93 protein-coding genes and 1 riboswitch (1 of these 94 running past the window's edge) are annotated in these 115,343 nt (G+C 59.2%); of the genes, 60 read left to right on the forward strand and 33 right to left on the reverse strand.

From position 1 onward, the window contains the following. Positions 1–377 precede the first annotated feature (377 nt). The 4 genes from HMPREF2857_RS01595 to HMPREF2857_RS01610 all read right to left on the reverse strand — a co-directional run bounded on the left by HMPREF2857_RS01595 (position 378) and on the right by HMPREF2857_RS01610 (position 3,735). Positions 378–1,250 (reverse strand): adenosylcobinamide-GDP ribazoletransferase, encoded by an 873-nt coding sequence (locus tag HMPREF2857_RS01595; RefSeq protein WP_070603047.1) that lies wholly within the window; start codon positions 1,248–1,250, stop codon positions 378–380. A gap of 5 nt (positions 1,251–1,255) precedes the next feature. Continuing rightward, positions 1,256–2,293: a nicotinate-nucleotide--dimethylbenzimidazole phosphoribosyltransferase gene (gene cobT / locus HMPREF2857_RS01600; RefSeq protein WP_049190512.1), complete on the reverse strand. Its 1,038-nt coding sequence runs from the start codon at positions 2,291–2,293 to the stop codon at positions 1,256–1,258. A 102-nt stretch (positions 2,294–2,395) separates the two neighbouring features. Then, positions 2,396–2,959, reverse strand: a complete 564-nt coding sequence (locus HMPREF2857_RS01605) for a bifunctional adenosylcobinamide kinase/adenosylcobinamide-phosphate guanylyltransferase (RefSeq protein WP_070642382.1) — start codon at positions 2,957–2,959, stop codon at positions 2,396–2,398. 11 nt (positions 2,960–2,970) lie between these two features. Further along, positions 2,971–3,735, reverse strand: a complete 765-nt coding sequence (locus tag HMPREF2857_RS01610) for a DUF3043 domain-containing protein (RefSeq protein WP_070605656.1) — start codon at positions 3,733–3,735, stop codon at positions 2,971–2,973. Between the two features lie 309 nt (positions 3,736–4,044). Here HMPREF2857_RS01610 and HMPREF2857_RS01615 point away from each other — a divergent pair, with 309 nt between their 5' ends. Then, positions 4,045–4,386 (forward strand): HesB/IscA family protein, encoded by a 342-nt coding sequence (locus HMPREF2857_RS01615; protein WP_005512007.1) that lies wholly within the window; start codon positions 4,045–4,047, stop codon positions 4,384–4,386. A gap of 179 nt (positions 4,387–4,565) precedes the next feature. Here the strand turns inward: HMPREF2857_RS01615 and asnB are convergent, their stop codons facing one another. Continuing rightward, positions 4,566–6,491: an asparagine synthase (glutamine-hydrolyzing) gene (gene asnB, locus HMPREF2857_RS01620; RefSeq protein WP_070642384.1), complete on the reverse strand. Its 1,926-nt coding sequence runs from the start codon at positions 6,489–6,491 to the stop codon at positions 4,566–4,568. Between the two features lie 500 nt (positions 6,492–6,991). On the opposite strand from asnB, the gene HMPREF2857_RS01625 reads away from it, so the two are divergent. Further along, positions 6,992–8,167 carry an aa3-type cytochrome oxidase subunit II gene (locus HMPREF2857_RS01625; protein ID WP_070642387.1) on the forward strand — a complete coding sequence of 392 codons (1,176 nt, stop codon included), beginning with the start codon at positions 6,992–6,994 and terminating at the stop codon, positions 8,165–8,167. A gap of 35 nt (positions 8,168–8,202) precedes the next feature. After that, the gene (locus HMPREF2857_RS01630) at positions 8,203–8,649 is read left to right on the forward strand and encodes an aa3-type cytochrome oxidase subunit IV (RefSeq protein ID WP_048732551.1); all 447 of its coding nucleotides are present in this window, start codon (positions 8,203–8,205) and stop codon (positions 8,647–8,649) included. A gap of 163 nt (positions 8,650–8,812) precedes the next feature. Here HMPREF2857_RS01630 and HMPREF2857_RS01635 read toward each other — a convergent pair whose 3' ends face one another. From HMPREF2857_RS01635 to HMPREF2857_RS01655, 5 genes are all read right to left on the reverse strand, one after another. Beyond that, entirely contained in the window at positions 8,813–10,540 is a 1,728-nt protein-coding gene (locus HMPREF2857_RS01635) for an ABC-F family ATP-binding cassette domain-containing protein (protein WP_070642391.1), read from the reverse strand. Positions 10,541–10,708: 168 nt separating this feature from the next. After that, positions 10,709–12,337, reverse strand: coding sequence for a cytochrome bc1 complex cytochrome b subunit (locus HMPREF2857_RS01640; RefSeq protein ID WP_070642393.1), 1,629 nt, complete (start codon positions 12,335–12,337; stop codon positions 10,709–10,711). Then, complete coding sequence (locus tag HMPREF2857_RS01645; protein ID WP_070642396.1) at positions 12,334–13,545, reverse strand: cytochrome bc1 complex Rieske iron-sulfur subunit; 1,212 nt, start codon at positions 13,543–13,545, stop codon at positions 12,334–12,336. The genes HMPREF2857_RS01640 and HMPREF2857_RS01645 overlap by 4 nt, the downstream gene beginning before the upstream one ends. After that, entirely contained in the window at positions 13,542–14,432 is an 891-nt protein-coding gene (locus tag HMPREF2857_RS01650) for a cytochrome bc1 complex diheme cytochrome c subunit (protein WP_070642399.1), read from the reverse strand. The genes HMPREF2857_RS01645 and HMPREF2857_RS01650 overlap by 4 nt, the downstream gene beginning before the upstream one ends. A 75-nt stretch (positions 14,433–14,507) precedes the next feature. Further along, positions 14,508–15,122 (reverse strand): aa3-type cytochrome oxidase subunit III, encoded by a 615-nt coding sequence (locus tag HMPREF2857_RS01655; protein ID WP_141752719.1) that lies wholly within the window; start codon positions 15,120–15,122, stop codon positions 14,508–14,510. A gap of 536 nt (positions 15,123–15,658) precedes the next feature. Between HMPREF2857_RS01655 and trpD the strand changes: the two genes are divergently transcribed. Next, the gene (gene trpD, locus HMPREF2857_RS01660; protein ID WP_070642404.1) at positions 15,659–16,726 is read left to right on the forward strand and encodes an anthranilate phosphoribosyltransferase; all 1,068 of its coding nucleotides are present in this window, start codon (positions 15,659–15,661) and stop codon (positions 16,724–16,726) included. Here trpD and HMPREF2857_RS01665 read toward each other — a convergent pair. Next, on the reverse strand, positions 16,723–18,312 hold the full coding sequence (locus tag HMPREF2857_RS01665; RefSeq protein WP_070642555.1) for a DEDD exonuclease domain-containing protein: 1,590 nt from the start codon (positions 18,310–18,312) through the stop codon (positions 16,723–16,725). The two genes, trpD and HMPREF2857_RS01665, sit on opposite strands and share 4 nt — an antisense overlap. 413 nt (positions 18,313–18,725) lie before the next feature. Continuing rightward, positions 18,726–18,868: riboswitch (cyclic di-AMP (ydaO/yuaA leader) on the forward strand. Positions 18,869–18,882: 14 nt separating this feature from the next. On the opposite strand from HMPREF2857_RS01665, the gene HMPREF2857_RS01670 reads away from it, so the two are divergent. The 7 genes from HMPREF2857_RS01670 to HMPREF2857_RS01700 all read left to right on the forward strand — a co-directional run bounded on the left by HMPREF2857_RS01670 (position 18,883) and on the right by HMPREF2857_RS01700 (position 26,099). Further along, on the forward strand, positions 18,883–19,461 hold the full coding sequence (locus HMPREF2857_RS01670; RefSeq protein WP_048731217.1) for a C40 family peptidase: 579 nt from the start codon (positions 18,883–18,885) through the stop codon (positions 19,459–19,461). A 345-nt stretch (positions 19,462–19,806) separates the two neighbouring features. Further along, positions 19,807–20,877: an NlpC/P60 family protein gene (locus HMPREF2857_RS01675; protein WP_350309465.1), complete on the forward strand. Its 1,071-nt coding sequence runs from the start codon at positions 19,807–19,809 to the stop codon at positions 20,875–20,877. A 53-nt stretch (positions 20,878–20,930) separates the two neighbouring features. After that, a complete protein-coding gene (locus HMPREF2857_RS01680) occupies positions 20,931–22,085 on the forward strand; it encodes a glycosyltransferase family 4 protein (RefSeq protein ID WP_049192937.1) in 1,155 nt (384 codons plus the stop codon). A 9-nt stretch (positions 22,086–22,094) separates the two neighbouring features. Next, entirely contained in the window at positions 22,095–23,108 is a 1,014-nt protein-coding gene (locus HMPREF2857_RS01685; RefSeq protein WP_070595622.1) for an ROK family glucokinase, read from the forward strand. A 102-nt stretch (positions 23,109–23,210) separates the two neighbouring features. Then, positions 23,211–24,002, forward strand: coding sequence for a lysophospholipid acyltransferase family protein (locus HMPREF2857_RS01690; RefSeq protein WP_049170252.1), 792 nt, complete (start codon positions 23,211–23,213; stop codon positions 24,000–24,002). A 151-nt stretch (positions 24,003–24,153) separates the two neighbouring features. Next, positions 24,154–24,645, forward strand: coding sequence for a polyadenylate-specific 3'-exoribonuclease AS (locus tag HMPREF2857_RS01695; RefSeq protein ID WP_048731205.1), 492 nt, complete (start codon positions 24,154–24,156; stop codon positions 24,643–24,645). 68 nt (positions 24,646–24,713) lie between these two features. After that, positions 24,714–26,099 carry a class II 3-deoxy-7-phosphoheptulonate synthase gene (locus tag HMPREF2857_RS01700; RefSeq protein ID WP_005510339.1) on the forward strand — a complete coding sequence of 462 codons (1,386 nt, stop codon included), beginning with the start codon at positions 24,714–24,716 and terminating at the stop codon, positions 26,097–26,099. A 71-nt stretch (positions 26,100–26,170) separates the two neighbouring features. Here the strand turns inward: HMPREF2857_RS01700 and HMPREF2857_RS01705 are convergent, their stop codons facing one another. After that, a complete protein-coding gene (locus HMPREF2857_RS01705) occupies positions 26,171–28,543 on the reverse strand; it encodes a Stk1 family PASTA domain-containing Ser/Thr kinase (RefSeq protein WP_016423017.1) in 2,373 nt (790 codons plus the stop codon). Between the two features lie 79 nt (positions 28,544–28,622). Here HMPREF2857_RS01705 and HMPREF2857_RS01710 point away from each other — a divergent pair, with 79 nt between their 5' ends. Next, positions 28,623–28,997, forward strand: a complete 375-nt coding sequence (locus HMPREF2857_RS01710) for an Rv2175c family DNA-binding protein (RefSeq protein ID WP_005510311.1) — start codon at positions 28,623–28,625, stop codon at positions 28,995–28,997. 30 nt (positions 28,998–29,027) lie between these two features. Here the strand turns inward: HMPREF2857_RS01710 and HMPREF2857_RS01715 are convergent, their stop codons facing one another. From HMPREF2857_RS01715 to HMPREF2857_RS01730, 4 genes are all read right to left on the reverse strand, one after another. Continuing rightward, positions 29,028–30,008, reverse strand: a complete 981-nt coding sequence (locus HMPREF2857_RS01715; protein ID WP_069359196.1) for a phytoene/squalene synthase family protein — start codon at positions 30,006–30,008, stop codon at positions 29,028–29,030. Between the two features lie 6 nt (positions 30,009–30,014). Beyond that, positions 30,015–31,631, reverse strand: coding sequence for an alpha-(1->6)-mannopyranosyltransferase A (locus HMPREF2857_RS01720; protein ID WP_070642410.1), 1,617 nt, complete (start codon positions 31,629–31,631; stop codon positions 30,015–30,017). Positions 31,632–31,717: 86 nt separating this feature from the next. Beyond that, positions 31,718–33,418 (reverse strand): phytoene desaturase family protein, encoded by a 1,701-nt coding sequence (crtI, locus tag HMPREF2857_RS01725; RefSeq protein ID WP_070642412.1) that lies wholly within the window; start codon positions 33,416–33,418, stop codon positions 31,718–31,720. A gap of 18 nt (positions 33,419–33,436) precedes the next feature. Next, positions 33,437–34,549 carry a polyprenyl synthetase family protein gene (locus tag HMPREF2857_RS01730; RefSeq protein ID WP_070642415.1) on the reverse strand — a complete coding sequence of 371 codons (1,113 nt, stop codon included), beginning with the start codon at positions 34,547–34,549 and terminating at the stop codon, positions 33,437–33,439. Positions 34,550–34,615: 66 nt separating this feature from the next. On the opposite strand from HMPREF2857_RS01730, the gene metF reads away from it, so the two are divergent. Continuing rightward, on the forward strand, positions 34,616–35,602 hold the full coding sequence (gene metF / locus HMPREF2857_RS01735; RefSeq protein ID WP_070642418.1) for a methylenetetrahydrofolate reductase [NAD(P)H]: 987 nt from the start codon (positions 34,616–34,618) through the stop codon (positions 35,600–35,602). A 3-nt stretch (positions 35,603–35,605) separates the two neighbouring features. On the opposite strand, the gene HMPREF2857_RS01740 is transcribed toward metF, so the two are convergent. Then, positions 35,606–36,280, reverse strand: coding sequence for an LppM family (lipo)protein (locus HMPREF2857_RS01740; protein ID WP_016423011.1), 675 nt, complete (start codon positions 36,278–36,280; stop codon positions 35,606–35,608). Continuing rightward, complete coding sequence (locus tag HMPREF2857_RS01745; RefSeq protein ID WP_048731193.1) at positions 36,261–36,851, reverse strand: GNAT family N-acetyltransferase; 591 nt, start codon at positions 36,849–36,851, stop codon at positions 36,261–36,263. Before HMPREF2857_RS01745 ends, HMPREF2857_RS01740 begins: the two co-directional genes overlap by 20 nt. A 206-nt stretch (positions 36,852–37,057) precedes the next feature. Here HMPREF2857_RS01745 and HMPREF2857_RS01750 point away from each other — a divergent pair, with 206 nt between their 5' ends. The 22 genes from HMPREF2857_RS01750 (at position 37,058) to HMPREF2857_RS01855 (ending at position 65,628) form a co-directional block, all read left to right on the forward strand. After that, the gene (locus HMPREF2857_RS01750) at positions 37,058–37,546 is read left to right on the forward strand and encodes an SAV_6107 family HEPN domain-containing protein (protein ID WP_049190537.1); all 489 of its coding nucleotides are present in this window, start codon (positions 37,058–37,060) and stop codon (positions 37,544–37,546) included. A gap of 230 nt (positions 37,547–37,776) precedes the next feature. Further along, positions 37,777–38,220: a DUF3040 domain-containing protein gene (locus HMPREF2857_RS01755; RefSeq protein WP_048731191.1), complete on the forward strand. Its 444-nt coding sequence runs from the start codon at positions 37,777–37,779 to the stop codon at positions 38,218–38,220. A 708-nt stretch (positions 38,221–38,928) separates the two neighbouring features. Next, the gene (mraZ, locus tag HMPREF2857_RS01760; RefSeq protein ID WP_005510286.1) at positions 38,929–39,360 is read left to right on the forward strand and encodes a division/cell wall cluster transcriptional repressor MraZ; all 432 of its coding nucleotides are present in this window, start codon (positions 38,929–38,931) and stop codon (positions 39,358–39,360) included. Positions 39,361–39,620: 260 nt separating this feature from the next. Beyond that, the gene (gene rsmH / locus HMPREF2857_RS01765) at positions 39,621–40,661 is read left to right on the forward strand and encodes a 16S rRNA (cytosine(1402)-N(4))-methyltransferase RsmH (protein WP_070642421.1); all 1,041 of its coding nucleotides are present in this window, start codon (positions 39,621–39,623) and stop codon (positions 40,659–40,661) included. Positions 40,662–40,725: 64 nt separating this feature from the next. Beyond that, complete coding sequence (locus HMPREF2857_RS11175) at positions 40,726–41,541, forward strand: cell division protein FtsL (RefSeq protein WP_070642423.1); 816 nt, start codon at positions 40,726–40,728, stop codon at positions 41,539–41,541. 341 nt (positions 41,542–41,882) lie between these two features. Next, positions 41,883–43,793 (forward strand): peptidoglycan D,D-transpeptidase FtsI family protein, encoded by a 1,911-nt coding sequence (locus HMPREF2857_RS01775; RefSeq protein ID WP_070642425.1) that lies wholly within the window; start codon positions 41,883–41,885, stop codon positions 43,791–43,793. A 138-nt stretch (positions 43,794–43,931) separates the two neighbouring features. Continuing rightward, entirely contained in the window at positions 43,932–45,506 is a 1,575-nt protein-coding gene (locus HMPREF2857_RS01780; RefSeq protein ID WP_070642428.1) for a UDP-N-acetylmuramoyl-L-alanyl-D-glutamate--2,6-diaminopimelate ligase, read from the forward strand. A gap of 132 nt (positions 45,507–45,638) precedes the next feature. Beyond that, a complete protein-coding gene (murF, locus tag HMPREF2857_RS01785) occupies positions 45,639–47,165 on the forward strand; it encodes a UDP-N-acetylmuramoyl-tripeptide--D-alanyl-D-alanine ligase (RefSeq protein ID WP_070642429.1) in 1,527 nt (508 codons plus the stop codon). Next, the gene (gene mraY, locus HMPREF2857_RS01790) at positions 47,166–48,272 is read left to right on the forward strand and encodes a phospho-N-acetylmuramoyl-pentapeptide-transferase (RefSeq protein WP_016423002.1); all 1,107 of its coding nucleotides are present in this window, start codon (positions 47,166–47,168) and stop codon (positions 48,270–48,272) included. After that, positions 48,269–49,747, forward strand: a complete 1,479-nt coding sequence (gene murD, locus HMPREF2857_RS01795; protein WP_070603078.1) for a UDP-N-acetylmuramoyl-L-alanine--D-glutamate ligase — start codon at positions 48,269–48,271, stop codon at positions 49,745–49,747. The genes mraY and murD overlap by 4 nt, the downstream gene beginning before the upstream one ends. Further along, positions 49,740–51,548: a putative lipid II flippase FtsW gene (ftsW, locus tag HMPREF2857_RS01800; protein ID WP_070642432.1), complete on the forward strand. Its 1,809-nt coding sequence runs from the start codon at positions 49,740–49,742 to the stop codon at positions 51,546–51,548. Before murD ends, ftsW begins: the two co-directional genes overlap by 8 nt. A gap of 4 nt (positions 51,549–51,552) precedes the next feature. Further along, on the forward strand, positions 51,553–52,725 hold the full coding sequence (gene murG / locus HMPREF2857_RS01805; RefSeq protein WP_070603082.1) for an undecaprenyldiphospho-muramoylpentapeptide beta-N-acetylglucosaminyltransferase: 1,173 nt from the start codon (positions 51,553–51,555) through the stop codon (positions 52,723–52,725). A gap of 13 nt (positions 52,726–52,738) precedes the next feature. Beyond that, a complete protein-coding gene (gene murC, locus HMPREF2857_RS01810) occupies positions 52,739–54,232 on the forward strand; it encodes a UDP-N-acetylmuramate--L-alanine ligase (protein ID WP_070642435.1) in 1,494 nt (497 codons plus the stop codon). A 4-nt stretch (positions 54,233–54,236) separates the two neighbouring features. Then, complete coding sequence (locus HMPREF2857_RS01815) at positions 54,237–55,013, forward strand: cell division protein FtsQ/DivIB (protein WP_070603087.1); 777 nt, start codon at positions 54,237–54,239, stop codon at positions 55,011–55,013. A 267-nt stretch (positions 55,014–55,280) separates the two neighbouring features. Then, positions 55,281–56,588 (forward strand): cell division protein FtsZ, encoded by a 1,308-nt coding sequence (gene ftsZ / locus HMPREF2857_RS01820; protein WP_016422996.1) that lies wholly within the window; start codon positions 55,281–55,283, stop codon positions 56,586–56,588. A 6-nt stretch (positions 56,589–56,594) separates the two neighbouring features. Continuing rightward, positions 56,595–57,317, forward strand: coding sequence for a peptidoglycan editing factor PgeF (gene pgeF, locus HMPREF2857_RS01825; RefSeq protein ID WP_016422995.1), 723 nt, complete (start codon positions 56,595–56,597; stop codon positions 57,315–57,317). A 122-nt stretch (positions 57,318–57,439) separates the two neighbouring features. Further along, entirely contained in the window at positions 57,440–57,961 is a 522-nt protein-coding gene (sepF, locus tag HMPREF2857_RS01830) for a cell division protein SepF (RefSeq protein ID WP_048731168.1), read from the forward strand. A 63-nt stretch (positions 57,962–58,024) separates the two neighbouring features. Then, positions 58,025–58,324 carry a YggT family protein gene (locus HMPREF2857_RS01835; protein WP_048731166.1) on the forward strand — a complete coding sequence of 100 codons (300 nt, stop codon included), beginning with the start codon at positions 58,025–58,027 and terminating at the stop codon, positions 58,322–58,324. 398 nt (positions 58,325–58,722) lie between these two features. Further along, the gene (locus HMPREF2857_RS01840) at positions 58,723–59,736 is read left to right on the forward strand and encodes a DivIVA domain-containing protein (protein WP_049170271.1); all 1,014 of its coding nucleotides are present in this window, start codon (positions 58,723–58,725) and stop codon (positions 59,734–59,736) included. A 420-nt stretch (positions 59,737–60,156) separates the two neighbouring features. Beyond that, complete coding sequence (gene ileS / locus HMPREF2857_RS01845) at positions 60,157–63,417, forward strand: isoleucine--tRNA ligase (RefSeq protein ID WP_083310482.1); 3,261 nt, start codon at positions 60,157–60,159, stop codon at positions 63,415–63,417. Between the two features lie 15 nt (positions 63,418–63,432). After that, the gene (locus HMPREF2857_RS01850) at positions 63,433–64,899 is read left to right on the forward strand and encodes a DNA polymerase IV (RefSeq protein ID WP_070642438.1); all 1,467 of its coding nucleotides are present in this window, start codon (positions 63,433–63,435) and stop codon (positions 64,897–64,899) included. 66 nt (positions 64,900–64,965) lie between these two features. Continuing rightward, positions 64,966–65,628 carry a DapH/DapD/GlmU-related protein gene (locus tag HMPREF2857_RS01855; RefSeq protein ID WP_083310483.1) on the forward strand — a complete coding sequence of 221 codons (663 nt, stop codon included), beginning with the start codon at positions 64,966–64,968 and terminating at the stop codon, positions 65,626–65,628. Between the two features lies 1 nt (position 65,629). Here HMPREF2857_RS01855 and HMPREF2857_RS01860 read toward each other — a convergent pair whose 3' ends face one another. Further along, positions 65,630–66,607 carry an asparaginase gene (locus tag HMPREF2857_RS01860; RefSeq protein ID WP_049170275.1) on the reverse strand — a complete coding sequence of 326 codons (978 nt, stop codon included), beginning with the start codon at positions 66,605–66,607 and terminating at the stop codon, positions 65,630–65,632. A 133-nt stretch (positions 66,608–66,740) separates the two neighbouring features. Here HMPREF2857_RS01860 and HMPREF2857_RS01865 point away from each other — a divergent pair, with 133 nt between their 5' ends. After that, the gene (locus HMPREF2857_RS01865) at positions 66,741–67,484 is read left to right on the forward strand and encodes a WKL family lipoprotein (RefSeq protein ID WP_246819575.1); all 744 of its coding nucleotides are present in this window, start codon (positions 66,741–66,743) and stop codon (positions 67,482–67,484) included. A 170-nt stretch (positions 67,485–67,654) separates the two neighbouring features. Here the strand turns inward: HMPREF2857_RS01865 and HMPREF2857_RS01870 are convergent, their stop codons facing one another. Then, positions 67,655–68,683, reverse strand: a complete 1,029-nt coding sequence (locus tag HMPREF2857_RS01870) for a hypothetical protein (RefSeq protein WP_246819576.1) — start codon at positions 68,681–68,683, stop codon at positions 67,655–67,657. Positions 68,684–68,773: 90 nt separating this feature from the next. Between HMPREF2857_RS01870 and lspA the strand changes: the two genes are divergently transcribed. The 4 genes from lspA to rarD all read left to right on the forward strand — a co-directional run bounded on the left by lspA (position 68,774) and on the right by rarD (position 72,137). Further along, on the forward strand, positions 68,774–69,343 hold the full coding sequence (gene lspA / locus HMPREF2857_RS01875) for a signal peptidase II (RefSeq protein ID WP_070642445.1): 570 nt from the start codon (positions 68,774–68,776) through the stop codon (positions 69,341–69,343). 68 nt (positions 69,344–69,411) lie between these two features. Beyond that, positions 69,412–70,323, forward strand: coding sequence for an RluA family pseudouridine synthase (locus tag HMPREF2857_RS01880; protein ID WP_070642563.1), 912 nt, complete (start codon positions 69,412–69,414; stop codon positions 70,321–70,323). Continuing rightward, positions 70,320–71,045: a hypothetical protein gene (locus HMPREF2857_RS01885; protein ID WP_070642448.1), complete on the forward strand. Its 726-nt coding sequence runs from the start codon at positions 70,320–70,322 to the stop codon at positions 71,043–71,045. Before HMPREF2857_RS01880 ends, HMPREF2857_RS01885 begins: the two co-directional genes overlap by 4 nt. 123 nt (positions 71,046–71,168) lie before the next feature. Next, entirely contained in the window at positions 71,169–72,137 is a 969-nt protein-coding gene (gene rarD, locus HMPREF2857_RS01890) for an EamA family transporter RarD (RefSeq protein ID WP_070642450.1), read from the forward strand. Here the strand turns inward: rarD and HMPREF2857_RS01895 are convergent. The 3 genes from HMPREF2857_RS01895 to HMPREF2857_RS11180 all read right to left on the reverse strand — a co-directional run bounded on the left by HMPREF2857_RS01895 (position 72,134) and on the right by HMPREF2857_RS11180 (position 75,108). Then, positions 72,134–73,561 carry a D-arabinono-1,4-lactone oxidase gene (locus tag HMPREF2857_RS01895; RefSeq protein ID WP_070642453.1) on the reverse strand — a complete coding sequence of 476 codons (1,428 nt, stop codon included), beginning with the start codon at positions 73,559–73,561 and terminating at the stop codon, positions 72,134–72,136. The genes rarD and HMPREF2857_RS01895 overlap by 4 nt on opposite strands. Further along, on the reverse strand, positions 73,558–74,847 hold the full coding sequence (locus HMPREF2857_RS01900; RefSeq protein WP_070642455.1) for an alanine racemase: 1,290 nt from the start codon (positions 74,845–74,847) through the stop codon (positions 73,558–73,560). The genes HMPREF2857_RS01895 and HMPREF2857_RS01900 overlap by 4 nt, the downstream gene beginning before the upstream one ends. Before the next feature lie 96 nt (positions 74,848–74,943). Further along, entirely contained in the window at positions 74,944–75,108 is a 165-nt protein-coding gene (locus HMPREF2857_RS11180) for a hypothetical protein (RefSeq protein WP_168165019.1), read from the reverse strand. A gap of 243 nt (positions 75,109–75,351) precedes the next feature. Here HMPREF2857_RS11180 and dnaE point away from each other — a divergent pair, with 243 nt between their 5' ends. The 3 genes from dnaE (at position 75,352) to HMPREF2857_RS01915 (ending at position 84,048) form a co-directional block, all read left to right on the forward strand. Beyond that, on the forward strand, positions 75,352–78,909 hold the full coding sequence (gene dnaE / locus HMPREF2857_RS01905; RefSeq protein WP_016422978.1) for a DNA polymerase III subunit alpha: 3,558 nt from the start codon (positions 75,352–75,354) through the stop codon (positions 78,907–78,909). Positions 78,910–78,965: 56 nt separating this feature from the next. Then, positions 78,966–80,261: a threonine ammonia-lyase IlvA gene (gene ilvA / locus HMPREF2857_RS01910; protein ID WP_049190440.1), complete on the forward strand. Its 1,296-nt coding sequence runs from the start codon at positions 78,966–78,968 to the stop codon at positions 80,259–80,261. A 106-nt stretch (positions 80,262–80,367) separates the two neighbouring features. Beyond that, positions 80,368–84,048 (forward strand): hypothetical protein, encoded by a 3,681-nt coding sequence (locus tag HMPREF2857_RS01915; protein WP_070642459.1) that lies wholly within the window; start codon positions 80,368–80,370, stop codon positions 84,046–84,048. On the opposite strand, the gene treZ is transcribed toward HMPREF2857_RS01915, so the two are convergent. After that, entirely contained in the window at positions 84,045–85,961 is a 1,917-nt protein-coding gene (gene treZ / locus HMPREF2857_RS01920) for a malto-oligosyltrehalose trehalohydrolase (protein ID WP_070642464.1), read from the reverse strand. The two genes, HMPREF2857_RS01915 and treZ, sit on opposite strands and share 4 nt — an antisense overlap. 129 nt (positions 85,962–86,090) lie before the next feature. Between treZ and HMPREF2857_RS01925 the strand changes: the two genes are divergently transcribed. Further along, a complete protein-coding gene (locus HMPREF2857_RS01925; protein WP_016422974.1) occupies positions 86,091–86,792 on the forward strand; it encodes a YigZ family protein in 702 nt (233 codons plus the stop codon). 6 nt (positions 86,793–86,798) lie between these two features. Here HMPREF2857_RS01925 and HMPREF2857_RS01930 read toward each other — a convergent pair whose 3' ends face one another. After that, the gene (locus tag HMPREF2857_RS01930; RefSeq protein WP_016422973.1) at positions 86,799–87,545 is read right to left on the reverse strand and encodes a helix-turn-helix domain-containing protein; all 747 of its coding nucleotides are present in this window, start codon (positions 87,543–87,545) and stop codon (positions 86,799–86,801) included. A 152-nt stretch (positions 87,546–87,697) separates the two neighbouring features. Between HMPREF2857_RS01930 and HMPREF2857_RS01935 the strand changes: the two genes are divergently transcribed. Beyond that, entirely contained in the window at positions 87,698–87,943 is a 246-nt protein-coding gene (locus HMPREF2857_RS01935; RefSeq protein ID WP_005510313.1) for a hypothetical protein, read from the forward strand. Continuing rightward, positions 87,944–88,336: an RNA-binding S4 domain-containing protein gene (locus HMPREF2857_RS10850; RefSeq protein ID WP_080969602.1), complete on the forward strand. Its 393-nt coding sequence runs from the start codon at positions 87,944–87,946 to the stop codon at positions 88,334–88,336. Here the strand turns inward: HMPREF2857_RS10850 and HMPREF2857_RS01940 are convergent. From HMPREF2857_RS01940 to HMPREF2857_RS01950, 3 genes are all read right to left on the reverse strand, one after another. Beyond that, positions 88,284–89,450 (reverse strand): GTP pyrophosphokinase, encoded by a 1,167-nt coding sequence (locus HMPREF2857_RS01940; RefSeq protein WP_070642466.1) that lies wholly within the window; start codon positions 89,448–89,450, stop codon positions 88,284–88,286. The two genes, HMPREF2857_RS10850 and HMPREF2857_RS01940, sit on opposite strands and share 53 nt — an antisense overlap. After that, positions 89,440–91,902 carry a malto-oligosyltrehalose synthase gene (gene treY / locus HMPREF2857_RS01945; protein ID WP_070642469.1) on the reverse strand — a complete coding sequence of 821 codons (2,463 nt, stop codon included), beginning with the start codon at positions 91,900–91,902 and terminating at the stop codon, positions 89,440–89,442. Before treY ends, HMPREF2857_RS01940 begins: the two co-directional genes overlap by 11 nt. A 113-nt stretch (positions 91,903–92,015) precedes the next feature. Beyond that, entirely contained in the window at positions 92,016–93,653 is a 1,638-nt protein-coding gene (locus tag HMPREF2857_RS01950) for an exonuclease domain-containing protein (protein WP_070642472.1), read from the reverse strand. Positions 93,654–93,976: 323 nt separating this feature from the next. Between HMPREF2857_RS01950 and HMPREF2857_RS01955 the strand changes: the two genes are divergently transcribed. After that, positions 93,977–94,219 (forward strand): HigA family addiction module antitoxin, encoded by a 243-nt coding sequence (locus HMPREF2857_RS01955; protein WP_005510305.1) that lies wholly within the window; start codon positions 93,977–93,979, stop codon positions 94,217–94,219. A gap of 173 nt (positions 94,220–94,392) precedes the next feature. Here the strand turns inward: HMPREF2857_RS01955 and glgX are convergent, their stop codons facing one another. Continuing rightward, on the reverse strand, positions 94,393–96,534 hold the full coding sequence (gene glgX / locus HMPREF2857_RS01960) for a glycogen debranching protein GlgX (RefSeq protein WP_049193987.1): 2,142 nt from the start codon (positions 96,532–96,534) through the stop codon (positions 94,393–94,395). A 274-nt stretch (positions 96,535–96,808) separates the two neighbouring features. Here glgX and HMPREF2857_RS01965 point away from each other — a divergent pair, with 274 nt between their 5' ends. The 5 genes from HMPREF2857_RS01965 to HMPREF2857_RS01985 all read left to right on the forward strand — a co-directional run bounded on the left by HMPREF2857_RS01965 (position 96,809) and on the right by HMPREF2857_RS01985 (position 102,132). Then, positions 96,809–98,305 (forward strand): methylmalonyl-CoA carboxytransferase subunit 5S, encoded by a 1,497-nt coding sequence (locus HMPREF2857_RS01965; protein WP_070642475.1) that lies wholly within the window; start codon positions 96,809–96,811, stop codon positions 98,303–98,305. Between the two features lie 23 nt (positions 98,306–98,328). After that, on the forward strand, positions 98,329–99,942 hold the full coding sequence (locus HMPREF2857_RS01970; protein WP_049193986.1) for an acyl-CoA carboxylase subunit beta: 1,614 nt from the start codon (positions 98,329–98,331) through the stop codon (positions 99,940–99,942). Further along, entirely contained in the window at positions 99,942–100,247 is a 306-nt protein-coding gene (locus HMPREF2857_RS01975) for a hypothetical protein (RefSeq protein WP_016422965.1), read from the forward strand. The genes HMPREF2857_RS01970 and HMPREF2857_RS01975 overlap by 1 nt, the downstream gene beginning before the upstream one ends. 71 nt (positions 100,248–100,318) lie before the next feature. After that, complete coding sequence (locus HMPREF2857_RS01980; protein WP_016422964.1) at positions 100,319–100,678, forward strand: biotin/lipoyl-containing protein; 360 nt, start codon at positions 100,319–100,321, stop codon at positions 100,676–100,678. A gap of 89 nt (positions 100,679–100,767) precedes the next feature. Next, the gene (locus HMPREF2857_RS01985) at positions 100,768–102,132 is read left to right on the forward strand and encodes a Na+/H+ antiporter family protein (RefSeq protein WP_016422963.1); all 1,365 of its coding nucleotides are present in this window, start codon (positions 100,768–100,770) and stop codon (positions 102,130–102,132) included. Between the two features lie 40 nt (positions 102,133–102,172). Here the strand turns inward: HMPREF2857_RS01985 and HMPREF2857_RS01990 are convergent, their stop codons facing one another. Continuing rightward, on the reverse strand, positions 102,173–102,871 hold the full coding sequence (locus tag HMPREF2857_RS01990) for a TetR family transcriptional regulator (RefSeq protein ID WP_246818322.1): 699 nt from the start codon (positions 102,869–102,871) through the stop codon (positions 102,173–102,175). Positions 102,872–103,032: 161 nt separating this feature from the next. On the opposite strand from HMPREF2857_RS01990, the gene bioB reads away from it, so the two are divergent. The 6 genes from bioB (at position 103,033) to nadC (ending at position 108,809) form a co-directional block, all read left to right on the forward strand. Further along, positions 103,033–104,040 (forward strand): biotin synthase BioB, encoded by a 1,008-nt coding sequence (gene bioB, locus HMPREF2857_RS01995; RefSeq protein WP_070642478.1) that lies wholly within the window; start codon positions 103,033–103,035, stop codon positions 104,038–104,040. Further along, positions 104,027–104,329: a biotin synthase auxiliary protein BsaP gene (locus HMPREF2857_RS02000; protein ID WP_016422960.1), complete on the forward strand. Its 303-nt coding sequence runs from the start codon at positions 104,027–104,029 to the stop codon at positions 104,327–104,329. The genes bioB and HMPREF2857_RS02000 overlap by 14 nt, the downstream gene beginning before the upstream one ends. Positions 104,330–104,403: 74 nt before the next feature. Next, positions 104,404–104,982 carry a hypothetical protein gene (locus HMPREF2857_RS02005; RefSeq protein ID WP_069359173.1) on the forward strand — a complete coding sequence of 193 codons (579 nt, stop codon included), beginning with the start codon at positions 104,404–104,406 and terminating at the stop codon, positions 104,980–104,982. Positions 104,983–105,274: 292 nt separating this feature from the next. Then, positions 105,275–106,351 (forward strand): quinolinate synthase NadA, encoded by a 1,077-nt coding sequence (gene nadA / locus HMPREF2857_RS02010; protein WP_016422958.1) that lies wholly within the window; start codon positions 105,275–105,277, stop codon positions 106,349–106,351. Positions 106,352–106,361: 10 nt separating this feature from the next. Further along, a complete protein-coding gene (gene nadB / locus HMPREF2857_RS02015; RefSeq protein ID WP_083310484.1) occupies positions 106,362–107,921 on the forward strand; it encodes an L-aspartate oxidase in 1,560 nt (519 codons plus the stop codon). 6 nt (positions 107,922–107,927) lie between these two features. Further along, a complete protein-coding gene (gene nadC, locus HMPREF2857_RS02020) occupies positions 107,928–108,809 on the forward strand; it encodes a carboxylating nicotinate-nucleotide diphosphorylase (protein WP_016422956.1) in 882 nt (293 codons plus the stop codon). Between the two features lie 35 nt (positions 108,810–108,844). Here nadC and HMPREF2857_RS02025 read toward each other — a convergent pair whose 3' ends face one another. From HMPREF2857_RS02025 to HMPREF2857_RS02035, 3 genes are read right to left on the reverse strand one after another with little or no spacing between them, the layout of a single operon-like run. Further along, positions 108,845–109,420: a hypothetical protein gene (locus HMPREF2857_RS02025; protein ID WP_049170302.1), complete on the reverse strand. Its 576-nt coding sequence runs from the start codon at positions 109,418–109,420 to the stop codon at positions 108,845–108,847. Between the two features lie 50 nt (positions 109,421–109,470). Next, a complete protein-coding gene (locus HMPREF2857_RS02030) occupies positions 109,471–111,297 on the reverse strand; it encodes a hypothetical protein (RefSeq protein WP_246819577.1) in 1,827 nt (608 codons plus the stop codon). Positions 111,298–111,338: 41 nt separating this feature from the next. After that, the gene (locus HMPREF2857_RS02035) at positions 111,339–113,045 is read right to left on the reverse strand and encodes a hypothetical protein (protein WP_070642486.1); all 1,707 of its coding nucleotides are present in this window, start codon (positions 113,043–113,045) and stop codon (positions 111,339–111,341) included. Positions 113,046–113,341: 296 nt separating this feature from the next. On the opposite strand from HMPREF2857_RS02035, the gene hisD reads away from it, so the two are divergent. Together hisD and HMPREF2857_RS02045 are read left to right on the forward strand one after the other, a co-directional pair. After that, entirely contained in the window at positions 113,342–114,691 is a 1,350-nt protein-coding gene (gene hisD, locus HMPREF2857_RS02040) for a histidinol dehydrogenase (protein WP_070642490.1), read from the forward strand. Beyond that, positions 114,691–115,343, forward strand: the 5' portion of a protein-coding gene (locus HMPREF2857_RS02045; RefSeq protein WP_070642493.1) for a histidinol-phosphate transaminase. Its footprint extends 490 nt past the window's final position; only the first 653 of its 1,143 coding nucleotides appear in the window; its start codon is at positions 114,691–114,693; its stop codon lies beyond the right edge, outside the window. Before hisD ends, HMPREF2857_RS02045 begins: the two co-directional genes overlap by 1 nt.

Below are 115,343 nucleotides of genomic sequence, written 5' to 3' on the forward strand. Positions count from 1 at the left end.
GGCCATTTTTGACATAAACGCAGTCAGTAACTCGGATCGACCCACCGCCGCCAGCCATAATCGCAGTCACTAGCCCCCACTGAACTCAAACCCCACTGAACCCAACTCCGGGAGTGTCACCCCAACAAAGAAAAGCGCGTCCCGTGCATCGCTGCGGCGGGACGCGCTTTTTTAATTAGCTGGGAGGCTAGAAGGTGTGCTCGTTCTTGGCGCCCCGGCAAACGGTCGGCGCAAAATAATTTGGGCGAGCCCCGAAACGAGCCTCCTGTACTCCGCCTTCCCGGCGGTGTGCCCTCAGAATACGTCCGCGTCAAAGCGACCGTCAATAGTTCTTTTTAAAGAAAACCCCAACGGGGGCAATGCGCGCATTTTCCCTGCTAGAACCCTATGGCAAGTGCCACGGCACAGACAGCGCACGCTATCTCAATGACTGCACCAAACACGTCGCCGTTGACTCCGCCAAACCTCTTCACGCAATGCCGCGTCAGCAGCAGTGTAACGCCAAAGCTCAGTGCACAAGCGACTACGCCCACGAGCCCAACCACCCAGCCCGACACAGCGAGCAGCAGTATCCACCAGCAGGTCACCGTGACTGTGGACTGAGTACCGGCAGTCAGAGAGCCGAAGCCGCTGTTCGAAAAAGGCGGAAAGCCGCGCCAGCAGGCAGTCGTTGCTGCCGCGCGAGAGGCTACAAAAGGCAAGCACAGCGCAACCACACCAGGCCACATCTGACCAGCAGACCACTGCGACAGCACACTAGCCACAATCACGGCAAAAGCAGTCGTCGTCGTCAACATCGTCAGCACGATGGAGCCCACGCCCATTGGGCCGGTGCTCGGATCGCGCAGCACCTCCCGCGCCCCCTCCGGCGGCTTATACGAGCCGAGGGCATCCGCCACATCCGCCAGCCCATCCAGGTGCATCGCGCGGGTCAACATCTGTGCCGCCACCATAATCAGGGCGCCGCCGAGGATCGGGGTGACGTCGTAAAGCGTGGGCGTGCGTGACGACGACGTTGCGAACAGCGCCGCCGTGATGAGAACTGCACCCGCGGCAGGAACGAGCCCAGCTACTGGCAGTGCGGCGATGGCGCGACGGCCGGTGATGCGGTCGAACACGCTCGCGCCTTTGAAGGGCAGGATGGTGAGCCAGGACAGGGCAGTGGTGATGGCCTCAGCGACGGCATTGCCGTGAGCAGAGGGATCGCCGTCGAGGTTGTCCTGGCGAGACGGGCCGGCTTTGTCGGACAAGTCGATTAGTCCTTGGTGCTTACGCCTGCGTCGGCGAAAGTAGCCATGTTGCGCAGGACCGATACGCCGGACTTGACCAGCGGTAGGGCAGCGACGGCGCCGGAGCCTTCGCCAAGACGCATCCCGTATTCGAGAAGTGGTTCCTTATCCAGGTGTCGAAGGGCAAGCGCGTGCGCGGGCTCTGCCGATTTGTGGCCGGCGACCCACCAATCGCGGGCACCCGGAGCGAGCTGGTCAGCCAGCAGAGCGGCGGATGTGACAACCACTCCGTCCAAAATCACAGGAGTGCGACGCACCGCTGCTTGCGCCAAGAACGCGGCCATCACGGTCATATCCGGCGAGGAAATACGACGGAGCACCTCAACCGGGTCATTGCGCAGGCGACGCACGCGGAACATGGCATCGCGTACGGCAGCGACCTTGAGCTTCCACCCCTCGTCATCAATGCCAGTGCCTCGGCCGACGACGACCACCGGTTCGGAGTTGGTCACGGCACCAATCAGCGCCGCGGCTGGAGTGGTGTTTCCGATGCCCAGGTCGCCGGCAATGAGCAGGTCAGCGCCTTCATCAACGGCGGCGTCGGCAATCGCGATGCCCGTGCGGATGGCCTTATCGACCTCCTCCTCGCTCATCGCATCCTCGCGGTCGATAGAACCACAGCTGCGACGGATACGGTATGGCCCTTCGGCATCGTGGTCGAGGGAAATGTCCACACCGGTAACAGTGGCTCCCGCGATGTCAGCGATAGCGTTCACGCCGGCACCCTTTGCCTCGATATTGGCAAGCATCTGGATAGACACCTCGGACGGGTACGCGGACACCCCGCCCTGGGCAACACCGTGGTCACCAGCGAAGACATAAACACGACAATCGTCCAGGTCACGCGGAGGGCATTCTCCCTGACACGCCGAAATCCAAATGCCGAGTTCTTCCAACCGGCCAAGTGAGCCTGCGGGCTTAGTCAACTGCTCATGGCGCGCGCGGGCGGCCTGTTCAGTCTCTTCGTCAGGGCGTGCTACCGGTCCAAAATAATCCGCGTTCATACTCTCAAACGCTACCCGAAAACGATTTGTCTACCGACCATTGGTGCACAGCTATTCGCATTGCTAGGCAGACCGTCATAGGGGAAGCGGCGTGGAGTGAATCTAGCTCGCCGCCTTGACTTCCATGGGGCAGCCAGCCACAACTAGGACAACACGATCACAGATAGCTGCAAGCTGCTGGTTGAGAAGGCCAATCTCATCACGGAAAAGCCGCCCTGAGCGGTGTTCGGGAATGACACCGAAGCCCACTTCGGGCGACACAATGAACAGGTCGGAATCTGCGGGGAAGTTGCGCACGGCGTCGACAAGCGAGTGCGTCCATGGCGCGACGCTGCCCCTCGGCGCCTCCCACAGCCCCTGCGCGTCGATGATGTGCGTCAGCCAGGTGCCGACATCGTCGAGCAGCATGCGCCGCTCCGGCGACGAGAGGGCTTCCGCCGCATCGACTTCATCAACCGTGTGCCAGGTCACTCCGTGCTCTTGTGCCTGTGCTTGACGACGAATGCGGTGCTCCTCGACCCTGGAGTGAAAGTCGCTATCCCCGGGCCAGGGCCGTGCTGTTGCGATGTAGTGCAACACGGTTGAGGCTGCGGTGGTGGTCAGCAGCTCGTGCTCAGCCCATGAGGACTTGCCTGAGCGGGCGCCACCGAGAACCAGAGTGCGCATGGCAGATGAGGCTACTTGATTTCGTCGCCGATGTTGACCTGCGGACGCGGAGTACGCAGACGACGCGGCTGAGAAGCGCGGGAGTAAGCGTAGAAGCCCAGTCCCCAGGCCCCTTCGGTGGTCTTCGGGAAGCGCTCACGCGTCAACTTGATGGCACGGCGGCCGATGTAAATGCCCTCGATGATCAGGGCGATGATGAGAACCATCGCGATGAGAGATGCGATGTTGGCCAGCTTCGGCAGGGAAGTGCCAATCATCATAATCAGCAGCAGAATCAGCGCGAACGGGAGGAACACGTTAGCGAGGAAGCGACGGGAATCAACCCAGTCGCGGACAAACTTGCGCTCAGCGCCCTGGTCGCGTGGCAGCATGTAGCGCGGATCGCCGGCGGCCATGCGCTCGTCGGCAATGCGACGCTGCTCACGTCGCTCTGCTCGCTCGCGTGCCTTGGCGGCCTTGAGCTCTTCCTTGGACATGGAAGCCTTGAGCTCCTTGCGGCGCTGGCGAGCTTCCTTAGCGGTCAGCGGCGCCTCGACCGGGCCACGGCGGATGCCGCGTTCGCGCTCAACCTCGTTGCGCTTCGGAGTGGGGCGCCCCTTCTTGGGAGTAAAAGCACCGCTGTGCTTCTTCTCGGGCTGCTGAGACTCCGAAGCGGTGCCCTTGGCCCCGCTGGATGCGGTCGCGTCGGTGGCTACGTCTCCGGCGTTGGTTGCGTCAGCGTTAGCTGCGTCAGCTGCCTTGGACTTTTTGTCATTCTTTTTCCACGGTAGATTCACGACCCCAGATTATAAGGTCTTCAAGGTGCTTCCCTAATTAGGTTGCAGGTTGAGGGTCAGGGGCGGGGCAAGGGCGAGGTTTTGGGGATGACCGCCGCAGGGGCAGGCGGGAAGAGTGCGCTTGTGGCGTGGGAAGCCGTGGTGTGGTTGCGATGTGGCGGCAAAAAGAGACTTCCGAAAAAGAGAAAGAAAAAGAGAACCCAGAATTGGGAATTAAAGACTGGTCGGTAAGGTTGTGATAAATAATGACGTAGCCGACCTTGGGGTCGACTCGCATACTTAAACACTTCAACAAGGAGGACACGCGCTATGACTACTGCTCAGAGCACTGGCGTTACCCTGACCGAAGCTGCGGCTGCCAAGGCAAAGGCACTTCTGGACCAAGAAGGTGCCACCGACCTGGCACTGCGTATTTCCGTGGCTCCGGGCGGCTGTGCCGGCCTGCGCTACCAGCTCTACTTCGATGACCGCAGCCTCGACGGCGATGTCGCCGAAGTTTTCGGTGGCGTCAAGCTGGTCGTTGATCGCCAGTCGGTTCCGTACCTGTCCGGTGCCACCATCGACTTTGCTGACACCATTGAACAGCAGGGCTTCACAATCGATAACCCGAATGCCACTGGCTCCTGCGCTTGCGGTGACTCCTTCAACTAAGTCATTAGCTGAGCAGAGCTGTCAGCAGACGCTGTGAAAAGCGTCGGATAGTAAAAAGGCTCGGACCTCACTCTTGTTAACTGAGTGAGGTCCGAGCCTTTTCTATTGGTTGCCCCAGCGATGGTGACAGCCTGCCGGGGCAGGATGGGGCTGAATCGCGGGGACCGTCGTAAAGCGAGCTAGAGCTCGACGGGGTAGTCGCGCTGCTCGATGTCCGGAGTAATGCGGTCTTCGATGAAGATGCCGTGCCAGACCATGAAGGCCAGGATGGTCCAGAGGCGGCGGGAGTGGTCGCGCTCGGTTGGGTGGTGCTCGGCGAGCATCTTGAGCACGGCGTCCTTATTAATGAACTCTTCGGTCTGGGACTCGCGGATGATGTCCTCGGCCCAGCCGTGCAACTCGTCGCCTGCCAGCCAGTGGCGAATCGGCACCGGGAAGCCCAGTTTGCGGCGGTTGAGCACGTGCTCCGGAACAATCTGCTCCATGGCGCGACGCAGTGCGTACTTGGTGGTGCCGTGAGAAACACGCATGTCCACCGGCAGCGTCTGTGCAACGTCGAAGACCACACGGTCGAGGAACGGCACGCGCAGCTCCAGGGAGTTAGCCATGGTGATCTTGTCCGCCTTGACCAGAATGTCGCCACGCAACCAGGTGAACAGATCCAAGTGCTGCATCCGAGTCACCGGGTCCCAGCCTTCAGACTGCGCGTAAATCGGCGCAGTGACATCGCTGTGGTCCCATTCCTTCTTGGCCCACGGCAGCACTTCCTGCAGCTGCTCAAAGTTAAAGGAACGAGCATTGCCGTAGTAGCGCTGTTCCAGCGGAGTAGTGCCTCGCTGCAGGAGCGACTTGCCGCGCATGCCCTCTGGCAGAGCTTCGCCGACCTTAGCCAGACCGCGCAGCAGGGGAGATGGAACCTTGTCGAACGGCTTCAGCGACAGCGGCTCCTTATAAATGGTGTAACCACCAAAGAGCTCGTCTGCGCCCTCACCGGACAGTACGACCTTAACGTGCTTACGAGCCTCTGCGGCCACGAAGTACAGCGGCACCAGTGCAGGGTCAGCTACCGGGTCATCGAGGTACCACATAATCTTCGGAATCGCCCCGGCGAACTCCTCCGGCGAGACGACCTTCACAATGTGCTCGACGCCAATGGCGGCGGCGGACTCGGCAGCCACATCGACCTCTGAGAAGCCCTCGCGCTCGAAGCCAGTGGTAAACGTCAGCAGGTTCGGGTTGTGGCGCTTAGCCAGGGTTGCAATCGCAGTGGAGTCGATACCGCCCGACAGGAACGAGCCCACCGTGACGTCGGCACGCATATGCTTCTCGACGCTGTCCTCCAGCGCACGAGCAATGCGGTCAAAAACATCCTGCTCAGCGCCCTTAGTCACTGGCTGAATCGGGAAATTCGGCTTGAAGTAGCGGGTCTGCTTAACTTCGCCGCCAGGCGTAACGATGGCACTGCAGCCCGACTCCAGACGAACAATGTCGGTGTGCAGCGACTCCGGCTCCGGCACATACTGCAGGTCGACGTAGTGCTCCAATGCGCGCTTATTCAGCTTCTTCGCATCGATGCCCATCTCCGGCGCGGCCTCGAGCAGGGACTTCTTCTCAGAACCGAAAATCGTGCCGCGCTCGGTGGTGGCGTAGTAGAGAGGCTTAATGCCGAACGGATCGCGCGCCAGGAAAAGCTTGCGCTCGACGCTGTCCCAAATAGCAATGCCGAACATGCCGCGCAAGTGCTTGACGACGTCCGCTCCCCAGTGGTGGAACCCAACGACGATTGGTTCACCATCGCCGGAGGTATTAAAGGCGTAGCCTTCCTTCTCCAGCTGCTCGCGAAGCTCGACGAAATTGTAGATTTCGCCGTTGAAGGTCATGGAGTACCGATTCGGCTGATTCTCCGGTCCCCACTGCAGCGGCTGGTGGCTGTGGGCAATGTCAATAATGGATAGGCGATTGAAGCCGAAAACTGCGTCCTCATCGTGCCACGTGCCTGCATCGTCAGGACCGCGGTGCCGCATGCAGGGCAGAGCCCTTTCGACAACGGGAACGAGCTCCGCTGCGTCAGAATTTGCAGTCAGGATTCCGAGAAGACCACACATGCTTCGTGCGCGCACCTTTCGCTTTAGTGTCACTTAGTGGTTTTTCGGCGGTTTCGTAGCTAGCGGCTCAGTGCGACTGGCTGTCGCCTGAACTGGTGGCCGTGAAGGACCGCCGCGTGGCTGAGTAGTTGGGGTGAACCCCAGATTGGCGCCACATAGAAATGCTGCACCTACTTTAATGCCTTTTGGGGAAAAGGGAGAATGTCTTAGTTCGCCGTGTCTGGCCTCAGGGCGGGGTTACGCGGAACGGTGTGCGCGTCGGCTCGTGGCGCAAACACTAAAAAATTCATAGACTTGGGAGCGTCAACAGGGTGTAACTGGTGAGAATGCCACCCCCGATAGGCGGGTCTTTCTCAGTATTTTATTAGGGCAGATATACTCAAAGGCACCCCACAGTCATATTTATTGTGGAGAAAGCTTAAGAATCGACTACTCTGCTTGGGTAGGACGAAACCTTAATCGGTTATCGAAAATTGTGTGGATCAGGAAGGCAGACACACGTGAATCAGCGTAGAAAGTTCGGAGTCGCCCGTAAGCTCGGCGTCCTCGGCGTTGCCGCCGGTAGCGCAGCCTTGCTTGCCGGCTGTGATGTTAATCCTCCGGAGAACGGCTTCTTCAAGCTGCTCCGCTTTGGTTGGCCGGAAGGTGTTACCCCGGAAGCACAGTCCATGGGTAACTTCTGGGTTTGGACCTGGGTTGCAGCTTGGATTATCGGCATCATTGTTTGGGGAGTCACCCTTTACTCGATGGCAAACTTCACAGCTAAGAAGGCTGAGAAGAAGGGCAAGGGCGAGTTCCCGCGCCAGACTGCATACAACGTTCCGGTTGAGTTGTCGCTGACTATTCTGCCGATTCTGATCGTGATGACACTGTTCTTCTTCACCGTTCAGACTCAGGACCAGGTGACTGCTCTGGATAAGGATCCGGAGGTCACTGTCGACGTCACTGGTTTCCAGTGGAACTGGAAGTTTGGTTACGGCAACATTTCCGCTGACCTGATGGGCGGCGAGGAATACAACGGTCGTATTGAGAAGCCGAAGGATGAGCAGTTCTTCACCGAGGGCGGTCACCACGCTCCGTCCAAGGAAGATCGGGACGCTCAGAAGCAACACCCGATTCACGGTAATTCCAAGTCCGATGATTCCTACCTGCACTACGACGAGATTGAGACCCTCGGTACCACCGAAGAGGTTCCGGTTCTCGTTGTTCCGGAAGACACTGCAATCCAGTTCGACCTCGCGTCCGCTGACGTGATTCACTCCTTCTGGGTTCCGGAGTTCCTCTTCAAGCGCGACGCGTTCCCGCACCCGGAGGCCAACAAGTCCAACCGTGTCTTCCAGATTGAGAAGATTGACCCGGAGAAGGTGGCTAACCGCCCGGAGGACAACCCGAGCGACAAGGTCAAGAACGCATTCGTCGGCCGTTGTGCTGAGATGTGTGGTACCTACCACGCAATGATGAACTTCGAGATTCGTGCTGTCTCCCGCGAGGCATTCACCGAGTACATCAAGTTCCGCCAGGAGAACCCAGAAGCTACTAACGCTGATGCTCTGAAGCACATCGGTGAGCCGGCATTCGCAGTCTCCACTTCGCCGTTCAACTCCGGTCGTGTCGACACCCGCGACATGGGTGACCATGGTGCTAACACCATTGACCTGAACGCGACCGCCAAGTAAACCCAGCAAGATTCTTACCTAAAGGAAGTTCTCAAATGAAGTCTGCAGCAAAGCTCTTCTACGGACTTACCGTGTTCCTGGGGTTCATGGCTGTCGTCTACATCTTCGGCACTCAGTACCTCCAGGACACCGGTAACGTCATCAACGAAAGCCAGGGTCGCCTCGAGTGGGCTGGCGCAACCGGCCTGGTCCTCGCAGCGCTGATGACTCTGATGCTCGGTGGATACTTCCACTTCACTGAGCGCCGCTCCGACATCACCCCGGCTGACTTCGAAGAGGCAGAGATTGCCGACGGTGCAGGTACCCTCGGTTTCTTCTCCGCTAGCTCGATTTGGCCATTCGTGATGACCATGGGCATCCTGCTCATGGGCTACGGCATCGCATTCATGGCCTACTGGCTGATTGTCCTTGGCGCGGTAATCCTGATCGTCTCCAGCACCAAGCTCAACACTCAGTACATCACTCCGCCGGAGAAGCACTAGTCCGAGTGTAATCAGACTGAACCACAGTCGTAGATAACCGAAAAGTCTCTCCCACTAACAATGGCGTTAGTGGGAGAGACTTTTTTGTTTGGGTGAGTGGGAGGGGATTTCTAACTGGTGTTACCTCGCCGGTTAGGATCTGTAGTTAATATATGATTCCGCATCAAGCGAATTCGACGGGTTTCTGCCCCTTAGGTAGTTCGATGACCTCACCGTCAGTCACCTGCAGATGACGCGCTTCGAGCGAGTTGATCATGCGGTGATCGTGGGTAATCACAATAATTGTGCCCTCTGCAGATGCGATCGCGTCTTGGACCTGCTCGATCAGATCTACACTCAGATGGTTCGTAGGCTCATCGAGCAGCAAGATCTCCGGCGGATTGGCTACGACCAACGCTAACGCCACCCGGCGCTGCTGGCCGATGGAGAGGCTTCCTACCGGTCGATTGGCATCCTCAGGGCTAAGCAATCCAAAGTCGTCGAGAGGCACGCGGGCATTGGGCGCAAGGTCGTACAACTCACGGGCGGACTTCTTTGGGTTTTCCCAGTCTTGTTCCTGAGCCAGCATGGCTACTCGACAGTTCTCGCCGATACGCACCTCGCCAGCCTGCGTCTCAACTTGCCCCATGATCGTCTTAAACAAAGTAGATTTGCCGGCCCCATTAGGGCCGGTGATCACGACCTTGTCGCCGGGACGAATAGTCAGTGAACCAACCCGAATTCGATCTGGGACGACCACACCGCGCATCTTGACGTGAAAATCTTCATCGCTGCCCGAAGCAGCGCGCTTGGTCGGTAGGGGTGCGGTCAACGGGGCATCAAAGCCCAGTAGTGCCGGTGGACGCTCCACACCTTCCTCAATGAGTTCCTCCAGCCGCTGCTTAGCCGAACGCACGCGGCGGGCGATTTGCCGCTCTACACGACCGCCACGGCGGTCATAAGCCATCTTGTTATTGTCCGTCATTTCTCGACCCGGTGAGACCTCACGAGCGCCATTCTCGATGGTGTCTTCCAACCGATTGCGTTCATGCTCCTCCGAGCGCCACTGGTGCTCCCATAGCTCACGCTGGTGGCGACGGTGCTTCGCGTAGTCGGAGTAATTACCACGGAACAGCCCAATACCAGGGCGCCCCGGCACCAAGTCTCCAATTACAGTACAAACGGCATCCAGGAAGTCGCGGTCATGTGTTGCCACCACAACCACTCCAGGGTGGTTCTGGATGGTGTCAATCACGAGCTGGCGACCGCGTTCATCGAGATGGTTGGTGGGCTCGTCGAGAAGCAAAATCTCTGGCTTTCGGATGAGCGTAATCGCGAGCCCCAGCCGCGCCCGCTGCCCGCCGGAAATCTCCGTGGTTAGTTGCTCTGTCAGGGGAGCGCCGTCCGGAGCAGCACCGGTCAGGCCGAGATGGTCGAGCACAATCTCCGCATTATGTTCGGCGTTCCAGTCATCGTGAGCCATGACGTCCGAGAAGGCCTTCGAATACGCCTTCTCTGCCGCCTCAGACTCATCTGGGGTCTTTGCTAAGGCCATCGCCTCAGCTGCTTCTTCTAGCTCCGCTAAACGACGTTTCGAGGGGCCGAGGGCCTCATCGATAAGCATTTGCACCGTGGAGTCGAAAGGCGCTTCCAGCTCCTGAGAGCCGAGGACACGCGTGCCAATATGAGTCACCGTACCGCTCGTGGGCCGACGACGACCAGATAGTAGCCAAAGAAGTGTGGACTTGCCGGCTCCGTTGTCTCCAACCAGACCGAGGACATCGCCGTCGGAAAGCGTGAGCGAGACATCGCGCAGAACAGGCGTGGCCTCGTAGTCGAAATTGACACCGTTGGCGACAAGCTGTGTGGCGTTGTTCGAAAGATCGGTGGTGGGGGAGGGACTGGTAGACATATGTCCATTTTAGTACTGGTAAACAGCAGATTTGGTATCCGACATATGTGGGGGTCAAGGCGAGCGCGGAAAAATCTGGGGAACAAAAAACCACCCCGGTCAACATCCGAAGTGGATGCGGACCAGGGTGGTCTTATTTGAGCGCAGTAGAAAACCTACCGCGGAGTTTTACTGCTCGAGCTGGCGACGCTCTTCAGCGTTTTGAGCTTCGAGGTCACGGAACATCTGAGCCTGCTGCTCGTGGTTCTCGTGCTCGATACGAGCTGCCTCTTCGGCGATCTCCGGGGAGTCCGGGCTGAAGAAGCTACCGCGACCCGGGCTACCAGCGGCGCCCAGTTCGTTCATGGTCTTCGGGACGTAAGCACCCTGGTACTCGAGCGGAACGGCGTGGCCGTGCTCGTCGACCGGACCCAGTGGCTGGTGGACCTCGATGAAGGAACCATCAGGCAGCTGGTTGATGATGCCCGTCTCGATGCCGTGCTCCAGGACGGCGCGGTCAGAGCGCTGCAGGCCGATGCAGATTCGGTAAGTGACGAAGTAAGCGATCGGAGGCAGGATGATCAGACCGATACGGCCAACCCAGGTCATCACGTTCAGCGAAATCTGGAAGTGGTATGCGATCAGGTCGTTACCACCGGACAGAGTCAGCAGGGTGTAGAAGACCAGAGCCATGGCACCCAGGCCGGAGCGAACCGGCACGTCGCGCGGACGCTGCAGCAGGTTGTGGTGGGCGTTGTCGCCGGTGATCTTCGCCTCGATGAACGGGTAAGCGAAGAGCAGGACAACCAAAATACCACAGAGCAGGGCGACCCAGAAGACTGCCGGGATCGTGTAAGAGCCCAGGTAAAGCTCCCACGGCGGCATGACACGGGCAGCACCGTCAGTCCACAGCATGTAGATATCCGGCTGGGAACCAGCGGAAACCTGCGACGGGTTGTACGGGCCAAGGTTCCAAATTGCGTTGATCTGGAAGATACCAGCGAACAGCGCCAGGAAGCCGAACGTAATCAGACCGAAGGAAACGGACTTGACTGCGAAGATCGGGAGAATACGAACGCCGACGACGTTGTTCTCGGTACGACCTGCGCCAGGGAACTGGGTGTGCTTCTGGTACCAGACCAGAGCTAGGTGAGCGGCAATCAGACCCAGCAGCAGGGCCGGGAGAATCAGCACGTGTGCAATGTACAGGCGCGGGATAATCATGTCACCCGGGAAGTCGCCGTTGAACATCATCCAGTGCAGCCAGGTGCCGATAATTGGCAGACCAATGATGATTGCGGACATAATACGCAGACCAACACCGGAAAGCAGGTCGTCCGGCAGGGAGTAACCCATGAAGCCCTCTGCTACGGACAGCAGCAGGAGGATGGAACCGATGACCCAGTTAGCCTCACGCGGCTTGCGGAATGCGCCGGTGAAGAAGATGCGGAACATGTGCGCCATGATGGACACGGCGAACAGCAGAGCACCCCAGTGGTGAATCTGGCGAATGAACAGGCCACCGCGAACCTCGAAGGAGATCTGCAGGGCGGTCTCGTAGGCGCGAGACATCTCGACACCGTTGAGCGGCGCGTAGGCACCGTCGTAAATGACCTTCGACATCGACGGGTCGAAGAACAGAGTCAGGTAAACACCCGAGAAGAGCAGGACTACGAAGGAGTAGAGTGCAATCTCGCCCAGCAGGAAGGACCAGTGGGTAGGGAATACCTTATTGAGCTGCTTACGCATGCCGCCAGACAGGGTGTAGCGGTCATCCATATTTTTAGCAGCGGTTGCTAGTTTTGTTGGATTACTCATGACTGACGCTCCCAGAATGCCGGACCGACGGGCTCAACAAAGTTGCCCTTTGCGTACATGTAGCCTTCCTCATCAACGCTGATCGGCAACTGCGGAAGAGCGCGAGCAGCGGGGCCGAAGACTGGCTTGCCGTAGTGCAGTGCATCGAACTGCGACTGGTGGCACGGGCACAGAATGCGGTTGGTCTGCTGCTCGTACAGAGAAGTAGGGCAACCGATGTGTGTACAAATCTTTGAGTAGGCGAAGTAGTCGCCGTAGTGGAAGTCTTCCTGGCCCTGGCGCAGGACAGCCTTTTCAGCATCCTGAGCACGCAGGCGAATCAGCATAACCGAATTGCGGGAGCCGTGAATCGAGTGCATGTGTGCCTCGTAGACATCAGCATCCTTCGAGTACTTGTCGCCGTCGTTGACGTCCTCCTCTGGAAGCGGGAAGACAGTCTCCATGGAACCTGCGGACAGGTCCTCTGGGCGGAGGCGAACCAGGCGGGAAACGCCCTTGGTGGTGTAGCCGTGTTCGCCCTCTTCAGCAATAGCGCCGGTGTCGCGGCCCAGGTAGACCTTGTGACCCTTCTCGACGAGAGTCCAGCCGGTGGTCCATAGGGTGCCGTCACCAGTGACGTCAACGTCGTGGCGCGGCTTCCACGGGTTCTTAATCATGCCGCCAAGCGGAAGGATCATGCCGATACCAGCCAGGACGGCGCCGGTACCAAGGAGGCCCTTGATAGCGGAGCGACGACCCAGGGTAGAGGTCTGCCAAGAATCGTTTAGCAGAGCAACGATGGTCTTCTGGTCGACCTCTTCGGACGGACCATCGTGGCGGCGCTGAACCGAAATCTCTTCCGGAATGAAGCGCTTGGTGAACTTAACTGCACCAATACCCAAGGTGACGATGCAGCCACCGATGGTGATACCCAACAGTGGGGTGTACATGGTGTACAGCCACAGACCCTCTTCGCCGTGACCCTTGTAGTGCCACGGGTAGAACAGGTAGATGGCGATGAATGCCAGGCCAAGAATGACCGACAGTGCCAGCCAGATGGCGACACCACGAGCCGCGCGCTTTTCAGCCGGGTCGTTGGCAATCGGGAAGCGTTCCTTGCGGTAAGCAATGGTCACGTCATCGAGTTCAGCACCCAGACGAGCGAGATCCGCATTGCTCATCTTCGACAGCTCTTCGGAGCTGTACTTCTTGTTTTCGTTATTACTCATCGGCGGGATCCAATCCAAAGAGCGGCCGCTACGAGAGCGACAATGCCTACAATCCACATGGCAAGACCCTCAGTAACCGGGCCGATGCCACCGAGACCCCAACCACCTTGGGTCGGAGTTTCCTTGGCGTTCTTGATGTAAGCGATGATGTCCTTCTTCTCGTCAGCAGACAGCTGGCGGTCAGAGAACTTCGGCATGTTCTGCGGACCAGTCAGCATGGCCTGGTAGATTTCCTGCTCGTTTGCAGGATCCAGGACCGGTGCGTACTTACCGCTGGACAGTGCGCCACCACGACCAGTGAAGTTGTGGCAGGAGGCACAGTTCAGGCGGAACAGTTCGGAACCGCGAGCAATGTCAGCCTTGTCAAGCTCACCGTTCGGGCCGGCGTTTTTACCGCGCAGCGACTCCATAGCGATGGAGCCGTCCTCGTCGCGGACGATGCCGGCGCCGCCACCGTTAGCCTGGACGTAGGCTGCGATAGCCAGCGTCTGCTCTTCGGAGTAACGCGGGGTCTTACGTTTTGCCTGAGCCTCATTGCGGAGCATCGGCATACGACCGGAGTGAACCTGGAAGTAAACCGAGCCTTCGCCGACGCCAATCAGCGACTTACCGCGGTCCTTAACGCCCTGAAGGTTGGCACCGTGGCAAGTAATACAAGCAACGTCGTAAAGCTCCTTACCCTGCTGAATCATTGCGGCTTCATCCTGCTGAGCAGTAGCCGTCTGTGCATCAGGGGTCAGAGCATTAGCGAGGAAGCCCGCGCCGGTGAGGGCGAGAGCCATAGCCATAATGCCGGAGGCAGTACGGCGCATCTTGCGGCGGCCCTTTGACTTTGGGGCCGCAGCCAAGGACGTGGTGTCCTTGGTTTCGGAGGTTGTGTTTTCCATCTTTTTCCCTTTAAGACTGTTCGTGGAAAGTGGATGGGCTGTAGGCCGTACTGAACAAAGGACGGCCAATACGGCCTACTGGATGAAGTAGATGGTGATGAACAGGCCAATCCACACGACGTCGACGAAGTGCCAGTAGTACGAGACCACGATGGCAGCAGTGGCCTGTGCCGGGGTGAACTTCGACTTTGAGGTACGGATAAGCACCACAACGAAAGCCAGCACACCCGCGAGGACGTGGGCTGCGTGGAATCCGGTGGTGATGAAGAAGACCGAACCGTAAATGGAGTTCTGAATGGTCAGACCGTGGCTAACCAGGGTGAAGTACTCGTAAGCCTGGCCGACGAGGAAGATTGCACCCAGGGCGGTAGACAGTGCGTACCACTTACGGAGTGCGAAAACGTCGCCACGCTCGGCCGCGAACACGCCCCACTGGGCAGTGAACGAAGACGACACTAGGATCACGGTGATCAATAGTGCGTACGGGACATTGAGGTGGCCGGTACCCCAATCCCACGATTCGCCCTGGCCGTTCGCGCGTGACACGAAGTACATCGCGAACAGGCCGGCGAAGAACATTAATTCCTGAGACAGGAACACAATCGTGCCGACACTGACCATATTCGGTCGGTTCAGTGTCGCAGCACGACGTGGTGCTGTCATACCTTGATTTTCAACTGCGCTCGTCACATCTAACAGTATGTACTGTTCTTAAGGAGTAGTCACGTTGCAACCCCCGTTTTTGTATAAAATTTCCTAAAATCCCAGGTCGCGAGGAAAGGTTTCTGAGAATTTCACTAATTTTTCCCCCTGTTGGGAACTTTCCGGAGTCTTTATCCGACGCGGGTGAATTCGAGGGGTTTGTTGTGCCGAGGTGCGCGGTGTCCATCCCCCTGGACTGCCAGGTTCACCTCCGGCGAACCTGGGTTAGCGATACTGCGGCATCAGTTGTCGGCTAGTTTATCGCAGGTTCGGCTCTGTTTAATATCGTATCTTTCCAGCTGCCCCAATGGGGGTGAGGTTTTCGGCGAACGCAAAAGGTGGACCTGGTGATGCGCTGGATTTATGGGGGAGGTAACTTGTCTTATTACGTACATCACTGTGGGATTTTCTAAAAGACCTGTGATGTGGCGCACCTGGTGGGCGGGATAACCAGCAGTACCTAGGTGCAGTTGTATTAATAAAGTACGAGTACAGACTTGACAATCTAGTGGAAGGGAGTGGCGATGAGCGAGATCGGCGATAAGAGGGCGGTCGAGAACTGGCGCCATGTTCTCTCCACGATTGGCGCTGGCCGCGAGGTTTCCGGTGAGGGCATTCGATTCGCCATGGATCAGATTATGTCCGGTGCTTCTGGGGACGTGCAGACCGCAACGTTTGCTTTCGGTCTCCTCGCCAAGGGGATTACGGCTGCCGAGCTTGATGCTGCGGCTGAGGGCATGCTTTCATTTGCCCGCCCGGTACATGATCCACAGCTCGCTGGTGTTATTGAGCGCGGTGCAGTCGATATCGTCGGCACCGGCGGTGATGGCGCAAATACCGTCAACATCTCCACGATGTCCATGATTGTTATCGCTGCCAGTGGTGTGCCGGTGCTCAAGCACGGTAACCGCGCGGCTTCCTCGAAGTCGGGCGGTGCTGACATGCTGGAGGCCTTTGGTATCGACATTGAGGACGGTCTCGTTACTTCTCCGGAACATCCGGATTTCTACGTGCGCTTCCTCTTTGCCGCGCGCTTTCATCCGGCCATGCGCTTCGCTGGGCCGGTGCGCAAGGAGCTAGCGGTTCCGACAGTCTTCAACCTGTTGGGGCCGCTGACGAATCCAGCACGCCCGCAGGCGAGCTTGATTGGCTGTGCCTTCGAAGATCAGATGGAGACGATGGCGGACACCTTCGCCCGCCGTGGTCAGCGCGCGCTGGTGGTTCGCGGAAGCGATGGCCTCGACGAGATTACCGTTACTGGCCCCACCAAGGTCTTTATTGTGGAAAACGGTGGAGTTGCCGAAGATGCCATCGATCCACATGACTATGGCATGGAGTACTCCGAAATTGACGCGCTGCGTGGCGGTGACCCTGCTTACAACGCTGATGTTGCACGTCGCATTTGGGCTGGCGAGCTCGAAGGCCCGATTCGCGATGCAGTCATCCTTAACTCCGCCGCCGCAATCGCCATTTCGCGTGGTCTGAGTGGCCGTCCGCTAAAGGAAGCTATGGCCGACTCCATTGAAGAGGTCAAGGAAACGCTCCAGTCGGGGCTGTGCTTGGACATCCTTACCGCGGCGATGAAGGGTTAAGGTTCGCGTCGCGCTTCACGACGTGCTTGCTGCGCGTCAATTGCCCACTGAAGGTATTTTCCTGCGCCCAGCCTAGGGTAGGAAAACTCGCCTCCGGTGGGCTTTATTCGTACCTCCGGGCGCTGCAGCCATTTCCAGATAATACTGAGTTCATCAATTGATGCTCCTTTATATAAGGAGTCATCTGGAGTGACTGTTTGGGCTGAACTCTCCATGAGGTCGATGATGTAGTTCATATCCGCGCCACGTGGTGCAGTGCTGGCGCCGGCCAACCTGCCATAGCGAATTTCCGCTAGGTGCCAGCCTCCATTGCCATCGGGGAAAGCGGCTTGCAGAGATGGGATGGCGGCAAGCATGCTCAAACGCTGCTGCTTGTCCAAGCTGATAATGAACTCCGCGGTGCGGTCACGCTGCACTGCCGCGCGTTGGAAGCGGTGTGCTTCGGCAAGTGCTGATATCTCTGCGATCATGTCTGCGATCTCGTCGGCGCCGGTGGTGGAGATCTGGGCGGTTGTCATCGCAAAGTCGTCGTTAAGCGCGGAGAACCTGTCGCGGATGGCAGTAGCGGTGTCGCGCGTGCGGAACGGACCTAGGCTGCGGGCGTCGGTGACTTTCCGGCTAATTTTGGCAGGCCGACCGGGGCTAGTGGGGACGATGTACCAGCCGCGGGTTGGTTCGGTGCGTTGTCGGTTGTAGGGCGGACGGAGTGCAGAAATCAGACGAGCCTCGCGGATTTCTGCAGCGAAGCCGTGCGGGCACTCGATGATCTCGACGCGTTCGGCTAGAGAGACCATTTCCGTAATCTTGCGACGAGAATCAGTGCCGTTGAAATACTGCAGAAGTCTACGTCGCAAATCGAGAGCTGTACCTATATATAAGGGGTCGTCATTTCTTGACCGAAAAACATAGACACCAGGGGTGTGCGGAGCTCCATCGGCAAGGTGCCGTTTAGCACGAACCTCTGGAGCGACGGTGGGCGAGTAGTGCACTAGCTCGGACGCTGTTTGTACTTCATCGCCAGCTAGTCTCTCCATGAGGTAGTGAAGGACGTCGACGGTTGCGATTGCGTCGTCAAGCGCCCGGTGGGTGGGGCGATTCGGAGAACCGACGTACCGTGCGAGCTGTGAGAGCTTGAAACTGCCAACTTGTGAGCGGTCGAGGACGCGACGCGCCAACGTGAGAGTGTCTACGACACTGGGGCTCGGCCAATCTAGGCCCAAATCTGTGCAAGCCTGGCGGAGGAATCCAATATCGAACTTGGCATTATGCGCAACCCAGACGCTTCCCCGGGCAAATTCGAGGAACTGAGTAATAACTGTGCCGAGCTGTGGGGCGGTTTCAACATCGGCGGTAGTGATGCCGGTCAGAGATGTGATGTGGTCGGGGATCTCCATACCGGGGTCGATGAAGCTGGAAAAGGTGCCAATTGTCTTACCGCCACGGGTTTTGATGGCCCCAATTTCAATGATGTGGTCGTTTTTGGCCTTCAATCCGGTCGTTTCCAGGTCTACGACGACAAAGGTGGTGTTGAAAAGAGAATCATCGACGGTGCCTTCGAGAGGGAAGTGCTGTTGTCCTGAATCCACGTCAATAATCCTATGCTGAGCGCTCCTAGTGGTGTTAAAACTGTGAAACTTGAGCAAATTGAGCTGTTGCAAGCTGGAGTGTGACATAAAACACGTTTTGAGCCCGCGATAAAAATGTGTCGACTTTAAGGCGTTAAGTGTAAAGTTCTCGGCGGACTTCAAAATGCCAGGTAGTGACGTGTTTATCAAATTGTTACTATTCCGCTATAGGGGGAGTGTCTAGTTGTAACAGCTTGGTAACGGTTTAGTTCTATCGATGGTAACAACCGGGCCTCGAGCGGTTTTCTGGACAAACGGCTAGACAAAACTTGATGCCATTTCGTAACCTTATCGAGACATTGAAACGGGGCCACTGAGTTGGTGCCGGTCATTGATAAGAAAACACAGAGCCTTATCGAAGGTCCTGAGGGTCTAAGTAGTGAGAGCCTCAGGAGATTCGAGCCGGGGACCCACCTCGAACCATGGGGTGAATCCCAAAGGGAAATCCCGGAGGGTAGGAAGTCTTCCATTCTTCCGAACCCGTCAGCTAACCCGGTCGGCTAAACAGGAAGATTTTGGAGTTTCAAAACAATGGGCAAGCACCACCGCCGTTCTAACTTTGCACGCAACGCAGTCGCATTTGGCGCAACTGTCGCCGGCGTTACCGCTCTCGCAGTTCCGACCGCTAACGCTAACCCGCTGAACGACATCCAGGGCGCACTGAACGGCTTCGATACCCCGCAGGTTGCAGGTATGCAGGATGTTGTTGGCAAGTTCAACGACATCGCAGGTGAGGTTACCTCCGGCAGCGTTGCAAACGTTGCAGCACCGTCCACTGGTTCGGCTATCGTCTCCGCTGCACGTTCCAAGATCGGTTCCCCGTACGTGTGGGGCGCTACCGGTCCGAACTCTTTCGACTGCTCCGGTCTGACCTCCTGGGCATACCAGCAGGTCGGTAAGTCGATCCCACGTACCTCCCAGGCGCAGGCTTCCCAGGGTACCGCGGTCTCCAGCCCGGCACTGGGTGACATCGTTTCCTTCTACTCTGGCGCTACCCACGTCGGCATCTTCTCCGGCAACGGCAACGTGATTCACGCTCCGCAGTCCGGCGATGTCGTCAAGGAAGCTCCGATGAACTACATGCCGGTTCACAACTTCGTCCGCTTCTAATCTGTTTGAACGGATGACAACCTGCGGGGCCTTGATGCCCCGCAGAGCCTTGGCTCTCTTTTGAGTGAGGGGGCACTGAGGCGAGCGCCCGGGTGCTGACGCTATGCGCGTCGTAAAGCACTATAGGGGTGCTCGCCTCATTTTTGTTTTTCTACTGCGGTTACGCAATGCGTGGAGTCGAAGGGCTATCCTGGTTACTCCCTTTGGATACCCCTTTGTGCTGGCGGTTTGTCGGTGTGTTGTTCCCCGGCAAGGCTGCTACAATTTGCTCGAATGCGTCAAGTGGTTTGATGTTTTGTTTTTCGGGGAAGAAATTTGAATACACAACTTGAAAAGGGTTTGGATTTGTCGCGTCACCGTGTCTCTCGTCGTCGCCACAACTCTCGTCGCGGTGTAGTCGGGCTTACGGTCGTGACTGGGCTAACCTTTGGCGCCGTAGGTTTGGCGCCGATTGCGTCTGCACAGGATGAACAGCCAGCCCCGGATCTGGCTACTGCAGACGGCATTATTGCAGAGCTGGAGAGGATTTCTCGGGATACCGAAGCGGTTTCTGAGGAAGTTACCGAGCTGGATTCCCAGGTTCAGGCCAAGGAAGAGGAACTCCGGCACGCCGAGGGGGAGCTGAAGCACTCTGAGGATCAGGTTCTCCGAGCACAGGATGACCTCAAGGCGCTCTCTGGTGAGATTTCTTACTTCGCGAAGAAGCGGATGCGTGGTGAAATCGTCGACCCATTGTCGGCCGCCCTGGGATCTGCCAGTGCTCAGGACGCTATCGACCGTGCCGGTTACATCAACAAGATGTTCCGCGACAACGATGAAGTCGTCAGCCGTGCGGTGCAAGCCCGCAAGGATGCTGAGGATGGTAAGGCCAATGCGCTGCGTCTGCAGGGCGATATCCGCAAGCAGCTCGATGACCTGGCTAAGCGTCGCGATGATTTGGACAAGCGCAGCGCCGAATTTGATGAGCGCGCCGAGCATGTCAAGTCCATGGTTGATTCGCTGAGCCCCGAACAGCGGGAAATCTGGATTTCCAAGAACAACCCAATTACCGAAGGGCTGGATAAACTGCTCGGATCTTCCGCCGCAGTTGATGCCGCGATGTCGAAGCTGGGCTCCCCGTACTCGTGGGGAGCTGCTGGTCCCTCTGAGTTCGATTGCTCGGGTCTGATGTACTGGGCGTACCAGCAGATTGGTAAGTCCATCCCGCGGACCTCGCAGGCGCAGCTCGCCGGTGGTACTCCGGTGAGCCGCGACCAGCTGCAGCCGGGCGACATCATCGGTTACTACCCGGGAATCACGCACGTGGGCATGTACATCGGCAATGGTCAGATTGTCCATGCTTCCGACTACGGTATTCCAGTCCAGGTCGTTTCCATCGACCAGGGTGGCCCGTACCAAGGCGCTGTCCGCTTCTAACTAGCGGCAGGTGGCCTCGCGTCCTTTTAGTCAAGGTAGATAAACTCGGCTCCATGTCTGCGCGCGTACTGCTCATTACGAATGACTTCCCGCCTCGCGATGGTGGAATCGAGTCCTACCTGCGTGATTTCTGTGCTCGTTTGGATCCGGAGAACCTCGTAGTCCTCGCGTCCTCGCGAGCTCCGAAGGAAAAGCTCCGCGCCTACGACGAGTCGCTACCGTACCGTGTTTACCGCATGCGTGATTCCGTGCTGCTGCCACTGCCGCACGTAGCTCGTCGCGCCGCTCAGATTATTCGCACCGAACGCATTGACACCGTATGGTTTGGTGCCGCCGCGCCACTTGGTTTGCTTGCCGACGCATGCCGTCGCGCAGGTGCCACCCGCATCGTTGCTACCACTCACGGACATGAAGTGGGCTGGTCGATGCTGCCATTGGCCCGCCAGATGCTGAGGCGCATTGGTAAGAGCTCCGATGTTGTGACCTATATTTCCCGCTACACCCGTGGTCGATTTGCGGCAGCCTTTGGTCCGCAAACAGCATTTGAACGCCTGCCTTCCGGTGTCGATATCGAGCGATTTTCTCCGGACCCCGAGGCGGGACAGAAGATCCGGCAGCACCACGGAATCGGTGAGTCCCAGCCGCTTATCGTCTGTATTTCTCGGCTAGTGCGCCGAAAAGGCCAAGATATGCTGATTCGCAGCATGCCTAAGGTTCTTGAGCAGCACCCGGATGCCAGGTTGCTGATCGTGGGCGTTGGTCCGTTGAACCGAGAATTGAAAAAGCTGGCAGTAAAGCTCGGGGTCTCCGAGCAGGTCATTTTTGCCGGCAAGGTCTCTTATGATGACCTCCCCGCCTATTACAATGCGGCCAGCATTTTTGCCATGCCCGCCCGAACCCGCGGACGTGGCCTCGATGTAGAAGGCCTCGGCATTGTCTACTTGGAAGCACAGGCCTGCGGTGTCCCTGTCATAGCTGGCAAGTCTGGTGGCGCCCCGGAGACAGTTATCGATGGCGAAACTGGCATCGTTGTCGACGGGGCCTCGAAGCGCAGCGTCGCCACCGGGCTGGTTGAGATTTTGGATAATCCGGAGCGCGCGGCGGCGATGGGAGCCTGTGGTCGGGAGCATGTTGTGCAGTCGTGGACCTGGGAGGTCATGGCTGCTCGGGCTCGCCGAATTCTCCGAACCTGCGCAATCCCTTTATAATCAACTGTTATGTCCACCGATATTCCGATTCATCCGAGCTCAGACGAGTCCGACGCCGCTGATCGCCCGGCTATCGGTTTTGATATTGGTGGAACAAACCTGCGCGCTGCAGTGGTCAGCGCTGATGGGCAGGTGCTGTATCGAGTTCAGACTAGTTCTGACGGCAGTGTGGATGCCATTGAACGTGGCATTGTCCAGACATCCGAGCGCTTGGTTGAACGCTTTCCAGATGTCAGCGCCATCGGTTTAGCTGTAGCTGGTTTTTTGGATTCTGACCGCCAGACGGTTCGTTTTGCCCCGCATCTGCCGTGGCGCGATGCGAACGTCGTCAAGCGTTTATCCTTGCTTCTCCCATGTCCGCTGCAGCTTGAGCACGATGCCAACTCGGCCGCCTGGGGTGAGTATCGCTTTGGTGCGGCTCGCGGTGCGGATAATTGGGTGCTGTTTGCGCTGGGTACGGGAATCGGCGGCGCGATGATGCAGGGTGGTGAGATTTACCGTGGCGCGTACGGCACGGCGCCGGAATTCGGCCACCTCACCGTTGTGCCGGATGGTCGACCTTGCTCCTGCGGAAAGCGTGGTTGCTTGGAGCGTTACTGCTCGGGTACGGCGTTGGTTACCACCGCTCAGGAACTCTCTGAATCCGGTCGCTACTTCTCGCGGCTTACCGACGGACTCGTGGCCGGCTCGGTAACTGGTACCGATGTCGTCTCGGCTGCTCGCCAGGGGGATGAATTGGCTCTAGCTGCGATTGATGACTTTGCTACCTGGCTGGGGCGTGGCCTGTCGATGGTGGGCGATGTCTTTGATCCGGAATTGATTGTTATCGGTGGCGGTGTTGCCTCGGCGTCTGATCTATACCTGGACAAGGCCAAGGCCGAGTTTGCCCGCAATCTCACCGGCGCTGGCTATCGTCCGGTAGCGGATGTGCGGGTCGCTGAACTAGGTGCGGATGCTGGGTTGATCGGTGCGGCGGATATTGCGCGCAGCGTTGTGGCTGCCGAGGGCGCGGCATCGTCGTAAAGCGTCAATTGGGGGATTGCAGGGGAATTCGCCCGCGAAAAGGTGGGGGAATGGCTGCGGAGATGGATCGTCGGACCACCTGAACCTGTATAGTTTTAAACTGTGAATAATCGCTGGTACAAGTTCTTTAAGTACATCCTCATTGGCCCTTGGCTGCGGATCTATAATCGCCCGTACTACATCGGTGGTGAGAAGATTCCTCAGGAAGGTCCAGCGCTGATGGCGTCGAACCACCTTGCTGTGATGGATCACTTTTTCTTCCCACTGGTCTGCCGCCGTCAGCTGACGTTCTTGGCGAAGGCAGAGTACTTCACCACGCCGGGCTTTGTCGGCGGTATCCAGAAGTTTTTCTTCTCCTCGGTGGGGCAGGTGCCGATTGACCGTACCTCTGGTGATGCAGCTCGCGATGCGCTGAACGCCGGCTTGAAGGTGCTGTCACGCGGTGACCTGCTGGGCATTTCCTTGGAAGGCACCCGTAGTCCGGATGGTCGACTGTACCGCGGTAAAACCGGTGCGGCACGTGTCGCGCTGGAGGCCGGTGTGCCGGTGTTCCCAATGGCGATGATTGATACGGAGAAGGCCAACCCGATTGGTTCGTGGATTCCTCGTCCGGTGAAGGTCGGCACGATTATCGGCGATCCGATTGATCCGTCGGAGTACAAAGCCAAGTACAGCGATGAGTATGAAGCGGCCAGGGCACTGACGGATGACCTGATTAAGGAAATTCAGAAGCTTTCGGGCCAGGAATATGTCGATGCTTACGCGACTGATGTGAAGAAGTCCTTGGAGGCCGGCACCGGCTATCCAGCGGGAACCGAGCCGGGTGGAGAGCTGACCACGCCGGCTCCGGGGCCGAAGCCGACCCCTCGTCGCTGGTTTCGACGCGCTCGCTAGAATAATTAGGCGCAGATAGTTTTCGCGACAGTGGGGCTGCACACTTCCTATGGCGATTCGGTGCATGGGTAAGATTTGCTCGGTAGGGCTCCACGGTCTTTTGGTCGCGAGGTAGCCGACGCGAGGCCGAGGCTGGAGAGGATTCCACACCGTGCGTTATTTTTATGACACCGAGTTTATTGAAGACGGCAAGACTATTGATCTTGTCTCCATCGGTGTCGTAGCTGAGGATGGCCGCGAGTACTACGCGGTGTCTACCGAGTTCAATGAGAGCAAGGCCGGGCCGTGGGTTCGGACCAATGTGCTCAATCAGCTGCCCAACCCCTCATCTCCGCTGTGGAAGAACCGGGACACGATCCGCGAGGAACTGCTGGCATTTTTCACCGAACCCGGTACGGGCAGCCCAGAGCTGTGGGCCTGGGTAGGCGCCTACGACCACATTGCGTTGGTGCAGCTTTGGGGCGATATGACCAAGCTGCCGCAGTTTATGCCGCGCTATACCCGTGAACTCAAGCAGTACTGGGAGATGGCGGGCAAGCCACGGTTGCCGAAACAGACTGCAGGTAAGCACGACGCGCTGGCAGATGCCCAGCACAATCTGCTGAAGTTTCAAAAGATTGCCCAGAAGTTGCCGCTTGATTAAGCAGCGGAGTTCGAATATTTGGTGACTTGACTAACACCCTTCTGGCAGGGGCACTACAATGAACTTCTGTGAGTTGGACTATTGATCTCCCTGTAGATGACCTGCCCGATCTGCCACCGCTTCCCGGCGACATGGCTGAGCGTTTTGCTGATGTCGTATCCCGCCAAGCCCTACAGCAGCCAAGCTGGGATGCCCGCGCCGCTGCAAACGTACGTCGCATTCTCGAATCGGTACCGCCAATTGTGGTCGCGCCTGAGGTTCGTAAGCTTCGTCAGGAGCTTGCCGACGTCGCTAATGGTAAGGCCTTCCTGTTGCAGGGTGGCGATTGTGCGGAGACCTTTGAGTCCAATACTGAGCCGCACATTCGCGCCAATGTGAAGACCTTGCTGCAGATGGCCGTTGTGCTGACCTACGGCGCATCCACCCCGGTCGTAAAGATGGCTCGTATCGCTGGTCAGTACGCCAAGCCGCGCTCGAAGGATATCGACGGCGACGGTTTGCTTAGCTACCGCGGTGACATGGTCAACGGCGTTGAGCCGACCGAAGAAGCTCGAGTTCACGACCCAGCTCGAATGGTGCGTGCTTACGCCAATGCCTCTGCGGCGATGAACCTGGTACGTGCACTGACAGGTTCGGGCACCGCTGACCTGCACCGTCTGCACGAGTGGAACCGTGAGTTCGTCAGCAACTCGCCGGCTGGCGCCCGCTACGAGGACCTGGCACGCGAGATTGATCACGCACTGCAGTTCATGGCTGCCTGTGGTGTTGCGGACTCGAACCTGCAGACCGCGCAGATTTACTGCTCGCATGAGGCGCTGGTTGTTGACTACGAGCGCGCTATGCTGCGCCTTTCTGAAAACGATGGCAACCAGGAGCTGTTCAATCTCTCCGCGCATCAGCTGTGGATTGGTGAGCGCACCCGTGGCATTGAGGACTTCCACATCAACCTGGCTGCCATGATTGGCAACCCCGTCGGTGTGAAGATTGGCCCGACCACCACGCCGGAGGAGGCTGTCGCTTACGCCGACAAGCTCGACCCGTTCTTCCAGCCAGGTCGCCTGACCCTGACTTCGCGTCTGGGCAATGACAAGGTTCGCTCCGTGCTGCCTCCCATCGTTGAGGCTGTGGAAGCTTCTGGTCACAAGGTCATTTGGCAGTGCGACCCGATGCACGGCAACACTTACTCGGCCTCCAATGGTTACAAGACCCGCCATTTCGACCGCATTGTCGACGAGGTTCAGGGCTTCTTCGAGGTGCACCGCTCGATCGGTTCGCACCCGGGCGGTATCCACGTGGAGCTGACCGGCGAAGATGTCACTGAGTGCCTCGGTGGCGCGCAGGACATTTCCGATGTCGACCTGCCAGGCCGTTACGCATCCGCTTGTGACCCGCGTTTGAACACTCAGCAGTCGCTGGAGCTGGCCTTCCTGGTTGCCGAGATGCTGCGCAACTAGTTGCATCCAGCTCAGCTAGGTACAACTAGCCCAGCTAGTGCACCGCCGCACTCATTAGCGCGCCGCACTTTTTACAGAGTGCTGACCGAAATGCTGTCACCCGCCGTGGCCTTAGCGCCCGGTCGGGGTGACTGCAATACGATGCGATCGTTCTCGTTCGCAGAGCCGTCGATGTCGAGCTGAAGATGCTGTTTCTCCGCTTCACGACGTGCCTGCGCAACAGTTTTACCCAGCAGCTGCGGAACCTTCACTGCTCTGGATACGGTCAGCGTGACAGTCGCATCATTGGGGTTAACCAGACGACCCGCACTCGGTGAGACTGCGTCGACACGGCCGTAGTCGCGCGAGGAGGAGGACGCGTCCTTTACTTCGCTTACCTCAATGCCCTCGCGCTGCAGAATTTGGCGAGCAGTATCCTCCGACTTGCCCACGACATTGGGCACTTCGATGCCGTTGTTAATGGTCAACGTCACAGAACTACCGCGTTCGAGGCCAGTGCCTTCCTCAGGAGACACGGAAAGAACCTCTTCCGGCTCAGCAGAGGAGGAGAACTCCGCCGATACTTCTCGGACCTCCAGCCCGGCCTTGCTCAACAGCTCACGAGCTTCATCCTCTTGAAGCCCCACGATCTTTGGCACCTTCACCGGTGCTGGCCCCTTGGAGTAATGCACAGTCACAACTGAGCCAACCTCGACGGTCTGTCCTGGAGCAGGAACCGCAAAGACCAAGCCGCCGGTGGAGACATCATCGGAAAAGACGGGGTCTCCGACCTCTTCTTTCAACGTCCGCTTAGCTAGGGCAGCGCTGAACACTTCCTTTGAGTGGTTCGCGGGATATGCGGGCACAGTCGGGCGGCCGAGACTGACCAGTACGCGAACATCATCACCGCGGACAACCCGCGCTCCAGCCAGGGGGTCCGAGCCAATAATCTGGGACACTGCGACATCGTTGTCGTAGCGCTCATCAACCACCGGTTCAAAGCCCGCCTCACTGATTGCGGTCATCGCCTGTGGTTGCGACAGCCCAGTGATAGAGGGCACTTCGCCATAACGGCCAGAGCCCAGCCACCACGCGCCAAGCCCCATGCCCAACGTGGCAACCAGGGCGATAATCAGCCACAATGCACATCCACGGCGCGTCCGCTGTCGGGTAGCTCGACGGCTCTTAGGCGTCTGAGTCTGAGCAGATCGCGGCTGCGGATGCTGTGGGTGCTGTGGGCCCTGAGTGTCCGGCGGCAGCGGATATTCCGGAGCGCCTGGAACGTCGGCTGGTACGAGAGCTCCACCAGACGGCTCCGGGGATTCCCAGCCAGGGGGGTTGTACTCGTCATAGCGATCGAAAGTGCGTGTCCGCCCCGCATCCGGGTCGTCGAAATCATCGAAAACGTTTGGTGGTCCCGGTGGTCGGGAAGAAACGGGGCTACCGGGTGCGTCCGTCGAGAAGCCATAGCCGTCGTGACCGAAGCGCTCGGGTGCCGTCTCTGCGGTGCCGTGTCTGTCATCGAAATGGTCGTTGCCCGGTCGGTGGAAGTCCTCTGTGAGCCCCTCCATGGCGGCAGCGTTGGCGGCTGCTGAATTGACGGGCGACGGCACGCGGAATGGTGGCAGCGCGAGTTTGTCCGCAATGTCTTCGAGTGCGTCACCGAATTCCTCGGCCGTCTCAAACCGATCCTCCGGCCTGCGGGAACAAGCGCGGGCGACCAACTCGTCGAACTCCTCGGGAACGCCGTCGATGAACTCCGAGGGTGGCGGGACATCTTCGTTCAATCGCTTCATGGCAACGCCGAGCGAAGAATCGGCGATGAATGGCGTGGTGCCGGTAAGCAGCTCAAAGAGCAAAATACCCGCCGCATACACATCGGATGCAGGGGAGATGGATTCACCCGTGACCTGCTCCGGAGCCAGATAAGCGACGGTGCCGACGATGACCGAGTTAGAGGTCACCTTGGCATCAGCGGCCGCGCGCACTAGACCGAAGTCCGCCAGCTTCACTCGCCCGTCCGAGGCAATCAGCACATTTTCCGGCTTGATATCTCGGTGCACCATGCCGCGGGAATGCGCCACCGATAGGGCGCGTAGAACTGAGCGCATCACGACGGCAGCTGCATGCGGAGGCATCGGACCGCGCTGACGGAGCAGTTCGCGGAGGGTCCCACCGTCGACGAATTCCATAATGAGGAAAACATGCCCCGCCGGGTCCGTGCCCTGGTCGTAGACGTTGACGAGCGACTCGTCATTGAGGTGCGCGACCGCGCGGGCCTCACGTTCGAAGCGGATGCGGAAAGACTCGTCGTCGACAAAACGCGGATCCATGACCTTTGCGGCCACCCTGCGATCGAGCCGCAAATCGGTGGCGCAGTACACGGTGCTCATGCCACCGTGTGCGATGGTGGCTCCGATGCGGTAGCGACCATCGAGAATCTGCCCCTCGACAAGCTGCGACATAAACCAGCCTTCCCTGTTCCAATCAGTTGCTTCTAATAAGTATATGGGGACGTACCTACTGCAAGGCCAACGCGCTAAAGTGACCAGTGTGAGAAAGATTCCAACTTGCCACGATGTCCTGAGCGCCGACGAACCCACTCTTGCGCTGCCCGATGCCGCTGACCTCATTGGCGTCACCGTCACCCGAATTCACGCGTTGCTGCAGGAGGGTCGCCTTATTGCAGTCCACCGCGACGGCATTGCACAAATTCCCGCCCGCTTCTTTGAAGATGATGAGGTCGCGCGTTTTGTACCTGGCGCACTCGCATTGCTTGCCGACGGCGGCTACACGCGAGAAGAAACGCTGGAGTGGCTATTCACCGAAGATGAATCTCTGCCTGGACGTCCGGTGGACGCCCTGCACGGTCACCTTGCACGCGAAGTAATGCGCCGCGCACAGGCTATGGCGTTGTAAAGACCCGGACGGCGTCCTACGCTCGCCGTCCTACGCCCGCGATAGCTCCTGTCGTAATCGCCCGGCCACTGCTGTGAAAAGCAGCGGGAGGGCGATTTTTGCTTTTCGAGCGCGTCCCACTTGAGCGCGTTGCGCAAAGACGTTGTAGTTCATGCGCTCAATTTCGCCGAGAATGTCTGAGTAGAGAATCTCCGCGGCACGGATAGCCTGACGCCCTGGCACCTCCAACATGTCCACGCCGCTGCTGGCTTCGGCATAGAGTGCGCGGTTGCGAGCGATGAAGAAGGCCAATGCCTGACGTACCGCCGGGGTCGTCTGTCCCGTGGCGGCACAGTAGCCGATCTCCTCGGTACCCACTCCGAAGGCCTCCCACTCATTCAGTGGTAGGTAAATACGGCCACGGCGAAAATCCTCGGCGATGTCGCGGAGGAAATTTGTCACCTGAAAGGCTTTTCCCAGGCACTCTGCGTAGGGGGTGGCTTCCTCACGGGAGACTCCTGTGCGGGTGCCTAGGATAGGCATCATCTCAAGGCCAATGACTGCTGCGGAGCCCCACATATACGAGTCGAGTTGCTCCCATGTTTCAAAATGCGCAATGTGGCACGATGTGTCGGGCACGTCCATCAACATGGAGTGAACAAAGTCCGCAGAGAGCTGTGGATCAATGTCGTAGTCGCGAAAAGTCTGTGCGGCCGCCGAGATGACGGCACGGTCGCGGTCGCGGTGGACGTCGTCAAGCGAACCGATGACGACAGCTGAGTGGAAAAGCTCGCTTAAACGTGTGACCGTGGCTTCGATGTGCGTGGGGGAGCGGTCGGCCTCGGCGGGGCAGTCGACGTAGTCATCGACGATGCGTGCCCAGGCGTAGAGAGACCACACCGCACGCTGTTGGCGGGGTGCCAATAGTCGCGTGGCCAGGGAATACGTGCGACCGTGGGAGGCCATGATATCGCGGCAGAGCTCGTAGGACTGTGGCAGCGCGATTGTCGAGAGAGGCTGTGGGGTGGGCATGGACAACTATGCGACCTCGGTCGACCGCGATAGGGGCGCTACCGTGGAATCCGTGTCTGCGGCGGTTTTATCGTCGCGCCACGGGTACTTCCAGCTGAACTTTCCAGTGGTCAGCCAGCCGACGGCCAGCCAGCCGAGAACGGTGATGATAACCATCCAGGGCACGTCGTAGAAGCGGTGATTGCCGCCGCCGGCGAAGGACAGCGACAGGATGAATGTGAACAACACGGTGCCTTGAATCACCCATCGTGGCGGGCGAATCGTTCCCATGGGAGTCAACAAGCTGGCGTAGTACCAGGGAAGTGCCACGGCATTAAATACGCAGGCCACCACGTAAGCGGCAATCATGCCAGCGACATTGTTACGAGGGGTGGCTCGGAAGTAGAACCAGGAGATCACGAGTCCCACCAGCATGATGATAGAGGAGACCACGCGTGTGTGGCTGACGATGACATTGAAACCGATGTCGTCGTTGAACCACGCCATGACGCCCGAGATCACACCAGCGACCGCTGACGGTGCTGCCAGGGGGTTAATCACCTTGGTATTGCCACTGATCTCGGAAATCCAGCCCCAGCTCGAGCCGGTCAGCCAGGTCACCACTGCAAGCGTGCCGACGCAGACTGCGACCAACACGATGCCCACACCGGCAATCGCCGGAATCTTGCGCAGCATCTCTTGAACCGTGGCGATGGGCTGGCGCCTGGTCAACACAATCCACACGACGAAGGGCAGCGCCAGGACAGCGGTGGCTTTCAGCGCGACGCCGATTCCGATGAGGACAGCAGCGACCAGGCCACCCCGCATGTGCTCCATGTGCAGTGCGGCGACTAGTGCCAGGCTGACCAATCCGACCATCAGTGCCTCGTTGTGCATACCCGCAATCAGATGCAGTAGCACCAGTGGATTGAGCACACCGAGCCACTGTGCGAAAGCCGGATTTGCTCCAAGCTCCCGGGCGATTCGCGGGATCGACCAGACAATGGCGGCGAAGCCCAGCAGACACACAATGCGGTAGAGAATCACGCCGACGGTGATGTTGTCGCCTACAATCCGCGTGATGACCTCGCCAATTCCCAGATGCAGCGGGCCATACGGGGTGGTGGTATTCCGCCAATCTGCGGATACCTCCAGCAGCATCGGCCCTGGATTAGCTGCAGCTCCCTCGGTGTAGGGATCAAACCCATCGCGGACCATCGCGCCCTGCATGAGATACGAATAGACATCGCGAGAGAACAGCGGTGCGGCCAGCGCGAGGGGAATTGCCCAGGCCATCAGGATTGAATTGAACCGACGCAACGTGGACTCATCGCCGCCAGCGTTCGCTGGAACCGCAGCGTCTGCTGCGTCGCCAGCATGGGCAGAACCGGCCACAATGTCCCGGATGGTCCCCTTCGAGAACAGCAGTTCCCGCCCGATGCGCAGCCACGAGATAAGCAGCAGGGCGATACCTACCCAAATCACAATCTCACAGAAAATCTGACCGTGACCGTAGGTGATCCAGTCGAGTCCCAGAGCGTGGACAAGGCCGCCACGGTAGCGATTCGCACCGGAACCGTAGGAGCCCAGAGCAATGAGGATGCCACCGTAGACACCCAGCTGAGCACTCCGCGATAAATTCATGTCAACCTAAACAATCGATACATTGCTGATGCATTAATCCTAGTTGGTCAGTGACCACCGGCAGACATCCGGGAGACATTCATGAGCTAAGGCGTTTCAAACCGCTGTGCCGCAAGTCGTCCCGAAATCATGACCGTCGGCACGCCAACCCCCGGCACCGTCGTCGATCCCGCCAGCGTCAGATTCTTTGGCATCTTCGGAGAGAAGTTGCGGGGACGGAACGGCCCCGTCTGTCGGAACAGATGCGCCAGCCCAAACGGCGAGCCAACGCCCATGTCGCGTTCTTGCCACTGCTGAGGGGTATCGATCCGACCGACTCGCCACTTCGTAGAAATCCCGGTCAGTCCGCGCCGCTCCAGCTCAGCGGTTATTTTCGCAACGTAGTCCCCACCGATTCGTGACCAGATCAGATTGGCCGACTGCAAGTTGGGGCACGGCGCGAGCACACTGACGGGCTCCCACTGCACGCCGTTCGCATCTGTGACAATACGCTCCGGCGCGCTCACCGCAGGCCGGGTGACCAGCAATGATGGGTCCGACATTAGCTTTCCATGGCGCGGTGACGAGATCTCCTCAAAGGTTTCGTTCCACTTTTCGCCAAACGAAATCAGGTGATGCCGCTTCGGCCACGTCGCAGTCTCCGAAACCGGAATCAGCCCGTGCGCCACCACCGCCGATGGAGAAAATCGAACTGGGAACAGCCGTCGCGCTCCCGTCCGCTTTACGACGCTCCGAAGGCCTCGCCGCTTCGATAAGCTACCGGCGGCAGAGGTATTCGCGTCGTGAAGCCAGCTCTGCACCACAGGTAAATCGGTAGTAGCGATGACGGCATCGGTGGGACGCTCGCCAGTTGCCGTGGTGATGGCGGAGACAAAGCCTGCCTCGTCGACTTTCAGCCCAGTGACATCAACGCCGAAGTCGATGGTTCCGCCAGCTCGACGTATGGCCTCGGCGAGCAACTCGCTGACGGCGCCTATACCCGAACCAAATGCGGGGGAGTGCGGATAGTAAACCCCCATCGAGGTATCCATGTGGGAAATGCAGCCGTAGACCGCACGGGCTTTAGCAGGAGGTACACCTGCGTAAAGCGCCTGGAAGCTGAAAACGCGAGCGAGATCATTATCTCCGAGGAAGGCACGAATCTTAGGTTCGAGGGCGCCGAAGGCACCGAGTCGGAGGAGCGTAGTGAGGTCGCGAAGCGCGCCGGGCCCGGTGAATAGGTCTGTAACGCGGTCAAAGCTGCGGGACATGAAGTTCTCGAAGCAGGCATTGAAGAGAGTTTGCAGCCACGTGCGAAGTTTGCGGTAACCGGCGACGGTGGAGTCAGAGGCACCGAAGCGCGCGAGTTCATCGGCCATCATGTCTTCGTTGGAAAACACGTCGAGTCCGCCGCGGGTGGCAAATTCCGCACGATAGGTGGGCGTGATTGGGGAGGCCGAAAAACCCGGGTCGATATCGCGCGCGTAGAGGCCGACGGCGGCGAGGGCATCGTCGACAAGCGAGGGCATGGTCCATACAGTTGCGCCAGTGTCGAAGACTGCGGTGAGCGATTGCCCGTCGATATCGACTGTGATGGGTTCACTGGCGCAGCGTCCGCCGACGAAACTTCCCCGCTCGACAACGGTGACATCGTAGCCATCGGCGATGGCGTAGAGCGCGGCGGTAAGTCCGGACAGGCCTGCGCCGATGATGGTCAGTCGTGGTTTGGAGCCCTTATGAGGACGAGTGACCGCACGTCGCAGACGCGGGGAATTAATGGGGGCACGAGTGGGGGAAGCAGCGGGCATGACTACGCAACACCTGGTCTAATGCTGACGAGCGGTGGCGCGAACGCCCATAGCAATGAGGTTCTCGCGCGACGTTGCAGGCAGGTCGGCATTCTCGATAGTGGAGAAAGCGCGGCTGGTCAGGCGGTCAATTTCACGTTCGACGGCATTGGCAGCGCCGGAATCAGCGATGAGATTTCGTAGCTCATCAATATCTGCAGCAGACGAGACCGCTCCCAGGCGTTCATCGATAAAGCGGGCCTTTTCAGGTGCGGAATCGCGGTAGAGGCTCAAAGCCTGGCCGACCAGGACGGTTCGCTTGCCCTCGCGGAGGTCATCGCCGGCGGGTTTGCCCGTGACCTCGGGATCGCCGAAAACGCCCAGCTGATCGTCGCGGAGCTGGAATGCCACACCAATGTCGCGGCCGAAGCTGCGGTAGGCCTCAACCAATTCCGCTGGGGCGCCGGCAATCGCGGCACCAATGTGGAGCGGCCGCTCGATGGTGTAGGCGGCGGTCTTGAACAGATTGATTTTCTCAGCGGTCTCGACGCGACTGTCCCGGCTGGCTTCGGCCGTGATATCGAGCAGTTGGCCGCCAAGTACTTCAGTGCGCATCGCCCGCCAGGGGACAAGTGCGCGGGTTAGCGCCTCCGAGCTGAGGCCTGAAGAGTGCATCATGTCATCAGCCCAGGTCAGAGCAACATCGCCAATGAGGATTGCGGCCGAAATACCGAAGCGGTCGGCGGCTCCATTCCAGCTATTGGCCTCGTGCTTGGCCTCGAATACCTTGTGGATAGTCGGTGCGCCACGGCGCGTATCAGCGTCATCGATGATGTCGTCATGAATGAGTGCGCAGGCTTGAATGAGTTCCAAGGCACTCACCGCGTTCATCACAGCCAGGGAATCCTCGGCTGGGGAGAAACGGCCTTCGAGGCCGCCTGCCCCCAACCACCCCTGCCAGGCGAAGGCTGGACGCACGCGCTTGCCCCCATTGAGGACGAAGGAGTGGAGCGAATCTATGGCCTCGGTGTACACCGCATCGACCGACGCGACATCGTCGCCACGGCTTTTGAGGTAATTCTCCAGCGTTTTGGTAACAGTAGCTGGTACTTCGCGGGGCTGTAGCGCGGCCAAATCCAGTTCTTCGCTCATGTGAGCCTCTCGTCGATGACGGGTAATGCTGACTCAAGAATAGGACACCGCTTAGTATGAGTGACTATGTCCTCAACAATGCCACTGTCGCCAGGCCGCCAAGTGACAATCCGCCAGGCGCTTTCAATGCCGAGCGCGGGCAGTATTCCCTTCTCGGTCGAGTTCATGCCCCCGCGTGACGACGCGGCCGAGGAACGTCTTCTCCGAGCAGCTGAGGCTTTCCATGATCTTGGTGCCTCCTTTGCATCCGTGACCTACGGCGCCGGTGGTTCTAGCCGCGACCGCACCCTGCGAATCGCCCAGCGCGTTTCGAGGCAGCCGCTGACAACGCTTGTGCACCTGACATTGGTAGAGCACACTGTCGACGAGCTGCGGGAAATCCTGCGCTCTTATCTCAGCGCGGGGCTGACGAATCTGCTCGTTCTGCGTGGTGACCCACCGGGAGACCCGCTTGGCCCTTGGGTGGAGACCGAGGGCGGTCTGCACTACGCCAGCGAATTGATTGAGCTGATTAAGGCCGAGCCGGAGTTCGAGAAATTTGAAATCGGCATTGCGTCGTTCCCGGAGGGACACTACCGCTCGCCGGATTTGGACCATGACACGCAGTACACGCTGGCCAAGCTGCGCGCGGGAGCCGAATACTCGATTACGCAGATGTTCTTCGATATTGAGCACTACTTACGCCTTCGAGACCGCCTGGTGGAAGCCGACCCAGTGCACGGTGCCAAGCCCATCATTCCGGGGCTGATGCCGATTACATCGCTGCGCTCAGTGCGCAGGCAGGTTGAGCTCTCCGGGGCACAGTTGCCATCCGATTTGGAGGAACGCCTGGTTAAGGCAGCAGATGGTGACGAGCAGGCCAATAAAGATGAGATTCGCAAGATTGGTATCGAGTTTTCGACCAACATGGCAGAGCGGCTCATCGCCGAAGGCGTGCCGGGGCTGCACTTTATGACTATGAACTTCGCTCGCGCCTCCCAGGAAGTTTTGCACAACCTCGGCATGGCGCCCGAATGGGGCACCGGCCAGGATATGCTGCGCGGCGGTTTTTAATTGCTAAAAGTCCTGCATGTCGCGAACTCTTCGCGCCCACAGGACACCTAGCACTGAGGCTAGGACACCGGCGGCTGTGGTCACACCGGCAAATAATAGGAATTGATTCCGCTTGGTGGATCCAGCCGGCGACGAAGCCCATACATTATGGTTCTCGCCACTGGCGAGCTGCCATTCCACCTTGTTCGGTTCGGTCTGGCGGCCATTGGAGTCAGTAACCTGCTCCGGGAACGCGACGACGAAATCAACCTTCGCGCCGGGCAGGTGAGTCAAATCCATGTGGCCGTTCATCGAAATCTTGCCGCCACCGGTACGGTCTAGGTCGATGTCTACGCGATCGTCGGAAAGCTGTCGGAGCGTATCGGTGAGTTCAATGAAGTGCAGCTCGTTGAACGAGACTTCCATCTTTCCTGTGGAGGAGTCGATTACTCCCTGCGAGACGCGGTCGGAGAGATCTTCCGGTACTTGCCACTGCTCAAATTGGGAACGGACTTCCTCCGTGGGTGTTACGTGAATTGTGCCCGAGACCCTGTCGTCGCCGGAAATGGTAATGCCAGCCTGTGCGTCAAAGCAGCCGCTGAGCGGCAAGATGGCGGCAATTCCGGCCATTGCTGTGGCAATGCGCAGAGGCGAAAGCCGTCGACGTGGTGTGGAAGGTTCACTCGGTGATGATGTCACGGGGAAGATCTACTCCTAGAACTGCGAAGGGACGGGAGTCCCCTGTGAAATAAAAGTTCCTTAAAACATCCTTGAAACCAAATTGGCGGTAGAGCTGCCATGCCCTATTGGCCTCATTCGGGTATTCCGGGGTTGACAACAGAACTCGCGTCTCTGGGCGGGAATCGACCAACTCGCGGAGCAGTCGTTTACCGAGTCCCCGCCCCTGAAAGCTGGGGTGTATGTGAATCTCAGACAGTTCGGCGTAGTTGCCCAAGAGCTTGACGACGTCCGGTAGCGAGCGCCCGTCCATGAGCAGTCCATCTCTTACCTGGCGATACCACCAGTGCGTGTCCAATCCTGTACGGCAGTAGCCGATGCCAACCAACCTGCAGCGCGGGTCGCGGAGAGCCTGGGCAGGGGAGAGCTCTTTGGGGTGAGCTATGGCTGCAGCAGCCATGAAGCCGGGTTGAGTGGTTTGCTTCTGCCATTCGTGGAGACGACCGGGCAAGATTGCGGGGTTGTACTGCATCGCGGTGATGTAGAGAGCCACTGCTTCTTGCAGGCGGAGATTGAAGTCTCCTGCTGTCATCGGAACCACGCTGTATTTCACAGTGACCAGATTAGCGACTTGGACGAACTTAGTTGTGAGATTACTGCAATAACATCGAGTCGAACAGGTGTGCGAAAGTGCGCATGGCGTAGTCCGGGCTTGGGGATAGATTGCAGTCAATCCCGCTAAGGAGAAGCGGAAAATCCGTGCTCATGTGAATGCTGTGTGAAAGGAGAAGCAGGGTGGTGGCAAGGTCGAACGTGGTGGAGTTTAGGGCGATTTCGCAGTCGGGTTCGGTCGCCCCGGTCGGTGTCTCAAGGCAATCGCTGGAGCTGCTGGGGCGGGCAGAGGCTCTGCTAGCGAATGCTCGGAATGCCAGCTCTGATGAGATGTTGGAGCTTTCCTACTGTGCGGCGCTGCGTTGCGCAGGCGCGCTGTTGAATCGCGACGATGTGTCGGTGGCTGGGGGTTCTGGCTCGGGCGCTCGTTCGGGCTCGGTAGTTAAGCGTCGTCGTTCGGCAACACAGAGTGCCTGGTTGCGTTTAAAGAAAGAGCAGCCCGAATTTGATAGCTGGGTCACCAAGTTCGAGCAGTTCACCGCACTGCGTGAGGAAGTCCGGTTGGGTATTTCGCGTCGCATTGACTCTCGGCGGGCGCAGGAGCTGTGGGAATTAAGTTGTGCATTCTTGGGGGCTGTCCGGGCTGAGCTGGGTGTTCTGCCCGCAGCTGCGTAAGCCGGTGGGGGCGTGTTAGAGCGTTGCTTTCCTAAATAAATGGGGGATTGTTCGGATTCATGGAACAATAGAGGTGAGTCGCCCGTTGAAGGGGTAAGAATGAAGCTAACGGACGCCGCGTTAGCAGCACGTGGCCTGTAATTAACTTTGTTGTATCGGCATTGTTAGTTGAGGGGTCAAGGCTCGCCAGTATCGCGGTGGGCAATGCTCAAGTAGGCGATGGAGGAATTGTGGGACTATCTGAGCACGAACAGCGGATGCTCGACGAAATCGAGTCTGCACTCTACGCTGAGGATCCTAAATTTAGTTCGACGATGGCCGGAAATGCGTTCAGCTTTCCGGAGGAAAACAGCGCACCTCGTGGGTTTTCCATCCAGGTTTTTGCGCTCATGCTCCTCGGTCTGCTGATGTTGATTGGCGGCGTCGCTCTTTTCTCTGTGAGCAATTGGTTCATTGTGTTATCGGTTGCCGGCTTTGGCCTTATGTTCGGTTCCGGCGTTTGGGCTCTGACCGGCGCCGGTAAGCAGGAGAAGGCTAGTTCTGCTTCGGGGCTGAGCTTTGGAAAGACTAAGTCCGGGGCGGCAAAGAGTCGTCGAGGGACCTCGGGTAGCCGTGGCTCCTCTGGTGATTCCACGTTGGAATCGCGTTTCCGTGGCCGCTTCGAGGGGCGTTAGGGGATAAGCCTCAAGAATTAACAAGTGAGGGCAAGCCAGCGATGGCTTGCCCTCACTTTTTTGTTTTTCTAGACGTGAATCGTCTCCACAAGATCTCACCCACTTTGCCCCACCCCGAGTCTCCACTTTCCCCCACTTAGCTATTGGGATGGAGGAATTCTTATCTGCGGTCGTTGTTGGTATCTCCGAAAGTTTGGCTCTGGCGACATAAAATTGCAGGTCAACGCGCTAAGTCTGGCGACCAGGTTGAATCTGGATGGTTTTTAGCAGGTAAGTGGTGGGTAGTGGGGCGTAAACTGCTTTCTGTTAACAATGTGGTTGGTGTGGCGTCGTTATCGGCGTGGTTGCGGGTGGGTGCCCCACTTTTTATTCGCGCTTTAATTGTCGAGGTGATTCTTTAAAAGTCCAGGTCAATTGGGTTAAAGTGGATGTCCTGGCGGCGGGGTTGCGCTGATTCTGTGACTATTTTTCTTCTTCTTGTGTTGATAGTGGCAGATAGTGGGGTAAAGTGGGGCGTGATGTTGATTGAGGTTGGTCAACATTGCAGAAGTGAATATCCGATTTGCGCTTAAAGTTTGGCGAGATTTTGGCACTGCGGTAAAGCACAGCCCTCCGGCTCTGCTTGAAGGCAACGCCTAAATCCCTGAATTCGGTAAGCGTTTGTGCGTTGACATTGAGGTTGACACGGGGATAGGAGGCCAGTGACGCATGTTTCTGGGCACCTATACGCCGAAGCTTGATGACAAAGGGCGCCTGACGTTGCCAGCGAAGTTCCGTGAGGATCTCGCAGGTGGCCTGATGGTCACTAAAGGGCAGGATCATTCTCTGGCGGTGTATCCGAAAGAGGAGTTCGTCAAATTAGCTCAGCGGGCTACTAAGGCCTCTCGTACGAATGCCAAGGCGCGAGCTTTCATCCGAAATCTTGCGGCGAGCACCGATGAGCAGCGTCCTGATGGCTCGGGGCGAATCACGTTATCGATGGATCACCGTCGGTACGCGAATCTCTCCAAGGAGTGCGTGGTTATCGGCTCTATTGACTTTCTGGAGATCTGGGACAAAGAGTCCTGGGAGGCCTACCAGGCGGAGCATGAAGCTGATTTCTCCGAAGGTGAGGATGACTCGCTGTTCGGCGTTTTATAAACCGCTTGGAATAACCGAAAAGAGGGAATGTCCGCATGGACTCTGCCTGATAGCCCCTGGTGTACTTCCCCGATACCAGGTTCTGTCAGGCGGGGCCCTGTGAACATCCCCGCTTTTTGTTTTAAGCACCGATAGCAGCATTCCCAGTAGTGCTCATGAGGTGCGGTCTGGTTGCTGGCGCGGCACTCGTCGTTAAGCAAACCGGGAATACACTCGATAGATTCTCTGACCAGTGCGAACATACCCGGTGAGGAGGGGAAATGAACGGATCGGTACCTGCGGATGATCGCAAGTCCGGCGAGTTTGGTCATGTCCCCGTTTTGCTTCATCGAGTGACTGATTTGTTGCGCCCGGGCATCGAGGCACTGGGTGACGATGCAGTAGTTGTCGACGGCACTCTTGGTGCCGGTGGACACACGGAATACCTGTTGGAGCAGTTCCCGAAGCTCTGCGTTGTTGGACTCGATCGCGATGACAATGCATTGCGAGGGGCAGAACAACGTCTCGCGCGCTTCGGTGATCGCTTTGTAGCCTTCCGTGTGCGTTTCGATTCGCTCGCCGAGGTGCTCAGTGGTGAGATTCCTGCAGCCGCTGGTGGAAGTGGCGCGGAGGACATTCTCGCCCGCGCCGCTGAGAAGGGCATTGCAGGTGCGCTTTTCGATCTCGGTGTTTCCTCGATGCAGCTTGACCAAGTCAATCGTGGATTCGCCTACCGAGTCGACGCCCCGCTGGACATGCGCATGGATGCAAGCCAGGGGATTACCGCAGCGGATGTGCTCAATACCTATTCGCACGGTGATATCGCGCGCATCCTATCGACTTACGGCGACGAGCGCTTCGCCGGCAAGATCGCCTCGGCAGTCCTGCGTGAGCGGGAGAAGGAACCGTTTACGACCTCCGGTCGTCTGGTCGAGCTGCTCTACGAAACCATTCCGGCGGCATCTCGCCGCAAGGGCGGACACCCGGCCAAGCGTACGTTTCAGGCTCTTCGTATCGAGGTAAATCGTGAGCTTGAAGCTCTGGAAAATGTACTGCCACAGGTCTGCAATGCACTCGCAGTCGATGGGCGTGCAGTGTTCATGAGCTACCAGAGTCTGGAAGACCGCATCGTCAAGAAGGACTTTGCGGAGCGCGTGAAGTCGACAACCCCACCGGGGCTCCCGATGGAGCTTCCGGGGCATGAACCGCACTTTGCTCTCATCACGAGAGGTGCGGAGAAGGCGTCGGCAAGCGAAATCGAAGACAACCCCCGAGCCGCACCGGTGAGAGTTCGCTGTATCGAGCGGATTCGAGCCGATTGACCCAAACCTTTCAACCGCACCAAACGCACCCTTAACGATCTAAGTACTGGGAGAACTTTCGAGCATGGCAACGACAATCACGGAGCACGCCTCCACCCGGCGCACCTCCCGCGGCGCATCTGCAACCGTCGCCGGTGCCAAGACGAAGACTCGTCAGCGCGGTCGCAGCGCCCGCACGAAACAGGATCTTTATCAGCGCCGGCGGTTTGGGCGCACAGGTTCTCAGCAGGTCATCTCGGTGCGTGGGCGTCGCGTTACGACGTCCTCGAGGGATAACCACAAGTTTGCCGGTGCGGCCGTGATGATCATTCTCGTCGTTGCCGGAATCGTGGCGGCGATGTGGCTGTCGGGTATTTCGACCTCGACATCCTTGCAGCTGGATGCTGCGCAGACCAAGGAAAAGGAGCTGCGTAACCAGCTGGAGGTGCTCGAGCGGGATGTTGCTTACATGAAGTCAACCGGTGCTATCGCGCAGCGTGCTGTGGAAGAGGGCATGGTCAATCCGGAGCAGCCTGCCGTTTTGACGACTGATCCGGAAGGCAAGGTCGTGGAAGTGCGACCGGGCGATGAGAAGCAACAGAAGATTATCGACCTCAACAGTGAGTCGCCGAATGTTCCGCATGCGCCGTCGTCGAACCCGAAGGACACCGAGAATGTTCCGGGGATGCAGGCACCGGCCATTGAGGAAGCGCACCCACGTCCGAACGGGTTGCCGGCAACCGCTCCGTATGCGCCGCAGAACCATGAGCCCGCACCAGCACCTGCGCCGGCTCCGGCACCCGCGCCTGAGGCTGAAGCGCCAGCGCCAGCCCCAGAAGCGCCAGCCGCGGCGCCGGAAGCACCGGAAGCTCCGGCACCCGAGCCAGCTCCAGCACCGTAGGAACTTAGAAAACAAACACGGCCAAACTGGCCAACTGTCCGATATTCTGGCGGTTCCACTGTTTCTGGTCAGGCGACTGTAGACTAATTAATTCAGTACTCGCGATGGCAGGGAATACCGCCTAACGTTATCGCGCGCGGGAGAATCGACTTAGTAGAAAGCACTAGCGCATGATTCGATCTGAAGACGACTACCCCAACCGTGGAGGGGGGTATGACTTCGGCGAACGTGCTTACCGAATTACATCCCGTGAGCGCAGAGGCCAAAGTCGCGTTCGGGATGGTCAGCGCAGCCGGGGGCTCGATGCTAAAACCAACCGAAGCGTGCCCCCGCGCGAAAAAATGCGCATTAGTAATAAGGACTTCATCCGACGTCGCAACTGGCTGCAGTTTATAGGCGCTATCGCAGTTGTAGTGCTGGTCTCCCGTTTGGCTTGGGTGCAGCTCGTCGCAGGTCCTGACCTGTCGGCGGCGGCGCAGAATCAGCGCACGGTGGAAGTTGTTGATGCAGCTCGGCGCGGTGCGATTCTCGATCGTAACGGAGCTCAGCTTGCCTTCACTATGGAGGCACGCAGTATTACCGTTCACCCGAACACTTTGCGCAAGTGGATTGGGGACGCCCATAAGCAGCGCCCGGATGATGTCGCTACCTACGATGAACGCCTCGAGCAGATCGCCAAGGATTTGCCGAAGCTACTCGACGTGGCCGACATCGACGCGGAGAAGTCGGGAAGCAGTCGCCGTCGTCAAGCGGAACCCGAAACCGAGGAGAACTCGGTGATGAGCGCGCCGTCCCGGGTGAGCTCGAAGGACATTCTGGAGAAGCTGCGCAATGAGGACAGCACCTATGAGGTGCTCGTGCGTAATGTCGACCCGGACAAGGCCGCTGCCATCGTGGAAAAGTATCCGGAACTGGTGGCGGAGCGTCAGGATATTCGCCAGTACCCGAATGGGGCGACGGCGGCTAACGTCATCGGCAAGATTGGCATGGATGGCGTCGGCCAGTTCGGCTTTGAAGCCTCTCGTGATGCCACTTTGCAGGGTATTAACGGTGGCAAGACCATTGATATCGCCTCTAACGGTGTGGCAATCCCGGGATCCACGCGCGATGTCCACGCAGCTGTGGACGGTACGACTTACGAGCTGACCCTGGACCTCGACATGCAGTACTTTGTCCAGCAGCAGGTCAACCAGGCGAAGGCCAACTCGGGAGCGAAGGATGCGTCGGCAGTCGTGCTCGACGCGAAGACCGGCGAAGTGCTTGCAATGGCGCAGGCGGACACGGCTAACCCGAATAAGGATATGGGGGCCGAGCTCGAAGAGGGGCGCACTATCGGAAACTCCGCTGTATCGAACCCATTTGAGCCGGGCTCTGTAGCAAAGATCATTACCGCCGCGGCCGCTATCGAAGATGGCAAGACCACACCGGATGAGGTTCTGCAGGTCCCGGGCACGATTGATATGGCGGGTGTCACCGTGCGCGATGCATGGGAGCACGGCACGGAAGCTTTCACGACGACCGGTGTATTCGGCAAGTCCTCCAATGTCGGCACCCTAATGCTGGCAGAGCGTTTGGGTCAGGACCGCTTCGCTGAGATGCTGCATCTCTTCGGGCTGGGGCAGTCCACGGGTATCGAGTTGCCCAGTGAATCGTCCGGCTTTGTGCCACAGCGTCCGCAGTGGTCCGGCGGTACATTTGCGAACCTGCCCATTGGTCAGGGTATGGCCATGACACTGCTGCAGATGACAGGAGTTTTCCAGGCAATCGCCAACGATGGCGAGCGCATCCCGCCGCGTATGATTCGTTCGACAATTTCCCCGGACGGCACGAAGACGGCAACAGAGCGCCCGGAAACAGTGCGTGTGGTTAGCCCGGAGACCGCCCAAACTGTGCGCGCTATGTTTGAAGGCGTTATGCAGTCTGATCCCACGGGGCAGCAGTCGGGTACCGCGGCCGGCAATAGTATTGAGGGATACTCGCTCACAGGCAAGACAGGTACGGCGCAGAAGTTTGACCCCGACACCGGCGCGTACTCGAATTCCAAGTACCACATCACGTTTGCAGGCATCGCGCCTGCCGACGATCCCCGTTTCGTCATTGGCATTATGCTTGACGAACCCCAGCGTGGTGTCCATGGTGACGGCGGCCAGTCAGCGGCCCCACTGTTTAAGGACATCGCCGCTTGGGCGCTTAACCGCTACAACTTACCGCCGTCGCCACCCCGCGAGGGCAAGTTGTTGCTGCAGCCGTAACGAGGTCACCACCACAATGAAGTTACCGCGACAGCACTAATACACAGACTTTTATTACTTTGGTTTCTGCAAAGTGAATCTCTTGAATTTTTCCAACCTGTTGTACACCAACGACTGACTTGAAAGAGGGAACAGCCAATGACCGCCACCCTTGCGAAATTGTGTAACCTCGCGCATGGCCGACTTGACGGCATTACCGAATCCGCGGCGGCAGGAGCGGATATCGCCGCGATCGAACTCAACGCTGCCGAAGTGCCTGAAGGCGGAATGTTTGCTGCCGTCCCAGGTACTCGCACGCACGGTGCGCGCTACGCGCAGCAGTCGGCTGCTACAGCGATCCTGACTGATGAGGAAGGTCTGAAAATCCTGCGGGAAGCAGGGGAGACGCGCCCAGTCCTGGTTGTCGACGATGTCCGGGGCGTCATGGGGCACGTTGCTGCAGAAATATACGATCACCCCTCGGATTCACTGACCATCATTGGGGTTACCGGCACCTCTGGCAAGACCACCACGACCTACATGCTGGAGGGCGCGCTGCTGGCAGCTGGCTGCTCGACAGGCATCATTGGTACTACCGGCACGCGCATCAATGGCCGTGCCGTTCCGTCGAGCCTGACTACCCCAGAGGCTCCGGCCCTCCAGCGCCTGTTCCACCAGATGCTCTCCGAAGGTGTGACGCACGTTGTCATGGAGGTTTCTTCTCACGCACTGTCGTTGGGGCGTGTAGACGGAGTCAGTTTCGACGTCGGCTGTTTCCTCAACCTCTCGCAGGATCACCTGGACTTCCACAAGACCTTGGAAGAGTATTTCCAAGCCAAGGCCAAGCTCTTTGATCCGGCAGGTCCGACACATGCACCGAAGGCTGTCGTGTGCATCGACGACGACTGGGGTGTCCGCATGGCAGATATCGCTGCCGGCGACCCGGATGTCCAAGTCACCACTGTCCATACTCAGCATCGCGTAACCGACAAGACGCCAGCTGCCGAGGTCTTTGCAGAATGGCACGCCGCTGCAGCCACTGTCGCCACTAACGGTGTCCAGCATGTGGAGCTAACGCGAAACAACACTGACACAGTTGAGGTGGAAGTTCCTCTGCCGGGTGCTTTCAACGTTGCCAATGCCGCAGTCGCATGGGCTGTGCTCGATGCGATTGGGCATGCCAATGACGCGGCCAAGAGCGGTCTGGCACAGGTGCGTGTGCCAGGCCGCATGGAGCGCATCGATCGCGGACAGGACTTCCTGGCTGTGGTGGACTATGCCCACAAGCCAGCCGCAGTAGCTGAAGTGTTGGCCACCTTGCGTGCACAGACCGAAGGTCGCGTGCTGGTTGTCGTCGGCGCCGGTGGCGACCGCGATAGTGCCAAGCGTCCAATTATGGGAGCCGAGGCTGCATGCGGTGCCGATGTCGTCATCATCACCGATGACAATCCACGCTCCGAGGTGCCCTCTGAAATCCGTGCGGCCGTGGTCGCCGGTGCGAAGGAAGCGGTTGCCAGCGGCAAGGCCAGTTCTGACACGGTTGTTGAGGAAATCGGCGATCGCGGCCAGGCAATTCGCCGTGTCGTCGAGCTCGCCCACAGCGGCGACAGCATCGTGGTGGCAGGCAAGGGACACGAAACCGGCCAGAATATCGGTGGCGTAATTCACCCGTTCGATGACCGTGAACAGCTGGCCGAAGCACTCACACAGCGACTGGAGGGATCCGCTGATTGAGATTGCTGAAATCGCTGAGGAAGCGCACCACCTGACATGCCTACCGCGAACCATTCGCGGTAGGCGAATAAAATCAAGAAATCATCCTTTACTAGGCGCCTGGAACTCTAACCAACAAGGACTATAGACATCATGATTGCCCTGACCGCCGCGGAAATCGCTCACATCGTGGGAGGTGAACTCGCCCACGTCAATGATGACGCCACAGTGACTCAGCCCGCAGAATTCGACTCCCGAAAGATTCGCGAAGGCTCGCTCTTCCTCGCCCTGCCGGGCGCGCGTGTCGACGGCCACGACTTCATCGATCAGGCTGTAGCAGCTGGAGCGCCGATGGCACTGGCGGCACGAGATGTTGGGCAACCTGCGGTCGTCGTCAAGCCTCTTGGTAAGCAGGACTCCAATGCCGACGCATTTGCACACGATCCGGATGGTTCCGGGGCGGCGGTGCTGGAAGCGCTTGGTAAGTTGGCGCGTTACGTCGTCGACGAGCTGAAGAAGGATCAGCTGCATGTCGTCGGTGTGACGGGTTCGGCGGGAAAGACGTCGACGAAGGACATGATGGCGACGCTGCTGCGTACCGACGGTCCGACGGTGGCGCCGAAGGGGTCGTTTAATAACGAAATTGGGCATCCGTACACGGTGCTGCAGTGCACTCCGGAGACGAAGTACCTGGTTGCGGAGATGAGCGCACGCGGAATTGGGCATGTGGCCCACCTGGCGCGCATCGCGCCACCGACGATCGGTGCGGTGCTCAATGTTGGCACGGCGCACCTTGGTGAGTTTGGCTCGCGCGAGGTAATCGCGCAGGCTAAGGGCGAGCTCGTGGAAGCGCTGCCGGCTGCGGAGCAGGGCGGTGTGGCCGTACTCAATGCCGACGATGACTACGTCACTGGCATGGCTCCGCGTACCCAGGCGAAGGTGGTGTTCTTCTCTGCCGATGAGAACTCCGAACGCCACGCAACCGCGGATTACCGCGCCACGAATGTGCAGCTCGATGATTTTGCTCGTGCATCTTTTGACCTGCATGTACCGGATGGGCGTACATTCCCGATCCAACTGCAGGTCTATGGTGCGCACCAAGTGGCCAATGCCCTGGCGGCGATTGCGGTGGCAGTGGAGTCCGGTATTGATGCTGAGCAGGTCGCAAAGGCGATGGCCGCGCATGTGGCAGCGTCAGAGCGGCGCATGGATGTCCAGCAGCTCACTGGCAATATCGTCGTTATTAACGACTCCTACAATGCCAACCCTGATTCGATGCGTGCGGGGATTGACGCTCTGGCACGTACAGCAGCTGGCCCAACGCACCAGGACGCCTCATCGTGGGCGGTGCTTGGACAGATGGGTGAGCTTGGCGATTCCGCTGAAGATGAGCACTCGTCGCTTGGCGAGTACCTTGTGGGCCGCGGCATCGATCGACTAATTGCAGTCGGAGAGAGTTCTAATGTGCATGCCCTGGCCGACAAAGCGGAAGAGTTGGGGTTAAATACTTCTAGGGTGCCGGATACATCCACTGCCGCGGATTTGGTGGCGGCCGAGGTGCGTCCGGACGATGTGGTGTTAGTCAAGGCCTCCTATGCGGACGGTATGTGGCGGGTCGCGGACTCGCTGGCTGCCAAGGTTGGGACTACGCCCGAAGGTGAAAGCGGAGAGGAAAAGTAAGTGATTCAACTTATTCTCAGTGGTGCGATTGCATTTCTGGTGAGTGTCTTTTTAACACCAGTGCTTATTCGCAAATTCTCTGCTGAAGGTCTTGGCCAGGAGATCCGTGAAGAAGGGCCGAAGAGCCACCTGCGCAAGCGGGGAACTCCGACTATGGGCGGCATCGCCATCATCGCCGCAATCGTCGCTGGCTATTTCCTCTCACACCTCGTTACGTATATCCAGACTGGCGTGGGGCCGTCCGCCTCCGGTCTGTTGGTGATGTTCCTTGTTCTGGCGATGGGCGCATTGGGTTTTGCCGATGACTTCATCAAACTCTACAAAGGACGCAACCTGGGGCTGAACAAGACAGCGAAGCTGGTTGGGCAGCTGGCGGCAGCGCTGATTTTCGGCGTGCTGCTGCTGCAGTTCCCGGATGCGTCTGGCTTGACTCCCGGTTCGACGAGCTTGTCGCTGATTCGAGATATTCCGTTCCTGAATCTGGCACCGGGGCCTGTGTGGTTCGGCATGATTGTCTTCCTGGTATTTGTCTTCATCGTCATTGCCGCATGGACGAATGCCGTCAATCTCACTGATGGCCTTGACGGCCTGGCCGCTGGCGCCACCGCACTGCTACTGGCCACCTACACGCTGATTTCCTTCTGGCAGTTCCGTAACTCTTGCGAGGCTTCGTTGGGTAGCGGTTGCTACAACGTCCGAGATCCACTGGATATCGCCGTTATTTCCGTCGCGGGTCTGGGCGCCTGCTTGGGCTTCCTGTGGTGGAATGCAGCGCCGGCAAAGATCTTCATGGGAGATACCGGTTCGTTGGCTCTTGGCGGTTTGGTAGCGGGTCTGTCATTTGTCACCAAGACTGAGCTGCTGATGGTTATCATTGGCTTCATCTTCGTGATGGAAGTTGCTTCCGTGGCAATCCAGATCGCGGTTTTCCAGACGACTGGCAAGCGCGTATTCCGCATGGCTCCTCTCCATCACCACTTCGAAAACGGAGGTTGGGCGGAGACAACTGTTGTCGTTCGCTTCTGGCTACTCGCAGGCATTTTCAACATGATTGGCGCAGCCATCTTCTACAGTGACTGGCTCTCTCAGGTAGGCGTATTTCAATGATTAACTCACCAGACCCGACCAACCTCACCGATATCCGAAATCTCGACTTAGTCGCTACGGTGCGCTCTGGTCGAGTTCTGGTGGCAGGAACCGGAGTTTCCGGTCGCGGTGCCATTGCGATGCTCAAGGACATCGGCTGTCCGGAAGTTGTCGTCGTGGACGACTCCGCGCTCGGCGCACTGGTTGCCGCTGACTTTTCGGTTCGGCATGTCACAACCGCAGACGCTCGCGACGAGCTTGCCGACGCGGTTGCGATCGTGACCTCCCCGGGGTGGCGTCCGACCAGTCCGCTGTTCGGCGCCGCCGCTGAGGCCGGTGTCCCGGTATTCGGTGATGTGGCGCTGGCTTTCGCCGGCGACTGTGCCCAGCTGTGGGGTCCGAAACGGACCTGGTTGGTAGTCACCGGCACTAACGGCAAGACCACAACCACCTCCATGCTGGCCGCCATGCTCGGGGAACAGGGCGCACCTGTGGGCAACATTGGTGTGGCCCTGTACGACGCACTGACTGCTGAGCCTCGTATCGAGGTGTTGGCCGCAGAGCTGTCCAGCTTCCAGCTGCACTGGGCTCCAAACATTCGCCCAGATGCGGGAGTACTGCTGAACCTGGCGGAAGACCACATCGACTGGCACGGTTCTTACGAAAACTACGGTCTGGACAAGACCCGTGCGCTGCGCGGTACTGTCGCAATCTACGGTGCGGATGACGCAGATGTCGTCGAGCACGTGGAAAAGATGCTGAAAAACGACGAGCTCGGCAACTCCGTCGTGGGCTTTACCGATGGTCCCCCGGAGGCACACCAGGTCGGAGTTCGCGACGGCATGATTGTCGACCGCGCTTTTGGCGGCGGCGATGCCGCAGCTGACGACTCTGGTCCGGGCATTGTCATCGCACCGGTAGCGGGAATTTCTCCTCCCGGCCGGGCAGGTGTTCTCGACGCGGTGGCCGCCACTGCGATGGCGCGCAGTATCGGTACCTCACCGGAGCAAATTGCAGCGGCATTGGAGACTTTCGAAGTTCGCGCACACCGCGGTCAGATTGTCCATAAGGCAAATGATGTCGTGTGGATTGATGACTCCAAGGCCACCAACCCCCACGCTGCCGACGCTGCACTGTCCGGTCATGAGCGTGTCGTTTGGATCGTCGGTGGTCAGCTCAAGGGCGCGGAAATCTCGCCGCTAGTGGCGAAGCATGCTCATCGCCTGCAGGCCGCCGTGGTTCTGGGCGTCGATAGGCAACTAGTCAGCGATGCGCTCTCCCGCATCGCACCTGCTGTGCCGGTCGTTGTCATTGATGACACTGACAAGGTCGATGCCATGGCAAAGGTCTGTATGGCAGCTAGTGAATATGCCAACCCTGGGGATGTGGTGCTGTTGGCACCAGCTGCCGCCAGCTTGGACATGTACTCCGGAATGGCTGAACGTGGCGACTTGTTCGCGCAATGGGCGCAGAAGGTGACGTCAACTGATGGATAACTCCCGCAAGGCTCGTAATTTAAGCGCTAGCGCCGCGACGGCACAAAAGGGGACGAAGGCTACCAGTTCACAGCGGCCCTCGTCGTCAAGCTCTAGTGCTCGAGAGCGGCCGGCGTGGGTGGAGCGTTTTAACGACTGGAAGTCGCGTCCGCTGTTCGACTACCACCTACTGATGATTATCGTCGCGCTGCTGACGTCAATCGGACTGGTGATGGTGCTGTCGGCATCCATGGCCAGCGCGGGTAATGACTCGGGCAGCGTGTGGTCGGTGTTCATCCGTCAGCTGGTCATGGTGGTGGCGGGTCTCATCTCCATGTGGATCGTGCTGCGAATGCGGGTGGAATTGATTCGCTCGCTATCGACAGCAGCGCTGATTTTGTCCTTTGTGCTGCTGGTTTTGGTGATTATCCCTGGTATCGGCATCGGCCTGGAGGAAACCGGTGCGCGTTCGTGGCTGAGTATTGGTGGTATCACCATGCAGCCATCAGAAATCGCGAAGATTGCGCTGGCACTGTGGGGTTCGAAGCTGCTGGCTGAAAAGGTCCGCACCGCTGTGTCCTATACCGATTTGTTCGGGCTGTTCGGTGCGGTCAGCTTCGTGATATTGGCACTGGTGATGCTGCAGCGTGACCTCGGCATGGTTGCTTCCATGGCGTTCGTCGTGGTGGCGTTGGCGTGGTTTGCTGGCCTGCCGCGAGTATTCATCACCGGGCTGCTTGCCGCTGCGGCTTTCGCCCTGGTGATTTTTACCGTCACCGCGGGTTTCCGTTCGGCGCGAATCAGGGTCTACTTGGACTCGCTGCTCGGTAACTTCAACGATGTGCAGGGAGATGCCTACCAGTCCTACCAGGGCTTTCTTTCGCTTGCCGACGGATCTCTCACCGGTGTCGGTCTCGGTCAGTCGAGCGCGAAGTGGGGATACCTACCGGAGGCGAAGAATGACTTCATTTTCGCCATTATCGGTGAGGAGACTGGTTTCCTCGGCGCGCTGATGGTTATTTTGCTCTACGCAGCGCTCGGCTGGGTGGGACTTCGTATCGCCGGTCGCCAGAACGATCCGTTTCTCCGTCTGCTCGCGGGCACGATTACTGCTGCAACCGTGGTGCAGGCTTTCATCAACATCGGCTACGTCGTTGGTGCGTTGCCAGTGACTGGTCTGCAGCTGCCGCTGATTTCCGCCGGTGGTACATCGGCGATGGTGACGTTGTTCTCGATGGGTCTGCTGGCCACATGTGCCCGCCACGAATCGGAGGCAGTCTCTGCAATGCAGACTTCGGGACGTCCGGGGCTGGACAGGTTCCTGGGTATTCCGGAACCAATCCCGTATGACGAATCGCGTCGCCACGCGCCGAAGGTGCGTGCCCATCGCGATCCGCAACGCTTCGGTCCTCCCGTGGTGACCAGTGGAGCGCGTACTCCACGCGGCGAGGGGGCGCAGGTGCGGGAAACCTACAGTGGCCGAGCTGACCGACCCAATCGGCCCGGCCGTAGTGGAGGCAGCCGCAGTGGTCGAGGTGCCGCCCCGCAGCGTGGCTCCCGAACCTCCGGCAGCTCCGGAAACTCGGGCAGCGTTCGTGGCCGCGAAGTGGATTATTCCCCTCGCAGTGACAACGGACGGACGCGGGGATTTACAGCGAGGTCGCCGCGGGCTGGACGGTCACAGGGCTCCTGGTCGTCGTCAAGCTCAGGCCGGGGCAGTAGGATTCGGGGCGAAGGCCGTGGCGGACAGTCGCGTTCGCGCCAGCGCCCGGGCCGAAACAATAGGAACGGCGGTTCAGCACCGCGGAGGAGGAATCGATAACACCATGGCAGACAAGAATCTGGGCGCAGCCGCTGGGGCGAAAGGCGCTTCGGAGTCTGAGCAGTTTCTCAAGGAAGATGGCTCTGCTCCGACCATTGTGGTGGCCGGCGGTGGTACGGCTGGCCATATCGAACCTGCACTGGCAGTAGCGGATGCGATTTTGAAACTGCAGCCGGATGCCCGCGTCATTGCACTCGGTACGAATCGGGGGTTGGAGTCGACCCTCGTACCGGCGCGAGGCTATGACCTGGAGCTGATTCCGCCAGTGCCGGTGCCGCGCAAGCCGACTGCGGATTTGTTCAAGCTGCCTCTCAACGTCGCTCGTGCGGTGCGTGAGACCCGCAAGGTTTTCAAGCGCATTGACGCTGATGCGGTCATCGGCTTTGGTGGCTACGTATCGGCACCGGCCTACATGGCGTGCCGTGCGGGGAAGAAGATTCCGTTCCTGGTTCACGAGGCCAACGCCCGTGCGGGCCTGGCCAATAAGCTCGGTGTCGCACTCGGGGGCGTCGGCTTGGCCGCCGTGACTGGCTCTGGCCTGAAGGCCGAGGTCGTTGGCAATCCCGTGCGTGCCAGTCTCGCGGCGTTGGACCGCGACGCCAAGCGTGCCGAAGCCCGCGAGTTCTTCGGTTTACCGCAGGAGGGACCGGTGCTCTTTGTCACCGGTGGTTCGCAGGGGGCACGTTCCATCAACGAAGCTGTTACCGGTGCAGCCGCAGAGCTCGCCAACGCCGGTGTATCTGTACTGCATGCCTACGGCAAGAAGAATCACGTCGAGGTCGAGTCCATCCGCGAGGACGCCCCCTATGTCGCTGTGCCGTACATCGACCGGATGGATCTGGCGTACTCCGCCGCCGACCTGATTTTGTGCCGTTCCGGTGCGATGACGGTGGCTGAAGTCTCAGCTGTCGGCTTGCCTGCGGTGTACGTTCCGCTGCCACACGGAAATGGGGAACAGGCGCTCAACGCCACCGATGTCATCGATGCTGGTGGCGGTATTCTCATCGCCGACGAGTCGCTGACTGCGGCATCAGTTTCGGATATCGTGATTCCGCTGGTCACGTCCCCAGAAAAGCTTGCCGACGGGCGCCGCGCCCTGGCCAACATTGGACATGGTAACGCTGCGGAGAACATCGCCCGTCGGGTGCTGTCTGCGGCTGTGAACTCTAAGAAGTAAAGCGAGCATAAACATGAACGTTAATTTCGATGACTTTCAGCCGGTAACGGGAGAGCTGCCCGCAAGTGTCCACATGATTGGCATTGGCGGTGCCGGTATGTCCGGTATCGCTCGCATCCTGTTGGCGCGTGGCATTCGTGTTACCGGTTCCGATGTCAAGGAGTCCCGCGCGGTGGTGGGACTACGTGCGATGGGAGCCACCATCGCCATTGGGCATGACCGTGCGAATCTCGAGCTTGCTGGCGAGGGAGAGCTGCCGGACGCAGTGGTCATTTCCTTCGCTGCTATCCCGAAGACGAATCCGGAGCTGGCCGGTGCACATGAGCTGGACATTCCGGTGCTCAAACGCTCCGATGTGTTAGCGCTGTTGATGCAGGACTCCAAGGCTCTCCTGATCGCCGGTACTCACGGCAAGACCTCGACTACATCGATGACCGTCGCCGCTTTGCAGGCAGCTGGTTTGGATCCGTCTTTTGCCGTTGGCGGTCTGATGAGCAAGGCCGGTGTCAATGCTCACCAGGGCAGTGGCGATGTCTTTGTTGCTGAGGCCGATGAGTCGGATGCCTCGTTGTTGACCTACCAGCCGGAAGTGGCCGTAATTACCAACATCGAGCCCGATCACCTTGACTTTTTCGGTGACGACGAGACCTACTACGCCGTCTTTGACGCTTTTGCAGAGCGCATTAAGGATGGCGGTCATCTGGTCATCTGTGCTGAGGATCCGCATGCGGCCGCATTGGGCGAGCGCGCGGTGGAGCGCGGCATTAACGTGCTGGCTTATGGTGGGGAAGAAGCCTTGGCTCAACACCCGACGCTGCCGGTCGGTGCCGTTTTGCACGGCTGGACTCCGGTCGGTGGTGGTGCCCGCGTGGAGGCCACTGTTGGCTCGACATCGGTGAGGTTTGAACTTCATCAGCCCGGCCGTCACATGGCGCTCAACGCGCTGGCTGCAATGGTCGGTGGCGACTGCGTCGGGGCAGATTTGGGGCGTATGGCGCGCGGTCTCGGTGAATTCACCGGTGTCCGTCGCCGCTTTGACTACCACGGCAGTATCGGCGAGGGGCCATTTGTTGGCGCTCGTATCTACGACGACTACGCGCATCACCCGACCGAGGTCTCCGCAGTTCTCGGCGCAGCTCGGGAGTTGGTCACCGAGGCCGGTCATGGCAAGGTCATCGCTGTGTTCCAGCCTCACTTGTACTCGCGTACTCGCAACTTTGCCGACGAGTTCGCTGCCGCCCTGTCTCTGGCGGACAAGGCCGTATTGCTCGATGTCTTCGGCGCCCGCGAGGAGCCACTGCCGGGCGTCGACGGCGCGCTCATTGCCAACAAAATGACCATCCCTGTGACGTATGAGCCGCATTTCACCAGCGTCCCGGCTCGCGTTCGCGAAATCGCCGAACCGGACGATGTCATTCTGACCATCGGCGCTGGCTCTGTGACGATGCTTGCCGACGAAATCGTGCGCGAGCTCAGCGGAGACAACGACGAACAGGTGGAGTCGTAGCACTGTGAAAACCAGCCGAAAGCAATCTCAGCAGACCGACGGTGCAGGCCGGGGCACAACAGCGTCGCGGCGTCGGCGTTCAGCGCGCGCCCCGCGACGCGGCTGGCTCATCGGCGGTGGCCTGGTCGCGATTATCGCCATCGTTGCAGCGGTGGTGTGGTTTTCGCCGTGGCTGGTTGTGAAAAACATCGATGTTGAGGGCGTCGTCCACGGGGATAAAGACGCGATTGTCGAGGCCAGTGGTATCTCCGAGAATCAAAAGCTCATTCGCTTGGACACGGATGCCTCAGCGCGCTCCGTGGCGGGGCAGCCGTGGGTCGATAGCGTGACGGTCAGTCGTTCGTGGCCGCAGGGCGTGACTATTTCGGTACGGGAATTCACCCCGGTGGTGTTTGTCCGTGCCACTGACGGAGAGCATCTGTTTTCCGCAAATGGTCAGGAGTTCGTCACGGCAGCCCCGCCGCCGGGTGTCATCGAGGTTGTTGATGCACCTCGTGTGGATGAGCCAACAGACGGCAAAGTTGACCCCGAACCGCGCGTTATCAAGGCGGTTTTGAACGTCGTCAAGGCGTTGCCGGAGCCCGTCGTACACCGTGTGGAGCGGATTAGCGCGCCTTCCGAGGCAGAAATCAAGCTATTTCTGACCGATGGATACGAGGTGTACTTCGGGTCCTCGGATAATGCGGCAGAAAAGGCACGCGCGACGGAGATTGTGCTGAACCGTGGCGAGAAGATTTGGAATGTCTCCAACCCCCGACTACCCGCTGCTAAGGGAGAGTAGAGAATGGTGGTGTCTGGAGTGATTTCTGTGGCTAAACACTATCCCTCAAGTGCAGGTTTAAGGTAGCGACACGCGCTAAAAGGTCGCTGAATTATTTGCAGTTTTCGACCACAATGGGGTCAACAGCTTTTCGGCCATGATGCACTTCTTCCGTGCGGTGTCATGGAGAGCTGTACTGCCCGGCGGTGCCAATGCTGTCGTGCGGCCCATGTGCAACGTGGCTAGATGAAATTTTTAGGACCTATAGGAAAGGGCGAGAAACGCGCAATGACCTCCCCGAATAACTACCTCGCCGTTATCAAAGTCGTCGGTGTCGGCGGCGGTGGCGTCAATGCTGTCAACCGCATGATCGAGGAGGGGCTGAAGGGTGTCGAATTTATCGCAGTCAACACCGACTCGCAGGCCCTGATGTTCTCCGACGCTGATGTCAAGCTCGACATTGGGCGTGAGGCAACTCGTGGCCTGGGAGCTGGCGCTAACCCCGAGGTTGGCCGCACTTCCGCGGAAGACCACAAGGACGAGATTGAAGAGACCCTCAAGGGCGCCGACATGGTCTTCGTTACCGCAGGTGAGGGCGGTGGAACCGGTACCGGTGCAGCTCCGGTTGTCGCGAGCATCGCCAAGAAGTCCGGTGCCCTGACCGTCGGCGTGGTAACCAAGCCGTTCGACTTTGAGGGCAAGCGCCGTGCGCGCCAGGCCGCCGAGGGCATTGAAACCCTCAAGGAGGTCTGTGACACCCTTATCACCATTCCGAACCAGCGTCTGCTGCAGATTGGTGAGCAGGATCTGTCCATGATGGACGCGTTCCGCTTTGCCGACGAGATTCTTTACAACGGTGTCCAGGGTATTACTGACCTGATTACCATTCCGGGCATGATTAACGTCGACTTCGCCGACGTCCGCTCGGTAATGGCTGAGGCTGGCTCGGCTCTGATGGGCGTTGGCTCCGCACGCGGCGACGACCGTGTGATGAATGCCGCGACTCAGGCCATTAACTCCCCGCTGCTGGAGTCCACCATGGATGGTGCACAGGGTGTGCTTATTTCCGTCGCCGGTGGCTCCGATCTCGGCCTGATGGAGGTCAACGCCGCCGCGTCCATCGTGGAGGAAAAGGCTGATCCGGATGCCAACATCATCTTCGGTACCATTATCGACGACAACCTCGGTGACGAAGTTCGCGTCACTGTGATTGCTACCGGTTTTGAGCAGGGTAACGGCAACCCGCTGGACAAGCCAGCTGCAGGTGCCGCTGCACGTCCGGCTGCACAGGATGCCGAGGCGCGTCCGGCCGCTGAGCAGGCACCGCGACAGGGCAGCGCACTGCCGGGCGGTGACAACCTCGGCGCTCCGGCCCCGCGTGTGGAGGAAGAGCGCCCGGTCGCACAGCCGCGCGAGCGTGAGGATCGCGACCGCTTTGTCCCGCGCACCAACCCGAACAGCGGTGGTCTGTTCACCGATAACCCGACACCGCGTACGCAGGAAAACCGCAACTACCGTGGTGCTCACCGCGATGACCGCGACGACCGTCGTGGCGGCTACCAGGCTTCCAGTGACCTGCCGGAGTGGGGCTTCTAAGAAATCATGACTGAATCCCGCCGCAGCCGAAAAATTCTGACGAATCGGCGCGGCGGGTTTTCGCTGCCACCATATGATTCCTTCAATCTTGGAGATCATGTCGGCGATGACCCGTCCGCAGTCGAACGCAACCGCCAGCGCTTGGCCGATTCTCTGGGAATCGACCGTGCCCGCTTCGTCTACATGGAGCAGCTTCACACCAACACGGTCACCGTCGTCAACGAACCACAAACTGAGCCTGTCTCGGCTACCGACGCCATCGTCACGACCACGCCGGGTCTCGCGCTGGTAGTGCTCGTTGCCGATTGCGTTCCCGTCTTGCTTTCCGACGATTATGCGGGTGTCGCCGCTGCGGTACACGCAGGGCGGACCGGTGCCCGCAACGGAATCGTTCGTAAATCTGTCGAGAAGATGATTGAGCTCGGTGCCACGCCCGAGAATATCCATGCGCTTCTCGGTGCGGCGGCTTCTGGCCACAATTACGAGGTGCCTGAGTCGATGGCCGATGACGTCGATAAGCATTTGCCCGGAGCGAAGATGCGAACGAAGCAGGGGACTGCCGGTGTCGACGTGCGCGCCGGCCTGATGCGTCAGCTCTATGACCTCGGTGTACGGCATGTCAATGTCGAGCCCAGCTGCACTATTGAAAATGAGCAGTACTTTTCCTACCGGCGGGAGGGGAAGACTGGCCGTCAGGCGGGCATCGTAATCCTGCCTGAGCAGGGCTAAGTTTCAAAGTTGTAATTTTGGCGCGCCAAATTTGCGCGTGTCTATGCGATATTGCCAACCCAGCCGGTAGGTTGTGGGTAGCACAGACTTAAATTCGCACACTAAGAAGGACGTAGCAGAAGATGGCTGATTTCTTCCGTGGGGTTTCAAATTTTTTCGGTCTTACCCCGACTGATGACGCGGCTTACGACGAGCACTACGACGAGTTTGACCGCCGTGACGAGGAGCGTTTTGATGACTCCTATGCCGACTCGCGTCGTGCGGAGCGCCACCGCTACGAGCTGCGCGAAGAGGCTCCACGTGAGACTGCAAGTGTGAACTCCCGCGAGGAGGACTACCGCTACGGCAACCTGCACTCCGTTGCTGAGACCAAGGAACCGGAGCAGGTCTTCATCAAGCCGGAAAGTGGTTTCCAGGACAAGTACTCCAAGGCTCCGGACATCGGTTCGCACTTCCGCGACGGTGACATTGTCACCTTCGATCTGAGTGAGCTTGACCCATCTGAGGCTAAGCGCTACGTCGACTTCGTTGCTGGACTGGTTTTCGGTCTGCGCGGTCGAATCAAGGCTGACGGCTCCGTGTTCACCCTGTACCCGCATGGCTGCGATGTCAACGAGGGCCAGTTCGACCGGATGTCCGGCTAGTCAGCCGGCTCGCATGGCTTGTTAGTGTTTCGTATTTCGATTAATTAGCTAGACTGTTTATTCGTGTCTTCACTACTGCTAGTTCTGCTAATCCTGCTGAAGCTTTTCACCTATCTGCTGTTGGCTCGCATTGTGATTGAAATGATTCAGTCATTTTCTCGCTCTTGGCGACCAGGCAGGGTGTTTTCGTCGATTGGCGAAGTTGTTTTTGTCATTACCGACCCGCCGGTGAAGCTGTTGCGCCGACTCATCCCGCCTATGCCGATGGGCAACGTGATGGTGGACATGTCTGTGCTTGTTTTGTTCTTCATCCTTATGATTCTGCGAATGGTGCTGCAGGTAGCTCTCGGCGCGGTGGCGTAAATATCGCTAACTGTTTGCTTGGGATCCACAATGTGGATTTCGGTGGAGCTGTGTTGTTTTGACTGTCCCGAATGCGATGTTCTCGGGCATTGAATTGCCGCCGGGGGTGTTAATCGGGGGCAACAATAGGAACCCGTTGGGGATTGTAATCCCCAATGGGTTTTTATTGTGTCGGGGGTAAAGTTCTGTGGCTAAAGGTGCAGGGTAAGGGCGAGGTTTAACGTTTTACTAGAACTTTGCCATTGGTTAGAACGTGGGGGATAGAGTCCTGCCCAAAATAAATGGGGTGAGGACTGTGACTAGAGCAGGTAGGATTGGCCGGGTAAACAGTACTACTGGAAATAATTCTCTTAAGATTTCTTAAGAACTGTCCGCTCAAAGTGTTAGGGGAACTCACCATGCCGTTGACTCCGGCTGATGTGCATAATGTGGCTTTCAGCAAGCCTCCGATTGGCAAGCGTGGTTACAACGAGGACGAGGTCGATCAGTTCCTCGACCTCGTGGAGGACGCACTGGGTGAGCTCCAGGATGAAAACGCTGAGCTGCGCCAGCGGGTTGAGGACCTTGAGGGTCAGCTAGAGCAGGGTGGCGGCGCAGACTACGCTGCTTCCGGTGCTGCCGCTGCGGCGCCGGCTGTCGATGAGGACAAGCTGCGCAAGGAAATTGAGCAGGAGCTGCGCGCTGAGTACAACGAGCGCCTGAGCGCTCAGCAGCAGGAGATTGAGGCTCACTACCAGGATCGTCTGGATGCTCTTGAGAAGCGTGCTTCTGAGGCAGAGGCTTCTGCACAGCAGGCTTCCTCCGCAGCTGCGGAGCAGCCGCAGGCAGTTGCAGCAAGCACCGGCACCGAGTCGCAGGAAGTTAGCCTCCGCGCTGCTCGTATCCTGCAGGCTGCTCAGGACACCGCTGATCGCGTCACCACTGACGCCGACGCTGAGGCCAACAAGCTTGTCACCGAGGCTCGTGAAAACGCTGACCGCACCGTGGCAGAGGCCAATGAAGAGGCCGAGCGCACTATCACCAACGCTCGCAATGAGGCAGAAGCAACTTTGGCTGATGCCAAGAAGCGCAGTGAGCAGCTGTTGGCTGATGCCCGTAACGAGTCTGAGTCGACCCTCACTGACGCTCGCCAGCGCAGCGAGCAGATGATCAGCGACGCAGACGCTCGCTCTAACGCCACCATCACCGCAGCGCAGCAGAAGGCAACCGCGCTGCAGGACGATGCAGAGCGCAAGCACCACGAGATCATGACCACCGTCAAGGAGCAGCAGACCGCTCTGGAGGGGCGCATCGAGGAGCTGCACATCTTCGAGCGCGAGTACCGCACTCGCCTGAAGACCTTCCTGGAGTCCCAGCTCGACGACCTGAACTCTCGCGAGTCGGCTGCCCCGGCCGACGGCTACAACAACTAATTACGTAGCCAACACGTAGAAAACCACCACGCTCGGCTCCCCAGGGAGGGGAGGCAGAGCGCGGTGGTTTTTGCTATCTTTCCCTGTGAACCAATCGCATTCTTTGTTCCGGTCAGGGTTGTAGTAGTTGCCTGAGACACTGCTATACTGACACCCATACGCGCAATGAGCCGGCCATCACCGGGGAGCGTTTCGGAAGAACAGTCCAGTAGAAAATGGGCCCAGTAGAACCGAACGGTTTGGCACCGTTACAAAGCCTTATTAAATAAGCGGGCTATCGCGTGAAGCCGCATGGTTCTTGTTCGCAAGAACCGTCGTAAAGCGTGATGCCAAGCGGGGTGGTACCGCGCGAGACTCCTTTTCAGCGTCACCAGTAACAACGCTGAAGGGGCTAGGCATGCGTCCCCGTGGTGAGTATTAATGATGTTCGACCACGGAAGTGACGTAGAAACGGTGTCTAATTCGAACGATGTAAATGCCTCTGCTGAGGCCACTCCGGCAGGTGGCGCGTATCCGCGCACTGCTGACTTTGGTAAGTACACCTCCAGCCCGAAGTTTCCGGAACTGGAGGAAAAGGTTCTGGAGTACTGGGGCAAGGACAGCACTTTCCAGGCCTCTATCGATCAGCGTAATGGTGCTGACGAATACGTCTTTTATGATGGCCCGCCGTTCGCCAACGGTCTACCGCACTACGGTCACCTGCTGACCGGTTACGTCAAGGACATTGTTCCGCGTTACAAGACCATGCGTGGCTACCAGGTTGGTCGCGTCTTTGGCTGGGACTGCCATGGTCTGCCGGCTGAGCTGGAGGCAGAGAAGCAGCTCGGTATTAAGGACAAGGGCCAGATCGAGGAAATGGGTCTGGCTAACTTCAACAAGTACTGCGCTGAGTCGGTGCTGCGGTACGCGGGCGAGTGGAAGGAATATGTCACTCGTCAAGCGCGTTGGGTTGATTTCGACGGCGGATACAAGACCATGGACATGAGTTACATGGAGTCCGTGATCTGGGCCTTCAAGGAGCTCTACAACAAGGGCCTGGTCTACCAGGGATTCCGCGTGCTGCCGTACTCCTGGGCAGAGCACACCCCGCTGTCCAACCAGGAGACCCGCCTGGATGACTCCTACAAGATGCGGCAGGACCCGACGCTGACCGTGACCTTCCCGTTCACCGGCGCCAAGGCAGGCTCGGCAGCGGAGAAGACGCTGGCGGATAACCCGGTGCTCGCTGACACTGCGGCTATCGCATGGACCACCACGCCGTGGACGCTGCCGTCCAACCTTGGTCTGGCCGTGAACCCGAAGGTCACCTACGCCGTAGTTAAGGTCGGCGAGGATTCCTCCGTGCCGGAGTTTGCAGGTAAGAACTTCCTGCTGGCAGAAGCGCTGATTGGTGCCTACGCCAAGGAATTGGGCAAGGAACACGAGGTCGTGGCTACCTTCGCTGGTGCTGACCTGGAAGGCCTGACCTATCAGCCGATCTTCGACTACTTCGCAAATCACCCGAACGCTTTCCAGATTATGGTGGCCGACTATGTCACCACCGAGGACGGTACTGGTGTGGTCCACCAGGCGCCGGCCTTCGGTGAAGACGATATGAACACCTGTAATGAATACGGCATTGATGTCATCATTCCGGTGGACATGGACGGTAAGTTCACTTCGCAGGTGCCGGAGTACCAGGGCAAGTTGGTCTTTGACGCCAATAAGGACATCATCCGTGACCTGAAGGCCGCTGGCCGCGTCGTCCAGCACCGCACCATCGAGCACTCCTACCCGCACTCCTGGCGTTCGGGCGAGCCGCTGATCTACATGGCACTGCCGAGCTGGTTTGTGTCCGTTACCAAGATCCGCGAGCGCATGGTGGAGCTCAACCACAACGAGATTGAGTGGATGCCGGAGCACGTCCGCGACGGTCAGTTCGGCAAGTGGCTCGAGGGCGCACGTGACTGGAACATCTCTCGTACCCGCTACTGGGGATCGCCTATTCCGGTGTGGGTTTCCGACAACGACGAGTACCCGCGTGTCGACGTCTACGGTTCCCTCGATGAGCTGGAGGCGGACTTCGGCGTTCGCCCGACCACACTGCACCGCCCGGAGATTGACGAGCTGGTTCGCCCGAACCCGGACGACCCGACCGGTAAGTCCATGATGCGCCGCGTCCCGGATGTCTTGGATGTCTGGTTCGACTCCGGTTCCATGCCGTTTGCGCAGTTCCACTACCCGTTCGAGAACAAAGAGTGGTTCGAGTCCCACGCACCGGCCGACTTCATTGTGGAGTACATCGGCCAGTCCCGCGGCTGGTTCTACCTGCTTCACGTCCTGTCGGTTGCACTGTTTGACCGCCCGGCGTTCAAGAAGGTCGTCGCCCACGGCATCGTGTTGGGCGATGACGGCAACAAGATGAGTAAGTCCAAGCGCAACTACCCGGACGTCAACGAGGTCTTCGACCGCGACGGCTCCGACGCCATGCGCTGGTTCCTCATGTCCAGCCCGATTCTGCGCGGCGGCAACCTGATTGTCACCGAGCAGGGCATTCGCGAGGGCGTGCGCCAGGCGCTGCTGCCGATGTGGAACGCATACTCGTTCCTGCAGCTCTACGCTTCCAAACCGGCCGAGTGGTCGGTAGACTCCGACAACATCCTGGACAAGTACATCCTGGCCAAGCTTGCAGCAACCGTCCGTGCTGTTACTGAGTGCCTGGACAACACTGACATTGCTTCTGCCACCGATGAGGTCCGTCAGTTCTGTGACGCACTGACCAACTGGTACGTGCGCCGCTCCCGCGACCGCTTCTGGGCCGGCGATGTCAAGCACCCAGAGGCCTTCAATACCTTGTACACGGTGCTGGAGGTTCTCACCCGCGTGGCTGCTCCGCTGCTGCCGATGGCCACCGAGGTCATCTGGCGCTCGCTCACTGGCGGCCGCTCGGTGCACCTGGAGGATTGGCCGGACGTCGACAAGCTGCCGACCGATGACGAACTCGTTGAGTCCATGGACATTGTCCGCAATGTCTGCTCGGCAACATCGCGCATCCGCAAGGCCAACCAGCTGCGTAACCGCCTGCCGCTGAAGAAGCTGACCCTGGCATTCCCGGATGCCGAGCGTCTGCGTGAGTACACCGACATCGTTTCCTCCGAGGTCAACGTCGACAAGGTGGAGTTCACCTCCGACGTGGACTCGGTGGGACGATTCGAGGTCTCCGTCAACGCTCGCGTAGCCGGTCCGCGCCTGGGTAAGGACGTCCAGAAGGTCATTAAGGCTGTGAAGTCTGGCAACTATGAGGTTGTCGACGGCACGGTTGTCGCCGATGGTATTCCGCTGCAGGAGGGTGAGTACACCCGCAACCTGGTCGCGATCTCGCCAGATTCCACCGCTGAGGTCGACGGCGTCAATGGCCTGGTTGTGCTCGACACTGAGCTCGACGAGGACCTGGAGTCCCGCGGTTGGGCTGCTGACCGTATCCGCGGTCTGCAGGATGCCCGCAAGAACGCTGGCCTTGAGGTCACCGACCGCATTTCGGTGAAGTTGCAGGTGCCGGCCGAGCGTGAGGAGTGGGCCAACCGCCACGCTGACCTCATCGCCCGCGAGGTTCTCGCAACTGCTTTCGAGGTCGTCGCTGGCGGAGAGTCCCTGAGCTACGACGTGGCGGACGGCTGCTCGGCGGATATTGCCAAGCAGTAGGGGAGAGTAATCTCTATGCCGACTTCCGGGCGGTGGGTTCTGCACATCGACATGGACGCGTTCTTCGCGTCGGTCGAGCAGCTCACTCGCCCGACTCTGCGCGGGCGGCCAGTTCTCGTCGGCGGACTGGGCGGTCGAGGTGTGGTCGCCGGTGCCTCCTATGAGGCCCGCACGTACGGCGCGCACTCGGCTATGCCGATGGCTCGCGCACGTCGTCTCATGCCACCGACCGCAGTGACGGTCAGTGCGCGCAAGGGCATCTACGGGCCGGTGTCGCGCCGCGTGTTCTCTGTAATCCGCGAGCGCGTGCCCGTGGTCGAGCAGCTCAGCGTCGACGAGGCTTTCATGGAACCCGAAGAGCTTCAGGGAGCCTCGAAGGAGCAGGTCATTGCCTGGGCGGAGCAGCTGCGGGCAGATATCCGGCGGGAGACCGGCTTGGCCTCGTCGATAGGCGCGGGCGCGGGCAAGCAGTTCGCGAAAATTGCTTCCGGCCTGGCGAAACCCGATGGCGTGTACGTGCTGGACCCCGCACGCAATCACGAGCTTCTGCACCCATTGCCGGTAGAGAAGCTCTGGGGCATCGGCCCTGTCACCGCTGCAAAACTGCACACGCTGGGCGTGGAGACGATTGGTGATTTTGCCGCCATGTCCCAGCGCGATGTTGAGGTTTCGCTGACATCCAAAACCGGTGTGATGCTGTGGCAGCTGGCGCAGGGGACAGACGATCGGCCGGTTAAGGAGCGCGACGTCGCCAAGTCTGTATCGGCGGAGTACACCTACCCTGAGGATTTGGAGTCGCAGGCTCAGCTCCACGCCGCCGTCGATCGTGCAGGTGAGTCCGCTTTTCGACGGCTCAAAAAAGATGGCCGTGGTGCCCGCACCATCACTTGCAAGGTGCGTCTGTCTGACCTGAGCATCCATACCCGATCTGAGACGCTCGCCTACGCCACACAGGATTTCGACACCCTCATGGCAGTGGCGCACCGAATCGCGTTCACGCCCGCGGAGGTCGGCCCAGTGCGACTGGTGGGCGTCGGTTTCTCCGGGCTGGATTCGCACATACAAGAAGTCCTGTTTCCTGAGCTCGACCGCGCTATCACCGTCGAAGATCGAGTGCCAGCACCTGCGCTTTCCGACGCTCCCGCCGGCCTGGTCGAGCTATCTGGAACCGGTGCGTTGCCGACCGTTCGGCTTTCCGACTCCAAGTGGGCACCCACCTCGGACGTACACCACAGCGAGTATGGACATGGTTGGGTGCAGGGTTCGGGGCACGGGATTGTGACTGTCCGCTTTGAAAGCCGCACCAGTGGCCCCGGGCGCATGATCACGCTGAAGGAGGACGACCCGGAGCTGCGTCCGTGCTCCGCGGTGTGCAGTTTGGACTGGCCGGAGTGGCTGGCATCCGACGAAGCAGCAGCTCTCGACTTGCCGCAACCTGAACGGGAAAGCGAAGACGAACTCGGCCCCGACGCGGATGCTTGATGCGGTTGCCTGCCTCGATGCCGTTCGCAGCGCTCTGTTTATGCGCTGTCCGTAAACTGGGGCACTATGACTACCGCATCCCGCATTGCAGAGCTCGAGGCAGCTCGCCGCGCCTCGTTGCGCAACACCGATCGAGATCCGAATCCGTCGACCACACTTCCCGACGACGGTCTGGATAACCGCCAGCGCATGCTGAACGGGCAATGGTATATCGCGGACCATCCGGAATCACAGGCTCTGAACGTGCGAATTGGCCAGGTGGCCACTGAATTTGAGGTCGCATTCCGCGAAGACCAGCAGACAGCACAGCAAGTGCTAGCACCGGCACTGGGGTCTTTCGGAGAGAGCAGCACCGTTCGCCCGCCGATTTACCTGGACTACGGCGATAACATCCACATCGGCGACAACGTTTTCATCAACTTTGGGCTCACCGCACTTGACGTGGTGAAGGTGACAATCTGCGACTATGCGCAGCTCGGTCCCAACGTACAGCTGCTTCCACCAGTACACCCACTGGGAGCTGAGGCCCGCGCCGCTTATCTAGAGTCTGGAGATGAAATCATCATCGGACGCAATGCCTGGATCGGTGGCGGAGCCATCATCCTGGGCGGTGTTCACGTCGGCGACAATTCTGTGGTCGCCGCGGGTGCCGTGGTGACTAAGGACGTTCCCGCGGGCGTAGTTGTGGCTGGAAACCCGGCGAAAATCATCCGCATCATCGAGGCGTGAATTAGAACAGCGTCTGCGGATGCACATTCGCAGCCAGCGCGGCGGCGAGAATGATGCGCGCCTGCGGTGCATGCACGCAACCAGCGCTAATCACACCGTGCCGAGCCAGCGTCGCACCGCCACCGGCACCGCCGTAGGCGGCGTGGACATCACCGCGCGGAACGCGCGTTGCCATCACGACGGTCACATCAGCCGCAATGGCCCGGTCAATGGCAGCGGCAAACTCATCGGAGACATTGCCCGACCCCAGGCCCTCTACGACAATGCCGCGTGCACCGGCGGCGACTGCCGAATCCAGCAGTGATCCATCTGCACCCAAGTAGGCGGGGATAATCTCTACCTTCGAGCCCGCCAAAGCCGCCAGAGGCAGCGGATCTGGACGAACCGGCTCCTCCGGTGCATTAGTGGCAAAAGCCAAAGGATCGGTTGTGTGCCACTTCGTCGCACCTCGTACCGGCAAGACTGCGTGGCCAAAGACAATAAGAACGCCAATTCCCTGCGCAGAGGCATCGGAAGCAATGGTCACGGCCTCAAAGAGGTTCCCCGGTCCGTCGGTTTCCGGATGATCATAGGGAAGTTGTGCACCAGTAAAGACAACCGGACGCGAGTCAGCATGGAAAATATCGGCAGCCATGGCCGTTTCCTCCATCGTGTCCGTGCCATGAGTTACGACGACACCGTCCACGGAGTCGTCGTCAAGCACTTCGTGAATAGTGGCGAGAATACGGTCAACGTCGGTGAACGCGAGATTCGACGAGTCCAGCATCCCGAGCTCACGAACCTCCAGCTCTAACATGCCCTCTGGATAACGCTGCGCGACCGCTGCGACGAGCTCCGTGCCCGAGATGGTCGGGGTTAGCGCACCGCTGCGATCCGTGGTGCAGGCGATGGTGCCGCCGGTGGTGATGACAACGATTCGGCGAGGGGAGGCCGTGCTAGACGAGGTCGAGCTAGCCGGGGAATGATCCTGAGTCGACATGTCCACCATCTTACCCAGGCGTTGTTTTGGCCTTGTGTAGGATTATGGAAGGCGTGAAGCCAGCGAATCTTCATGCAGATTTTATTGGAGTAGTGCACATATGAAAGTCCCCTGCAACCAGCGCGTTAGCGGAATGCGTTGGCGCACAGCGCGTGGTGTGACAGTAGCGGCAATGGTCTCGGTCAGCGCACTTGGGCTCGCTGCCTGCGGTGGTGGCAATACTGCAGCGCCGACGACTGAATCGAAGACATCCAGCTCGGCGGAACCCGTCATCATGCTGCCGACGCGCGCAGAGCTTAACGACGTCCTCGCACGCCTTATTAACCCCGATTTACCTATCGAGGAAAAGGCGCTGACCATCGAGGACGGAGATACTGCCGGCGATTTCTTCGACATTGTCACCAATAGTGCCAATGAGCAGGAAATTAGCTTTGATGTCATTGATCCGATCACGCCCGGCTTCACGACGAAGCAGGCCGTAGCCGGCGTCAATATCCTCCGCCCGGAGGAAGATCCGATGCTCGTGGATCAGGTGGACTTCATTTACAGGGATGGCCGTTGGATGCTGAGCAAGGAATGGGCCTGCAACCTGGCGTCGACGCTTGATCCGGAGCACAAGCCGGGGTTCTGTCTCGCGCCGGGCGAAACCCCTCCGCCGCCGCCTGAGCCGGAGGAAGAAGCCCCAGTTGAAGAGGCTCCGGTCGAGGAGGCCCCAGCACCGGTCGAGGAGCCAGCCCCGGCTCCGGCGCCCGAACCACCCGCTGAGGAAGTTCCGCCTCCTGCACCTGAACCGCCGGCTGAGGAGGTCCCGCCTCCTGCGCCGGCCCCGGCTCCGGCTCCGGCGGAGGACGCGCCTCCTCCGCCTCCACCGGCTTAGGCGCCGTCGGGCCAGGTATCACAGCCTAGTCCGGTCGGGTGCACTGGGCAGACAAAAGAAAGTGTCTAGGTTTATGACAGTTCCGCCCATTTTTTGGGAAGAAAAGTGACATAAACCTAGACACTTTCTCGTCTTCTAACCTTGCGCTGGCCAGAGCTATTTCTTCTGGGCTACTTCTTCGACCCGCTGCCGTCCTTAAACTCCAGCCCGCGGTGCGTCTGCTGAGTGATGCGCACATCGGAGTTGCCGTCGCCGTAGGTCACGGAGGTCACAAAGTCGATGTTGCCCTTCATCGGAAGCGGCTTAGTCAGGTCGATGGTGACGCGGTCGGCAAGCATGTCAGTCGTGGCCTCGACAACCTTCAGTGCACCCTCGCCGCCAGTGTCCAACTCCGTGACGGTCGGCACCTGCTTGACATCGACCTTCAAATTAACAATGTCGCCCGCACGGCTGAGCAGGGTATAGGTCACCTTCTGCGTCATCGTGGTCTGGCCTTCGACCTCGCTTTCGACCGTCCAGGTTGCATCCTTTCCGATGTCCTCGGAGGGGAAGACGATAGGTACGGAATGCAGCTGTTGCAGCGCCATCTCCACACCAGCTCGAGCAGTGTCGGTCGCCTTCTCCGGCGCTCCCAGCTTGAGTTCTTTGACCTCACCAGTGGCCGTTGTTGACCAATCAGAGATAAAGCCCTGTGCGGTAGCGATATCCTCATTCAGCTCATCGTTGGAGCCGTGTGGCTTACCCACCTCTGACGTCACCACACGAGTATCGTTATCGCTGGTAACGGTGCTAGTCAGGGGGATTTCCAGGCGGGTGTCCGGGAACGTCTGGTCGCTATCGGCGTTTCCGCCACGCTGCGCGAAGCCCTGCGTCACCGCCACGGTCGACTCCTGCTCCGCGCCGTCATCCTTCCAACGCACGCTCGCCAGCTCACCGCTACCAGCACTGGTCAATTCGACCTTGGGTTGTGCAACGTCCACGGGTTGCGTTTCCACCGAGCTTTCCGACGAGCACGCGGCCAATGACACCACAGTGGTAGCGGCAACAACAGCGGTGCCGACCCTCGCCAGCAGGCCATGCTTGGTGTGACCAGGCTGGTCGCTGCGGCTAGGTCGACGGAACCACGAGGAGGCGGATTCTCCTGCACGTCGTAAAGCAGAGGAGGCCGGAACAAACTGAGATTGGAAACGTCGAGTCACACCGGTTAGCGTACCGGTTTCGCGGTGGATAGGAACCACCCGGGCGGTGTCAGTTGGCTGAATATGGGTTTGTTAGGCCATTATGGGACAGTGACTAAGAAGGAAACGAGGACATATTTCCCGCGGCGGGGGATTCTCGCTGTGGTTATTGTGTCAGTTGCGATCATTGATCAGCTGACCAAGATTATCGCTTTGAAGACTCTCGATGGCCGTCCTGCGGTGCAGGTGATCGGCAATCTCTTCGAGTTGCGGCTCGTTTTTAACCCTGGTGCGGCCTTTTCCTTTGGCACGAACGCCACCTGGGTTTTTACCACGTTGCAGCTGGTTTACATCCTGGCTGTGATGTGCTTTTCCCATTGGCTGCGCAGTCCTATATCGGCGACTGCAGCGGGGCTTATTGCTGGTGGTGCGCTGGGCAACCTCATCGATAGGCTGTTTCGGGAACCCGGTTTCTACGTCGGCCACGTCGTCGATTTCCTGTCGGTGAAGGGTTTTGCCGTATTTAATATCGCGGACTCCGCGATTACTGTGGGCGTTATTATCCTCGTTATCTGGATGGTTTTTTCCAAGGAGCCGGATCTCTTCGCTGATCAGATTGCAGCGGAGAAGAAATCTGCTCAGCAGGATCAGAAGCAGTCGGCGGAGGGAGGACAGCAGTGAACGACAATGCAGTAAATACCGGTGCAGCACTCGGGGGAGCGCACCAGCCCGACCGAGAAACCCGGCAGATGCCCGTTCCACCGGGCTTGGCCGGTATGCGGGTAGACGCCGGTGTGTCTAAATTGCTGGGACTCTCGCGCACCGCGGTGGCTGATTTGGCAGCGGCTGGGGACATCACGGTCGATGGCGTGAGCGTTGGCAAGTCCGACCGACTGGAAGAAAACGCTTTCCTCTCTGTGTTGTTACCGCCGGTGGAAAAGCCATTGGTTCCCAAAGAAGAACTCGTCGAGGGCATGGACGTGCTCTACCACGACTCCGATTTGGTGGCTGTTCACAAGCCTGTCGGTGTGGCCGCACATCCGTCGGTCGGTTGGGAAGGCCCAACGGTTATCGGCGGACTGGCGGCTGCTGGTTTCCGCATTTCTACCTCCGGTCCGCCCGAGCGAAAAGGCATCGTGCATCGCCTCGATGTTGGCACCTCTGGCGTGATGGTTGTCGCCTGCTCCGAACGGGGCTACTCCGTGCTCAAGCGGGCGTTCAAAAACCGTGAGGTGTCCAAGACCTATCACGCTCTGGTTCAGGGGCATCCGGATCCGCTGTCGGGGACAATTGATGCGCCGATTGGCCGTCATCCTTCGGCGGGTTGGCGCTTTGCCGTCCGCCAGGATGGCAAGCATGCTGTGACGCACTACGAAACGCTTGAGGCCTTCGCCCCAGCAACGCTGCTGAAGGTGAATCTAGAGACTGGGCGCACGCACCAGATTCGCGTGCACTTCTCTGCGCTGAATCACCCATGCTGCGGCGATCCCATGTACGGTTCCGATCCGGCATTGGCCAAGCGGCTGGGGCTCAACCGCCAGTGGCTTCACGCGGTCTCGCTTGGTTTCCACCATCCGGCAGATGGGCGCTGGATGGAAATCGAATGTCCATACCCAGATGATTTGAACCACGCATTGGAAGTTTTGAGGCAGGGCACATGACACAGACTCCATCGGGATCCAAGAACTCACCGCGCCGCGAAACTCGTGCGAAAAGCACTGGTGACGGCAGTATTTCGCCAGTGATGGCACTTATCTCTGGTTTCTGTGTTGTCGTATTGGTGATTGTGTTAGCAGTCGCTTCGACCTCCGATCGGGTAAGCAAGCCGCAGAACCTCAACGGCGATGCGCTCGGTCCGGATCCGTGGGAAGCAACCGAGCAGTACGTAGAGCGTGCCGATGAGTCCCTCGCGAATATGAAGAAAGAGGACTACCGGCTAAAGACCGGCCAGCCAGTCGTAGAGGACCCGAAGTTCTGGGCAATGGTGACTTTTGACCGGCTGCTCGATGCGCAAGAAGCGGCACAGGTCTATGAAAAAGAGCCCTCTCTGCGAGTATCGACTGCAATCATCGGCGGTGTGAGCACCCGGTATTTGCCGCAGCCGAGTAAAACAGCGAGCGAAGAAAAGCTGCTGCAAGATCAGCTGGAGTTAGCGGCTGCTTACGCAGACGTCGCGATTGACGACGAACGGCTCGGCTTCAACGGTTTACTGGTCTATGGTGACGCTGAATCGTTGATGGATGTCAAGAAAATGCCCGATGTGAAAGCTGTCGAGGCGCTGCCATCAGATGCGGCGCGTGGCCGTTTTGGTATTCGCCCGGTGCTGAGTTCCGGCTTCACGGATAAAGATCCGCTCTTTGCGCCGGGGCTGAGCCAGAACTAAGCGGCCAGACCTAATAGAAGCCAGGACTAAGCGGCCAAGTCCAAACGACTAGGATGAAGCGGCTAGAACTCTGCCTCCAGTACGCAGTTGGTTTCAACAAGAACGAAAAGGAGTCAGTCAACAGTGATTCAGGCATTCGGTGCGTACCTTTTGTGGGCGCTGTTTCCGCTCTATTTCCCCTTGCTGGAACCAGCAGGGGCCGTAGAGATTTTGGCGCACCGATTCGTCTGGACCCTTGTCTTTATGGTCATTGCCCTCAGCTTCATGCGCGCATGGCCAGAGCTGAAGGCCGCGAGTGCCAAGACCTGGGGCACTATTTTTATTGCCGCACTGTTGATCTCCGTCAACTGGGGTGTGTACGTCTACCTGGTCAACAATGGGCAGGTGGCGGAGGCCGCGCTCGGCTACTTCATCAACCCGCTGGTCAGCGTTTTGTTGGCGATGATTTTCTTCCGTGAAAGCATCTCGCGGTTGCAGCTCGGCAGTGTCATCCTGGCAACCATTGCGGTCATTGTTCTCACAATTGGTGTGGGACATCCGCCGTTGGGTGCGCTGGCGCTGGCGTTCAGTTTCGGTTTTTACGGACTAATGAAGAAGCGGGTATCGCTTTCCTCCGCAGCTTCGCTGACGGCCGAGTCCGCCGTAATTACACCGATTGCTCTGGCCTACATCCTCTGGTTGACCTACAACGGGCAGAGCACGTTTACCTCCGAAGGAACAGGCCACACGCTACTCATGATGAGCGCCGGTGTTGCTACCGCCATTCCGTTGCTGCTCTTCGGCGAAGGTGCCAAACGCCTGCCGCTGGCCACCTTGGGTCTGATGCAGTACCTCACTCCGGTTCTCCAAATCACCCTGGCAGTCACTGTGCTGGGCGAGCAGCTCGAACCGGAGCGCTGGATCGGGTTCTTCATCATCTGGGGTGCCGTCGCGCTGTTCATCTGCGATCTCATCCTGAAGATGCGGCGCCAGAGGCGGGTTCGCCGGGAACTCCGCAAGGCCGGTGTTGAACCGGCCGCGGTTTCCGACGATGCCGCTGACCAGGCGGATGGGGCGGTTACCCGGGACGTCGTAAAGCCGGCAGATAATTAGCAGAAAAGGTCGCGCAGGTGCTCGTTGAGGAAGATTCCCTGCGGGTCGACCTTTTCCCGTAGTGCCTGGACCTCGCCGAACAGCGGGTAGCGTTCTGCGAAATCCTCCGCGCGGAGCGTGTGCAATTTGCCCCAGTGCGGGCGACCTTCGTGGGCCTTGAAAATCGGCTCGATGAGGTTGAAGTACTCTCGGTAGTTTTCCTTCCAGTAGCGGTGGATGGCGATGTAGGCACTGTCGCGACCGTACGCAGTGGATAGGGCCACATCATCGGCTTTCGCGGAGCGCACCTCGATGGGGAAGGAGACTTTCATCCTCTTGCGGGCAATCGCGTCGCGGATTTCCCCGAGGACATCGGAAGCAGCCTCGAGCGGGACTGAGTACTCCATCTCGGAAAAACGCACTCGGCGCGGCGAGACAAAGACCTTGTGCGCCTCATTGGAGTAGCTGCGCTCTGGCACGGTGTTGGTGGCAATCCGGTTGATGGTATCGGTCGTAGCGGGAATGGCCTTAGCAATCTCGCAGCACGCCAAGAGTCCCATGTTGTTGACGACTTCGTCGTTAAGATACGTACGCGCGCTGCCCAGGCGCTGCTTCAGGCTATTGCGGCTCGGGCGGCGGTGGCGCTGCGGTTCAATGCGAGTATTGTGCTTGACCAGCGTCTCGCGCTGTCCCGGGAACCAGAAAAACTCCAGGTGGTCAGCTTCTTTGCAGCGCTCGGCGAAACTCTTGCGCAGGGAATCAAACTCTTCGCGGTGCTCGTCGGCGTGCAGATCAAACGCTGGCACGACGGACATCGTGACCTCCGTAAGCACGCCGAAGACACCCAGTCCCAGCCGGCCGAGGCGGTAGAGCTCGCCGTCGATTCCCTCAGCGTCCGGATGGCAGTGCCTGACGACGCCATCCGCGGTGACAATCTTGAATCCTTTCACGGTGCCCGCGAAGCCGGTGAATCCAAGCCCGGTGCCGTGTGTGCCAGTAGAGATAGCACCGGCCAGCGACTGCGGATCGACATCGCCCTGGTTGGGAAGTGCCCAACCGAGCGGGCGCAGAATACCTGGAGTGTCGCGCAGGCGAGTGCCGGCACGCAGCGTGGCGGTCTGGTTGGCGGCGTCGAGTTCGACCAGACCAGAGCAGCGGTCGAGTTGAATGCGGTGCCCATCGGTGGTGGCCACGGAAGTAAAAGAATGACCGGCCCCCAGCGGGCGCACCGTAGTTCCTTCGGTCTTCGCCGCTTTAATTACCGAGATGACGCCCTCATCATCGTGTGGCTGATGAGTGTAGGACGGGGTGCACGATTGCGTGTGCGCCCAATTGCTCCAATGCGAGTTGGCGACGGCTTTCGCCTGCGCACGCCGACGTACGCGTGGTACTCGGGACTCAACTGTAGAGACTGTGAAGCGGGCGTTGTTGTGTGAATTGCTCATGTGAAGATCAATCCCTTTCCTCGGTACGTGGGCCAGTGGGCGATGATGGTGCCATCTCGAACTGCAATGACTTCTTGTGTGTGCTCGGCTATTTCGCCGGCCTTGGCGTGGCGGAACCACACGGGATCTCCCAGCGAAATTGCGTCGGCGGTCTTGCCGAGCAGCGGAGTCTGCACCTCACCTGGGCCTTCCTCTGCCGCGTAGCGCAGGTCAGTGGGGTACCAGGGGGTTGGCAGCCGGTCAGCTCCCGCCGGCCCAGAGGCAATTCGACCACCGCCGGACACCGTGACCACGCCCTTCTTAGGACGTCGCGTCGCCGGCAACACAAACCAGGACGCCGGGCGCAGATTGAATGCACGATAGTTATCGAAGAGGGTTGGTGCCAGGAACCCCGACCCCGCCGCTGCCTCGGTGACTGCGGCCTCGGCGCACGTCGACTCCAGCGACCCCGTGCCACCACCGTTGACAAACTCCAGCGGCCCCGCCACTTTCTCGACTGCAGCGACAACCTTCGCGCGGCGCTTTGCCAATTCCTTCTTTGAGACGGCCTGCATCACTCGAATTGCGCGCGCACGCAGGGAGTTTCCGGCATCGCCCACTCCGGCAATGTGTCCCTCATACATCATGATTCCCGCCAGCTGCAGCTCCGGACGGGCAATAATCTGCTTGGCAAACGCCGCTGCCTGCTTCGGCGAGAACAGGCTTGAGCGCAGCGTACCGATATGCACGCCGGGGAGGGGACGAAAGGATGCGTCGACGTCCATACACACGCGGATTGGCGCATTTTCGCTTGCCGACGACGCCAGCGCCTCTAGATGCTCGGGACGGTCAACCATGACGCAGATGGCGGCACGCGCTGCATCATCGTCGGCAAGCTCTGAGATAGCGCGGGCGTCAAGAGTTGGGTAGGCGACGACGATGTCGTCACTAATGCCTTCTCGGAATAGGTACAGCGCCTCTGCCAGTGAATATGCCAGCACGCCCTGGAAACCGGGGAAGGCCAGGGCGTGCGAAATAAGCTGTGGAATGCGAATCGATTTCGAGGCCACGCGGATAGGCATCCCGTTTGCACGGCGGAGCATATCGCGGGCATTGGCTTCGACCGCCGCGAGGTCGACGACGACTGCAGGAAGGGAAGTGCAGTTAAGCAGCGTGTCGGTAGCTAGTGGCGGGCGGGCTGTCTGGGACGTCTGCGGCGGCAGCGCCTCGGGTAAATGAGACGTCGGTGTCGGAGCCGGGCGGGATGTACCCGAGGACTCCGGGGCAGAAGCTCGAGAAAGTTTCATGCCCTAAAACGTAATCATTGAAAACCTGTACTGTCTTTGATTTTGAAAAGAAAGTCAGAATTTTGACCGGCAGAGTGTGTTAGGGCGGGCTATTAGCTAGACCAGCCAGCTATAACGGGCGGCGTCCATATCGGAGGTGATGACATCGCCATCGACGAGATAGCCGGCGGCAACGGGGCGGCGGTCGATGGTTGCAAGAACCTCGTCAAGCTCGGGCTTGGGGAAGTAGGTGAAGTGGCCATCGGAAAGTGGTGCGAACACTGTATTGCTCCTTTGGTTCTTTGGTCGAGGGCAGTGTGTTTCTCTATGGTCGTGAGGAAATATGAGGACTTCCTCACGAACCGTGGTGTCGAGTATTGTCAACTGGTTTTGAAAAGTAAAGGAAAAGTAAGAGTGATGTTGCACACGTCTTTAGCTATAACTGTGCAGGCATAAGGGGCTGCTTCATTTTGGGTGTTCGAAGGAATCGTGTTCAATCCGGGGGATTGTCTACAATCTGGACTCATGGCTAACTCCTCCTTCGTGCATCTCCACAATCACACCGAGTACTCCATGCTCGACGGCATGGCGAAGATTGATTTGCTGGCTGATGAAGTTGCGCGTCAGGGGATGCCTGCGGTCGGTGTCACCGACCACGGCAATATGTTTGGCTCGAATGCGTTCTATCGGCAGATGAAGTCCAAGGGCATCAAGCCAATCATCGGCATTGAGGCCTATATGGCGCCGGAGAGTCGTTTTAATAAAAAGCGCATTCAGTGGGGTGAGCCGCATCAGCGTCGAGATGACGTCTCGGGTCGCGGTTCCTACTTGCACCAGACCATGTTGGCAGCGAATGCGCAGGGTCTGCGGAACCTGTTCTACCTGTCGTCGATGGCATCGTATGAGGGACAAATTAGTAAGTACCCGCGTATGGATGCCGAGTTGGTGGCAGAACGCGCCGAGGGCATTATCGCGACCACTGGTTGCCCGTCGGGTGATGTGCAGACGCGTCTGCGACTGGGGCAGTTCGACGAGGCTCTGCAGGCCGCCGGGATGTGGCAGGACATCTACGGCAAGGAAAACTACTTCCTTGAGCTGATGGATCACGGGCTGGATATTGAGACCCGTGTGCGCAGTGAGCTACTGGAGATTGGCCGGAAGCTGAACCTGCCGCCGCTGGTTACGAATGACTGCCACTATGTCACCCGTGACCAGGCCAAGGCTCACGAGGCTATGCTCTGTGTGCAGACGGGTAAGACGCTCAATGACCCGGACCGTTTTAAGTTCGACGGTGACGGCTACTTTATTAAGTCCGCCGAAGAAATGCGCGCGACCTGGGATCACCTAGTCCCGGGTGCCTGCGATAACACGCTGCTCATCGCAGAGCGCGTCGAGGACTACGACGAGCTGTGGGAGGAGCACCCGCACGATCGCATGCCGAAGGCGGACGTTCCGGAAGGGGAGACGCCGACGACATGGCTGCATCACAACGTGATGGAGGGGCTGCGCAAGCGCTTTGAAGGGCGCGAGGTACCGGAGGAGTACATCCGGCGCGCGGAGTACGAAATTGAGGTGATTGACGGTAAGGGCTACCCGTCGTACTTCCTTATCGTGGCGGAGTTGATCCGCCATGCCCGTGAGGTGGGCATCAAGGTCGGTCCGGGGCGCGGTTCCGCTGCCGGTTCTTTGGTTGCATACGCGACGTGGATCACCAATATCGACCCGATTGAGCACGGTCTTCTCTTCGAGCGATTCCTGAACCCAGAGCGCCCGTCCGCGCCGGATATCGATATCGACTTCGATGACCGCCGCCGCGATGAAATGATTCGCTACGCCGCCGATCGCTGGGGCGAAGACAAGGTGGCGCAGGTGGTCACCTTCGGTACGGTGAAGACCAAGCAGGCTCTGAAGGACTCGGCGCGTGTGCAGTTCGGTCAGCCGGGTTACCAGATTGCAGACCGCATTACTAAGGCGCTGCCACCTGCGATTATGGCTAAGGACATTCCGCTGAGCGGCATCGTCGACCCGGAGCACCCACGCTACGGCGAGGCCGCCGAGGTCCGACAGCTTATTGAAACCGACCCGGATGTGGCTCGAATTTACGAGACGGCTCGTGGTCTCGAGGGCGTCGTTAGGCAGACCGGCGTGCACGCCTGTGCCGTGGTGATGGCGTCGGTGCCACTCTTGGATCACATCCCGATGTGGAAGCGACAGGCTGACGGCGCGATCATCACTGGCTGGGACTATCCGGCGTGTGAGGCCATCGGTCTGTTGAAGATGGACTTCCTGGGTCTTCGAAACCTGACGGTTATCGGTGACTGTATTGAGCACATCAAGTCCAACCGAGGCGAGACAGTTCTGCTCGATGACCTTCAGACCGATGATCCGAAGGTCTATGAGCTCCTGTCACGCGGTGACACCCTCGGCGTGTTCCAGCTCGATGGTGGCGGAATGCGTGAGCTGCTCAAGCGCATGCAGCCAACGGGCTTCGACGACATCGTGGCATCGCTGGCGCTATACCGTCCGGGGCCGATGGGTGTGAACGCGCACTTTGACTACGCGGATATTAAGAATGGTCGCAAGCCTTATAACGCCATCCACGCGGAACTGGATGAGCAGCTGAAGGAAATCCTGGAAGAAACACACGGCCTGATCGTGTACCAGGAGCAGATCATGAAGATCTCGCAGAAGCTGGCGAATTACACCGCGGGCCAAGCAGATGGTTTCCGTAAGGCCATGGGTAAGAAGAAGCCCGAGGTGCTGGCCAAGGAGTTCGTGAACTTCGAAGGCGGCATGTTGGAAAATGGTTTCTCTAAGGATGCTGTCCAGAAGCTGTGGGATATTATTCTGCCCTTCGCCTCGTACGCGTTTAACAAGTCTCACGCGGCGGGCTACGGCCTGGTGTCCTACTGGACCGCGTATCTGAAGGCCAACTACACCGCTGAGTACATGGCGGCGCTGTTGACCTCGGTGGCGGATGATAAGAACAAGCTGGCTATTTATCTGTCGGACTGTCGCCACCTTGGCATTAAGGTGCTGCCGCCGGATGTCAATGAGTCGGGTATGGACTTCGAGCCGGTCGGTGAGGATATTCGCTTCGGCCTTGGCGCTATCCGCAACGTCGGCCATGATGTGGTCGCGTCGATTGTGAAGACGCGCGAGGAGAAGGGCAAGTTCACGTCGTTCTCGGACTATCTGGACAAGATTGAGACGCTGCCGTGTAACAAGCGCATCACCGAGTCGCTGATTAAGGCCGGCGCTTTCGACTCGCTGGGGCACCCACGAAAGGGCCTTGCGCTCATTCACGAAGAAGCCATTGACTCGGTGCTGTCGACCAAGAAGGCTGCAGACAAGGGACAGTTCGACCTGTTTGCGGGCTTCGGTGGGGAAGAGGACACCGGATCGGAGAGCATCTTTGAAATCCGTGTGCCGGATGAAAAGTGGGATCGCAAGCACGAGCTGACCCTGGAACGAGAAATGCTGGGCCTCTATGTCTCCGGTCATCCACTCGATGGGTTCGAAGAATCGCTGGCCGCGCAGACCGATACCGCTTTGACCACGGTCGTCGGTGGGGAAGTCGCTAACAACACCGAAATCACTATTGGTGGCATTGTCTCTAGCGTTGACCGTCGCGTGAATAAGAACGGTCAGCCCTGGGCGATTATCGGTATTGAGGACCACAACGGCGCGCGCGTGGAAGTCATGGCTTTTGCGAGGACCTACGCGATGATTGCCACCAGCATTGCTGAAGACGCCATTGTGCTTATTCGTGCTCGCGTTCAGTACCGCGATGACCGCATGAGTGTGGTCTGTGATGACCTGAAGCTGCCGGATCTTGGCCGTAATGGCTCCACTTCGGCGCCGCTGCGTTTGACCATGCGCACTGATCAGTGCACTCCGGAGATGATTGCCAAGCTGAAGTCAGTACTGCTGGACAACCCAGGCGACTCCGACGTTTACCTCAAGCTTGTCGACGGCGATTCCCACACCACTTTGGTTCTCGGCGAGCACTTGCGGGTCGACCGGGACGCCAGCTTGATTGGTGATCTGAAGGCGACGATTGGGGCCAGCATTTTGGGGTAGCTTATCGTGGCCCTGATTGTCGCAACCGGTTGTATGACCGAGTAGAGTCATAGCTCATGAGTGAGAATTCCGTGCCTGCTTCCCAGACCGAACGCCGACTTGTCCACGCGGCCGATATTCAGATTGCGCAGGCACGAATTTCTTCGGTTATTGCGGCCACTCCGCTGCAGTTCAGCCCACGTCTTTCCGAAATCACCGGCGCTAAGGTATTCCTCAAGCGGGAAGACCTCCAGGACGTGCGCTCGTACAAGATTCGCGGTGCCTACAACGCCATGGTTCAGGTTACCGACGAAGAGCGAGCAGCAGGCGTCGTTGCGGCATCTGCAGGAAACCACGCTCAAGGCGTGGCATATGCCTGCCGCCAGCTGGGTATTAAGGGGCGCATCTATGTGCCCAATGCCACGCCGAAGCAGAAGCGCGACCGTATCGCTTACCACGGCCGCGATGCCGTTGAGATTGTCGTTGTCGGGGACTCCTTCGATGAGGCCGCTGCTGCGGCGCGTGCTGACGCACAGCGCACTGGTGCCACCATGGTGGAGCCATTCGACTCCTTCAACACCATCGTCGGACAAGGCACTGTCGCAGCTGAAATTATTGCGCAGCTCTCCGGTCAGGGGTTGACTCTGGATACCATCTGCGTACCGGTCGGTGGCGGTGGTCTGCTCAGCGGTGTCACCTCTTACCTGTCGGATATGTCGCCGAACACCCAGGTCATGGGTGTGGAACCTGCGGGTGCGGCCTGCATGCGCGCAGCCCTGGAGAACAATGGCCCGATTACGCTGGGGCACACCGATCCGTTCGTCGATGGCGCCGCGGTGGCCCGTTTCGGTGACCTGCCATGGCACATCCTGGAGGCCAACCGCAACCGCGTTCATCCGATGATTGCGCCGGAGGGCGCGGTCTGTGAGGCGCAGCTGGATCTCTATCAGAACGAAGGGATCATCGCTGAGCCGGCCGGTGCGCTGTCTGTGGCAGCTCTGGAGCAGATGCAGTTTGAACCGGACGAGGTTGTTGTCTGCATCATCTCGGGCGGTAATAACGACGTGCTGCGCTATGCCGAGATCATGGAGCGCTCGCTGGTCTACCGCGGCCTCAAGCACTACTTCCTGGTCAACTTCCCGCAGAAGCCCGGCCAGCTGCGTATGTTCCTCAGCGATGTTCTCGGCCCGGATGACGACATCTCGCAGTTCGAGTACCTCAAGCGCAACAACCGCGAAACTGGCGCGGCTCTTGTCGGTATTGAGCTACGTCGTGCCTCTGACCTCGAGGAATTGCTGGCACGCATGGATGCCTCGCCGCTGAAGTGCCGCCGACTGGTACCCGGCACACCAGAGTATGACTTTTTGACCTAGACTTGCTGGGTCCAGCTGGGAAACCTCCGAGGAAGTCCTCCCAGCTCCGTTAATTAAATGAATCTTTTCGAGCAAGCTTTGTAGCGAAGGGGAGCGTCCACCCACTATGACTGGGGCAAGCAGTGTCGACCAGGGTGTCCGAGTGGAAAATACCGTGATTGTCGAAATGTGGCTGGCTGCCGCAGAGCAGGACCTGGCCACCCGGATTCCGGGTCTGCTGGAATCCGCCACACAGGCCAAAGTTGAGCCACTGTTTGTCTGGTCAGGGCTGGCGATGGACGAGGTTGAGCGTATCGACCGCTTCCTGGGAACGCTCCTGGCCCATCATCTGGTGGGTGGTACTGCTGCCGATATTGAAGCTGCGAAGAGTGTCGTTGACAATCACCCGCTGGTCACCCTTGCCTCGCTGGTAGGACGCGCCGCGCGTGTTGCGTCGGCAAGCGAAATGTGGCTGGACTGGCCAGCCGCTCTGCAGCTGGATCCAGACGCTGACACTACCGGCGCGCTCATCGAGCACCTCGCCGCCGCAGTGCCGACAATGCTGGCCAATGCTGGTTTGCCTAACGACGTCGACAGCAGCCAGGCCGACGCGGATCCGCTGCAGCGGGCAGCGCAGGTGCTTCTTCTGCACGCGGGTGTGCAGCTATCAGTGATGCCACTGATTATCGAGCGCTGTGAGGATCTTGCGGGTGTATCGGAGCTATCCGACCCTTCATCAAATGACTTGGTACAGGCGCTGTCGAAGGTTCATCCGCTGCTCGAGGAGCTGCTGACCGAAATCGCAGAGGCGGAAGATGGTGTCTACCCGCTGGCGCTGCGTCAGTTGGCCAGGACGGCACCTCGTCAGGCGCACAAGTTGTTTAAGGCAACCCTCGGCTATGCCATTGCCACCGCCGCTGATCCGGCCAACTGGGAGGCTCGGGAAGAACTCGGCCAGCTCGATGCGGGGCTGCCGCCTATTCTGGTGGCCGCTGCGCGTGAAGAGCTGCGTATGCGTCCGGCGGGTACTGCGAATCGTCGTGAAGCGGTGGGCGTGGTGGCAACGACCGGCCGCCCGCAGCTGTACTTCGATGAGCTGACGCAGACCGTTGGCGTACAGCTACCGACGCCGCTGGATCCGGCGGGACGGACCTGGCGTGTCACCTTCGGCGGCACGGTAGCAACGACGCCGGTGGTGGGCCTGCAGGATTCGCTGCCGCGTCCAGTGGTGACCATCGATGAGCCGGTGCGCGATGTGCTGGTGGAAATCGGCGATGAGAAGCACTGGCGAGTCCCCGCGATTAGCACTGAGGACCCGATTCTCATTTTCGGTGCCGACGGTCAGTCAGTCACAGACAAGGTCTCGCTACACTCGACGTCCGCTACGGTGGTCTACCCGGTTGATGCCACGCTCGTTGACCCCGTCACGGGTGCTGAGGTGCCATTGCTATCGGACCCGCGCCCATTTAACTGGGAGTTGTGGCAAGTCGCTGAGATCGATCTTCGCGATGTTCATGCAGTTCAGGTTCGTCGGTCTGGGGCGGCCGGCGAGGTTCGGTCGGCATCCCCGCAGCGTCAACCGCGAATGACCATGCCTCACGCGCGTCTCGACGGCACGGTGTCTGCCTACGGCACCCCGGTTTACGCCGGTGGTCCGGTCGCTGTGTTCCCGCCGACGCTGTCCGGTAAGGACGAGTCCTGGCGTGCTATCGTCACCGATTTTGGTGGATATGGTGCGTTTACCACGGATTCCGTCATGGTCTATGACCTCGAGGTACCCGCCGCGGGTGGCGAGGTTGAGATTCTTACCGATGATGATTATCCGTGGGTCGGCGAGTTCGTGGTTCGTCTGGTCAATCCGCGTGGCCGCAGCTTCCAGAAGCACTTCGCCATTGCGGAGCAGGCGGACCTCACGATTACTTACAGCGGTGGTGGTGACGGCTTCCGCATCCCAACCATCGACGGGCTGAGCCCCGCTGACATCCGCGTTGTTTCCGGTGACAAGCCGCTTGACGCCGAGCCGGCTATCGTGCGCCTCGGGGCGGACGAAGTCACAGGTACCGTCGAGCTTTCCACCGAGGAGGGCGCATGGCTGCAGTTGCAGGTCACGCCAGGCACGCTGCAGTTTGAGGTTCCGCTTGCCGACGAATCCGTCGCCCGCCGCACCACTACATTGGTCACCCGCCCGAAGCGTGTCGATGCCTTCGGCAAGATTGTCGTCAATGCCCCGGGCGAGTTGCGCCATGCGCATGTTGCAGTTTCCAGCGGTGAGCGCGACATCTGTCGCGTCCCCATCAAGCGTTTCGGCGATACTGGCTACGCGGAGTTCGGCAAGTTTGCAGACCGTATCTCCCTACTGAAGGCTCTGCGCATCAGTTTGGACTGGACACGTGTGACGGGACGGAAGCGCCTGTCTGTACCACTGGTGGAGGCTTCCTCCCGAGATGCCATCCGCCAGATTGCCTTCAACGATGAAGCCACTGACATCATCGAGGTTGATGTCGCTGACGATGTTTCGCACTTGCCGATGACCCTGTGGCTCTGGGCCGCCGGTCAGCCGTGGCGCGAACCCGTCGCCTTGGAAGTCGTGGAGGGCGAATGCGAGCTTCCCGACGAGCTCCGCGGCCTCGGCCCATTCGTCGCGCAGGTGACTCTCGGTGTGGAAAAGGAACGCCACCCGCAGTGGCCGGCGGCCGGGTCGACCATTCTGAATCATGTCGATGATGCAGAGGCTATCGACCTCGATGGCGAGGACACCGATCCCGTTGCTCGCGCGCAGGAACTGTGGGGCGAGCTAAATCAGGATCAGCTCGCACGTTTGTGGACGCTACTGGCGACCTTGCGCGCTGGTCGTGCAACCGACATGGCGCAGGCGAATCCGCTGCTGGCCGCACCTAGGTTGGGTGCGATCTTGTGTGCCGAACCACGCGCCGGACTGGCAGCGTTGAACCGTTCAGTCATCGCGCTCGACGATCAGCCGGGTATGTTTATCGCCTCCGGACTCGTGCTGGGAGACTTCAGCGCTACTAAGCCAGTGCCGGGGCGTCGCCGTGTGCCGTGGCTCGGTGCATTGGCAGCATTAGCGGATCTCACTGATGAGAGCGTGGACCGTTCTCGTCAGCTGGATTACCTGCGCACAACTGGTGGCCAGGGACTGCTGGACATTGCTGCCAGCGGCCAGGACACCACCCTGGAGTCCGCTACTATCGACCAGAGCTCGGTGCAGATTACCTCGCTGCCGGAAGCACAGGCCAGCGCTATTCTGTCGCAGGTCTTTGATCCTTACCGCATGGTCCCGGGCCCGCTGACCGACGATGACGCTCGTTTCACGGCAATCTATGAAGTGGTACGCAATCGTGCTGAGATTGTGGAATCCGGTGTCATGACCCAGCTTGCCGCCGCCTCTCGGGTGTTGTTTAAGACGGTATCGAAGGCGTCTCCACGACTGCGCAAGGCGGTCAATGTGCGCTTCCACAAGCTCGACGGCATCGATGCGGATGATCCTTCGCTGCACTGGACTCTGGTGCCGGGAACGTCACTGCTTATTGCAGTGGCTGCCCGCGTATTGGCTCGTACTCAGGCTGAGAACTCTGATGCCAGTGTCGCCGCTGTCCGTGAGCTGATTCCGATGTGGGCTCAGCTGGCGGACCTGGTTCCGACGTTGGTGATGAGCGATATTCTCATCGCAGACGCGTTGGTGGCTCACGTCCTCCACGGTGATGTCACCGAGTTGCCGTGGCCAGCACCCGAGTCGGGTGCGGCGGATGAGGAAGAGTCCGGCACCGAGGCTGAAAATCCGGCTGACTAGCTGAGCGAGACGACAGCGTAGCCCCACGCTGGAAGCGAGATTTCGGGACCAGCAGCTTCGTCATTGACGATGCTGGCTGCTGCGTCCTCAAAAGTGTGTAGCAGGTGGGCGGAACCGAACTCGGAATCCAGGCTGACGCTGGTTTCGGCGTCGGAGAAATTCGCAACCAAAGCGACAGTTTCAAAGGCATCCGAGTTTCGGGCACCCATTTCGCGCTCATCCTGGCTGCGCACAACGACGAGGCAACGATTGTCCCCGTCATACTCAGTCACTACAGATGCCGACCACGGAGTGCGAAGCGACGGGTGTGACTTCCGCAGCGCGAAGAGATCGCGGTAGGCCGCCAGAATAGTGGCGTGCGAGCCCTCCGAGACCTCCTGCCAATTGAGCTTCGAGCGGTTAAAGGTCTCTGGATCCGATGGGTCGGATACCTCCTTCGGATCCCACCCGGCACGGGCAAACTCACGTAGGCGTCCCTCGCGCGTGAGCCGCTGCAGCTCCGGATCTTCATGGGAACAGAAGAAAGCAAACGGGGTAGAGGCGCCCCATTCCTCACCTTGGAAAAGCATCGGGGTGAAAGGACTGCAGGCGATAACTGCTGCCTTTAGAACCTGCTGCGCCGGAGTGAGGTTCATCGACGGACGATCACCGACAGCGCGGTTTCCCGTTTGATCATGTGTGGTCGTGTACGTTACGAAAGCATGCATGGGCTGTACAGACAGGTCGAAGAGACGACCATGAGTGCGACCACGGAACGTCGACATTGTGCCCGTATGCCAGAAGCCAGTTTCCAAAGCACTAGCTAGCGCTTCCACCGACCCAAAGTCTGAGTAGTAGGCGTGGTCCTCGCCAGATACTAGCGTGTGCAGTGCATGGTGGACGTCATCATCCCACTGAGCGTTGAGGCCAAAGCCACCAGCGGCGCGCGGGCGGACCAAACGCGGATCATTCTGGTCGGACTCTGCAATCAAAGAACGCGGAATACCAGTCTCGGCTGCGACAGTGTCTGCGACAACCTGCATCTGCTCCAGAATGTGGAATGCGCCCTCGTCATGCAGGGCATGGACTGCGTCCAGACGAAGACCGTCGACGTGGTAATCCACCAGCCATTGGCGCACTGCATCCAAAATATACGCACGCACCTCATCAGAGTTGTCGCCAGTGAGATTGACAACCTCACCCCAACCCGTCGAACCACCAGCGGTGTAGGGACCGAAAAACCCCACATAGTTGCCGTCTGGGCCAAAGTGGTTAAAGACCACATCCAAGATGACAGCCAAACCCTTTCGGTGGCACGTATCAACTAGCTTCTGTAGACCCCGCGGGCCACCGTAGCCCTCGTGCACGCTGTGCCAGGACACACCGTCATAGCCCCAATTGCGGTCACCGCCGAAAGGCTGCACTGGCATCAGCTCAATGTGTGTTACCCCCAGCTCAATCAGGTGGTCTAGATGTTCCACCAAACCTTCGAAATCACCAGAATCGCTGAAGATGCCCACATGCAGCTCATAAATCAGACCGCCTGGCAGAATCCGGCCCGACCAGGCCGAGTCCTTCCACTTATAGGCACCCAGGTCAACGACCTCGGAGAAACCATGCGGACCATCCGGCTGGGACTGGGAACGCGGATCCGGCAGCGGTATTGTCCAGTCACCGACAGCGGGGGAGGAGTGGTCCCCCGATTCGTCGTCAGGCGCGCCGTATCCCGCATGTGCCCGCAGCGAAAAGGCGTAGCGATCCCCCGGTGTGCGAGCCACATCAGCTTCAAACCAACCAGAGTTGGCGCCGTAGTCATCGGTCGCGTCAGCGATGGGATGCATATCAAAAATCGCCGGCGCGTCAGGATTGCCCAACAGCAGACGAACTTCGGAAGCGTACGGGGCCCAGACTCGGTAGTTGCTCATGGGCACCATGGTAGGTCAGTCAGCGGATTGGCACAGGGAAACGTTTTCGAACACCGCGGATTCGAGGGGAGTCAAAGGTGAGGTCGAGAAAAGTACCGAGCGGCGGTGATTGGGTGTGCACTAAGCCCATAGGCAACAATGGACACTATGACCACCGAGCCATCCACTTCGACCGAAGCGACGCAGAATCAGCGTGACATCGAGCTGATTGTCCCCGCCGACGGTGACATCGTCACGAATGAAATCGAGATTAAGAAATCTCGCTTCATTACGTGGATCGCGCGTGCCGACGACGAAGACAGCGCCCGAGAGGTCATCAATTTGGCCAAGGCGGAGTACCCGGATGCTCGCCACCACTGCAGCGCATACATTCATGAGGTCGTCGGAGGGAATCGGGTGGAGCGATCCTCAGATGACGGTGAACCTGGTGGCACGGCAGGGCGCCCGATGCTCGATGTGCTCCAGGGCTCTGGAATGACGAATGTCACCGCCGTAGTGATCCGCTATTTTGGCGGCATCAAATTAGGCACGGGTGGGCTTGTGAGGGCCTATTCGGATTCGGTCTTAGAGTGTCTAGAAAAAGTCACGCGCATGCGACGCGTGCAAAGAGCCTTGAGGGTAGTGAGTGTCTCCGCCGCAGATGCCGGTCGCATCGAAGCGGAATTGCGTGCTCGTGGTTATGAGATCGTGGAAACGCGGTGGGGCCAGAACGTGGAGTTTTCCATCGCGGTGACTGCCGATGGGATTGCCCAGCTTGACGGCGAAATGCAGGCGCTGACTAAGGGAGCTAGCGAGCCGTCTACGGACGGTGGCGAAATCTGGTGGGAGCTGCGCGCTTAACAGCCACTAACCCTGGTTCGGGGATTCCTCGCCGTTGTGTGCGCCGCGATGGCGCTTGAGAATTTCCACCAGCTCGTCCTTATTTTCCGCAATCTTTTCTGGCCGACCGAAGACGCAGACTGCCGCGACAGTAGCACCGTCTTCCTCCACTGCGATAGAGACACCGTCAACGCCACCGCCTTCGGCAATACCCGGGGCAGCACAGACGCCGGTCTCTGCGATTTCCCCGGCCTGGCGGAGGAAATCATCCACATAGACCTGGTCTTCCGGCCGCGCGGAGTTCAGGTAGGACCACAGTTCGCGCTTCTCAAACCGACTCATCAAAACCCAACCTGCAGAGGTGCGCAACAGCGAGCGCGGCAGGAAGTTCTCCGTCAGGTACTGGTAGCGCATGGATTCACCGACGGTTTTGAGGTAGAAAAGCTTGCCACCAACCGGCAGCGCCAGCACGGTAATCAAGCCAGTTTCGTTGTGAATCGCCTCGAGCTCAGCCGTCGGAACGTTGACCATGCGACGACCGGCCATGACATTGAGCAGAAACGGCGCCATGCCGAGCGTGTAACGCTTGTTGGACTCGTCAAGGTAACCTGTCACAGTCAGACCGTTGACAAGGCCCTGCGTGGTACTGAGCGGATAGTTCAGCGTGTGGGCGATGTCAGTGAGGGTTAGACCTTCGTTAGAGCGCGCAACGAGTTCGAGGATCGCCGCAACGCGGTCGACCATGCGGTGGCGGGGGCGGACAGTTTCTGTCATAGGACTAACACTAGCAATCAACCTACGCCATTGTGTTAATTACCTACCCAAATAGGAATATCTAGCAGGTTTGCTATAGCTGTAGAAATTTTTCCCGAATTGTACGCCCTATCGACCTATGCGATGCGTCAGGGCGACCAGAACGCTCTAATATGTACTCCATGAGCTATCTTCAGCCCCAACCTCAGAACCCCATTGAGCTCCGCAAGAACGCGGTGCGAAAGTACTCCCGCAATGCCGTTGTATGGGCAGGCAGTGGTGTCGTCGGCGGTGCAGTGCTCGGACTTCTAGCCGGAAGCATGTCTCTATTCCTCATCCTGGCAGTAGTCGGCCTGGTCGGTGGTTTTCTCAATTGGCAAAAGGTTCAGCGGATTGTGAACTACAAGGATCCGCAGTAAATGCCTGCTCAGCAGCAATTGTCTACCGAGCCAGTGCGTATTGATGCCTGGATTTGGGCGGTCAGGTTGCTGAAAACTCGCTCATTGGCCGCAGATGCGTGCCGTGGCGGCCACGTCAAAGTCAACGGCGAAGCCGTGAAACCCTCAGTTCTGGTCGTTCCAGGGGATAGAGTGCGACTGTGGGCAAACCACCGCGAACACATTGTTGAGGTCACCAAGACGGTGAAGAAGCGGGTCGGAGCTCCGGTGGCCAGGCAGTGCTATATCGACCACTCTCCGCCGCCGCCCCCGAGGGAGATTCTCGCATCGATGCCGACGCGCGACCGCGGTGCCGGGCGGCCTACGAAGCGCGATCGCCGTCAGCTCGATCGTCTTCGGGGACGTCGCTCATAGGCATCCCGGCCTCCGCTAGTTGCTGCAACCGTGCGCGCAAACGGGCTGGTCGACGCTTCGGGTTATGGCTGGTATCTGCAGTGGCCTTGATGTGCTTTTCACCGCGAGCCGCTAGTAGTAGGTCATCGATAACACGCACATGGCCTGGGTTAAAGCGGTACTTCATAGCCTTGCTTACCGCGCTGAGGCGCTGCGGATTAAGTAGCTCTCGCAGCTGCCCGACAGTGCGAATGCCATTGCGCTCCAGCAGTTCTTCTGCCCAGCCGTAATGTTCTGATTTCGATCGGGGCGCATCTGGAAGCAGCATCGTCAGCACGCCGGGTAGGGTTTCCTCAGTCACCACAATGTCATCGGCTGTGGTCTTTGCCGGAGCTGAGGGCTGTTTGCCCTCTCCCTGCGCGGAATCGTCCGGCGTGGATTCCTCCAGCACGGCAACGACTTGGTCGAACTGCTGATCCGCGAGCTCAATAAGGCCAGCGGCCAGCGCAAAAGCTCGATCAATCCGCGGGTCTGTCGCTCCCTCAGGGGCCTTGTAGCGAATATCGTGCTCAAATTCCGCCCACGCATGCTGCAGCACAGTGCGCAGTTGCACCTCAAACTGCATATCCGCATATGGAGCTAGCTCTGACGGCGCCGCCGTCGACACCTTGCAGATCAAGTGCTGGGAGCCGTATCCCAACCGGCCGCTGATTCGTGTCTCCGCGGTTTTGTCAATCCTCCGCAGCACAGTCAGCGAATCTCCCAGCGCATCCATAATCGCGGGAATCTCCGTCGAATGGTACGTGGTTACACGCACACCGATGATGTCGTGGATACCGTGCCACGGGTCAGGGTAGACGTAGCTGCCATCCGCTTCACGACGCAGGGCCTTCTGCCGCAATGAGCGGAAGGACTTCACCCGCGCCGTGACATTGTCGAAGGCCAAACCGGCATCGGAGAGAATCTCTTTAATCGCATCGACAAAGTCCTGCGCGGCAGTGGGGTGTCGAGTTGCCCACGAGTCGTACTTCGACTGCAGCGCACGTGTAACCTCTCGATCCTCCGCCAACTGAGCCTTGCGGGTCTGATCGCGGGAACCGTCGGCAAGCGAATCCTTCATGCGCTTAGTCGTCATCGTCCTCGCGTACCAGCAGTGCTACTGGGAAGGAGCTGAACAGAGAAGCCACGGTGATGGTGCCCGACCAGGTATGGCCGGTGAAACGGTCGGTCCAGAATCCCTTGGGAAGTGTCACTGTAGTGTCGCCCCAACCGCCTTCGCGCTGCAGTCCCAGCGGACGGCGCGTCACCAGCGCGATAACATCTTCCGGCTCGCCCTTCGGTCCACGCGCCGCGCCGACCAAATGACGCTCGCCGACACCCACGGCGAATACTGGCTGGTAGGCACCGCCAACGAAGGACTCCGGGCGTTCCGCACGCAGCTTCACGCCGTGGTGAGTCACCATCAGCTTTGCGACGTCCGCATCGGCATCCGTAAAGTCCTCCGGCAGCTCAGCGGGGTGCTCTGGACTCTTAGTCACCGACGTGACCTCATCGCGGGCGACCTTATCCAGCGCCGCGACGCGCGCATCGTAGTCGACGAAGCGGCGGTTGTCGGGATCGACCAGGGAGTCCTCTGTGAACTCCGTCCCCTGGTAGGTATCGGGGATGCCGGGGCCGACAAGCTGGAGGAGCTTGCGCGACAGAGACGTGGTCAGGGCAGCTGGCGCAATGGAGCGGACGAACTCTGTGATGGAGTCGGTCAGGGGGCCGTCGAGAAGCGCGTCAATCCAGCTGCGGATGCCGAGTTCGAACTCCTCGACCGGCTCCGTCCAGGAGGTGTGCACATCTGCCTCGCGGATGGCCTTAATGGCGTAGTCGTGGAGGCGTTCGCGCAGTTCATCGGTAATCACGCCGTCGGTCGGCCAGACTCCGATGATGTTCTGCAGCAGGAAGTAGCCGGTGGCATCGTCCGGGGCGGGGGTGATGGCCATCCAGTTGCGGACATTTTCAGCCCAGTCGCCGGAGACATCGGAGAGCTGGAGAATGCGGGCTCGGACATCTTCGCCGCGCTTGGTGTCGTGCGTGGACAGCGTGGTCATGGTTCGTGGCCAGAGGCGAGCACGTTCCGACTGCAACAGGTGGAACTCCGCCGCCGACATGCCGTAGCGACCCAAATCACCGCCGACTTCGTTCAGGCTGATCAGGCGGCAGGCGCGGTAGAAGGTGGTGTCTTCGACACCCTTTGCCATGACCGCACCACAGACCTGCGCGAACCGCGTGGCGGCCTCACCACCGGCTACCAAACCTGCCGAAATGAGGTCGAGGGCAAAGACACGCGAGGGGAAACGCGCTGCCATTTCACCAATGACCGTGGAAGCCACTCGGGACAGGGAGACATAGTCCGAACGGTAGACAGGCATGGCAGCGACCAACTTACAGATGGTGTCGATAAGTACCTCATCGCTGACGCTGGTACCGCTGATAGACCAGTTATCGCGGCGCAGGGCACGTGCTAGACGACGGACTTCTGCAGCCAACTCGTGTGCTGCGACATCGTGCTTGAGCGCCTGCGCAGTTGCCTGCATGGCAGTCTTGTCCCAGGTTGAACCGGACTGCTGCAAAGCCAACATGCTCATGGCGTCTCGGGAGTCGCGGTTGACGAAGACATTGTCGAACTCACGCAGGGCATCGTAACCCGTGGTGCCGTCAACCTGGAGCCTCGGATCCAGTGGCTCTTCGGCACCCAGAATCTTCTCGATAACCAGCCACTTGTCATCGCCGAGTAGACGGCGCAGCTCACTGAGGTATCCGAATGGGTTGCTGAGGCCATCCGGGTGGTCAATGCGGACACCGTCAATGATGTCCGCTGCCAGCAGCTCGCGGATGATGCGGTGTGTGTGCTCGAATACCACCGGGTTTTCCTGGCGGATGCCGGCCAGACCGTTGACGCTGAAGAATCGACGGTAGCCAATGACCCCGTCCTTCCAGTACATCAGGCGATAGGCCTGGCGATCATGTACTTCCTGCGGGGTGCCGTCCTCGGTGCCCGGGCGCACCGGGAATGCATTGTCGTAGTAACGCAGAAGTGGCTCGTCACCAGACGTGTCGAGCTCCAGCTTGTCGATATCCTCCGGGGAGCCCAGAATCGGCAACCCCATCTTGCCGTTGGCACCGTTGTCCTCGTGCCAGTCGATATCGAAGTATGGCTCGAACTGAGAATCCTTGCCATAGGTCAGAACGTCCCACCACCAGGCATTGAGCTTGGGCTCCTCAACACCGAGGTGGTTCGGTACCAGGTCGATAATGATGCCCAGACCGGCCTTGTGCGCCACCTGCGCGAGCTTCTGCAGCTCTTCCATGCCGCCGAGCTCCGGGTTCACCGTCGTCGGATCGATGACATCGTAGCCATGGTTAGACTCCGGTACGGCGGTGAGGATAGGCGACAGATACAGATGTGAAATTCCGAGGTCTGCCAAGTAGCCGACCTGTTCAGCCGCGTCAGCGAACGTGAAAGCGCGCCCGTTTGGGTCGGCCTTGGGGCCACGGAGTTGGAGACGGTAGGTGGACGTAATTGGTCGGCGACTCATGTTCCCCTTTATACCGCCGACCAGGAAAAGCTGCTGCCTGACCGCTGTGGCAGCAGCTAGCCCCAGAGTCTGCGCCCGCCGTCCGAATGCGAATTTCTTCTCGTGAACGTTGCCTAGAAGGGTGGCATTCCGTCATCGCCCGGCAGGGAAGTAGAACCGAACAACGGAACCGACTCACTGGAGTTGTCCCCGGCACTGGCGCTAGGTGTTCCTTCCGCAGTGTCTCCTGCTTCGGACGCGCCATCCTCTTCCGGATTCAGCCCGAGTGCGGTGAAGAGCTCCTTCTCAGTCCAAATCTGGATTTCCTGGCCTTCGGCCTGCAGCTGTCGAGCCCTCTTCTCCTTCGACGTCACCGAATCCCACGGACCGGCGACCAAAATGGTCGTTTTCTTCGTGACACCCTTATTGATATTCGCACCTGCAAAGGCGATCTTATCCCACAGAAACCCCTTGTCATACGGTGCAAAATCGCCGGTCAGTGTCACCCGCTGCTGGTACAGCAGGCCGCTTGGATCCGCGTCCGGATTCGGGTCTGGAATGGTGTCCGGTGTCTTGGCCGCATCCCATTTCGCATTGCGACGCGGCCGACGTGACGGCGCGGAACTGCCGGACTGCGCACCAGCACCAGTGCCCGCGTTGGTCCCGGCACCAGTGCTGGCGACACCGGACGGGTCATAGCGCACCATCCGCACTCGTCCACTGCCAATCTGGCCCAAGCTCAGCGAGACCTTCTGGCTCAAATCAGCCACCGATGTCGCGCGCTGCTGCTCCATCAACCACAGCGCTACCTCAGCACATGCGACCGCATCCGCCGTCGCATCATGATGATTCTCCAGCGACGCCCCCGCGGCCTCCGCCAACGTCGGCAGCTTCAAATTGGGCAGCCCCAACTGCATCTGCCGAGCCCACATATAAGTACACGCAAAATTCAACTTCGGTGCTGGAATGCCTTCCGCCCGGCACGCCCGCGACAGGGCAGTGAAATCAAACCGCGCATTGTGAGCAACTACGTCCAAATCCCCAACGACGTCAATAAACTTCGCCAGCTGCTCCGGAAATGACGGCTCACCGGCCACATCCGCCGCCGTGATGCCATGAATCGCGACATTGGCTTCATCAAAATACTCCAGCCCCTTTGGCGGACGGCACATCCAGGAATAACGATCCGTCACCTTCCCGCCACGCACGACCGCAACACCAAGCTGAATAATCGAGCCGGTGTCTTCGTTCGCTGTCTCTACATCGAACGCCGCAAACGGTGCGATGTCTGACACCGCAACCTCATCCCCAGTAGGAAGCGGTGCAAAAGGCACAGAGTGCTTTACGACGTCGCCCGCGCCCTCAACCACACTCACGCCTTCGGTGACCGCCGCGCGCTGTGCCACCCACGGCATCAACGTGGAAGTAAAAGCATCTGCTGAGTTGTAGAACTCAGGATTCTTGGCTATCTCCGCCACGAGGTCTGCCAGCAACTGCGCTGCTGCCTGACGATGAGGCATCACACGGGCCTTTGGCAAAGCTACCCCGAGGTCTACCGTGCCGGGGAAAAAGCGGTTGGCCGGAGTGTAGACACCGTTTTTACTTGCCGATGCGACCTCGGCAACGTCGGCAAGCGGGAGGGGCTTCGCGGGGGCGGTGCTAGCCGTGTTGATGGTGTGGGTAAGGCGGAGCCCATCTGCGGTAATAGTCACCGTGTCGCCGGTGAGCTCGAAGACGACGGCGGGCTCGGAGGATGGCGTGGTCGTAGTCATGCACTAGATGGTAGCGCCGATGGCGGATTGAGCCCCATAGAGGCTGCGGTACCTGCGGTTCTCGCCGAGTACACATGGCTTCCGACAATGTGGAAATGCCCACAAAAATAGGAATATTTATGGAGCGTTCGGACAGTGGGGGTGTCTGTACCCCTGAAAACCACATGTTTTGGGGGGTTAAATGTCCGGATGCATTTTGAGCGGGCGCTCCTTATACTTTTCGACGAACGGCGGTAACTGGTCGTTCGAGCCTTCGAGCTCAAGCGTAGGGCAAAGCGGAAACAACGTATGCCAGTGAAGCGATGAAATAAGGAGTAAACATTTTGAGCACGCATCCTGTGCACCCTGGTTCTATCTTGAACGATAATTTCCTCGAGCCGCGACACCTCTCTATCTACCGACTGGCTCTTGCCATCGGCGTGCCAAGCTCAACTCTGGAGCGCTTTCGCACCGGCCGCACTGCGGTCACTACTGACCTCGCAAATCGACTGTCCGACTACTTTGACACCGAGCCGGAGTACTGGTTGAACTCTCAGGCGGAGTTCAATATGCGCGCATCTGCGTAAGAAGACTTCACGCCAGCTCGGCTCCCGCAGTGCTGTGTTGACCCAAACCCTGTTTTGAGTTGAACTCAGAGCCGAAAAATCCCCTGTCAGTGGAAGAAAAGCCTTCCGCCGACAGGGGATTTTTGTGTAGGAACCAACCCAGGCCCAGGCCCCTACACCCAACGCGGACGCGGCTAGTGCCGCTCGATCAGCACGATGGTAGAACGGGCTGGCACGCGGAGCTCGCCTTCTGGCTCAACGATGCGTTCGCGGGTCGGGCGACCCGTAATCTCTGTGGTGTCGATGATGACTTCCCAGCTGTGTGCGTATTCGGTGCCCGGAATTTGGAACATGATGTCCTCGTGGTGGGCGTTGAAGCACAGCAGGAAGGAGTCATCTTCAATCCTGTGACCTCGGCGATCAGGCTCAGTGATGGCATCGCCGTTGAGCCAGACCATCAACGACTTGCCGAAGTCGAAGTTCCAGTCATCGGTAGTCATGACGCGACCCTCATAGGTCAGCCAGGCAATGTCACGATCGTCGGTTTCCGCACCGAGCGGGCCACCGCGCAGGAAGCGGCGGCGTCGGAAGACTGGGTGTTCCGCACGCAGCTCAGTCAGGAACTGGGTGTATTCAACCAGTTCAGAGTTGGTACGAGTCTGATTCCAGTCGACCCAGGCCAAACGGTTGTCCTGGCAGTAGACGTTGTTGTTGCCCTTCTGGCCACGTCCCATTTCGTCACCGTGGCTAATCATCGGAGTGCCCTGGGACAGCAGGAGAGTGGTCAGGAAGTTACGACGCTGGCGGGCGCGCAGCGAAATGATGCGCTCGTCGTCGGTCGGGCCTTCCACACCGCAGTTCCACGAACGGTTGTGGGACTCGCCATCGCGGTTGTCCTCGCCGTTGGCCATATTGTGCTTCTCGTTGTAGCTGACCAAGTCGTTGAGGGTGAAACCGTCATGCGCGGTCACGAAGTTAATCGACGCAGTCGGGCGGCGGTCATTGTTTGCATACAGGTCCGAGGAACCGGTGATACGTGAAGCGAACTCGCCGAGCGTGGATGGCTCACCGCGCCAGAAGTCGCGGATGGTGTCGCGGTACTTACCGTTCCATTCAGTCCACTGCGGTGGGAAGTTACCGACCTGGTAGCCACCTTCGCCGACATCCCACGGTTCTGCGATGAGCTTGACCTGGCTGACAATCGGATCCTGCTGTACCAAGTCAAAGAAGGCGGAGAGTCGATCGACATCGTGGAATTCTCGAGCCAGGGTGGAGGCCAAATCGAAGCGGAAGCCGTCGACATGCATCTCGGAGACCCAGTAGCGCAGCGAATCCATAATCAGCTGCAGCGAGTGTGGGTGGCGCACATTCAGGGAGTTACCGGTGCCGGTGTAGTCCATGTAGTGCTGGCGGTCACCCTCGACCAAACGGTAGTAGGCCTCGTTGTCGATACCTCGGAAGCAGATGGTTGGGCCCATGTGGTTGCCCTCGGCGGTGTGGTTGTAGACCACGTCGAGGATGACCTCAATGCCGGCATCGTGAAATGCGCGCACCATGCCCTTGAACTCGCTGACTGCTCCGCCTGGCTTTTGGGAAGCCGAGTAGTCCTGGTGTGGTGCTAGGAAACCGAAGGTGTTGTAGCCCCAGTAGTTGCGCAGCCCCTTTTCGCGCAGGTGGTCGTCCTGGAGGAACTGGTGGACCGGCATCAGTTCGATAGCCGTGACACCAAGGTCCTTGAGGTAGTCAATAATTGCCGGATGCGCGAGACCGGCATAGGTACCACGTAGCTCCTCCGGGATATCCGGGTGAGTCATGGTCATACCCTTGACGTGGGCTTCGTAAATCACGGTTTCGTTGTACGGCGTGCGAGGTGCGCGGTCAGCGCCCCAGTCGAAGAATGGGTTGATGACCACGGAGGTCATGGTGTGTCCCAGGCTGTCCTCGGTGTTGCGCTTCGAGTGGTCATGAATGTCATAGTTGAACAGTGATGGGTGACCGTCGAATTCGCCGTCGAAAGCCTTGGCGTATGGGTCGACCAGCAGCTTGTTGGGGTCGCAACGCTTACCGTTGGCCGGATCGAATGGGCCGTGTACGCGGTAGGCGTAGCGCTGGCCCGGCATGATAGACGGGATGTAGCAGTGCCAGATATGCGCATCGACTTCTTCCAACTCAATGCGTGTTTCTTCGCCTTCGGCGCTAATCAGACAAAGCTCAACCTTTTCCGCAACGTCGGAAAAGAGTGCAAAGTTGGTGCCAGCGCCGTCGTAGGTAGATCCGAGCGGGTAAGGCTCACCCGGCCATACTTGATAATCGCCGACTGTATTTGCTTGGTTCATGTGACTACCTTAACCGTTTTGTAAAAAACATGAGCCTTTTTCGGTCCCGTGTGGGCGCGCCATCCGTCCCATCTGTCGAGCGCACTTCGCAAAAACGACCCCCAAGGAAAAATTCGAGTCGAACGATTAAGGGCATAAACTTCGCGTGAAAATAAGTATTTAACCCTGCAAGTGGGCAATTTGACACTCTAAACGCACCTTGGCGGGCGCCGAATCCCCAATATTCGCGGTCACCAACGCGCGAAGATCCCCAAAGGCCTTTACTTTTGGAGTTATGAGTCCACGAACCATTGGTGTAACGGAAGTAGCGTTCCGAGACGCTCATCAGAGCCTCATGGCAACGCGAATGGCTATGGAAGACATGGTCGATGTCTGTGAAGAAATGGACAAGGCCGGTTTTTGGAGTGTGGAGTGCTGGGGCGGCGCAACCTTTGACGCCTGCATCCGCTTCCTTAATGAAGATCCCTGGGAGCGCCTGCGGACATTCCGCAAGCTGATGCCGAATAGTCGCCTGCAGATGCTGCTGCGCGGCCAGAATCTTCTCGGTTACCGCCACTACGAGGACATGGTGGTTGACAAGTTCGTCGAGAAGTCCGCTGAAAACGGTATGGACGTATTCCGTGTTTTCGACGCGCTCAACGACCCACGCAATCTCGAGCACGCTATGCGCGCAGTTAAGAACGTCGATAAGCATGCGCAGGGCACGATCTGCTACACGACGTCTCCGCTTCACGACGTCGACGGGTACGTGAAGCTCGCTGGTCGTCTACTGGATATGGGGGCGGATTCCATTGCGTTGAAGGACATGGCAGCGCTGCTGAAACCCCAGCCGGCTTACGACATCATCCGCGGCATCAAGGAAACGTACGGCGAGGACACCCAGATTAACGTCCACTGTCACTCGACCACCGGTGTCACGATGGTGACTTTGATGAAGGCCATCGAAGCTGGTGCGGATGTCGTGGACACGGCAATTTCGTCGATGTCGCTGGGCCCGGGGCACAACCCGACCGAGTCGCTGGTGGAAATGTTGGAGGGAACCGACTACACCACCGACCTGAACATGGATAACCTCATCACCATTCGTGACCACTTCCGCGAGGTGCGTCCGAAGTACGCAGAGTTCGAGTCGAAAACCCTGGTCAATACCGACATTTTCATGTCGCAGATTCCTGGTGGCATGTTGTCGAACATGGAAAACCAGCTCAAGGCCCAGGGTGCGGGTGACCGCGTCGAAGAGGTCATGCGTGAGGTACCGATTGTCCGCAAGGACGCCGGTTACCCGCCGCTGGTGACTCCGAGCTCGCAGATCGTCGGCACGCAAGCTGTGTTTAACGTGCTGATGGGACGCTACAAGGTTATGACGGCTGAGTTCGCTGACCTCATGCTCGGCTATTACGGGCAGTGCCCGGGTGAGCGCAACCCAGAGCTGATTAAGCAGGCAGCGGAACAGACCAAGAAGGAAGAAATCACGGTTCGCCCGGCTGATCTCCTCGAGCCAGAGTGGGACGACCTGGTCGAGCAGGCCAAGGAGCTCGACGGTTACAACGGCACCGCCGAGGACGTCCTGACCAACGCACTGTTCCCATCCGTCGCACCGGGATTCTTCACCACGCGCGGCGAAGGGCCGAAGAACGTCGGTAAGACTGCCGAACAGCTCAAGCGCGAGGCGGAGCAGGCCTCAGGTGCTGCCAATGCCATTCGCGAGCCAATTCGCTACAAGGTCACCGTTGGCGGTCGTTCGCAGACCGTCCAGGTGGAACCCGCCTAGGAACATCGGGAGAAGAGATAGCAATGTCGCAAAGTTCAGCAAACCAGCCGAATTCGGCGGATGCCGTCGCGCCGGGCGTCGATGCCTCGATGGCGGAGCGCCTGGATTATTTGGATGCTCAGCGTCGCCGTGTTGAGGCCGGTGGCGGTGAAGCCCGCCAGGCCAAGCAGCACGAACGTGGGAAGATGACTGCCCGCGAGCGTATCGACAACTTCGTCGACGAGGGCACTTTCCGTGAAACCGGGATGTTCATGACTCACCGCACCACCGACTTCGGCATGGATACTGCCGACGCGCCTGCCGACGGCGTGGTCACCGGCACTGCCGCGGTTCTCGGCCGGGCAGTACACGTGGCCTCCCAGGACTTCACGGTCATGGGTGGCTCCGCTGGTGAAACGCAGTCCCGCAAGGTTGCGGCCACCATGCGCGCTGCTGCCGACAACGGCACTCCGTTCGTTTTCATCAACGACTCCGGTGGCGCTCGCATTCAAGAGGGAATTGACTCTCTGTCGGGCTATGGCCAGGTCTTCTACAACAATGTCTGGCTTTCCGGTCTGGTGCCGCAGATTTCCATCATTGCAGGCCCATGTGCTGGTGGCGCTGCCTACTCGCCAGCGCTGACCGACTTCATCATTCAGACTCGCAAGGCACAGATGTTCATCACCGGCCCGGGCGTTATTAAGTCTGTGACCGGCGAGGAAGTCACCTCCGAGCAGCTCGGTGGCGCTGATGCGCACATGGCCAAGGCCGGCAATATTGACTTCGTTGCCGACGATGACGAGCAGGCCATCCTGATTGCGCAGAAGCTATTAAGCTTCCTGCCACAGAACAACACGGAAGAGCCACCAATCGTGGATCCGGTATTCGACGCCGAGCCGGATCCAGAGCTCCGCGACATCGTCCCCGTCGATGGCAAGAAGGGCTACGACGTCCGCGAGGTCATCATCCGTATCGCCGACAATGGCGATTTCCTCGAGTGCCAGGCGGGTTTTGCCACCAACCTGGTTGTCGGCTTTGGTCGAGTTCTGGGCCGTACCGTGGGCTTTGTCGCCAACCAGCCGAACGTGATGTCCGGTGTGCTGGACATCAATTCCTCGGACAAGGGTGCCAAGTTCATCCGCTTCTGCAATGCCTTTAACATCCCGCTGGTCACCCTGGTTGACGTTCCTGGCTTCATGCCGGGCGTCACCCAGGAGCATGGCGGCATCATCCGCCACGGCGCAAAGATGCTCTACGCATACTCCGCAGCGTCTGTGCCCAAGGTGACCGTCGTCATGCGTAAGGCCTACGGCGGTGCGTACCTGGCGATGTGCTCGAAGGACCTCGGCGCGGACTACGTATTCGCATGGCCGACCGCGGAAATTGCGGTGATGGGCGCAGAGGGTGCGGTCAACGTGGTCTTCCGAAAGGAAATTGCCGCCGCGGGCGACGAGGAAGAGCAGGCGCGCGTGCGCGACGAGCGTATCGCCGAATACAAGACACGCTTCTCGACGCCGTATGTCGCCGCCTCGCGCGGACTGGTCGACGACGTGATTGACCCGGCGGAAACCCGCCTGCGTGTGGCTGACGCACTGTCGGTTCTGCGTAACAAGCGCGAGGTTCGCCCGGCCAAGAAGCACGGATTGGGGCCACAGTAATGTCTGACGGCATCGGTGAGATTAAGGAGCTGCGAGCGCTCGTCGCTGAACTGACCGACCGGTTGGATGCGACCTCGACAAGCTTGCAGAAGGCCACGGCACGACTGAATCAGGCAGAGAGCGAGTTGGCTGAACTGCGCAAACGCGTGGACGCAGATATCCCCGAGGATACTGTCATCGCCATTTCGGCAGCGGTGTCTGCGTACCTGGGCAATCGCGGCAAGGTGAAGGCAATTCGATACAACCGCCATAAGACGTGGGCTGCGCAGGGACGCCAGATCCAGCAGCAGCGCAACCTGCGTTAGTTGGAAATTTTCGATAACCGACTTAATTGAGTCTGACTCATTGACTTTTGCTACGTGAGGATTGTTGAGCCATGAAATTGAAAGTGACTGTCGGCGGCATTGCCTACGATGTCGACGTTGAAGTAGTTGAGGAGCCCAAGCGTCTTTCGCCCATCGTGTTGGGTGGATCGTCGAGCGCTTCCGTTGAGCCGGCCACCGCTAGTGTCTCGGGTGTCTCCGCCAATTCGGTGGTGGCGCCACTGGCAGGTTCGGTCAGCAAGATTTTGGTCGAGGAAGGCCAGAAGATTGAGGCTGGGGAGGTGCTGCTCATTCTCGAGGCAATGAAGATGGAAACCGAGATTACGGCCCCGGCTGCAGGCACCGTCGGCTCTATTCATGTTGAAGTCGGCGACGCAGTGCAGGGCGGCCAGGGACTCGTCTCGATTGATTAGCCGCATTAGCCGGGGTGTAAAGATTCTGGGGTGAAGTCTTTCTAGCCCCGGTTGCTGGAAATACTTAAGGTTGCCTTAATATTTTCCTTATGAATGCCGTTCTTCTCGCCGTTTTGGTGATGCTAATCCTGGCGGTCTGCCGGGTACACGTTGTGCTAGCGCTGTTTATTGGCGCCTTAGTCGGTGGTCTTTCCGCCGGTATGGGGCTCGATGCCACAATGGTTGCCTTCCAGGAAGGCCTCTCTGGTGGTGCGAAGATTGCCCTGAGCTATGCCATGCTGGGTGCCTTTGCCATGGCAGTGGCATCCTCCGGGCTGCCCAAACTGCTGGCCGATTGGCTGATTGCCAAGATCGGCACGGAGGATGAAGGCGCTAAATCTAAGGCAGAGGCATGGACCAAGTGGGGCATGGTCGCCGGCATTTTGGCCATGGCGATCATGTCGCAGAACCTCATCCCAGTTCACATTGCGTTTATCCCGCTGATTATTCCGCCGCTGTTGCCGGTATTTAACCGCCTCAACATCGACCGTCGAATGATTACCAGTGTGATGACCTTCGGTTTGGTCACCACCTACATGTGGGTTCCGGTCGGATTCGGTTCTATCTTCCTGAACGACATCCTGCTGGGGAACATCGAGAATGCTGGCCTTGATGTTTCCAATATCAACATCATGATGACGATGGGCATCCCGGCTCTCGGCATGCTGGCCGGTCTGGCCATTGCCGTATTTTTCTCCTACCGGAAGCCACGGCATTACGAAGATCGGCCGATTGCCCAGTCCTCACACGCAGAAACCCAGTCTGACGAACCGGTGTCGAAGTACCGAGTTATCGTTGCTCTCGTTGCAATCGTGGTGACTTTCGTCGTCCAGATTGTGATGAATTCTATGGAGACCGATGCCGATCCGTTGCTGATTGGTGCACTCACTGGTCTGGCAATCTTCATGCTCACCGGTGCCGTGCGCTGGCGTGAGGCGGACGACGTGTTCACCGCCGGTATGAAGATGATGGCCCTGATTGGTTTCATCATGATTTCCGCACAGGGCTTCGCCTCGGTGATGTCGGAGTCCGGCCAGATCGAGCCGCTGGTGACCGCTACTGCAGAGCTGTTTGCGGGCAACAAGCCTGCCGCTGCATTCGCCATGCTGGTCGTTGGTCTGGTGGTCACGATGGGTATTGGTTCGTCCTTCTCGACGCTGCCGATTATCGCCATCATCTATGTGCCGTTGTGTGTATCGCTGGGCTTCTCGCCGATGGCTACCGTCGCCATCATTGGTACTGCAGGTGCTCTGGGCGATGCTGGTTCGCCGGCATCGGACTCGACGCTCGGCCCGACGATGGGTCTCAATGCCGACGGGCAGCACGACCACATTCGCGATTCGGTTATTCCGACCTTCCTGCACTTCAACCTGCCGCTGCTGGCAGCTGGTTGGGTAGCAGCTCTGGTGCTCTAGCGCCGCGGCTTGACCGTGAGTGTGATTGCTCCAGCGGGGCTTAATGACCTGCGATTCCCTTAGTCCCCGCAACCCCCGCAATTCCGGCGATAAAGAGCTCGGTTCCCAGTGCAATGCGCTGGCGGCCGAGCTCTTTTGCCTGTGCAGCAGCATCTTCAGAGGAAGTCTCGACCTCAAGATCCTTATCATCGGCGTTCTCGCCACTGGTGTCGCCCTTGTTGGAAACGCCCTTGGCGCCGTTCAGGTCAAGCGCGATGGCTGTCTGCTGGTCGACTGTCGCACCGAGAATGAAGTACACGAGGACAGACGCGGTATCAGCCGCTGAGGGGGTGTTAATGGAGGTTTCGGGTGCATTCTCCAGGGCGTCGGCAAGCAGTTGTTCGGGGCGAATCGTGGCGGTGCCCGTAGCGAGTGCGGCCGAGACGACCTCGGCGCCATCCCGATGAGCGGTGAGGCAGGAGTAGAGCAGCTCGGCGACGGCTTCGATGTCGGCACGCCAATCGCCGGTGGCGGAAAACTCTGTGCAGGGAGCCAAGATGCGGTCAGCGACGGCACCCAGCAGTGCCTGCTTGGAAGGGTAGTGCCAGTACATTGCGCCAGCGGCGGTACCCAAGTGGCGAGTCAGGCGGCGGATCGTGAGATCGCCGAGTCCGTACTCGTTGAGAATGGTAAGAGCTGCGTCGACAATGATGTCCTTGGTCAATTGCACACTGCCTACCGTAGACGAAAGAAGAATCATCTGGAAGATGCCTTAAGGCTGAGATGCGGAGCGTAAATCCGCGACACGACGGGAATTGAACCCTGTTCGACATTCTGTAGCTGCGGTATTAAGTTTGATAACTGAACAACTTCTGAAACGGTGTTCAAGTTTTATCCCCAGCCTCAAGGAGCGTCACCCCCATGACTCAACAGCAGCAGGACATTTTGGAACTCGCCCGAGAAAAGGTGCTCGGCCGCGGTGAGGGGCTGAACTATGAGGAGACCCTGGCAGTTCTCAATCTCGATGACGACAGCATCGAGGATCTGCTGGCGCTGGCTCACGAGGTGCGCTTGAAGTGGTGCGGCGAAGAGGTCGAGGTTGAAGGCATTATCTCGCTGAAGACTGGCGGCTGCCCAGAGGACTGCCACTTCTGTTCGCAGTCGGGTCTGTTCGAGTCCCCGGTGCGTTCGGCATGGCTGGATATCCCGGCGCTGGTGGACGCCGCTAAGCAGACCGCAAAGTCGGGTGCGACTGAGTTCTGCATCGTTGCTGCAGTAAAGGGGCCGGACGAGCGACTGCTCAGCCAGATGGAACAGGCCGTCGCCGCCATTCAGGCAGAGGTGGACATTAATGTGGCCGCCTCTATGGGCATTCTGACGCAGGAGCAGGTGGATCGCCTGGCCAAGGCTGGTATTCACCGCTACAACCACAACCTCGAGACCGCCAAGAGCTACTTCCCGCAGGTCGTGACCACCCACACTTGGGAAGAGCGCCATGACACCCTGCGCATGGTCGGCGAAGCCGGTATGGAGGTCTGCTGTGGCGGCATCCTGGGTATGGGAGAGACCCTTGAGCAGCGTGCCGAGTTCGCTCAGGACCTGGCAGCCCTCAGCCCGACCGAGGTGCCGATGAACTTCCTCGACCCGCGCCCGGGCACTCCGTTCGCCGGTCGCGAGCCGATGCCAGCCAAGGACGCACTGCGTGCCATCGGTGCCTTCCGTCTGGCACTGCCGAAGACCATCCTGCGTTTTGCTGGCGGTCGTGAGCTCACCCTGGGCGACCTGGGCGCAGAAAAGGGGCTGCTCGGCGGTATCAACGCTGTCATTGTCGGTAATTACCTGACCACTCTGGGCCGTCCGGCGGAGCAGGATCTGGACATGCTTGGCAAGGTACGACTCCCAATTAAGGCCCTCAATGCAACTGTCTAAGCCTCGGACATCTAGCCCGCGCTCGCCGCGGAGTAAGAAAGTCGACTCCACAGAGCTGCTCCAGGCCATGGTGCTGGGAGATGAGCCCAAGTTCGATCCTTTTACCGGCGCCGACCTCGAAGCTGGTGAAGTGCGCGAACGTTCCTATGGTGCAAAAGCTGGACTGGAGGCGCCTCGGTTCTGCCAGCTCTGTGGGCGCCGGATGGTGGTGCAGGTGCGTCCGGACGGCTGGACTGCAAAGTGCTCGCGCCACGGCGAAGTGGACTCCGTTATGTTGGAGCAGCGATAAAGGCGCTGATTGTGCTAGTGCGCCATTCGGGCACGCTAGTACCGGATGTGCGCCGTGAGGTAAGTTAGTCAACTATGACTATGAAAAATACCCGAGTCCCACACGTTGAAAAGCAGAGCGTGGCAATGGCCTCGGGTATTGTTCTCTTCTCCGTCGTAACGGGAACGATAGCCGGAGTGGCCTGGGCATTCCTACGCCCCAAGCAGCAAGTGCAAATGCTCCCGGATAACCAACTAGCGATTATTCAAGAAACCGTTGACGCTGGTTTTATTGGGCTGCTCTGGTTTGTTGCTGTCACTGCCATCAGCGGCCTGGTGCTGGGAATTACTACGTTCCGAAATCGTGCCATCACGACCCCTGTGCAGATGCTCACAGCAATTGGCTGGGCAGGTTTCTCCGCGTTGATGAGCGCAGCAGTGACGTACCTCGTCGGTCAGTCGGTTGCGGCATTGCTCCAGCCGGATCTGGCGGGAATGCAGCCGGGCGATAAGTTCTCGGTGATTCCGGACTTCAAGACCTATGTAGCGCTGCTGGTCGCGCCACTGGTTGCCATGCTCGCACTGTGGTCCCGGGTGTTGTTCCAAACGGACTTCACGGAAGGCAACGAGAGCGCTGCAGACAATGCTACGGGCGCAGATTCGGTCACTAAGTGAGACAGTGAGGTTCTGCGCGGGGGCCGTCGTAAAGCACTATTTCCTACTGAACAGGGGTAGTTATTGGGAAATAGGCTTATACAAGCCTTACAATTTTGGGAAATAGGTTCGTCTTCGATGTCAGTATTCGCCCCGATTTAGGGGCTTTTTCGATATTGAGCGACGAGCTTAGGTCTCTTGCACTTGCCCGTTTGAGTCCGCTGCGAATGCCTCCGGGGACCGTTGCCGGTAACGGTGACGGCGTTTTCTCCGGTCGTAGCCACAGCCCATTGAAGTAAGGACGTAGTTTTCCGTGAATACCAGCCTTGCGGCCAATGCTTCCAGCCTGCCGCGCCTCGAATCGGATCTGTACGAATCGGTAGTCGATAAAGATGGCCGCTACGGTGGCGTAATTGCAGATGAGCGCTGGGCCCAGGAGATTAAGCGCCTCGCCCGCGAACGCAATGCCGTAATTCTTGCGCACAACTACCAGCTGCCGGAGATTCAGGATATTGCCGATTACACAGGCGACTCCCTCGGACTTTCCCGCATCGCTGCGGAAACCGATGCTGACGTCATCGTCTTCTGTGGTGTCCACTTCATGGCGGAAACCGCCAAAATTCTGAGCCCAGAGAAGACCGTCCTTATTCCGGACGAGCGCGCCGGCTGCTCCCTGGCGGACTCCATCACTGCAGACGAACTGGCCGAGTGGAAGGCTGAGAATCCCGGCGCACTGGTGGTCAGCTACGTCAACACCACGGCAGACGTAAAGGCTCTGACCGACATCTGCTGTACTTCCTCCAACGCCGTCGACGTGGTCAAGTCCATCCCGGAAGACCAGGAGATCCTGTTCAACCCGGATCAGTTCCTCGGCGCACACGTCCGCCGTGAGACCGGCCGCGACAACATCAAGGTATGGGCTGGTGAGTGCCACGTCCACGCCAACATCAACGGTGAGGAACTCGCGCACCGCGCGGAGGAGAACGCCGATTCGCAGCTGTTCATTCACCCGGAGTGCGGTTGCGCGAACTCTGCGATTTACCTCGCAGGTGAAGGCACCATCGAGCCCGAGCGCGTGCAGATGCTCTCCACCGGCGAGATGCTGACCGAGGCGCAGAAGCTGAAGGAGAACAAGCCCAACGGCAAGGTGCTCGTGGCCACTGAGGTGGGCATGCTCCACCAGCTGCGCAAGGCCGCGCCGGATGTCGACTTTGAGCCGGTCAACGACCGCGCTTCCTGCTCGTACATGAAGCTCATCACTCCGGCGGCTCTGCTGCGCTGCCTTGTTGAGGGCACTGATGAAGTCGATGTCGAGCCGGATGTCGCCGACAAGGCACGCGCTTCGGTCGAGCGCATGATCGCCATCGGTAACCCAGGCGGAGGCGAGTAACACGTTTGGTCTGCGCCCATCATTCGACAGTTGGACACTGACGTGTGACTTCCTCGTCATCGGCGGGGGAGTCGCAGGGCTCAGTGCTGCGCGTCGGGCCCTTGAGCTCGGCCTCGACGTGCTGGTTATCGACAGCGTCGAGTGGCGCGTCGGTGCCCGCAAACAGCTACGTTTCGCCGATGCGGCCACGAATCTCGCACAGGGCGGGCTCGCGGTCGTCGGGCTTGACGACGACCCCAGCGGCCATGTGGCCAATGGGTTCGATGACACCACTGATTCCCACATCGCGGATACTCTCGATGCCGGTGCCGGCCACTGCGATGAAGGGGCCGTGGCTTCTATCATCCGTGCTGGCGCTGCGGCGACCGAGTGGCTGATCGGGCTAGGCGCTACATTCGACCCGGCGCGGGATAACCCGGCCGTATATTCCCGCACCAAAGAGGGCGGACACCACGCGCGGCGCATCATTCATGCCGGCGGTGACGCCACTGGTGCTGAAATCGAGCGCGCCCTAGAAGCCTCAGTTACCGGCGTGCGAGTACTACAAAACGCCACAGCGCGCCAGCTCATCGTTGGCAAAGACGGCCGCGTGCTGGGGGCGCTGGTAGCGGATCCCCGTGGGGGTGGAGCTATTCGAGCAGGCGCCACTCTGCTGGCTACCGGCGGCGTGGGCCATATTTACCGCGCGACCACGGCCCCCTCGGGTGCCCGCGGTGAGGCTATCGGCATGGCCTCCGATGCTGGCGCGGAGATTCGGGACATGGAGTTTATCCAGTTCCACCCGACGGTGCTCTATGACGAGCGCTCGGCATCAGATGGCACCGGCCGACGCCATCTCATCAGCGAGGCGGTCCGTGGTGAAGGAGCCATTCTCGTCGACTCCCGGGGCAACAGTGTGACCGCCGGCGTTGACCCTCGCGGGGACCTGGCTCCGCGCGATATCGTCTCGCGCGCCATCGCGACTCGCATGCGCGAGCTCGGCGAGGACCACGTCTTCCTCGACGCACGTCACATCGACAACTTCGCCGCCCGCTTTCCGACGATCACAGCGGGCCTGACCGCAGCGGAGATTGATCCGACCAAGGACCTCATTCCCGTGGCCCCGGCGGTCCACTACACCTGTGGTGGTATTGCCGTCGACCCATTCGGTGCAACTAGCGTGCCGGGCCTCTATGCGGCCGGCGAATGCTCCGCCACAGGGCTCCACGGTGCCAACAGGTTGGCCTCCAATTCGTTGCTGGAGGGACTGGTCGTCGGCAAGCGGGTGGCCGAAAAAGTCGCTGAAACACACGCTGTGCCGGTCGGGGACGAGGAATTCTCAGTGGCAGTTGAAAGCCTGCCGCAGCCACGGCCAGAACTGGAACCACGGCAGCTTTTCCGGTTGCAGACGGCGATGCAGGAAGGCGCTGGTGTAACGCGTAATGAGCAGAGCTTGCGGCAGGCGTTGGCGGTTATCGATCGGCTCCCGCAATCGGTTCAGGTCGTGGCCGCAAGGAAAGTCGTCGAAGCAGCATTGGCACGACCATATACTTTGGGGTGCCACACTTGGTTTGAAAAGGATGGGGATTAGCTAACCATGACTCTTGAGAAGGACACTCTGCGCGGGGTGCTGAACGAAAACATCACCCGTGGCCTCATTCGGACGGCACTACAGGAAGACATGAGCTTCGGGCCGGATGTGACCTCGCTGTCGACAGTCTCGGCATCTGCGCAGGCACTCGCCCGCCTGGTGGCCCGGCAAGAGGGCGTTATCGCGGCAATCGATGCGGTGGAGTGGACGCTGCAGGAGGTCATCTCGGGTGAGTTCACCGTCGAAAAGCACGTTGAAGATGGCACCCTGGTGCGTCCTGGCACAGTGCTGGCAACGATTTCTGCGCCGACTCGGGGGTTGCTGACTGCTGAGCGGACAATGCTGAATATCCTCACGCACGCCAGTGGTGTAGCTACTGCGACGCGCCAGTGGGCTGACGCGATTATCGGCACCGGTGCGCGGGTGCGCGATTCCCGAAAGACGCTGCCGGGGCTGCGCAACCTGGAAAAGTATGCTGTGACCTGCGGCGGCGGAATTAACCACCGCTACGCTTTGGGCGATGAAGCACTGATTAAGGACAATCACGTGGTGGCTGTCGGTTCCGTGTCCGGTGCGTTGAAGAGGGTGCGGGATCAGTACCCGGAGCTGCCGTGTGAGGTGGAAGTCGATACCCTCGCACAGCTCGATGAGATCCTGCCGATGAAGCCGGATATTGTCATGCTGGACAACTTCGAGGTCTGGGAGACCCAGATTGCGGTGCAGCGCCGCTCGCAGATTTCTCCGGCCACGCAGCTTGAGTCCTCTGGTGGACTGACCATCGATGTGGCTCGTGAGTACGCGTCCTGTGGTGTCGATTACCTGGCTGTGGGCGCGCTAACCCATTCGGCCAAGGTGTTCGATGTCGGACTCGACTTCGACGAGCAGTAGCTGAATCAGCCCCCGGTATCGCTTCGCAGCTTCGCCTACAAGCGACGGGCGATTTCTGCGCCAATCTCGCTTAGTGCCGACCCCCAGCGCTCCCGCGATTGCTCATCACAGGTTTCCTGTGCGCGGTAAAGCGCCTTCTCCGCAGCAGCGACATCGCCCAAATGCAGGTGGCACTGTGCAATTTGTGCAAGCAGAGGCACGGCCTGGATATTGAGCTTGTCGGACTGGAAAAGTCCCGCCGCCAACTCCAGGTGATCAATGGCGCGCCCCTGATGTCCTCGACGAATCTCTGCCTGGCCGTTCAAGGTGTGCCACATCGCCCAGCGCAAGTGGCGCGGAGGGGTGTCCGCGGTCGGCTCGAAGCCGTCTTTCTCCAGGTTATCCAGCAAATCCAACCAGTCCGCGGCCTTGTCCATCAGCTTTGGTGCAGAGCCACGGATGGGGCGCCCCAGACTGTCGGTCTGCGGGGCATCAGCCTTGTCGCCGAGCTCCTCGAACCCCTGCATCAGAGTTAGGGCTGCTTCCCAGAGGTTGTTTTCCTCAGCCAATGCAGTGGCGGCGTCGAAAAGCTGCTGCGGGCTAGAAGTCGCGGAATCACCAGAAGTAGTCATGACCTAACACTCTACTTTGTGCCACCGCCAGCACTGAAGTGGGCGGGGCGCTAGTATTCGTCGTCAAGCGACTGAATGATGATGACGTCAAGGGCATCGAGAACAGGATGGCCTTCCCACACGTCGCGGGGCAGAAGCTCTTCGACGCGCCGGGCGTAGGCGGCGGCACCGTCGGAATCACCCGCGTCGAGACGGTATCGAACCCCCGCCAGCAGCGCGCGGGCGGCTTCCTCGCCATCGCCGGACTGCAGGTAGCCCTTCGCGGCGGCTTCCACATGGTTGATGGCCAAAGTGTCGCGGCCAGCGGAGTAGAAGACGTAGGCGGCATCGTCGTGCCAGTCGGCGAGTGACCAGTCGTCGGAGATGAGCTTCTGAGAACGCAGCAGCAGGTCCTCAGCCTCGTTGAGCGTGTGGTCAATGGCGGCGGAAGCGTCCTCGGAGACGATCTCGGCGGTGAATTCGGAGCCCTCTTCGGAAATGACCAGGTCAATGACATGAATGATGGAACGCGCAGCCTGGCGGTAGGCCTTGGCAGCACCCTTGGTATCGCCGTTGCGTTCAAGGTGCTCGCCGTGTTCGATGAGCAGCTTTGCCGCCTGGCGGGGATTATTGCCGAGACCCGCGGCTGTGGAGGCAATAGAAAATGCCGCGTCGGTGCGTTCTTCATCGGCGGTAAAAGCTGACCAGTGCGCAACTGGTTCGGCAAAGCGCAGCGCCTCGTCAACCTCGTCGGCGTCGAGGAGGCTGCGGGCCAAAACGAGCTGGATATCCATGGTGATGGGGTTAACCGGCATGCCCTCGGCGCTGGCGAGCGCGCGGCGGGCAATTTCGGCGGATTCCGCGAAATCGCCGTGGGCGTTGAGAAGCGCACAGAGCAGACGCACGCTGCGAAGCACCGCGACCGTGAGTCCTGCATCGAGACCAGCTTGCACGATTGGGCGTAGCTGGCGGATTGCCTCCGCTTCCTCACCAGCTTCCAGAGAGAGGAAAGCCAGGAATTGGCGTGCTTCAATCGTCGTGGTGACGGGTTCCGACTGAGGGGCTGCCGCGACGCTGGCTGCGATGCGGGCGGCCCTGCGCAGCTCACCACGGCTGTGTGCGAGCTGCGCCTCCAACAGCTTGCGGTCGTCGAAACTGCTTCGCTTTGGTGCCCAGCGTGCGGACCATTCAGAGAGTTGACCGGCGATTTCCGCCCGGCGCGCCAGCGATGCTGCGGCGCCGGCAACAGCCGCGCTGACCAGGTAGTAATAGGCCTCGCCGGGCTGTGGAGTGGTGGCGACGATGTCCTTAGTAAGACTGATCAGCTCGGGGATTTCGGAGTCCTCGGGGCGCCGGCCGGTGATGGCATCACCTGGGTTGGCGTCGATGAAGGCCTCTGCCTCGGCGAATGCTCCGTAGGAGCGTGCGTGCAAGATCGCGGGGCGGATGTTGGCCTCAGTTGCCCAGCGCAGCCACTCGGCGCGTGCAGCAGCGGCTTCTTCTACTAATTCCAGTTGGTCGGCGACTGCGTGCCTGAGTGCGTGGAATTCGCCAACGACATCGGGGGAGTTGGTAGGCGCGTCGGCCAACCAGTGCGTGTGGGCGAATTTGGTGACAGCGCGCCAACTGGTGACGTGGTCGAGCGTGGCACCGGCCTTGCGGGAATTAACCAGCAACTCCGGGAGAGAGTCCGGTAATGCCTTTAGCGGATTGGGCAGGGGAGGAAAGTCCAGGGGTTCGGACGAGTTCTCCGTTGCTGATGCGTTTTCTGAATTCCCTGACGCGTAGTCGGCAGCGATGCCGGCATCCCAATCGCCAACTTGAATTCCAGACTCAGAGTTTTCTTCTTCCCACCAGACCATTGGACTATCTTCGCCCGTGGCATCGGGAAGATGCAAAAACTGCCTTGTTTTTCAGACCTGTGCAGTCGGGTGCGCTGTTAATCCGGGTTTGAAAAGCTACGCATTAGTCCACGAACTTCATCGCGCACTGGGTGATCCGGGCCGACTAGGTCGCCGATGCGAACCGCGAACCGGCGGGCGCGATCCTCATTGTTATCACTAGCAGCAGCACGCACCGCGATAGTCAGTGTGCGGGCGGCGTCGGCAGGGGCGTGGGCTTCTAAGAAAAGCTCGGCAGCTTCGTCGGCGTACTTGTACACGCCGTCGTTGTCCCACACAGACCAGCACAGCAGTGCCTGCGCTTCGTGCCACTTGGCCGATTCCCAGGATCCAACCACGTAGCCGCGTGAGCGTTCCATCAGGTGGTCGGTCAGCTCACTTGTGGCGCCCACGTTACTGAGCGATAGTGCGGCATCCATCAGAGTTTCCGCAGGCGAAATCGGGGACGAGTATCCGGCACGAATATCGGCCAGTGCGTCGAAGAGTACTGCGGCATGCTCAGTATTGCCCTCTTGGACTGCCGATTCCGCCGCAATGGCACAGGAAAAATCAGTACGTGCGGAATCCTGGGTAGGCTCAGACCACTTTGCAACCGACTCCGCTTCCTGGCCGGCATGGTGGAAATCTCCGAGCTCGTACAGTGCCGTTGCCTTCAGCAGCGCGATTTCCATGGTGACTTCACAGTTGGGGTAGTCTGCCGACACATCCTGGGCGCGCTGAGTTAGCTTCAGCATCTCCCCGGCATCGGGCTTGTTGTGTGCCACCTCGAAGTTGATGTCTGCCATCTCACGAACCGCGAGAATATAGTCAGTGTCCAGTCTGTGCTGGTCCGCGACTGCCACGTTGTTTGACAGCATTCGGAACGCGGTATCGCTATTACCTGTCTCTATCGAGTACCGTGCCAAATTCTGCCTCAGCTCAAGGCCCGCGATTACGGAGCGGTTACCGATTGCATTGAGCTGTGAGGCGCAAAGTCGCGCTGCGTCGACGACTTTCCCGGCTCGGTGCAGCAGTGATGCCTCCGTCAGAGTCTTCGCCAGCGCAATCGACTCAAACTTATCCTCATTTGGCAGTGCACGAATCATCTCGTGCAGCTCCCGTGCCAAGTCCTCGCGGTTGACCTTTCGCAGGGCGCTTGCAATCCGAATCAGCGCGTCAGTCAGTGCCGCCCGCTTCTTCCACTGGCGTGGGCTAAACGGCTCCTCCGCTTCTTCGCTTGCCGACGATTCCTGCGGCCGCGGCCCATCCGCATCCGTGGTCACCGCGCTGTGACTGCTGGTTGGGGCATCCAGATCGTCGGCAAGCACGAGTGCCCGGTACGAGGTGATCTCCCTGCTCATGCGTGCGATGAGTGGGATTTCGGTCTCTGCGGCAGCAGAGGTGGGGCCATCGGCGATAAAGGTGGTGTAGCGGCGGGCTTCATCCGCCGCTAGCCGTGCCCGGGCGCGCCAGTACTCCGGGACGTTGTCGTTATCGGATGCCCATACCATCCAGTTCAGGGCGGCATCGTGCGCAGCCGTCATCATGCCGAGCGATTCGGTGACCTCGCGGACTATGCGGTAAAACGCGCCGACGTGTTCGGTAACGCCGTGGGCTTCCGGGTCAGAAAAGAGCTGTGGGTTGTAGAAATGATGCGCGAAAACTGATTCCAGTTGGCGCGTGGCCAGGGAATTGTCGGCTGCGGTCGCGTCTGCATAGGCTGCGACGAGCTCCGGCAAATCCGGGCTGTTTCCTTCCTGGTTCAACAGCTGACCTTTCTACGACTGGTTACTACTTTCCTTAACACTGTAATGGGGCACTGTGGCGGAGCTAACTTGCGCCACAGTATGAGGGGTTAAATGGGGCAATCGGTATGAACCTAACGTGAGAAAGATATGCTTAGTTCATACTCAAGGGTGCCTTTAAGGGCGAATAGTAGCGAAAACCGTGGATAAAGTCTTTGGCTTTGACCCAGATTTTCAATACTTTGTTGTCATTTCTTTGTCACTCTGAAGTGCTCACGTATGAATCCATCGTGCGAATAGGCGGTTACTAATTAATTATGTTGTCCACTATTGATCTTCGCGGTCAGACTCCCACCACCGCCACTCTGCGTCGAGTGTTGCCGCGTGGTGCGGCAGACGTTGATTCGATGATTCCCACGGTCAAGCCCGTTGTCGATGACGTGGCAGTCCGTGGTGTGGAAGCGGCGATGGAGTACTCCGAGAAGTTTGACCGTATTCGTCCGGCATCCATGCGCGTTCCAGCGGAGGTTATCGATGCCGCGGAAGCTGCGCTGGAAGACGATGTCCGCTCTGCTCTGCAGGAGTCCATCGGGCGCGTGCGCGCGTTCCACGCTGCTCAGAAGCCGAATGATAAGACTGTTGAAATTCTGCCCGGCGGCATTGTCCGCGAGAAGTGGATTCCGGTTTCGCGCGTCGGTCTTTACGTCCCCGGGGGCAACGCCGTCTACCCGTCGTCTGTATTGATGAACGTCATCCCAGCTCAGGAAGCTGGTGTGGAGTCCCTCGTCGTCGCCTCTCCGCCGCAGGCCGACAACGACGGCTGGCCGCACCCGACCATCCTGGCTGCCTGCAAGCTGCTTGGCGTGACCGAGGTGTGGGCCGTCGGTGGTGCACAGGCCGTCGCACTGCTCGCATACGGCGATGAAAACGAGAGCCTCGAGCCGGTCGACATGGTCACCGGTCCGGGCAACATCTTCGTTACCGCCGCCAAACGCCTGTGCCGCTCGGTCGTCGGTATCGACGCCGAAGCTGGCCCGACCGAAATTGCCATTCTCGCAGATAACACCGCTGATCCTGTCTCCGTCGCCTACGACCTGATTTCCCAGGCTGAGCACGACGTCATGGCCGCCAGCGTGCTTATCACCGACGACGCCGATTTCGCCGCCACCGTCGACCGCGAGGTCGAAAACCGGTACGAGGTCACCATGAACGCCGACCGCGTTCGTGAGGCGCTGACCGGCGATCAGTCTGGCATCGTGCTTGTCGACGACATGAATATTGGCATCCAGGTTGCAGATGCTTACGCCACTGAGCACCTGGAGATCCACACCGAAAACGCGCAGGCCGATGCCGAACGCATTACCAATGCCGGTGCAATCTTCATCGGTCGCTTCTCGCCGGTGCCGCTGGGCGATTACTCGGCTGGCTCTAACCATGTGTTGCCGACCTCCGGCACCGCCCGCCACGCCTCGGGCCTGTCAACGCACACCTTCCTGAAGTCGGTCCACATGATTGACTACAACGAGGCCGCGTTGAAGGAAGTTGCCGACAGCGTAGTAGTCCTGGCCAACGAAGAACGACTGCCAGCGCACGGCGAGGCCATCCGTGCCCGCTTTGAGACGCTTCTCGGCTCTGAGATCAATGGCGCAGAAAAGGGGAACAACTAATGAGCAACCAGCCTGAGAATCAGCCACAGCCGTCAGTAGCCAAGTTGGCGCTGGCAGATTTGCCACTGCGCGACGAACTGCGCGGCGAGGAAGCCTACGGTGCCCCGCAGCTCGACGTCGATGTTCGCCTGAACACCAACGAAAACCCGTACCCGCCATCCGATGACCTCATCGCCGACCTGGTGGCGCAACTGGAGAAGGTCGCCTCTGACCTCAACCGCTACCCGGACCGTGACGCAGTAGCACTGCGCAGCGCACTCGCCGACTGTGTCACCCGCCAGACCGGCGTGGACATCACCGTCGACCAGGTATGGGCCGCCAACGGCTCCAATGAGATTCTCCAGCAGCTGCTGCAGGCATTTGGCGGGCCGGGGCGCAGCGCAATGGGCTTTGTGCCCAGCTACTCGATGCACCCGATCCTCTCGTCCGGCACGCAGACGGAGTTCATCGGCATCGACCGCGACCCGGAGACCTTCGACATCGACATGGATAGTGCGCTCGCGGCCATTGCCGAGCACCGTCCTGACGTCATCTTCATCACGACTCCGAACAACCCGACTGGCAACCTGACCACGCTCGCTGACCTGCGCCGCATTATTGAAGCCGCGCCGGGCATCGTCATTGTCGATGAGGCCTACGCCGAGTTCACTGA

The organism is Corynebacterium sp. HMSC076C10 (genome assembly GCF_001812455.1).
Lineage (GTDB): Bacteria > Actinomycetota > Actinomycetes > Mycobacteriales > Mycobacteriaceae > Corynebacterium > Corynebacterium jeikeium_D.

What these genes read in the sequence shown, in the direction of transcription:
- cobT (WP_049190512.1), bottom strand. Translation starts at nt 2,293, where the DNA reads ATGAACGCGGATTATTTTGGACCGGTAGCACGCCCTGACGAAGAGACT.
- HMPREF2857_RS01605 (WP_070642382.1), bottom strand. Translation starts at nt 2,959, where the DNA reads ATGCGCACTCTGGTTCTCGGTGGCGCCCGCTCAGGCAAGTCCTCATGG.
- HMPREF2857_RS01615 (WP_005512007.1), top strand. Translation starts at nt 4,045, where the DNA reads ATGACTACTGCTCAGAGCACTGGCGTTACCCTGACCGAAGCTGCGGCT.
- asnB (WP_070642384.1), bottom strand. Translation starts at nt 6,491, where the DNA reads ATGTGTGGTCTTCTCGGAATCCTGACTGCAAATTCTGACGCAGCGGAG.
- HMPREF2857_RS01630 (WP_048732551.1), top strand. Translation starts at nt 8,203, where the DNA reads ATGAAGTCTGCAGCAAAGCTCTTCTACGGACTTACCGTGTTCCTGGGG.
- HMPREF2857_RS01635 (WP_070642391.1), bottom strand. Translation starts at nt 10,540, where the DNA reads ATGTCTACCAGTCCCTCCCCCACCACCGATCTTTCGAACAACGCCACA.
- HMPREF2857_RS01640 (WP_070642393.1), bottom strand. Translation starts at nt 12,337, where the DNA reads ATGAGTAATCCAACAAAACTAGCAACCGCTGCTAAAAATATGGATGAC.
- HMPREF2857_RS01645 (WP_070642396.1), bottom strand. Translation starts at nt 13,545, where the DNA reads ATGAGTAATAACGAAAACAAGAAGTACAGCTCCGAAGAGCTGTCGAAG.
- HMPREF2857_RS01650 (WP_070642399.1), bottom strand. Translation starts at nt 14,432, where the DNA reads ATGGAAAACACAACCTCCGAAACCAAGGACACCACGTCCTTGGCTGCG.
- trpD (WP_070642404.1), top strand. Translation starts at nt 15,659, where the DNA reads ATGAGCGAGATCGGCGATAAGAGGGCGGTCGAGAACTGGCGCCATGTT.
- HMPREF2857_RS01670 (WP_048731217.1), top strand. Translation starts at nt 18,883, where the DNA reads ATGGGCAAGCACCACCGCCGTTCTAACTTTGCACGCAACGCAGTCGCA.
- HMPREF2857_RS01680 (WP_049192937.1), top strand. Translation starts at nt 20,931, where the DNA reads ATGTCTGCGCGCGTACTGCTCATTACGAATGACTTCCCGCCTCGCGAT.
- HMPREF2857_RS01685 (WP_070595622.1), top strand. Translation starts at nt 22,095, where the DNA reads ATGTCCACCGATATTCCGATTCATCCGAGCTCAGACGAGTCCGACGCC.
- HMPREF2857_RS01705 (WP_016423017.1), bottom strand. Translation starts at nt 28,543, where the DNA reads ATGTCGCAGCTTGTCGAGGGGCAGATTCTCGATGGTCGCTACCGCATC.
- HMPREF2857_RS01715 (WP_069359196.1), bottom strand. Translation starts at nt 30,008, where the DNA reads ATGCCCACCCCACAGCCTCTCTCGACAATCGCGCTGCCACAGTCCTAC.
- HMPREF2857_RS01720 (WP_070642410.1), bottom strand. Translation starts at nt 31,631, where the DNA reads ATGAATTTATCGCGGAGTGCTCAGCTGGGTGTCTACGGTGGCATCCTC.
- crtI (WP_070642412.1), bottom strand. Translation starts at nt 33,418, where the DNA reads ATGCCCGCTGCTTCCCCCACTCGTGCCCCCATTAATTCCCCGCGTCTG.
- HMPREF2857_RS01730 (WP_070642415.1), bottom strand. Translation starts at nt 34,549, where the DNA reads ATGAGCGAAGAACTGGATTTGGCCGCGCTACAGCCCCGCGAAGTACCA.
- metF (WP_070642418.1), top strand. Translation starts at nt 34,616, where the DNA reads ATGTCCTCAACAATGCCACTGTCGCCAGGCCGCCAAGTGACAATCCGC.
- HMPREF2857_RS01745 (WP_048731193.1), bottom strand. Translation starts at nt 36,851, where the DNA reads ATGACAGCAGGAGACTTCAATCTCCGCCTGCAAGAAGCAGTGGCTCTC.
- mraZ (WP_005510286.1), top strand. Translation starts at nt 38,929, where the DNA reads ATGTTTCTGGGCACCTATACGCCGAAGCTTGATGACAAAGGGCGCCTG.
- rsmH (WP_070642421.1), top strand. Translation starts at nt 39,621, where the DNA reads ATGAACGGATCGGTACCTGCGGATGATCGCAAGTCCGGCGAGTTTGGT.
- HMPREF2857_RS11175 (WP_070642423.1), top strand. Translation starts at nt 40,726, where the DNA reads ATGGCAACGACAATCACGGAGCACGCCTCCACCCGGCGCACCTCCCGC.
- HMPREF2857_RS01775 (WP_070642425.1), top strand. Translation starts at nt 41,883, where the DNA reads ATGCGCATTAGTAATAAGGACTTCATCCGACGTCGCAACTGGCTGCAG.
- HMPREF2857_RS01780 (WP_070642428.1), top strand. Translation starts at nt 43,932, where the DNA reads ATGACCGCCACCCTTGCGAAATTGTGTAACCTCGCGCATGGCCGACTT.
- murF (WP_070642429.1), top strand. Translation starts at nt 45,639, where the DNA reads ATGATTGCCCTGACCGCCGCGGAAATCGCTCACATCGTGGGAGGTGAA.
- murD (WP_070603078.1), top strand. Translation starts at nt 48,269, where the DNA reads ATGATTAACTCACCAGACCCGACCAACCTCACCGATATCCGAAATCTC.
- ftsW (WP_070642432.1), top strand. Translation starts at nt 49,740, where the DNA reads ATGGATAACTCCCGCAAGGCTCGTAATTTAAGCGCTAGCGCCGCGACG.
- murG (WP_070603082.1), top strand. Translation starts at nt 51,553, where the DNA reads ATGGCAGACAAGAATCTGGGCGCAGCCGCTGGGGCGAAAGGCGCTTCG.
- murC (WP_070642435.1), top strand. Translation starts at nt 52,739, where the DNA reads ATGAACGTTAATTTCGATGACTTTCAGCCGGTAACGGGAGAGCTGCCC.
- ftsZ (WP_016422996.1), top strand. Translation starts at nt 55,281, where the DNA reads ATGACCTCCCCGAATAACTACCTCGCCGTTATCAAAGTCGTCGGTGTC.
- pgeF (WP_016422995.1), top strand. Translation starts at nt 56,595, where the DNA reads ATGACTGAATCCCGCCGCAGCCGAAAAATTCTGACGAATCGGCGCGGC.
- sepF (WP_048731168.1), top strand. Translation starts at nt 57,440, where the DNA reads ATGGCTGATTTCTTCCGTGGGGTTTCAAATTTTTTCGGTCTTACCCCG.
- HMPREF2857_RS01840 (WP_049170271.1), top strand. Translation starts at nt 58,723, where the DNA reads ATGCCGTTGACTCCGGCTGATGTGCATAATGTGGCTTTCAGCAAGCCT.
- ileS (WP_083310482.1), top strand. Translation starts at nt 60,157, where the DNA reads ATGATGTTCGACCACGGAAGTGACGTAGAAACGGTGTCTAATTCGAAC.
- HMPREF2857_RS01850 (WP_070642438.1), top strand. Translation starts at nt 63,433, where the DNA reads ATGCCGACTTCCGGGCGGTGGGTTCTGCACATCGACATGGACGCGTTC.
- HMPREF2857_RS01855 (WP_083310483.1), top strand. Translation starts at nt 64,966, where the DNA reads ATGACTACCGCATCCCGCATTGCAGAGCTCGAGGCAGCTCGCCGCGCC.
- HMPREF2857_RS01860 (WP_049170275.1), bottom strand. Translation starts at nt 66,607, where the DNA reads ATGTCGACTCAGGATCATTCCCCGGCTAGCTCGACCTCGTCTAGCACG.
- HMPREF2857_RS01865 (WP_246819575.1), top strand. Translation starts at nt 66,741, where the DNA reads ATGCGTTGGCGCACAGCGCGTGGTGTGACAGTAGCGGCAATGGTCTCG.
- HMPREF2857_RS01880 (WP_070642563.1), top strand. Translation starts at nt 69,412, where the DNA reads ATGCCCGTTCCACCGGGCTTGGCCGGTATGCGGGTAGACGCCGGTGTG.
- HMPREF2857_RS01885 (WP_070642448.1), top strand. Translation starts at nt 70,320, where the DNA reads ATGACACAGACTCCATCGGGATCCAAGAACTCACCGCGCCGCGAAACT.
- HMPREF2857_RS01895 (WP_070642453.1), bottom strand. Translation starts at nt 73,561, where the DNA reads ATGAGCAATTCACACAACAACGCCCGCTTCACAGTCTCTACAGTTGAG.
- HMPREF2857_RS01900 (WP_070642455.1), bottom strand. Translation starts at nt 74,847, where the DNA reads ATGAAACTTTCTCGAGCTTCTGCCCCGGAGTCCTCGGGTACATCCCGC.
- dnaE (WP_016422978.1), top strand. Translation starts at nt 75,352, where the DNA reads ATGGCTAACTCCTCCTTCGTGCATCTCCACAATCACACCGAGTACTCC.
- ilvA (WP_049190440.1), top strand. Translation starts at nt 78,966, where the DNA reads ATGAGTGAGAATTCCGTGCCTGCTTCCCAGACCGAACGCCGACTTGTC.
- HMPREF2857_RS01915 (WP_070642459.1), top strand. Translation starts at nt 80,368, where the DNA reads ATGACTGGGGCAAGCAGTGTCGACCAGGGTGTCCGAGTGGAAAATACC.
- treZ (WP_070642464.1), bottom strand. Translation starts at nt 85,961, where the DNA reads ATGGTGCCCATGAGCAACTACCGAGTCTGGGCCCCGTACGCTTCCGAA.
- HMPREF2857_RS01925 (WP_016422974.1), top strand. Translation starts at nt 86,091, where the DNA reads ATGGACACTATGACCACCGAGCCATCCACTTCGACCGAAGCGACGCAG.
- HMPREF2857_RS01930 (WP_016422973.1), bottom strand. Translation starts at nt 87,545, where the DNA reads ATGACAGAAACTGTCCGCCCCCGCCACCGCATGGTCGACCGCGTTGCG.
- HMPREF2857_RS01935 (WP_005510313.1), top strand. Translation starts at nt 87,698, where the DNA reads ATGTACTCCATGAGCTATCTTCAGCCCCAACCTCAGAACCCCATTGAG.
- HMPREF2857_RS10850 (WP_080969602.1), top strand. Translation starts at nt 87,944, where the DNA reads ATGCCTGCTCAGCAGCAATTGTCTACCGAGCCAGTGCGTATTGATGCC.
- HMPREF2857_RS01940 (WP_070642466.1), bottom strand. Translation starts at nt 89,450, where the DNA reads ATGACGACTAAGCGCATGAAGGATTCGCTTGCCGACGGTTCCCGCGAT.
- treY (WP_070642469.1), bottom strand. Translation starts at nt 91,902, where the DNA reads ATGAGTCGCCGACCAATTACGTCCACCTACCGTCTCCAACTCCGTGGC.
- HMPREF2857_RS01950 (WP_070642472.1), bottom strand. Translation starts at nt 93,653, where the DNA reads ATGACTACGACCACGCCATCCTCCGAGCCCGCCGTCGTCTTCGAGCTC.
- glgX (WP_049193987.1), bottom strand. Translation starts at nt 96,534, where the DNA reads ATGAACCAAGCAAATACAGTCGGCGATTATCAAGTATGGCCGGGTGAG.
- HMPREF2857_RS01965 (WP_070642475.1), top strand. Translation starts at nt 96,809, where the DNA reads ATGAGTCCACGAACCATTGGTGTAACGGAAGTAGCGTTCCGAGACGCT.
- HMPREF2857_RS01970 (WP_049193986.1), top strand. Translation starts at nt 98,329, where the DNA reads ATGTCGCAAAGTTCAGCAAACCAGCCGAATTCGGCGGATGCCGTCGCG.
- HMPREF2857_RS01975 (WP_016422965.1), top strand. Translation starts at nt 99,942, where the DNA reads ATGTCTGACGGCATCGGTGAGATTAAGGAGCTGCGAGCGCTCGTCGCT.
- HMPREF2857_RS01980 (WP_016422964.1), top strand. Translation starts at nt 100,319, where the DNA reads ATGAAATTGAAAGTGACTGTCGGCGGCATTGCCTACGATGTCGACGTT.
- HMPREF2857_RS01985 (WP_016422963.1), top strand. Translation starts at nt 100,768, where the DNA reads ATGAATGCCGTTCTTCTCGCCGTTTTGGTGATGCTAATCCTGGCGGTC.
- HMPREF2857_RS01990 (WP_246818322.1), bottom strand. Translation starts at nt 102,871, where the DNA reads ATGATTCTTCTTTCGTCTACGGTAGGCAGTGTGCAATTGACCAAGGAC.
- bioB (WP_070642478.1), top strand. Translation starts at nt 103,033, where the DNA reads ATGACTCAACAGCAGCAGGACATTTTGGAACTCGCCCGAGAAAAGGTG.
- HMPREF2857_RS02000 (WP_016422960.1), top strand. Translation starts at nt 104,027, where the DNA reads ATGCAACTGTCTAAGCCTCGGACATCTAGCCCGCGCTCGCCGCGGAGT.
- HMPREF2857_RS02005 (WP_069359173.1), top strand. Translation starts at nt 104,404, where the DNA reads ATGACTATGAAAAATACCCGAGTCCCACACGTTGAAAAGCAGAGCGTG.
- nadC (WP_016422956.1), top strand. Translation starts at nt 107,928, where the DNA reads ATGACTCTTGAGAAGGACACTCTGCGCGGGGTGCTGAACGAAAACATC.
- HMPREF2857_RS02025 (WP_049170302.1), bottom strand. Translation starts at nt 109,420, where the DNA reads ATGACTACTTCTGGTGATTCCGCGACTTCTAGCCCGCAGCAGCTTTTC.
- hisD (WP_070642490.1), top strand. Translation starts at nt 113,342, where the DNA reads ATGTTGTCCACTATTGATCTTCGCGGTCAGACTCCCACCACCGCCACT.